Origin of the sequence: Streptosporangium subroseum, from assembly GCF_900188345.1 — a bacterium.
GTDB lineage: Bacteria > Actinomycetota > Actinomycetes > Streptosporangiales > Streptosporangiaceae > Streptosporangium > Streptosporangium subroseum.
Genome location: NZ_FZOD01000006.1, coordinates 1 through 115004, shown reverse-complemented (window position 1 = coordinate 115004; position 115004 = coordinate 1). Strand labels below are relative to the sequence as shown.

100 protein-coding genes (1 of these 100 running past the window's edge) are annotated in these 115004 nt (G+C 69.8%); 39 read left to right on the top strand and 61 right to left on the bottom strand.

Features of this window, described 5'->3' with window-relative positions:
• Positions 1–1642, bottom strand: the 5' portion of a protein-coding gene (locus CHC08_RS08500) for an ABC transporter substrate-binding protein (protein WP_089206640.1). Its footprint begins 38 nt before the window's first position; 1642 of the gene's 1680 nt are visible here — the first part of the coding sequence; its start codon is at positions 1640–1642; its stop codon lies beyond the left edge, outside the window.
• 141 nt (positions 1643–1783) lie between these two features.
• A complete protein-coding gene (locus CHC08_RS08495) occupies positions 1784–2770 on the bottom strand; it encodes an LLM class flavin-dependent oxidoreductase (protein WP_218825170.1) in 987 nt (328 codons plus the stop codon).
• Positions 2771–3068: 298 nt separating this feature from the next.
• Between CHC08_RS08495 and CHC08_RS52345 the strand changes: the two genes are divergently transcribed.
• Positions 3069–4640 (top strand): RICIN domain-containing protein, encoded by a 1572-nt coding sequence (locus CHC08_RS52345; protein WP_089206639.1) that lies wholly within the window; start codon positions 3069–3071, stop codon positions 4638–4640.
• Positions 4641–4837: 197 nt separating this feature from the next.
• Here the strand turns inward: CHC08_RS52345 and CHC08_RS08485 are convergent, their stop codons facing one another.
• Positions 4838–10324, bottom strand: coding sequence for an ATP-binding protein (locus CHC08_RS08485; protein ID WP_089206638.1), 5487 nt, complete (start codon positions 10322–10324; stop codon positions 4838–4840).
• Between the two features lie 619 nt (positions 10325–10943).
• On the opposite strand from CHC08_RS08485, the gene CHC08_RS08480 reads away from it, so the two are divergent.
• The 4 genes from CHC08_RS08480 (at position 10944) to CHC08_RS50590 (ending at position 14565) form a co-directional block, all read left to right on the top strand.
• The gene (locus CHC08_RS08480) at positions 10944–12434 is read left to right on the top strand and encodes an FAD-dependent oxidoreductase (protein ID WP_089206637.1); all 1491 of its coding nucleotides are present in this window, start codon (positions 10944–10946) and stop codon (positions 12432–12434) included.
• 176 nt (positions 12435–12610) lie between these two features.
• A complete protein-coding gene (locus CHC08_RS08475; RefSeq protein WP_089206636.1) occupies positions 12611–13240 on the top strand; it encodes a TetR/AcrR family transcriptional regulator in 630 nt (209 codons plus the stop codon).
• 219 nt (positions 13241–13459) lie between these two features.
• Positions 13460–14362 carry an aminoglycoside phosphotransferase family protein gene (locus CHC08_RS08470; protein WP_089206776.1) on the top strand — a complete coding sequence of 301 codons (903 nt, stop codon included), beginning with the start codon at positions 13460–13462 and terminating at the stop codon, positions 14360–14362.
• A complete protein-coding gene (locus CHC08_RS50590; RefSeq protein WP_089206635.1) occupies positions 14359–14565 on the top strand; it encodes a hypothetical protein in 207 nt (68 codons plus the stop codon). The genes CHC08_RS08470 and CHC08_RS50590 overlap by 4 nt, the downstream gene beginning before the upstream one ends.
• Before the next feature lie 347 nt (positions 14566–14912).
• Here the strand turns inward: CHC08_RS50590 and CHC08_RS08455 are convergent, their stop codons facing one another.
• Together CHC08_RS08455 and CHC08_RS08450 are read right to left on the bottom strand one after the other, a co-directional pair.
• Entirely contained in the window at positions 14913–17810 is a 2898-nt protein-coding gene (locus CHC08_RS08455; protein WP_143653146.1) for a M20/M25/M40 family metallo-hydrolase, read from the bottom strand.
• 269 nt (positions 17811–18079) lie between these two features.
• Positions 18080–18985, bottom strand: a complete 906-nt coding sequence (locus tag CHC08_RS08450; RefSeq protein WP_089206632.1) for an AraC family transcriptional regulator — start codon at positions 18983–18985, stop codon at positions 18080–18082.
• A 159-nt stretch (positions 18986–19144) separates the two neighbouring features.
• Here CHC08_RS08450 and CHC08_RS08445 point away from each other — a divergent pair, with 159 nt between their 5' ends.
• The 3 genes from CHC08_RS08445 (at position 19145) to CHC08_RS08435 (ending at position 22136) form a co-directional block, all read left to right on the top strand.
• On the top strand, positions 19145–19450 hold the full coding sequence (locus CHC08_RS08445) for a putative quinol monooxygenase (protein WP_089206631.1): 306 nt from the start codon (positions 19145–19147) through the stop codon (positions 19448–19450).
• A 140-nt stretch (positions 19451–19590) separates the two neighbouring features.
• Entirely contained in the window at positions 19591–20559 is a 969-nt protein-coding gene (locus tag CHC08_RS08440; protein ID WP_089206630.1) for an alpha/beta hydrolase, read from the top strand.
• An 89-nt stretch (positions 20560–20648) separates the two neighbouring features.
• Positions 20649–22136, top strand: a complete 1488-nt coding sequence (locus CHC08_RS08435; RefSeq protein WP_245878211.1) for an MFS transporter — start codon at positions 20649–20651, stop codon at positions 22134–22136.
• Between the two features lie 88 nt (positions 22137–22224).
• Here CHC08_RS08435 and CHC08_RS08430 read toward each other — a convergent pair whose 3' ends face one another.
• Complete coding sequence (locus CHC08_RS08430) at positions 22225–22719, bottom strand: Lrp/AsnC family transcriptional regulator (RefSeq protein WP_089206628.1); 495 nt, start codon at positions 22717–22719, stop codon at positions 22225–22227.
• A 110-nt stretch (positions 22720–22829) separates the two neighbouring features.
• On the opposite strand from CHC08_RS08430, the gene CHC08_RS08425 reads away from it, so the two are divergent.
• Positions 22830–23909 carry a Glu/Leu/Phe/Val dehydrogenase family protein gene (locus CHC08_RS08425; protein ID WP_089206627.1) on the top strand — a complete coding sequence of 360 codons (1080 nt, stop codon included), beginning with the start codon at positions 22830–22832 and terminating at the stop codon, positions 23907–23909.
• A 74-nt stretch (positions 23910–23983) separates the two neighbouring features.
• On the opposite strand, the gene CHC08_RS08420 is transcribed toward CHC08_RS08425, so the two are convergent.
• Complete coding sequence (locus tag CHC08_RS08420; RefSeq protein ID WP_089206626.1) at positions 23984–24937, bottom strand: SDR family NAD(P)-dependent oxidoreductase; 954 nt, start codon at positions 24935–24937, stop codon at positions 23984–23986.
• Positions 24938–25045: 108 nt separating this feature from the next.
• On the opposite strand from CHC08_RS08420, the gene CHC08_RS08415 reads away from it, so the two are divergent.
• On the top strand, positions 25046–25615 hold the full coding sequence (locus CHC08_RS08415; protein WP_089206625.1) for a TetR/AcrR family transcriptional regulator: 570 nt from the start codon (positions 25046–25048) through the stop codon (positions 25613–25615).
• A 16-nt stretch (positions 25616–25631) separates the two neighbouring features.
• Here the strand turns inward: CHC08_RS08415 and CHC08_RS08410 are convergent, their stop codons facing one another.
• Complete coding sequence (locus tag CHC08_RS08410; protein WP_089206624.1) at positions 25632–26852, bottom strand: MFS transporter; 1221 nt, start codon at positions 26850–26852, stop codon at positions 25632–25634.
• A gap of 65 nt (positions 26853–26917) precedes the next feature.
• Here CHC08_RS08410 and CHC08_RS08405 point away from each other — a divergent pair, with 65 nt between their 5' ends.
• A complete protein-coding gene (locus tag CHC08_RS08405; protein ID WP_179281951.1) occupies positions 26918–27907 on the top strand; it encodes an ArsR/SmtB family transcription factor in 990 nt (329 codons plus the stop codon).
• A 90-nt stretch (positions 27908–27997) separates the two neighbouring features.
• On the opposite strand, the gene CHC08_RS08400 is transcribed toward CHC08_RS08405, so the two are convergent.
• From CHC08_RS08400 to CHC08_RS08380, 6 genes are all read right to left on the bottom strand, one after another.
• Positions 27998–30454 carry a lamin tail domain-containing protein gene (locus CHC08_RS08400; RefSeq protein ID WP_089206623.1) on the bottom strand — a complete coding sequence of 819 codons (2457 nt, stop codon included), beginning with the start codon at positions 30452–30454 and terminating at the stop codon, positions 27998–28000.
• Positions 30455–30748: 294 nt separating this feature from the next.
• Positions 30749–31144 (bottom strand): ATP-binding protein, encoded by a 396-nt coding sequence (locus CHC08_RS08395; RefSeq protein WP_179281950.1) that lies wholly within the window; start codon positions 31142–31144, stop codon positions 30749–30751.
• Positions 31145–31320: 176 nt separating this feature from the next.
• Positions 31321–31695 (bottom strand): STAS domain-containing protein, encoded by a 375-nt coding sequence (locus tag CHC08_RS08390; protein ID WP_089206621.1) that lies wholly within the window; start codon positions 31693–31695, stop codon positions 31321–31323.
• Complete coding sequence (locus CHC08_RS49375; RefSeq protein WP_179281949.1) at positions 31692–31847, bottom strand: hypothetical protein; 156 nt, start codon at positions 31845–31847, stop codon at positions 31692–31694. The genes CHC08_RS08390 and CHC08_RS49375 overlap by 4 nt, the downstream gene beginning before the upstream one ends.
• A gap of 231 nt (positions 31848–32078) precedes the next feature.
• On the bottom strand, positions 32079–32351 hold the full coding sequence (locus CHC08_RS08385; protein ID WP_089206620.1) for a GlsB/YeaQ/YmgE family stress response membrane protein: 273 nt from the start codon (positions 32349–32351) through the stop codon (positions 32079–32081).
• Positions 32352–32479: 128 nt separating this feature from the next.
• On the bottom strand, positions 32480–33097 hold the full coding sequence (locus CHC08_RS08380; RefSeq protein WP_089206619.1) for a MerR family transcriptional regulator: 618 nt from the start codon (positions 33095–33097) through the stop codon (positions 32480–32482).
• Between the two features lie 95 nt (positions 33098–33192).
• On the opposite strand from CHC08_RS08380, the gene CHC08_RS08375 reads away from it, so the two are divergent.
• Entirely contained in the window at positions 33193–34101 is a 909-nt protein-coding gene (locus CHC08_RS08375) for a hypothetical protein (RefSeq protein ID WP_089206618.1), read from the top strand.
• A 170-nt stretch (positions 34102–34271) separates the two neighbouring features.
• Here the strand turns inward: CHC08_RS08375 and CHC08_RS08370 are convergent, their stop codons facing one another.
• The 5 genes from CHC08_RS08370 to CHC08_RS08350 form a co-directional block, all read right to left on the bottom strand.
• A complete protein-coding gene (locus CHC08_RS08370; protein ID WP_218825168.1) occupies positions 34272–35615 on the bottom strand; it encodes an MATE family efflux transporter in 1344 nt (447 codons plus the stop codon).
• An 89-nt stretch (positions 35616–35704) separates the two neighbouring features.
• A complete protein-coding gene (locus tag CHC08_RS08365; RefSeq protein ID WP_089206617.1) occupies positions 35705–36355 on the bottom strand; it encodes a class I SAM-dependent DNA methyltransferase in 651 nt (216 codons plus the stop codon).
• Positions 36356–36491: 136 nt separating this feature from the next.
• Complete coding sequence (locus CHC08_RS08360) at positions 36492–37070, bottom strand: helix-turn-helix domain-containing protein (protein WP_089206616.1); 579 nt, start codon at positions 37068–37070, stop codon at positions 36492–36494.
• A gap of 97 nt (positions 37071–37167) precedes the next feature.
• Positions 37168–40461: a glycoside hydrolase family 97 N-terminal domain-containing protein gene (locus tag CHC08_RS08355; RefSeq protein WP_179281947.1), complete on the bottom strand. Its 3294-nt coding sequence runs from the start codon at positions 40459–40461 to the stop codon at positions 37168–37170.
• A 217-nt stretch (positions 40462–40678) separates the two neighbouring features.
• Complete coding sequence (locus CHC08_RS08350; RefSeq protein WP_179281946.1) at positions 40679–40945, bottom strand: zinc-binding dehydrogenase; 267 nt, start codon at positions 40943–40945, stop codon at positions 40679–40681.
• On the opposite strand from CHC08_RS08350, the gene CHC08_RS08345 reads away from it, so the two are divergent.
• Positions 40938–41267, top strand: coding sequence for a hypothetical protein (locus CHC08_RS08345; RefSeq protein ID WP_089206613.1), 330 nt, complete (start codon positions 40938–40940; stop codon positions 41265–41267). The two genes, CHC08_RS08350 and CHC08_RS08345, sit on opposite strands and share 8 nt — an antisense overlap.
• A gap of 56 nt (positions 41268–41323) precedes the next feature.
• On the opposite strand, the gene CHC08_RS08340 is transcribed toward CHC08_RS08345, so the two are convergent.
• Positions 41324–42310 (bottom strand): aldo/keto reductase, encoded by a 987-nt coding sequence (locus tag CHC08_RS08340; protein WP_089206612.1) that lies wholly within the window; start codon positions 42308–42310, stop codon positions 41324–41326.
• Positions 42311–42650: 340 nt separating this feature from the next.
• Between CHC08_RS08340 and CHC08_RS08335 the strand changes: the two genes are divergently transcribed.
• The 3 genes from CHC08_RS08335 (at position 42651) to CHC08_RS08325 (ending at position 45722) form a co-directional block, all read left to right on the top strand.
• A complete protein-coding gene (locus tag CHC08_RS08335) occupies positions 42651–43568 on the top strand; it encodes a helix-turn-helix domain-containing protein (RefSeq protein WP_089206611.1) in 918 nt (305 codons plus the stop codon).
• Between the two features lie 188 nt (positions 43569–43756).
• On the top strand, positions 43757–44734 hold the full coding sequence (locus tag CHC08_RS08330) for a hypothetical protein (RefSeq protein WP_089206610.1): 978 nt from the start codon (positions 43757–43759) through the stop codon (positions 44732–44734).
• A 391-nt stretch (positions 44735–45125) separates the two neighbouring features.
• Positions 45126–45722 carry a CHRD domain-containing protein gene (locus tag CHC08_RS08325; RefSeq protein ID WP_143653145.1) on the top strand — a complete coding sequence of 199 codons (597 nt, stop codon included), beginning with the start codon at positions 45126–45128 and terminating at the stop codon, positions 45720–45722.
• An 87-nt stretch (positions 45723–45809) separates the two neighbouring features.
• Here CHC08_RS08325 and CHC08_RS08320 read toward each other — a convergent pair whose 3' ends face one another.
• The 12 genes from CHC08_RS08320 to CHC08_RS08265 all read right to left on the bottom strand — a co-directional run bounded on the left by CHC08_RS08320 (position 45810) and on the right by CHC08_RS08265 (position 58661).
• The gene (locus CHC08_RS08320; protein ID WP_218825167.1) at positions 45810–46649 is read right to left on the bottom strand and encodes an HpcH/HpaI aldolase/citrate lyase family protein; all 840 of its coding nucleotides are present in this window, start codon (positions 46647–46649) and stop codon (positions 45810–45812) included.
• Positions 46650–46839: 190 nt separating this feature from the next.
• Entirely contained in the window at positions 46840–48012 is a 1173-nt protein-coding gene (locus CHC08_RS08315) for a CaiB/BaiF CoA transferase family protein (protein ID WP_089206607.1), read from the bottom strand.
• A 79-nt stretch (positions 48013–48091) separates the two neighbouring features.
• On the bottom strand, positions 48092–49504 hold the full coding sequence (locus tag CHC08_RS08310; protein ID WP_089206606.1) for an ADP-ribosylglycohydrolase family protein: 1413 nt from the start codon (positions 49502–49504) through the stop codon (positions 48092–48094).
• A gap of 73 nt (positions 49505–49577) precedes the next feature.
• Positions 49578–50750 carry an ADP-ribosylglycohydrolase family protein gene (locus CHC08_RS08305; RefSeq protein WP_089206605.1) on the bottom strand — a complete coding sequence of 391 codons (1173 nt, stop codon included), beginning with the start codon at positions 50748–50750 and terminating at the stop codon, positions 49578–49580.
• Positions 50747–51718 carry an ADP-ribosylglycohydrolase family protein gene (locus CHC08_RS08300; protein WP_089206604.1) on the bottom strand — a complete coding sequence of 324 codons (972 nt, stop codon included), beginning with the start codon at positions 51716–51718 and terminating at the stop codon, positions 50747–50749. Before CHC08_RS08300 ends, CHC08_RS08305 begins: the two co-directional genes overlap by 4 nt.
• A 59-nt stretch (positions 51719–51777) precedes the next feature.
• Positions 51778–52794 (bottom strand): ADP-ribosylglycohydrolase family protein, encoded by a 1017-nt coding sequence (locus tag CHC08_RS08295; RefSeq protein ID WP_089206603.1) that lies wholly within the window; start codon positions 52792–52794, stop codon positions 51778–51780.
• Entirely contained in the window at positions 52791–54101 is a 1311-nt protein-coding gene (locus CHC08_RS08290) for an ABC transporter substrate-binding protein (protein ID WP_245878210.1), read from the bottom strand. The genes CHC08_RS08295 and CHC08_RS08290 overlap by 4 nt, the downstream gene beginning before the upstream one ends.
• A gap of 58 nt (positions 54102–54159) precedes the next feature.
• A complete protein-coding gene (locus CHC08_RS08285) occupies positions 54160–54978 on the bottom strand; it encodes a carbohydrate ABC transporter permease (protein WP_089206602.1) in 819 nt (272 codons plus the stop codon).
• 1 nt (position 54979) lies between these two features.
• The gene (locus CHC08_RS08280) at positions 54980–55912 is read right to left on the bottom strand and encodes a carbohydrate ABC transporter permease (RefSeq protein WP_089206601.1); all 933 of its coding nucleotides are present in this window, start codon (positions 55910–55912) and stop codon (positions 54980–54982) included.
• Positions 55909–56922, bottom strand: coding sequence for a LacI family DNA-binding transcriptional regulator (locus CHC08_RS08275; RefSeq protein WP_089206600.1), 1014 nt, complete (start codon positions 56920–56922; stop codon positions 55909–55911). Before CHC08_RS08275 ends, CHC08_RS08280 begins: the two co-directional genes overlap by 4 nt.
• 359 nt (positions 56923–57281) lie before the next feature.
• Positions 57282–58310 (bottom strand): NAD(P)-dependent alcohol dehydrogenase, encoded by a 1029-nt coding sequence (locus CHC08_RS08270; protein WP_245878209.1) that lies wholly within the window; start codon positions 58308–58310, stop codon positions 57282–57284.
• Positions 58311–58409: 99 nt separating this feature from the next.
• Entirely contained in the window at positions 58410–58661 is a 252-nt protein-coding gene (locus CHC08_RS08265; protein WP_089206599.1) for a hypothetical protein, read from the bottom strand.
• Positions 58662–58749: 88 nt separating this feature from the next.
• Here CHC08_RS08265 and CHC08_RS08260 point away from each other — a divergent pair, with 88 nt between their 5' ends.
• On the top strand, positions 58750–60951 hold the full coding sequence (locus CHC08_RS08260) for a winged helix-turn-helix domain-containing protein (RefSeq protein ID WP_143653144.1): 2202 nt from the start codon (positions 58750–58752) through the stop codon (positions 60949–60951).
• 111 nt (positions 60952–61062) lie between these two features.
• On the opposite strand, the gene CHC08_RS08255 is transcribed toward CHC08_RS08260, so the two are convergent.
• Both CHC08_RS08255 and CHC08_RS08250 read right to left on the bottom strand, forming a co-directional pair.
• Positions 61063–61659: a TetR/AcrR family transcriptional regulator gene (locus CHC08_RS08255; protein WP_089206597.1), complete on the bottom strand. Its 597-nt coding sequence runs from the start codon at positions 61657–61659 to the stop codon at positions 61063–61065.
• Between the two features lie 75 nt (positions 61660–61734).
• Positions 61735–62205, bottom strand: coding sequence for a DNA-binding protein (locus tag CHC08_RS08250; RefSeq protein ID WP_089206596.1), 471 nt, complete (start codon positions 62203–62205; stop codon positions 61735–61737).
• A gap of 86 nt (positions 62206–62291) precedes the next feature.
• Between CHC08_RS08250 and CHC08_RS08245 the strand changes: the two genes are divergently transcribed.
• Positions 62292–62477, top strand: coding sequence for a hypothetical protein (locus CHC08_RS08245; protein ID WP_089206595.1), 186 nt, complete (start codon positions 62292–62294; stop codon positions 62475–62477).
• A gap of 101 nt (positions 62478–62578) precedes the next feature.
• Positions 62579–63217, top strand: a complete 639-nt coding sequence (locus CHC08_RS08240) for a DUF4232 domain-containing protein (protein ID WP_089206594.1) — start codon at positions 62579–62581, stop codon at positions 63215–63217.
• On the opposite strand, the gene CHC08_RS08235 is transcribed toward CHC08_RS08240, so the two are convergent.
• Complete coding sequence (locus tag CHC08_RS08235; RefSeq protein ID WP_089206593.1) at positions 63208–64167, bottom strand: alpha/beta hydrolase; 960 nt, start codon at positions 64165–64167, stop codon at positions 63208–63210. The two genes, CHC08_RS08240 and CHC08_RS08235, sit on opposite strands and share 10 nt — an antisense overlap.
• A gap of 179 nt (positions 64168–64346) precedes the next feature.
• Between CHC08_RS08235 and CHC08_RS08230 the strand changes: the two genes are divergently transcribed.
• The gene (locus CHC08_RS08230; RefSeq protein ID WP_089206592.1) at positions 64347–65258 is read left to right on the top strand and encodes a helix-turn-helix transcriptional regulator; all 912 of its coding nucleotides are present in this window, start codon (positions 64347–64349) and stop codon (positions 65256–65258) included.
• Positions 65259–65478: 220 nt separating this feature from the next.
• A complete protein-coding gene (locus CHC08_RS08225; protein ID WP_089206591.1) occupies positions 65479–66060 on the top strand; it encodes a TIGR03086 family metal-binding protein in 582 nt (193 codons plus the stop codon).
• Between the two features lie 16 nt (positions 66061–66076).
• Here the strand turns inward: CHC08_RS08225 and yczR are convergent, their stop codons facing one another.
• A complete protein-coding gene (gene yczR / locus CHC08_RS08220) occupies positions 66077–67564 on the bottom strand; it encodes a MocR-like transcription factor YczR (protein WP_089206590.1) in 1488 nt (495 codons plus the stop codon).
• A gap of 101 nt (positions 67565–67665) precedes the next feature.
• Between yczR and yczE the strand changes: the two genes are divergently transcribed.
• Positions 67666–68409 (top strand): membrane protein YczE, encoded by a 744-nt coding sequence (yczE, locus tag CHC08_RS08215; RefSeq protein WP_218825166.1) that lies wholly within the window; start codon positions 67666–67668, stop codon positions 68407–68409.
• Position 68410: 1 nt separating this feature from the next.
• Here the strand turns inward: yczE and CHC08_RS08210 are convergent, their stop codons facing one another.
• Positions 68411–69877 (bottom strand): MFS transporter, encoded by a 1467-nt coding sequence (locus tag CHC08_RS08210; protein ID WP_089206589.1) that lies wholly within the window; start codon positions 69875–69877, stop codon positions 68411–68413.
• 179 nt (positions 69878–70056) lie between these two features.
• Here CHC08_RS08210 and CHC08_RS08205 point away from each other — a divergent pair, with 179 nt between their 5' ends.
• The 4 genes from CHC08_RS08205 (at position 70057) to CHC08_RS08190 (ending at position 73615) form a co-directional block, all read left to right on the top strand.
• Positions 70057–70701, top strand: a complete 645-nt coding sequence (locus CHC08_RS08205; RefSeq protein WP_089206770.1) for a TetR/AcrR family transcriptional regulator — start codon at positions 70057–70059, stop codon at positions 70699–70701.
• A gap of 64 nt (positions 70702–70765) precedes the next feature.
• The gene (locus tag CHC08_RS08200; protein WP_179281944.1) at positions 70766–71971 is read left to right on the top strand and encodes an NAD(P)/FAD-dependent oxidoreductase; all 1206 of its coding nucleotides are present in this window, start codon (positions 70766–70768) and stop codon (positions 71969–71971) included.
• Between the two features lie 151 nt (positions 71972–72122).
• Positions 72123–73349 (top strand): cytochrome P450, encoded by a 1227-nt coding sequence (locus CHC08_RS08195; RefSeq protein WP_089206588.1) that lies wholly within the window; start codon positions 72123–72125, stop codon positions 73347–73349.
• Between the two features lie 71 nt (positions 73350–73420).
• Complete coding sequence (locus CHC08_RS08190; RefSeq protein ID WP_089206587.1) at positions 73421–73615, top strand: ferredoxin; 195 nt, start codon at positions 73421–73423, stop codon at positions 73613–73615.
• Positions 73616–73869: 254 nt separating this feature from the next.
• Here the strand turns inward: CHC08_RS08190 and CHC08_RS08185 are convergent, their stop codons facing one another.
• Entirely contained in the window at positions 73870–74289 is a 420-nt protein-coding gene (locus CHC08_RS08185) for a nuclear transport factor 2 family protein (RefSeq protein WP_089206586.1), read from the bottom strand.
• Between the two features lie 64 nt (positions 74290–74353).
• Here CHC08_RS08185 and CHC08_RS08180 point away from each other — a divergent pair, with 64 nt between their 5' ends.
• Complete coding sequence (locus tag CHC08_RS08180) at positions 74354–74950, top strand: PadR family transcriptional regulator (RefSeq protein ID WP_245878208.1); 597 nt, start codon at positions 74354–74356, stop codon at positions 74948–74950.
• Positions 74947–75135, top strand: a complete 189-nt coding sequence (locus CHC08_RS08175) for a hypothetical protein (protein ID WP_420823560.1) — start codon at positions 74947–74949, stop codon at positions 75133–75135. The genes CHC08_RS08180 and CHC08_RS08175 overlap by 4 nt, the downstream gene beginning before the upstream one ends.
• Before the next feature lie 27 nt (positions 75136–75162).
• On the opposite strand, the gene CHC08_RS08170 is transcribed toward CHC08_RS08175, so the two are convergent.
• Positions 75163–75870, bottom strand: coding sequence for an SDR family oxidoreductase (locus tag CHC08_RS08170; RefSeq protein ID WP_089206584.1), 708 nt, complete (start codon positions 75868–75870; stop codon positions 75163–75165).
• 101 nt (positions 75871–75971) lie between these two features.
• On the opposite strand from CHC08_RS08170, the gene CHC08_RS08165 reads away from it, so the two are divergent.
• Entirely contained in the window at positions 75972–76811 is an 840-nt protein-coding gene (locus CHC08_RS08165) for a helix-turn-helix transcriptional regulator (RefSeq protein ID WP_089206583.1), read from the top strand.
• Between the two features lie 12 nt (positions 76812–76823).
• Here CHC08_RS08165 and CHC08_RS52340 read toward each other — a convergent pair whose 3' ends face one another.
• From CHC08_RS52340 to CHC08_RS08135, 6 genes are all read right to left on the bottom strand, one after another.
• The gene (locus tag CHC08_RS52340) at positions 76824–78146 is read right to left on the bottom strand and encodes a serine hydrolase domain-containing protein (RefSeq protein ID WP_089206582.1); all 1323 of its coding nucleotides are present in this window, start codon (positions 78144–78146) and stop codon (positions 76824–76826) included.
• 104 nt (positions 78147–78250) lie between these two features.
• Positions 78251–79396, bottom strand: a complete 1146-nt coding sequence (locus CHC08_RS08155) for an aminotransferase class V-fold PLP-dependent enzyme (RefSeq protein ID WP_179281943.1) — start codon at positions 79394–79396, stop codon at positions 78251–78253.
• Between the two features lie 150 nt (positions 79397–79546).
• The gene (locus CHC08_RS08150; protein WP_089206580.1) at positions 79547–80431 is read right to left on the bottom strand and encodes a sigma-70 family RNA polymerase sigma factor; all 885 of its coding nucleotides are present in this window, start codon (positions 80429–80431) and stop codon (positions 79547–79549) included.
• A 194-nt stretch (positions 80432–80625) separates the two neighbouring features.
• Entirely contained in the window at positions 80626–81510 is an 885-nt protein-coding gene (locus tag CHC08_RS08145) for a helix-turn-helix transcriptional regulator (protein WP_089206579.1), read from the bottom strand.
• A 254-nt stretch (positions 81511–81764) separates the two neighbouring features.
• Positions 81765–82496, bottom strand: a complete 732-nt coding sequence (locus CHC08_RS08140) for an SRPBCC family protein (RefSeq protein WP_089206578.1) — start codon at positions 82494–82496, stop codon at positions 81765–81767.
• Positions 82493–83080 (bottom strand): ArsR/SmtB family transcription factor, encoded by a 588-nt coding sequence (locus tag CHC08_RS08135; protein ID WP_179281942.1) that lies wholly within the window; start codon positions 83078–83080, stop codon positions 82493–82495. The genes CHC08_RS08140 and CHC08_RS08135 overlap by 4 nt, the downstream gene beginning before the upstream one ends.
• A gap of 342 nt (positions 83081–83422) precedes the next feature.
• On the opposite strand from CHC08_RS08135, the gene CHC08_RS08130 reads away from it, so the two are divergent.
• The gene (locus tag CHC08_RS08130; RefSeq protein WP_218825165.1) at positions 83423–84820 is read left to right on the top strand and encodes an FAD-binding oxidoreductase; all 1398 of its coding nucleotides are present in this window, start codon (positions 83423–83425) and stop codon (positions 84818–84820) included.
• A gap of 122 nt (positions 84821–84942) precedes the next feature.
• Here the strand turns inward: CHC08_RS08130 and CHC08_RS08125 are convergent, their stop codons facing one another.
• From CHC08_RS08125 to CHC08_RS08110, 5 genes are all read right to left on the bottom strand, one after another.
• The gene (locus tag CHC08_RS08125) at positions 84943–85221 is read right to left on the bottom strand and encodes a winged helix-turn-helix transcriptional regulator (protein ID WP_089206576.1); all 279 of its coding nucleotides are present in this window, start codon (positions 85219–85221) and stop codon (positions 84943–84945) included.
• A 163-nt stretch (positions 85222–85384) separates the two neighbouring features.
• Entirely contained in the window at positions 85385–85666 is a 282-nt protein-coding gene (locus CHC08_RS50585) for an acyl-CoA dehydrogenase family protein (RefSeq protein ID WP_218825163.1), read from the bottom strand.
• Positions 85588–86187 carry an acyl-CoA dehydrogenase family protein gene (locus CHC08_RS50580; RefSeq protein WP_218825162.1) on the bottom strand — a complete coding sequence of 200 codons (600 nt, stop codon included), beginning with the start codon at positions 86185–86187 and terminating at the stop codon, positions 85588–85590. The genes CHC08_RS50585 and CHC08_RS50580 overlap by 79 nt, the downstream gene beginning before the upstream one ends.
• 74 nt (positions 86188–86261) lie before the next feature.
• A complete protein-coding gene (locus CHC08_RS08115) occupies positions 86262–87050 on the bottom strand; it encodes an alpha/beta fold hydrolase (protein ID WP_089206575.1) in 789 nt (262 codons plus the stop codon).
• A gap of 72 nt (positions 87051–87122) precedes the next feature.
• Complete coding sequence (locus tag CHC08_RS08110) at positions 87123–89492, bottom strand: ATP-binding protein (RefSeq protein WP_089206574.1); 2370 nt, start codon at positions 89490–89492, stop codon at positions 87123–87125.
• A 405-nt stretch (positions 89493–89897) separates the two neighbouring features.
• Here CHC08_RS08110 and CHC08_RS08105 point away from each other — a divergent pair, with 405 nt between their 5' ends.
• The gene (locus tag CHC08_RS08105) at positions 89898–92054 is read left to right on the top strand and encodes a hypothetical protein (RefSeq protein ID WP_089206573.1); all 2157 of its coding nucleotides are present in this window, start codon (positions 89898–89900) and stop codon (positions 92052–92054) included.
• 111 nt (positions 92055–92165) lie between these two features.
• Positions 92166–92669, top strand: coding sequence for an NUDIX hydrolase (locus CHC08_RS08100; RefSeq protein ID WP_089206572.1), 504 nt, complete (start codon positions 92166–92168; stop codon positions 92667–92669).
• 142 nt (positions 92670–92811) lie between these two features.
• Here CHC08_RS08100 and CHC08_RS08095 read toward each other — a convergent pair whose 3' ends face one another.
• The 3 genes from CHC08_RS08095 to CHC08_RS08085 all read right to left on the bottom strand — a co-directional run bounded on the left by CHC08_RS08095 (position 92812) and on the right by CHC08_RS08085 (position 95271).
• Entirely contained in the window at positions 92812–93870 is a 1059-nt protein-coding gene (locus CHC08_RS08095; protein WP_218825161.1) for an LLM class flavin-dependent oxidoreductase, read from the bottom strand.
• Positions 93871–94078: 208 nt separating this feature from the next.
• Positions 94079–94747 (bottom strand): NADPH-dependent F420 reductase, encoded by a 669-nt coding sequence (locus CHC08_RS08090; RefSeq protein ID WP_089206570.1) that lies wholly within the window; start codon positions 94745–94747, stop codon positions 94079–94081.
• Positions 94744–95271 carry a MarR family winged helix-turn-helix transcriptional regulator gene (locus CHC08_RS08085; RefSeq protein WP_089206767.1) on the bottom strand — a complete coding sequence of 176 codons (528 nt, stop codon included), beginning with the start codon at positions 95269–95271 and terminating at the stop codon, positions 94744–94746. Before CHC08_RS08085 ends, CHC08_RS08090 begins: the two co-directional genes overlap by 4 nt.
• A 94-nt stretch (positions 95272–95365) precedes the next feature.
• On the opposite strand from CHC08_RS08085, the gene CHC08_RS08080 reads away from it, so the two are divergent.
• Positions 95366–96418: an LLM class flavin-dependent oxidoreductase gene (locus tag CHC08_RS08080; RefSeq protein ID WP_089206569.1), complete on the top strand. Its 1053-nt coding sequence runs from the start codon at positions 95366–95368 to the stop codon at positions 96416–96418.
• 301 nt (positions 96419–96719) lie between these two features.
• Here CHC08_RS08080 and CHC08_RS08075 read toward each other — a convergent pair whose 3' ends face one another.
• Positions 96720–97355 (bottom strand): TetR/AcrR family transcriptional regulator, encoded by a 636-nt coding sequence (locus tag CHC08_RS08075; protein WP_089206568.1) that lies wholly within the window; start codon positions 97353–97355, stop codon positions 96720–96722.
• A 116-nt stretch (positions 97356–97471) separates the two neighbouring features.
• Between CHC08_RS08075 and CHC08_RS08070 the strand changes: the two genes are divergently transcribed.
• On the top strand, positions 97472–98317 hold the full coding sequence (locus CHC08_RS08070; RefSeq protein WP_089206567.1) for an NAD(P)H-binding protein: 846 nt from the start codon (positions 97472–97474) through the stop codon (positions 98315–98317).
• A gap of 157 nt (positions 98318–98474) precedes the next feature.
• Here CHC08_RS08070 and CHC08_RS08065 read toward each other — a convergent pair whose 3' ends face one another.
• Positions 98475–99584 (bottom strand): ricin-type beta-trefoil lectin domain protein, encoded by a 1110-nt coding sequence (locus tag CHC08_RS08065; RefSeq protein WP_089206566.1) that lies wholly within the window; start codon positions 99582–99584, stop codon positions 98475–98477.
• Between the two features lie 1496 nt (positions 99585–101080).
• Positions 101081–101704, bottom strand: a complete 624-nt coding sequence (locus CHC08_RS08055; RefSeq protein WP_089206564.1) for a TetR/AcrR family transcriptional regulator — start codon at positions 101702–101704, stop codon at positions 101081–101083.
• A 48-nt stretch (positions 101705–101752) separates the two neighbouring features.
• Between CHC08_RS08055 and CHC08_RS08050 the strand changes: the two genes are divergently transcribed.
• Positions 101753–102706: an NADP-dependent oxidoreductase gene (locus CHC08_RS08050; protein ID WP_089206563.1), complete on the top strand. Its 954-nt coding sequence runs from the start codon at positions 101753–101755 to the stop codon at positions 102704–102706.
• A gap of 16 nt (positions 102707–102722) precedes the next feature.
• Here the strand turns inward: CHC08_RS08050 and CHC08_RS08045 are convergent, their stop codons facing one another.
• Positions 102723–103619, bottom strand: coding sequence for an alpha/beta fold hydrolase (locus CHC08_RS08045; RefSeq protein WP_089206562.1), 897 nt, complete (start codon positions 103617–103619; stop codon positions 102723–102725).
• A 119-nt stretch (positions 103620–103738) separates the two neighbouring features.
• Between CHC08_RS08045 and CHC08_RS08040 the strand changes: the two genes are divergently transcribed.
• Positions 103739–105715, top strand: coding sequence for an AfsR/SARP family transcriptional regulator (locus CHC08_RS08040; protein WP_089206561.1), 1977 nt, complete (start codon positions 103739–103741; stop codon positions 105713–105715).
• Between the two features lie 84 nt (positions 105716–105799).
• Here CHC08_RS08040 and CHC08_RS08035 read toward each other — a convergent pair whose 3' ends face one another.
• On the bottom strand, positions 105800–106540 hold the full coding sequence (locus tag CHC08_RS08035) for an alpha/beta hydrolase (protein WP_089206560.1): 741 nt from the start codon (positions 106538–106540) through the stop codon (positions 105800–105802).
• A 414-nt stretch (positions 106541–106954) separates the two neighbouring features.
• Between CHC08_RS08035 and CHC08_RS08030 the strand changes: the two genes are divergently transcribed.
• A complete protein-coding gene (locus tag CHC08_RS08030) occupies positions 106955–107506 on the top strand; it encodes a TetR/AcrR family transcriptional regulator (RefSeq protein ID WP_089206559.1) in 552 nt (183 codons plus the stop codon).
• 662 nt (positions 107507–108168) lie between these two features.
• Positions 108169–108567: a VOC family protein gene (locus CHC08_RS08020; protein ID WP_089206558.1), complete on the top strand. Its 399-nt coding sequence runs from the start codon at positions 108169–108171 to the stop codon at positions 108565–108567.
• Positions 108568–108638: 71 nt separating this feature from the next.
• Here the strand turns inward: CHC08_RS08020 and CHC08_RS08015 are convergent, their stop codons facing one another.
• Both CHC08_RS08015 and CHC08_RS08010 read right to left on the bottom strand, forming a co-directional pair.
• Positions 108639–109391: an SDR family oxidoreductase gene (locus tag CHC08_RS08015; RefSeq protein WP_089206557.1), complete on the bottom strand. Its 753-nt coding sequence runs from the start codon at positions 109389–109391 to the stop codon at positions 108639–108641.
• Positions 109392–109595: 204 nt separating this feature from the next.
• Positions 109596–110357 (bottom strand): class I SAM-dependent methyltransferase, encoded by a 762-nt coding sequence (locus CHC08_RS08010; RefSeq protein ID WP_245878206.1) that lies wholly within the window; start codon positions 110355–110357, stop codon positions 109596–109598.
• Between the two features lie 66 nt (positions 110358–110423).
• On the opposite strand from CHC08_RS08010, the gene CHC08_RS08005 reads away from it, so the two are divergent.
• Complete coding sequence (locus tag CHC08_RS08005; protein WP_089206555.1) at positions 110424–110993, top strand: CGNR zinc finger domain-containing protein; 570 nt, start codon at positions 110424–110426, stop codon at positions 110991–110993.
• 207 nt (positions 110994–111200) lie between these two features.
• Here CHC08_RS08005 and CHC08_RS08000 read toward each other — a convergent pair.
• The coding region (locus CHC08_RS08000) for a CARDB domain-containing protein (RefSeq protein ID WP_089206554.1) at positions 111201–115004 on the bottom strand (3804 nt) is incomplete at its 5' end.

Genomic DNA, 115004 nt, shown 5'->3' with positions numbered 1-115004 from the left:
CGTCGGCGTTGAAGCCGACCCCCCGCACGCCGTCGCGCGCGGTCACCGTGGACAGGGGCGAGTAGACGGGCAGGACCGCGGCGTCCTCGGTGATGCGCTTCTGCACCTCGGCGTAGGCGCGGTGCTGCTCGGCCTGGTCCTCGGCGCCGAGCGCGCGCCGGAAACCGGCCTCCACCGCCGGGTTGTCGTAGCGTGCCATGTTGTTGCTGATCCCGCGCTCGGGCGTGGGGATGTTGTCCGCGCCGAACAGGACGCGCAGCACGTCCGGCCCGGGCGCGGAGAAGCTGGTGTCGATCAGTTCGTAGTCCCCGGCCAGCAGGCGCTTGACGAAGGTCCCGCCGTCGAGGTTCTCCTCGACCAGTTCGACGCCGAGTTGCTTGGCCGCCGACTGGACCTGCGCGGCGAGGTTGGCCACGGACCCGTCGGACCACATGTGGCGCAGGGTCAGCCGCCTGCCGTCCTTCGTCCGGTATCCGGCCGCGTCGCGCCCGGTCCAGCCGGCCTGGTCGAGCAGCCGCGCCGCGCCGGCCGGGTCGTGGGTGTACGCCTGGGCCAGCGAGCCGTTGTAGCCGGGCGTGCTGGCCGAGAGCACGCCCTGTGCTCCCTTGTACACCCCGAAGTAGACGTTCTTCACGATCTGTCCCCAGTCGATGCCGGCACGCAGCGCCTTGCGCACGTTCACGTCGCTGAGCGGGCCGTTCGCGGTGTTCGGCCAGTAGCTGTAGTTGATCCCGGGGAACGGCGTCGAGTACGGGGTGAACCCGGGCAGGTTCTTGACGGTGTTGAGGCTCGTCGGCGACAGCCCGGTGACCGCGTCGACCTGGCCGCTGGTGAGCGCGCCCAGTCGGGCCGCGTTGTCCGGCACGACCCTGACCTCGATCCGGTCCAGCCGCGCCGGGCCGTGGTGCGGCGCCGATTCCGGGGCCCAGTCGTAGGAGGGATTCCTGACGTAGTCGATGCCCTTCTGCGGCACGAACCCCGTGTCACTGCGGAACGGGCCGGTTCCGACGATCTTCGCGCACAGTGTGGAGGGGGAGCCCTTGAGCGTGCGGGGGGACTGGATGCCCAGATTGGGCAGGGCCAGCGCGGTGAGAAACCCCGAGTCGGGCCGCTTGAACCTGATCTCGACCGTGGAGGGGCCGACGGCCTTGGCCGACCGGTAGGCCGCGAGCAGGCTGCCGGCGAGCAGGGACTTCGTCTCCGGGGCCACCACGTGGTCGAGGTTGGCGACCACCGCCTGGGCGTCGAACCTCTCCCCGTCGGTGAACGTCACGCCCTGGCGGAGTTCGAAGGTGTAGGTCAGCCGGTCCGGCGAGACCTTCCACCCCGTGGCTAGCCAGGGATGGATGTTCCCCTGGGCGTCCTGGTGGACCAGCGAGTCCAGGATCGGCCGGGTGAGCGCCCGGGCGGACTCGGTGGGGCTCTGGTGCGGGTCCAGGCACTCCGGTTCCTTCTCGACGGCCAGGCGCAGCGTGCCCCCGTTTCTGGGCGCTCCGGCGGCGGTCCCGCCCCCGCCCCCGTTCGCGCCTCCGGCCGCGACACCGTTCGCGCCGGAGGAGCATGCGGTGGCCAGTGCCAGCATCAACGCGGCGGCCCCTGCCGTGGCAGGCTTGCGCGACCGGAACCTCGTAGCAGCACCCATCCTCATCCTCATCGCTCAGACGTCGTCTCCACCGGAGACGGTTCTCCGGCTGCACACACAGTGCTCGGCGGCTCTAAAGCGGGACTGAACGCGGATGGGGGCACCGGCGGCCGGTGCTCGGTCACACCGGCCCGCGCGGACCTACAGGGATGAGACGATCTTGGCGAGCAGCTCGTACGAGTGGATCCGGGCGCCGTGATCGGGCACCTGGGTGAGCACAAAAAGCTCGTCGGCGCGGGTCTGCCGCAGCAGCTCGGCCAGGCGGGGCGCGATCCGGTCCGGGGAGCCGACGAACTGCGGGTCGATCCGCTCCCGCAGGAAGCGCTCCTCCTGCGGGGTGAACGCGTGCGCCGCCGTCTCCTCCTCGGTGGGAAGCACGGTGCCCGGGTCCACGGTCCGCATCAGGATCTGGCCGAACACGAAGGAGGCGGCCAGCCGGTGCGCCCGCTCGTCGGTGTCGGCGGCGACGACGATCACCGCCACGCACGCGTACGGCTCGGGCAGCAGCGGCGAGGGCCGGAAGGCCCGGCGGTAGGCGTCGAGCGCCTCGGGGGCGCCGCCTCCCACGATCGCGTGCGCGTAGACGTAGGGCAGGCCCGACCGGCCCGCGTAGGCGGCGCTGCCGGCGCTGGAACCCACCATCCACAGCTCGGGCGGGATCGCCGGTTCCGGGATCGCCCGCACGCCGCCGCTGCCTCCGGCGAAGTACTCGCGCAGCTCGTTCAGCGCGCCGCCGAAGTCCAGGCGGCGTGGATCGCCGATGCGGACCGCGGTCTCGCCCGAGCCGCCCGGGGCGCGCCCGAGTCCCAGGTCGACCCGGCCGGGGTAGAGGCCGGCCAGGACGCCGAACTGCTCGGCGACCACCAGCGGCGAATGGTTCGGCAGCAGCACCGCGCCCGAGCCGACCCGGATGCTGGAGGTCGCCTCCAGGATGGGCCCGGCGAGTACCGCCGGGCTCGATGCCGCCAGCGCCGGCGTGTTGTGGTGTTCGGCCACCCAGTGGCGCCGGTAGCCGAGTGCCTCCACTGCCTTGGCCAGGTCGATCGAACGGCGCAGCGCGTCACCCGCCGTGTCACCGCGCCAGACCGGCGCGGTGTCGTGCACCGAGACGGCGATTCCCTCAGGCAATTTCCTCTCCTTCACCTTGTTTCGCGCACATACGGAGGCTTCCTCGCGTTATGCCCGCCAGTTAAATCGAGGCACCCTCAGCTTGTCAACATCCCTTCCGAGTGAAAGTTTCACGGCGCATTGACACTCGGAAAGCGCTTTCCTATGGTGGTTTCATCCACCAAGATGGACATGAACTCAGAGAGCGAAATGTATCCAGCTTTGTGGACAAGTTCATATATGTGAACGGCGTGCGTGCTCGCTGGGGGGATCCCGAACTCAGGTCCTGTGACCTGCCGGACCAGCAAGGAGCTCAGCTGTGAAGAACGGATTCGACAGGAAGGCCGCCACGATCGCGATCGCCGGCGCGGTCGCCGTGGGTGGATGGGCGGTCGGCGCCTCGGCCGCTCCGGCGCCCGGCGCGTACACGATCGTCAACGCGGGCAGCGGGCTGTGCCTGGGCGTCCCCGGCGCCGGCACCTCCGACGGCGTGCAGCTCGCCCAGTCCGGCTGCGGCACAGGCGGCCAGGCTTGGAACCTGGTCGCCGCCGGTGGCGGGTTCCAGCTCAAGGCCGTCCACAGCGGCAGATGCGCGGGCGTCCAGGGCGCGAGCACCTCCGCGGGCAAGGCCGTCCAGCAGGAGACCTGCTCGGGCGCCTCCTCCCAGACCTGGAACCTGACCGAATCGGGATCCAACTACCGGGTGGTCAACACCAATGGCGGCAAATGCCTCAACACCAGGGACAACTCCATCTCCTCGGGTGCCCTCGTCCAGCAGAACTCCTGCGACTCGGTGACCTCCAAGCAGTGGCGGTTCGTCCCGGCGGGAGGCCCGCAGCCGACCCCGACCGTCACCCCCACGATGATCCCCACCCCGACCCCGACGCCCACCGTGACGCCGACCGTCCCGCCGGGCAACGCAGGCGGCCTGGTGGGTTTCGCGACCCTTGACAAGTACGGCCGGCGCGGCACGAACGGCGGCACCGGCGGCCAGACGGTGACCGCCGCCAACTACGCGCAGCTGGCGGCGGCCGTCGCCGACGACATCCCCCGGATCGTCCGCGTCTCGGGCACGATCACCGGCAATGGCGCGGACATGCTGGACGTCGGGTCGAACAAGACCATCATCGGCGTCGGCACGAACGCGACGATCAGCGGGTTCGGGCTCGACGTCAACGGGTGGGGCCCGGAAGAGGTCGCCTGGGGCGGCGACCTCTGCGACCCCGCGGAGAAGGACAGGTTCACCCACGTCCAGAACGTGATCATCCGCAACCTGTCGTTCAGGAACTCCCCGGACGACTCGGTCAACGTGCAGTGCTACTCCCACCACGTGTGGATCGACCACAACACGTTCTACCCCTCCCATGACGGCTCGGTGGACGTCAAGCGCGGCTCGGACCTGGCGACGGTCTCCTACAACCGCTACATCGGCACCGACAAGTCGATGCTGCTGGGCCACAGCGACAGCAACGGCGCCCAGGACATCGGCTACCTGAACGTCACCTACCACCACAACTGGTTCGACGGATCCAACACCCGCCACCCCAGGGTGCGGTTCGGTTACGCCCACGTGTTCGCCAACTACGTCGACGTCGACGACTACTTCATCGGCCTGGGCGTGAGCGGCAGGATCTACGCCGAGAGCAACCACGTCAAGCGCGCCAAGACGATCACCCAGGACTTCGGCGACGCCAAACTGACGTGGACAAGCAGCAACTTCTACGACATCGCCACGATCACCCGGGCCAACAGCAGCGGCAGCACCATGAGCGACTGGCTCCGCGCCGACGGCGGCGTCTCGCCACCGCCGTACGCCTACTCGGCCGGATCCGCGTCCTCCATCCCGCCCGCCGCGGGCGCCGGTGCCGGCGGCGCGGAGATCATCCCCTAGGTGAGCCGCCCCGGTTCCCTCGGAGGTCCTCCGAAGGAACCGGGGCGCGCCACGGCTGCGGAAGGCCTGTTACCTACCCCGCACCTCGAAGGTCGCGGCGGGCGCCGATCGGACAGCCCGCCCGGATGCCTCCGCAGGAAAGCGAGAAGCCGGACGCCCGCGTCAAAAAGGCACGGGCGTCCGGCTTCAGTGCCGGGTCAGATCTGTCGGGCGAGGCCCTTCTCGATCGCCTCGATGATCTGAGGCCGCAGCTCGGCGCAGCTGATGATCGCGTCCACCGAGCCGACGTCGACCGCCCGCTGGATGCTGTGCACGCGGTCGAACTCGGTGGCCACCTCGGTGAGCTTCTCGGCCCGTACGGACGACCGCAGCTCGGCCAGCTCGGCGGCGAGCGCGGCCCGCGTGGCGGCCGGCGCCTCCGCGACCCGGGCGGCGAGCGCGAGCACGCGGGGGTCGTTGCCGGTCCGCTTGTCGACGTCGCGCGCGAAGACCACCGCGGCGGCCGGAGCACCGCCCAGCACCGAGGCGAACGAGCCCTCGACCGCGAGCACGGTCATGTTCGGGTTGAGCGCCTTGGAGAACACCACGAACGCGCCGCCGTGGTACCGCGAGATCACGCAGAACACGATGGGGCCCTTGAAGTTCACCACCGCGCGGCCGATCTCCGCGCCGTACTCCAGCTGCAGCTTGCGCATCGACTCGGGCGACCCGTCGAACCCCGACAGGTTGGCCAGCACGACCAGCGGACGGTTCCCGCTGGCGGCGTTGATGGCCCGGGCGGCCTTCTTGGACGACCGCGGGAACAGGGTGCCCGCGGTGTAGGTGTCCGGGCCGTCGGTGGGAGGGAACCCGCGACGCGGCACGGACCGGGACTCGATGCCCAGCAGGCACACCGGCCGGCCGCCGAGGTGGACGTCCCAGGCCGCGGCGGTGTCCGCGTCGGCCATGCCCGCCCACCGCTCCAGCACCGGGTGGTCCTGATCGGACAGTGCCCGCATGACGGTGCGGATGTCGAACGGCTTCTTGCGGTCCGGGTTGGACTCGACGGAGAAGATCTGGCCCACCGTCGTGAACTCGCTGTCCGGTACGGCGTGCGGGAACGTCGACACGTCGCGGTCCACCGGGTCGCCGGTGATCGTCTTACGCGGCCCGCTCTCCCCCGGCGCGACGTAGCTGTGGTCGTAGTGCGACATCAGGACTTCCCGCGCACCGCGGATGTCCGGCGCCCAGTACTGCGCCTGACCGTTCGGACCCATGATCCGGTCGTACCCGCCGATGCCGTGGTTGTCCTCGGCCGACACACCGCCGGAGAAGTCGAGCGACTGCTTGCCCGTCAGCACCATCGCGGAGTCCGGCGTCATCACCAGGATGCCCTTGGTGTGCATGAGCATCGTGGCCTCGGCATTCCAGTACGGCTGGGCGCCGACGTTGATGCCCGCGACCACGATGTTGATCTCGCCGCCGTCCTGGGTGAAGTTCACGATCCGCTTCAGCGCGGCCGCCACCCAGTCCATGTTCTCGGTGCCGGACGACATCGAGATCCGGGCGCCCGCGGAGAGCGCGAACCACTCCAGCGGCACCCGCATCCACTCGGCCAGGTCGAGTGCGGCGATCACCCGCGCGCACTCGGGCTCCGACAGCGCGCCGAGCGCCTTCGTCGGGTCACCCAGCAGCACGACGCGGGTCATGCCCTCCGGGTGGCGCGAGGTGGGCGTGCTGACGACCCCCGCGACGAGCGCGGCGGTGTTGCGCCCCTTGGGCCGGTCCACCGGCACCAGCTTCGAGTGCTCGTCCAGGTCGTACTCGGTGAATGAGCCGGACGGCCCGGCGAGCATGTCGGTCAGCTCGTACGGGTAGTGCGTGCCGCGGCTGTGCGCGCGCAGCACCTCCTGGCGGTAGTCGTCCAGCGGCTCGATGGGCTCGGTCGGCGGCGCCACGATGGACAGCTGCACGCCGGAACCCACGTCGTAGCCGATCCGGACGGCGATGTCGACGAGCTCGCCGGTGACGCCGTCGCGGCGCCTGCCGAGGAACAGCACCTCCTCCAGGCCCGCGCCCGCCGTCGTCGGCAGCACGCGCTTCGCCAGGGTGTTCAGGTCGTCCGGCGAGAGGTCGGTCGGCGGCCACACGTAGATGACGATCCGGTTCGTGGCGGACGTCTTCGCGCCGGGCTTCCTGCCCCGGCGGATCGCGTCGAGGCACGCGGCCAGGATGTCCTCGGCCGCGGGCAGCGCGACGAGCCTGCCCTCGTCGTCGCGCAGGGGGGTCAGGTCGCGGACCTGCCCCAGGGCGACGAGGCGCTCGTCGGACGGGTTCTGCCGTGCCACGGCCCGGAAGAGGTAGACCTCCTCGTCGGGCGCGGGCAGCCGGGTGAGGTCGAAGTCGCGCAACCGCTCCAGCTGCATGCGCTCGGCGATGCGCGGGTGCAGACCGCGCAGCAGCCGCTCCTCCGCGAAGCCGTTCGCGGACGGCCGGAAGGTGAAGTGGTGGTGCACGGCGCCCCTGTTGCCCGCGACGGTCGTGGTGATGCGGCCGACCCGGTTCGACGGCTGCTGCGCGACCAGGACCTCGCGCAGGCGCGTGGCCATCTCTTCGGGGTCGCTCGGACCGTCGGACCAGGTCAGGTAGACGTCCGCCACCAGCTCGCCTTCGCCGGCGAGCTCGTCGACGGCCTTGACCGCCTCGGCCAGCGCGGGGAAGTCGACCGCGGTGGTCACGACGCGGCCCTTGCCGGTCTCGGTGTGGTGGTCGGCGACGACAAACGTGCAGCCCGCCACCTTGCTCACCCGGATGTCGCCGAGCGCGCGGTTGCCGTAGTAGCGGCGGCTCAGCACCTCCAGCAGCGGTACGGGGTCCGCGCCTTCGCGGCCGATCCGCTGGCCGACCAGCCGGACGAGCGGCTCGGCGCTGGCGACCATGGCGGAGATCCGCTCGGCGCGGTCGGGCGCGTCCGGGTGCCGGTCGAGGTGGCGCAGGTGCTTGCGTACGGCCGTGTAGACCTTGGCGCGGGCGCGGCGCAGCAGCGGCTGGGCGAACCAGGCGAACACGATGCCGCGCGCCAGGTCCGCGACGGCCGGGAACCGGACCTGGGTGGCGGCGACCAGGTGCTCCAGCGCCAGGCCGACGGTGACGCGGTCCGCCTCGGTGGGCGGGGCCTCGTTCACCCACTGGCGCAGCAGGGTCGTCACCACGGCGACGTCGGCGGACGCGCGCCGCTGGGCCAGGAAGATCCGGAAGACCGCGTCCTCCAGCTCCGGTGTGCGGTCCAGGCCTTCGACGCCGTAGCGGGACAGCACGTGCGTGAGCCGCTGCCGGAAGCTCTCCGACAGCCCTGACCGGTCCGGGTCGAGGTACTGCAGGTAGGTGTGGAAGTACTCGCGGGGGCTGTGCACCGCGGAGTTGGACTTCGTCTCCTCGCCGGCGGGCCGGTTGCGGCTCAGCTCGCTCAGGTCGGCGAACAGGCGCAGCAGCTCGACCTCACCGGCCGGCTCGTGCCGGCCCTCCGCGACGAGCTCGGCGCGCGCGGCCAGGTAACCGGCGAGCAGGCGCTTCTCGTCCTGCGCGTCGATGTCGAAACCCAGCAGGAGGCTGCGCAGGTCCTGCAGACCACGCGCGGCCCGCTCGGCCGCGGGCACGTCCACCCGCTCGGACGGCAGGTCCAGCTCGACCTCCGGTCCCGCGGCCGCGGGACCGGCCGCCTCGTCGCCGTCACCCACCGGCTCCAGGCGGAGCAGGCGGGCGCCCACCTCCACCTGGCTGCCGACCGAGACCGCGAGCTCCCGCACACGACCGCGGAACGGCGCGCGCAGCACGGTCTCCATCTTCATGCTCTCGACCACGAGCAGCGGCGCGCCGGCCTCGACCTCGTCTCCCGCCTGCAGCGGCGTGGCCACCACGAGCGCGGGTACGGGCGAGCGCACGATGCCGCCCTCGTCGCGGCTGATCCGGTGCGTGACGCCGTCGACCTCGACCAGGTGGATCGGGCCGTGAGTGCTCGTGACGACCTTGAAGCGGACGCCGTTCACGGTGATCTGGCCGCTGTGCTCGTCGAAGCGCTCGATGTCGACGTCGGCCGCGTGCTCGGGGCCGCCCGCCGAGATGCCGATGCGGAACCGGTGGCCGCCGGTGCGGGCGACCTGGACGCGGTAGCCGACGTCGCGGAGCTTGAGCTCCAGCGCGCGGCCGCTCTCGTGCTGCGACTGCGGACGGCCGCCGTGCGCGGTGGACAGGAAGCGCTGCCGCGTCACGGCCTCCTCGTCCTCGTAGGCCTCGATGGCGGCGGTGATCAGCGCGATCGCGGAGTGCCGGTGCGACACGAGGGCGCCCTGGGCACGTACGCGGTCGATCCAGCCGGTGTCGGCGGACCCGTCGATCACCGCGGGCTCGTCGAGCAGCATGCGGACGAAGCCCTTGTTCGTCACGCCGCCCTCGATGATGACGGTCGTCTGCGTCATCGCGCGACGCAGGCGGGCCAGCGCCTCCGCGCGGTCACGACCGTGCGCGATGATCTTGGCGATCATCGAGTCGAAGTCGGCGGGGATCACGTCGCCCTCGCTGAACCCGGTGTCCACCCGGATGCCGGGGCCGCTGGGCAGAGCCAGCCGCGCGATCCGGCCGGGTGAGGGTGCGAAGTCGCGGTCGGGGTCCTCGGCGTTGAGTCGCGCCTCAACGGCGTGACCCCACTCCTCGGGCGCGTCACCCTCGAGCTTGCCGCCCGCCGCGACGTGCAGCTGGGCCTTCACCAGGTCGACGCCGGTGGTGATCTCGGTGATCGGGTGCTCGACCTGCAGGCGCGTGTTGACCTCGAGGAACGCGAACAGCCGCTCACCGGGGTGGTAGAGGAACTCGACGGTGCCCGCGCCCTGGTAGTCCACCGCGAGCACGAGCCGCTCGGCCGACGCCTTCAGCTCGGCGACCTGCTTGGCGCCCAGGACCGGGGAGGCGGACTCCTCGATGATCTTCTGGTTGCGCCGCTGCACGGAGCAGTCGCGCACGCCCAGCGCCCATGCGGTGCCCCGCCCGTCCGCGATGACCTGCACCTCGACGTGCCGGGCGCCCGTCACCAGGCGCTCCAGGAACACGACGCCGCTGCCGAACGCGCGCGCGGCCTCCTGGCGCGTCAGCTCGTAGGCCTGGGTCAGATCGTCGGCGTTGGAGACCATCCGGATGCCACGACCGCCGCCGCCCGCGGTCGCCTTCAGCATCAACGGGTAGCCGATCCGGTCCGCCGCCGCCTTCGCGTCCTCCAGCGTCTCCACCGGACCGCGGCTCCACGGAGCGACGGGCACACCGACCTCTTCGGCGATCAGCTTCGAGCCGATCTTGTCGCCCAGCTTGCGCATCGCCTCGGCGCTCGGGCCGACGAACGTCACGCCGATCTCGGCGCACAACTCGGCGAACGCCGGGTCCTCCGCCACAAAGCCCCAACCGACCCAGGCCGCGTCCGCGCCGGTCTCGACCAGGGCCTTCCTGAGGACCGCGTGGTCCAGATAGGGCCGGTTCGCGGCGAGTCCCAGGTCGTAGGCGATGTCCGCCTCGCGGACGAACGTGGCCGTCCGGTCGGAGTCCGTGTACAGAGCGACGGTCTCGATCCGTGTTCCCGTCTCCGCGGCTAGGTCCCTAACGGCGTGGATGAGCCGCATGGCGGCTTCACCGCGGTTGACGATGGCGACACGACTGAACACTGAGCGGGCCTTTCGAAGAGGGTGAACACGGCGGGCGTCCCCGCCCTAACCGGGTTACATACTCTCGGCTGTCCCCGGACACCGGAATGGCGGGGACTAAGCGTGTTTCGCGGCCGGAGTTGTGGGGCTCGCACAAACGTACCCGCCGGGTTGGTGTGGCATGCGGCTGGTGCAATCTCGGTCGCGCAGCAGCTCGTGGACTCGGAGGCCCTTCGAACCAGCCACGGGCGAGAGTGATCCGCTTGTCACGCAGCGACAAAAACAGCAGGTGGGTCCGCTCCGGTGCTGGACACGCTCCGATGGTGCCAGGCGGGCCTTCGGAGGGTCCGGACCACACGAGCCCAGAACTCACACCGAGATTATCTTGAGGGCTGCGACTGGGCAAACAGCGCCCCTTACCGTGTCTCCTCGTGTCTCCGGCCATCCCCCACCCGTCATGCCGTCGTGCGACGGACACCGATCATTGTGGTGGTTATCACCAGGCGCTAGTCGACTCCCTCGTTTGCTTAACGGGCGTTCGTTAAGTTACGGTGAAACCGCTAAACGAACGCCCGTTCAGTGAATGCTCTCGCTGAAGCGGTCGCCGCGACGAAGACAGCTCCTGAGAGGACCTCAGCCCATGAACGCCACCGCACGAATCGCCATCGTCGGCGCCGGCCCCGGCGGCCTGCTATGCGCTCGCGTCTTGCAAGAGCACAACATCGAGGTCACCGTTTACGAAGCCGACGCCTCGGTGGACGCCCGTGACGCCGGCGGCACCCTCGACCTGAAGGCCGACTCCGGGCAGATCGCTCTGGAAGACGCCGGCCTGCTCGAAGACTTCATGGCGCGTGCCAGGCCCGAGGGCCAGGCCAAGAGCAGGCTCGACCAGCACGGCACCGTACTCCTCGCGTTTGTCCCCGAAGAAGATGACATCGCCGCGTCGGAGATCGACCGCGGGCAGCTCCGCATCCTGCTTGCCGAGCAGGTGCGGCCCGGCACAGTGAAATGGGGACACAAGCTCCAGGCCGTGACCCCGCTCGGGAACGGCACTCACCGCCTCGAATTCGGCAACGGCACGGTCGCCGAGGCGGACCTGGTCATCGGTGCCGACGGCGCCTGGTCGCGGGTGCGTCCTCTCCTGAGCCAGGCCGTGCCGCAGTACAGCGGCGTCTCGTTCGTCGAGGTCCGTTTCGAGAACGTCGACGAACGTCACCCCCGGGTGGCGGCGCTCGTGGGTGACGGCCACATGTTCGCCGGCGACAACAACGGGCGGGGCATCATTCTGCAGCGCAACGGCAACGGTCACGTGCGCGGCTACGTGGCCATGCGCGCCGAGCTGGACTGGTACGACAAGGCCGGCGTCGATCTTGACGACGAGGCCGGTGTCCGGCGGTTCCTGCTCGGGGAGTTCAAGGACTGGGCCGATGAAATGCTGCGCTTCATCAAAGATAACGACGGCGCCTTCGTCAACCGGCCGCTGTGGACCCTGCCGGCCCCGCTCACCTGGGAGCGCACCGCGGGCGCGACGCTGCTCGGCGACGCGGCCCACCTCATGGCTCCCTGGGGCGGATTCGGCGTGAACTTCGCCATGCTCGACGGCGCGGAACTCGCCCGCGCCCTCGCCGAAGAGCCCACCATCGACTCGGCTGTCGCCCGATACGAGGAAGGCATGCTGCCCCGCTCCGGGGAGCACGCCGTCGGCGCCAACGACGCACTCGAGCGGTTCTTCGCCACCAGGGATTTCGACCCCTCCCAGATTCGGGACCACGCGGCGGAACACCGGGAGTCCGTCGCCGCCGCCGCCGAGTACCGTCGCCGAAATCCCGCCAAAGCACCGGGAGAGACGCCGGCCAGCGCCTGGACGCTGAAGTTCCAGACACCCCGCGGCGAGCAACTGGCGGAACTGGTCCTCGACATGACCGCGAGCGCTCTGACCGGAAGCCTCAACGACGCCCCGATCGAGGGCGGCCAGATCAGCGGCAGTGAGATCAGTTTCAGCGCCCGGCTCACCACACCGTTCAAAATGAAGATCAGGTGCGCCGCCTCGATCGACGGGGACACGATGACCGGCAAGGCGAAGTCGACTCTGATGACGATCGCCTTCACCGGCACGCGAGAGGCCGCATAAGCGCCCCGCTCCTGCAACGACGACTGTCGCGCCGAGAGATCACGCACCTCGACACGCTCTGCTGGACACCTCTGGTGACCTGCTCCGCGAAAGCGCGCAGGGCGGGTTGGCGGCAGGCCGGCCATAACTGAACGGCCGATCGTTCAGTTAGGGTGACGGTGACGAGGGGGGCATCGATGGCGACCACCAAGGCTACGGGCCGGCGCGACGGTAGCGGCACGCGTACGGAGATCCTGCGTGTCGCCCTGAGGCTTTTCACCGAGAAGGGTTTCGAGGCGACATCCACCCGAGACATCTCGGAGGCCCTCGGCCTCACCAAGTCGTCGCTCTATTACCACTTCCGCAACAAGGAAGAGATCCTGGGAAGTCTCGTCGTAGAGCGCCGCCATGATCTGGACGAGCTGGTCGAATGGATCACCGCGCAGCCCCGCACTCCAGACCTGCCGTTGCAGGCGGCGCTGCGGTGGATCGAGGGCACCACACCCGAGCGCCTTCACGTTATGCGCCTCGCACAGGCCAATCAGCCGATCATGCGTCGGCTGGCTGCCAGTGACCAGGATCCCCGTGCCGCGTTCGAGACCGTCATCGACCTTCTGATCGACGACGACGCCGGCCCGCAGGACCGCCTGCTGCTGCGGATGACCTTCGACACCGCGAGCGCCGCACTCCTCGCGTCACGAGGAACCGGCGTCAGCCCCGACGACATCATCGAGACCGCCCGCCGCGCCAGCCTCGCGCTTGCGCACGCGTTCACGCAGGCGAACGCGGACCGTGGCCGGCGTGCTTCCGGCGCCTCGGCACACTGACCGACCGCTCGATGCCGGAGGCGCGCTCCGTCTGTAAGCATGCCCACCGCCGGAGACCACACGACTCGGCGAAGTCACCAAAAATGCCGATGACCTGCACTGATATCCAGCGGCGTAATACCGTCTCACCGAAGCCGGCGGCATAGCCCGCAGTCATCTCACGCAGCCGAAAACACATTGCGGCCGCAGGCCGGGACGCGGAATGATCCCGGCGTGAAGATGCACGCCAACCAGCTGACGGTGTCACCCGAGACGGTGCGCGCGTTGGTCGATGAGCAGTACCCCCGGTGGCGGAGCATGCCCATCACGAGCGTCGCCGCCCACGGGACGGTCAACGCCATCTTCCGCATCGGCGACCGCTTCACCGCTCGGTTCCCTCTGCAGTCCGGGCAGGCCGACTCGACGCGGCGCCAACTGGAGTCCGAAGCGGAGGCGGCCCGCGAGCTGGTAGGTCACACGCGGTTTCCCACTCCCGAGCCGGTCGCGCTCGGCGAGCCCGGGGCGGGATACCCGCTTCCGTGGTCGGTGCAGACGTGGCTGCCCGGCACCGTGGCCACCGACGAGGATCCGGGCGAATCGGTTGCGTTTGCCCACGACCTGGCCGAACTCATCAACGACCTGCGTGCCGTCGACACGCGTGGCCGCACGTTTGCCGGCGAAGGCCGAGGGGGCGACCTTCCCTCTCACGACGCGTGGATGGAAACCTGCTTCAAGCACAGCGAACACCTTCTGGACGTTCGCCGGCTTCGCCGAATGTGGGAAAACCTTCGAAGTCTGCCGCGCGAAGCAGCCGACGTGATGACCCACAGTGATCTCATTCCCGGCAACGTGCTCGTGTCCGCCGGTCGGCTGTCCGGGATTCTCGACGTCGGCGGCTTCGGACCGGCCGATCCCGCTCTGGATCTCGTGAGTGCCTGGCATCTGCTCGAGGCCGGGCCTCGGCAGGTGCTCCGCCTGGACCTCGGGTGCGACGACCTTGAATGGGAGCGAGGCAGAGCGTGGGCCTTCCAACAGGCGATGGGGCTTGTCTGGTACTACCTCGAATCCAACCCGGCCATGAGCCGGATGGGCCAACGCACCCTGGAACGCCTCCTGGCAGACAGATCGCCCACCCAAGCTTGAACGGTCGATCGCTTCATCCAGCTCACCCTGGTTGCGACATCCCCGTTCCGGGTGACTACGACGGCGACGGCAGGACCGACGCGGCGGTATGGCGCAACGGCACCTCGTACATCCAGCAGACCAGCACCGGCGGCTGGGGCAGTCGAAACAACGGCATCACCGGCGACATCCCCGTCAACCGGCCCGCCTACTACAACTCATAGTCGACCGACCACATCTGCCGGCGGCTCCCCGGCAAAAGGCGCTGACAGCATATCTCCCAACCAAAAACCCGATATTGAGTGATCTCGACCGCACCACAGATCAAGGGTCACTTCCGAATACCGGAAGTGACCCTTCTGCTGTCTCTGCGGCAGCGAGCTGAAAATGTCCCCCTCGCTGAAAATGCAACGGAAACCCACAGCAACAGGCCGTGCGGTGCCGACAGCGCCTGGATGTCGCCGCCGTGGTGGCGGGCCTTTCCGGAATACCACGCGTCGATCGGTTCGCCTTTGACCCTGCCACCGCGCATGCCCTCTCGTGCGCGCGCCGAACTTCCGGTTCACACGCGTCACACGATGTAGATCGACCGCACCTGGGTGTTGCCCTTGGTTTCGACGTATACCTTGTAATCGCCGACGGTGTAAGTGCCGGCAGCGTTGTTGTCGATGGTGAACGTGGCCGTCACAGGAGACTTGCTGCCGTCGATGTGGGTCTGCTTCACCGTGATGGTCAACTCGTTCTTGTTGCCCTTCAACTTCTTCACCACCGCCGACGGCTTGGCATCGATGACCGCGTTGGCGACTGTCACGTAGACCGCGTCGGGCGAAGAGAACTCCGCGTTCTTGTGCCCATCACCGAACAGGAAGAAGCCCCGTTGTTCGATGGCTCCGCGCCCGGGGAACGGATCTGGGTTCGAGGCCAAGTACGTCGGATTGACCGTGTACAGGTCCGTCTTGGAATCCGCGAGGGTGGCCTGCACCCCGGTGTACGGGGCATCGGTGATCGCGAGGTTGACCGACAGGTAGATGGCGTCGGGGTTGTTGGCCGAGGTGCGCGAGGAGAAGTACTTGTCCGCACTCTGCCCCGCAGGAACGGCCAGCGGCACAACCTCGTCGCCGACGAGAATGTTGAACCGGAAGTCGCCGTAGCCGCCGGCCACGAACTCCGCCCAAGCCGCGTCCGACATGTAGCCGGGGCGCTCCACCTTGAACTCCAAGCGCATCGGCGACACGTACGTGGTGTTCAGGTACTCGGTGTCGGTCAGGGGCAGGTAGACCCCTCCCGGGGCGTGCCCCAGTGCGAAAGCCGAGGCCGTCGGAGTCGAGTTGCCGCGCCCGTTCCACATCGGGATGTTGAACGAGGTGGCGCCGAGCAGGGCCTGGGTGCCCAACTGGCTCTTGCCGACAGCGGCCGACGCGTCCTTGTAGGTTCCGATCGTGACGTCGAGCAGGTCGAGGTCCGCCCGGTCGGAGTTCAGCCCCGGGATGCCTGCCCACATGAACTTGGCACCGGCGGGCCCGGAGTACCGGGCCATCTCCAGCATTCCATCGGCCATGATCTTGGTCATCTGCACTGCCGAGTCGACCTTCATCCGCTCGTTGGCCGTGTGCCACCAGCGCTCGTTACCCGGGATCACCGCGCCGAAGGCGGTCATCTTGTTGCGGAAGCTGCTGGCCAGTGTGCCGCCGGTCGTGCCCTGCGGATAGACCACGCCCCTGAGGGAATATGGATCCGCGAACTCCTTCGGGTTGCGGTTGATCGAGGCTTGGTAGCTCCCGAACTGAAGAGCCGTCAGCGGGTTGTCATGAGTGACGTACAACCCGGCGCCGACGGGCGAGCCGAGGTTGTCGATGGTGAACCCCTTCGCCTGGAAGGCGGCCGTGACCGCCGTCGTCGCCTGGCTGGAGTCAGCCGCGGTGACGTGCATGCTGCGCACATACATCGGCATGCTGAGGCTGCCGGAGGCGTCCGTGTAAAAGCTCGTCGGGGTCTCCGAATTGATGCCTCCCATGAGGGCAAAAGTTAGGTTCGGGGTGCCGTTACTCGGGTTGCGCAACAGGCTCGCCGGGATGCCCATGTACTTGCCGATATAGGCTTCGCCTTCGACACCGTCGCGGAAGAACAGGTCGGCGATGCCGTCGGCGGCTTTCTTCAATTGCATGTCGGCGGCCTTGATTCTCAGTGCGCCGAGTCCCTTGGAGAGGAGGAACATCCCCCACACGACGGCATTCTTGCCGTACTGCGGGGTCGGCATCTCCATCGCCACATCGGTGTTGATCTCCAGCGTGAGCGAGTCGCCGGTGATCGTGGTCTGCACCTTGGGGGTGGTACGGGGAGCAGCCGGGAGCCAACCCTTCGTGGTCGCGGCGGCCGTGATCGCCGCTACGAATCGGTCGCGCTCGGTGGAGCCGGCCCCCGCCACGTCGAGGGTGAAGATTGCCCGGGAGGCGATCTGCGTGGTGCTGCCGTAGGCGATGTCCTTGAGCGTCGGATCGCCTTCACGCAGGGTGACGCCGGCTTTGGCATCCGTCAGCCGGAAAGCCTTGGTGCTGTCTGCGGACAAGCTCATCGACACCGACGGGGTCACCGATCCGGAGTTGCCGACGATGACCGGGAACCGCGAGTCGGAGGTGTAGGCCGCGATCGGGATTTCCTCCCGGTTGAGGTTCTTGTAGGCCCAGTTGTCGTAGAAGCTCGGGTTCGAGTTGTACGGGATGGGCTGGAAGGTGGCGGTGTTCGTCGTCGAGGGCGTGCCGGGACCGCCGTCTTCGTAGATACCCATGACGATGCGGATGCGCCGGTCGAGGGGCAACCCCGCCTCGAGCAGCGCCTTGGCCGCGAGCAGCGTCGCCAGCGTCGGGCCGCTGTCGTCCTGCATACCCGCCCCGTAGACCCAGCCGTCCTGGACATAGGGCGAGTGGTACGCACCAGGAGTGCCGAGGTTGCCATCGGCGTCCCGCCAGCGCGCCAGCTGGGCCGCCGAAACGGAAGCCGTCGGCGAGTCGAGGTGGCTCAACGCCATGACCATCTCCGGGGCGTCCGGGTCACCGATCTCTGCGTAGACGTACTTGTCGGGCTGGCGTTGGACGACCACCGGGAAACCCAGGTCGGTGGCCAGCTTGACCACCCAGGCGAGCTTGGCGACCTTGCGGTCGTACTCGTTCTGGTTGGCTTCGGTGTTGCTGACCGGGAAGGGGTACGCCGTCGCGGCCGTGCCGCCTCGGGAGATGGAGTCGTAGCTCGACCCGTCCAGCATCGCCCCGATCAGACTGAGCGGGTCGTAGGTGCCGTCCCCCGCCCGCGCGCTGTTGACGCGTCCGGCCAACGCCTCGACTTCCGCGTGGATCGCGTTGCGCTCGGCATCGGTCACCGACAGATCGTAGGTGACGCTCGGCTGGAAGCGCTTCTCGCCGGAGCCGGTCGCGGACGCGTTGGCCGCTGCACCCGTGGACAGGAGCAATGACACGCCAAGTGTCAGTGCAAGAGGCTTCTTCCGCCTCACCGTGATCTCCCTGAATGGTCAGACCCAAAAAACATCGGATGATCTTCGTTGTACGCGAGACCCTTTCAGGCTCTTACCGAGCTTGTCAATGAGGTGATCTCGGCGGGATCGATCCGGACAGTTGGGATTTGATGTCGCCGGAGTGGTACTGCGACAGGAACCGGGACGGATCGCGATGCCGGTGAAATAGACGTGGAACTTTCGGTAGAAGAGGTCTGTGGCATAACGTCCTGTCACACCAGGGCCGGTGCGGGGCTGAGTATCGAGCCGCGCAGGCGGGCGGCGTCCTGGCTGGGAGGCGCGCCGAACTGGCGGCGGTACTCACGGCTGAACTGCGACGGGCTGTCGTAGCCGACGCGGTAGCCGACACCGGTGACGTCGTTGGGATGGGTGGCGAGCAGGAGCCGGGCCTCCTGCAGTCGGATCTGCTTCTGGAACTGGACGGGGCTCATCGCGGTGACCGCCTGGAAGTTGCGGTAGAAGGCGGACACGCTCATGCCGGACAGCTGCGCCACGTCCTCGACGCGGAAGGACTGCGTGTAGTGGTCGCGGATCCACCGGACCGCCCGGGCGATGTGGGTGAGGCTGCTGTCGGCGAGGCCGAGCTGGCGTATGACGGCGCCCTGTTCGCCGGTGATGAGCCGCCACAGGATCTCTCGCTTGATCAGCGGTGCGAGCACCGCCATGTCGCGCGGCTGGTCGAGCAGACGCAGCAGCCTGATCACCGCGTCGACGAGCGCGTCGGGCGCGTCACTGACGGCCATGCCGGACGGCGCGCCGCCGCCGACGGGCGGGAGGTCTCCGGGGGCCGCCTGCAGCAGTAGCTCGGCAACGGTGGCCGGGTGCAGGAGCAGGCCGAAGCCCATGGCCGGCAGCTCGGGGCTGGCCTCGGTGAAGTGGCCGGTGATCGGCATGTCGACCGAGGCGACGAGATACTGCCCGGCGCGGTATTCATACACGCGGTCGCCCAGCGCGATCCGTTTCGCGCCCTGCGCGATGAGTGCCACCACCGTGCCCGACATCGACGGCGACGGCGGAGTCGACTGCTCGACCTTCGAGACCAGGACACCGTCGATGGCGGTGGTCATGTCGGGCCGGGCATGTCGGGCCAGCAGGGTGCGCAGCTCATCGAGGTCCATGCCCCCGATTAAAACACGGACCCGATACTCCCGATAATGAGAGGATCAGGCAAGCGACCGAGAGCATCATTCTAACGTTTCAGCAGCTCAGAGTGATTACATGAACTCGTCGATATCCCAGGAGTGCACGACGGCTCCCACGATGAGAGAGATTCCCCCATGAGCGTCAACCACGGTTTTCACGCCACCATGACCGCGCAGCCCGGAAAGGGTGACGAGCTGGTCGGGTTTCTGCTCAACGCGCCGTCCCTGTCGAACGAGGACTGCGTTGTCTTCCTGGTCGGCCGCTCGGCCGGCGACCGGGACGTCGTCTACGTCACCGAAGGCTGGACCAGCGAGGAGGCCCACGGCAGGTTCTTCGCGACCGAGGAGGCACAGGCGCTGGTCGCGAAGCTCCAGCCGCTGCTCACCGGCGAGTCCCGGTACGTCGACGAGGTGCCGGTCGGCGGCAAGGCCGCCTTCTGAGACCGCCGGTCACCACGTCGACCCGGTGGCGCCCATCGCCGTCGTCCCCCGGAACACCCGGCAGGCAAGGGTCGATCGGCTACCGACCGGCCCTCTCCTCCCCTGATCACCCGACAGAACCTCCAATAGAAGGAACCCCCGTGACTCTGGCACGCCCCGACCTCGACCCCCAGCTGCGCGCGCTACTCGCTGAAATGCCGCTCATGTCCGAGCTCAGCCCCGAGATGCTCGCCCAGCTGCGCCAATTCCCGTCGACGCCGATCGACACCCTCCTCGAAGGTCGCGCGGTCGACCGGCGTGAGGTCACCGTTCCCGGCCCGGACGGCGCGCGGATCCCCCTGTCGATCCTCAGCCCCGTCGGGGCCGACCGCTCCACGGCGGCACCGTGCGTCTACTGGATCCACGGCGGCGGCATGATCATGGGAGATCGTTTCTCGCAGATCGACATCCCCCTCGACTGGCTCGACCTGCTCGGTGCCGTCGTGATCTCCGTGGACTACCGGCTGGCGCCGGAGGTCACCGGCACGACCCTGGTCGAGGACTGCTACCACGGCCTGCTCTGGGTCGCCGAGCACGCCGACGAGCTGGGCATCGATCCCGCCCGCATCATCGTCGCGGGCGCCAGCGCCGGCGGTGGCCTCGCCGCCGGAGTCACCCTGATGGCACGCGACCGGGGCGCCCCGGCGATCGCCGCCCAGGTGCTGATCTGCCCCATGCTCGACCACCGCAACGTCACCGTCTCCAGCCGGCAGTACTCCGGCGACCCCGGAGTCTGGACCCGCGAGATGAACGAGTTCGGATGGCGGTCGGTTCTCGGCGACCTTGCCGGCCAGGACGTGCCCGGCTACGTCTCACCCGCGGTGGCCGACGACCTCTCGGGCCTGCCGACCACCTACATCGACGCGGGGTCGGCCGAGGTCTTCCGCGACGAGGACGTCGACTACGCCACCCGGATCTGGGCGGCCGGCGGCCAGGCCGAACTACACATCTGGGCGGGAGGCTTCCATGGATTCGACGCGCTGTACCCGCAGGCACGGGTTTCGGCTACGGCGCGCCGGACGCGCAACGACTGGCTCACCCGGGCCCTGAGCCCGGCTTCCGACGCATAGGCGCCGATGCCGGTGTGGCCCGAGCCCCGAGCTTGAATACCGGCTGCGGCTTGACTTCGAGCAGGCTCTAAAACCTAGCGTCCGTGGTCATGACCACTTCAATGCCGCTGAAGACCACGGCCGGCGAGCTCAGCCGACGCCGCCGGCTCCTGGTGCTCGCCATCTGCTGCGCCAGCATGGTCGTCGTGGTGATGGACATCTCCATCGTCAACGTCGCGCTGCCGGCGATCCGTCTCGACCTGCACGCTTCGGTGTCCGGCCTGCAGTGGACGGTCGACGCGTACACCCTGGTGCTGGCCGGCTTCATGGTGCTGACCGGGTCCACCGCCGACCGGGTGGGCCGTCGGCGGATCTTCCAGGTCGGCCTCGCCGTCTTCGGGTTCGGCTCGCTGCTGTGCAGCGTGGCGCCGAGCATCGGCTGGCTGATCGCGGCGCGTGCGCTGCAGGCCGTCGGTGGCACGATGCTCAACCCGGTGGCGATGGCGATCGTCGCCACCACGTTCCCCGACCGGGCCGAGCGGGCCAGGGCCGTCGGCGTGTTCGGCGCGGTGTCCGGCCTGTCGCTGGGGCTGGGTCCGATCCTCGGCGGCGCCCTGGTCGACGGCTTCGGCTGGCGCTCCATCTTCTGGATCAACGTGCCGATCGTGGCCGTCGCGATCGTGTGCACCGCGCTGTTCGTGCCCGAGTCCCGTGCCGCCCGAGCGCGCCGGTTCGACCCGGTGGGCCAGACCCTGGTGATCCTGATGCTGGGCAGTGTCGTCTACGCGATCGTCGAGTCCGGCAGGCTGGGCTGGACCTCGCCGGTCATCCTCGGCCTGCTCGCCGTCGCCGTGCTCGGCGCGTTCGGCATCCTCGGCTACGAATCGCGCCGTGCCGACCCGATGCTGGAGCTGCGTCTGTTCCGCAGCGTGCCGTTCAGCTCGGCGATCCTGATGGCGCTCTTCGCCCTGTGCGGGTTCGGCGCGTTCCTGTTCGTGACCACCCTGTATCTGCAGAACGTGCGCGGCATGTCGGCGCTGACGGCCGGGCTGTGCCTGCTCCCGGTCGGGGTGCTGATCGTGGTGCTCTCCCCGCTCACCGGCCGGCTGGTCGGCAGTCGCGGTCCCCGGCTGCCGCTGGTGGTCTCCGGGGCCGCGCTGGCACTGGGCGGCGGCGCGTCGATCTGGCTCGGACCGGCCACCCCGCTGCCGGCCGTACTCGCGATCTATCTGCTGTTCGGCATCGCCCAGGGCACCGTCAACCCGCCGATCACCAACTCGGCGGTCTCGGGGATGCCCGCTTCGATGGCCGGGGTGGCGACCTCGTTGGCCTCCACCGGCCGGCAGACCGGCATCACCCTGGGCGTCGCGATCTCCGGAACGATCGTGGGATCGGCCCTGGGCCGTGGCGGGACGGCGTTCACCGGCGCGGAGCACGGCGTGTGGTGGCTGGTGCTCGGGCTCGGCGTCGGCATCCTGATCCTCGGGCTGCTCAGCACCGGGCGCTGGGCCTTGGGCACCGCCGGGCGGGCGGCGGAGCTGTTCGAGGAGGTGGAGCGGGGCGCGGACACCACGCGCCGCGAAGGCGTCCCCGGTTGACCTTCGAGGGCTTTTCGAACCGCCCCCCTCGTCCGCCGATGATCGGCGGGTGGAGGCGCCGGCCGTGCGGCCGGCTCCGGCCGAGGGGTCAGTTCGTTGATGCGGGCGGTTCCCCGGCAGGTGATGGGTCGGGAAGCCTGGAGGGGGCGATGGTGTGTTCCTGCTGAAAGATCACCGAGGTCCGGAAGCCCGCGATCTCGCGACGTTTGCTGAGCCGGTCGAGGAGGAAGGCGTGCAGGTGGTCGAGGTCCTGGACGGCCACGTGCAGGAGGAAGTCGTCGCCGCCGGCCAGCACGAAGACGCTGAGCACTTCGGGCAGGGCGCCGGCGGATTCCTTGAAGGTGTCGATGACGGTGCGGCTGAGTGGACGCACCTGCACGGAGACCAGGGCCTGGACGCCGCGGTTGAGCGCGGCGGGATCGATGTCGGCGTGGTAGCCGCGGATGACGCCCCGGCGGGTGAGCGCTCGGACGCGTTCCAGGCAGGTGGAGGGAGCGATGCCGAGCTTGCGGGCCAACTCACGGTTGGACTGCCGCGCATCTGTTTGGAGAAGCCGGATGATCTCCGAATCAAGTTCGTCCATGTCCGGCAGTTTGCCAGCCGTTCCGACCGTTCGTTCGATCAGGACTCTTCCTGACGGTCAGATGCGCGATTCTGGAACTCTGACGCTGCTCAGATGAAGGGAACCAGGGCATGTTCACGCTCGATCACGAACAGGTCATGATTCGCACGGGACCACGCTCGGGCCTGCCGGTCATCGTCGCCGTCCATTCAACGGCGCTCGGCCAGGCCGTCGGTGGCTGCCGGCTCTGGCACTACACCGACTGGCGGGACGGCCTCACCGACGCGTTGCGCCTGTCAGCCGGCATGACGTCCAAGTGCGCGGTGGCAGGCCTGGCCAACGGCGGCGGCAAAACCGTCATCGCCGTGCCCGAGGGGGTCAGAATCGACGCGGCCCTGCGCCGCAACGTGCTGTACGACGTTGCGGACGTCGTCGATTCCCTGGGCGGCCTGTACGCGACCGGACCGGATGTCGGAACCACACCGGCGGACATGGCGGTCATCGGCGAACACACCACTCATGTGTTCTGCAAACCAGCGCAGCGGGGCGGTAGCGGCGACTCCTCGCCGCACACCGCGATCGGGACGCTCGCCGCGCTCCGCGCCGTCTGCCGGCGGATCCACGGCACCTCGAACCTCTCCGGCCGGCGCCTGGCCGTGGTCGGCCTGGGCAGCGTCGGCGAGAAGCTCGCCCGCCTGCTCGCCGCCGAAGGAGCCGAGCTTCTGGTGAGCGACATCGACCCCGGCAAACGGACGCTGGCCGAGGAGCTCGGCGCCACCTGGAGCCGCCCCGAGCAGGCCGTCGCCGCGGAGGTCGACATTCTGGTCCCCGCGGCCCTCGGCGGCATCCTCACCGAGCAGTCGGTGTCGGACCTGCGATGCCACGCCGTCGCCGGGCCCGCGAACAACCAACTCGCCACCCCGGATGTCGCCGGCCTTCTGCACCGCCGTGACATCATCTGGGTGCCCGACTACGTCGTCGGCGCGGGCGGAGTCATCTACGCACTCACCACGGAACTCCATCGCGGCACCGCCGACGACGCCCTCACCCGCGTCCGGGCCATTGAGGGCACCGTCAGCGATCTCCTGCACACCGCGGAACGCCTCGGAACAACTCCCGCCCAGGCCGCACTCGAACTCACCCAGGCCCGCCTTCGCTCCGCCTCCACCTCACACGCCCAACGCTCCGTCCCGTCGCCGGCGCATAACTGAATACCGGCCGCCCCATGGACGGGCGGGCCCGGCTGGACCCCGTGGCGAGCCACGCCCTTTCTCGCCCCCGCACGTCAGGCGCCCTTGCGCCGGGCGTTGTCGATCATGTCGAGGGATGTCCGCCAGAGGCGTGCGGCAGCGTCGGGGTCGACGGCGTACGCCGCGAAGCCGCGCCGGAGTCCGGGGGTGTGCGGGGCGGCCTCCCGGCAGTCCTCGAAGTACTTTCCGGTCACGCCTTCGACGAGGGGTGAGGCGGCCAGGAAGGCCGAGGTGGCCGCGCCCTGGGGGATGTCCTTGACCGACACGCCGTCGCTGGATTCGGGCTCGAACGATGCGGGCAGGACCGTCATGTGCCGGGACAGGCCGGTGCTCCAGATGCGGCCGGGATTGAGGGCGTTGACGGTGATGCCGTCGCCGGCCCAGCGACCGGCGGCTTCGACGGCGAACAGGATGTTCGCGGTCTTGGATTGGCTGTAGGCCCGCCATGCGTCGTAGGGGTTCTTCTCGAAGTGGATGTCGTCCCAGATGACGTCGCCGTTGACGTGGCCCACGGAGCTCACGACGACGACCCGGGCGTGCCCGGCGGCCGCGAGGGCGTCGTGCAGCCCGAGGGAGAGGGCGAAGTGACCGAGGTGGTTGGTGGCGAACTGCATCTCCCATCCCTCGGTGGTGCGCCATTCGGGCGTGGCCATGATGCCGGCGTTGTTGACCAGGATGTCGAGCGGACCGTGCCATGAGGCGACGAAGGCGTCGATCGAGTCGAGGGCCGACAGGTCCAGGGGCGCGACGTGCACGTGCGCGATGCCCGTGGACTCGACGATGCCCGCGGCGACCTTCTCACCCTTGGCGGTGTCACGGACCGCGAGGGTGACGTCGGCGCCGGCCTTGGCGAGCGCCCGGGCGGTCTCCACGCCGATTCCCGACGACGCTCCGGTCACGATGGCCTTCTTGCCGGACAGGTCGAGGCCCTCGACGGTTTCCTCGGCGATCGTGGTCGGTCCGAAGGGGATCACGCGTTCCATGTTCATGCTGAGACGCCTTTCGCATAAGATAAACGGAGCAGGGTCCGGTTAGCGCCACTATAAGCGGACCCGGCTCCGCTTGCAACGCGAGTGGACCCTTGGAGGAAGCGACTCATGGACACGAAGGACCCCAGACAGCCACGCGCCGACGCCCGGGCGAACCGCGAACGGCTCCTCGAGATCGCGACGCGCGCGTTCGCCCGCGAAGGTCCCGGAACCTCGTTGAAGGGCATCGCGAAGGAGGCCGGAGTGGGCATCGGGACCCTCTACCGGCACTTCCCGACGCGTGAGGCCCTCATCGAGGCCGCGCACGCGAGCGAGCTCGCGCGAGTCTGCGACTCGGCGGAGGAGTTGCTCCGCACGACGCCGGCGGACAAGGCGCTACGCGTCTGGCTGGGACGCTGGGTGGACTACCTGACGGCCAAGCACGGCCTCGCGCAGGCTCTGCGCGCCACTGCGGTGACGGACCCGGACGCCGTCGCCTTCCCCGGCGCCCGGGCTCTCGCGCTCGACGCCGTGGGCCGGCTCCTCGACGCGGGGGTGCGCGACGGCGTCCTGCGCAAGGGCATCAAGCCGCTGGACGTCCTGGTCGCCTCGAACGGCGCCGCCATGGCGGCGCTGGACCCTGACCAGGTCAACCGACTGCTCGACTACCTCATGGACGCCTTCCGCGCCCGGGAGTAGGAACCGACGACCGCGATCACCGGTCACGCATGGCGCGGATCAACACGGGCATCGCGACCAGCAAGGCGATGCCTCGCAGCACACCCGCGACGGGGTACGGCGCGCGCAACCCGAACGCGTGCGCCACCAGCCCGCCGGCCAGGGCTCCGAGCGGGATCAGTCCCCAGCCGAGCATCTTGTAGACGCTGTTCACCCGGCCGAGCATCGCAGACGGCACGATCCGCTGCCGGAGGCTGACGGTCACGACGTTCCAGAGGGTGATGACAAAACCGTTGACGGCCAGCAGGACGCCGAGCACGATCGCGTTCGGGCTCAGCCCGATCCCGACGAAGACGACGACGTTCATGGCGAGCGCGGTGAGCAGTGCGGGAAGCGCGCCGGCTCTTTCGACGACGCGCGCGCTGACCAGGCCGCCGAGCAGGCTGCCGATCGCGGCGCCGGCGAGCAGCAGGCCGTAACCGCGCGCGTCGAGATGCAGTGCCTGGGTCGCCAGCAGGACGAGTGTGACGTTACCGAGCTGGCCGCAGAAGGTGTTGACCCCGAGCAGGACCGCGAGGGTGCGTAGCAGCCGGTGACGGGCCAGCCAGCGCAGGCCGTCCGCGATCGCCGCGCGCATCGGTGGGTGCTCGACCTGCCGGCGCCCACCTCTGGGCAACGTCGCCAGCAGCGCGGCGGACAGGGCGAACGAGCCGGCGTCCATCCCGAACGGCAGCGCCACGGCGACCGCGAAGAGCAGGCTGCCGATCGGCGGTCCCAGGAACTGGTAGCCGATCACCGTGATCGTCTGCTGATTGCCGTTCGCCCTGTGCAGCAAGGGCTCCGCGACGATGTCCGGCAGGATCGACTGCGCCGCGTTGGCGAAGACGACCTCGCATGCCCCCAGTCCGAAGGCCATGATCGCGAGCACCGGGATGCCGATCTGGCCGAACGCGGCAAGGGCCCCGAGGATACCGACGATCACTGCCTGGATCGCCTGCGAGCGCCACATGAGGCCGACGCGGTCGTGCCGGTCGACGAGCGCGCCGGCGGGGAGGGACAGCAGCAGCCAGGGCAGGTACGTCGCCGCGGAGACGACCGACACGAGCCGGGGGTCGCGCGTGATCGTGACGGCCAGCAGCGGAACGACCGCCGCGAACGCCCCGTCCCCGACGGTGTTGACACCCGTCGCCCACCACAACCGCCAGTAGGCCGCGGACAGGCGTGGCTCGGCGTCGCTCTGTGTCAGCTCCTGTTTCATGCCGGGATCCTCCGGCGCCGGGCGCCGCCGCGACAGCATTTAGGTCATTGCTACATAGTCGGTCCATGGCTCTGACGATCGATCTCGGCGTGGCCGAGCTGGCGGCGACGCGATTCGCGATCTCACCGCTGTCCGAGACGGTGTCCGGCCTGCAGCAGCTGGGTGACGTCGATCGGCACCCGATCAACCTGCGGTGGCTGCGGTGGGCGGCGGACGAGCTCGCCGGGCGTCCACTCGACCTCTCGCGTACCCTGCCTCTGCTCGTGAACGGCCGATCGAGCTGGCCGGAGTTTCTCGTCCCCGCTCCGCTCGGCGCGGGGACCTCCATCGAGGAGGATCTGGCGGCGTTGCGAAGGACGACCGCCCGTCAGGTGCGGGCCAGCCTCCGGCGCGTGTTCGGCGAAGAACTCCCCGACGCCGCCGCCACGCTCGCCGCGCGGCCGGCGGCAGGCCTGCGGGCGATCGCCGAGGAACTCCGGGCGGCACACGACCGGCTCATCGCGCCGCACTGGTCACGGATCCGGGCCGTACTCGACGCGGACGTCATCTACCGCGCCAGGCAGCTGGCCGCGGGCGGCGCCGAGAGGTTGTTCACCGACCTGCACCCGGATCTGCACTGGCGCGACGGCCGGCTGACGCTGGAGGGAACGCGCTACCGGACCGAGCGCGCCGTGAACCGCGGTCCGGGTGGGCTGGTCCTCATCCCCGTCGTTCTCGGCTCGCCCTACGTGCTCATCAAGAAGAGCACCTCCACGCAGACCACGGTGCGATATCCGGCACGAGGTGTCGGGGCGCTGTGGACCGCGGGGACCCGGGCCCCCGCGGGTGGCGCGATCCGGTTGCTCGGCCGGGTGCGGGCCGGACTGCTCGAGGCGCTGCGCTCCCCCGCGACGACGACGGACCTGGCTCGTGCGCTCGGCGTCACGCCCAGCGCGGTGTCACAGCATCTCGGCGTGCTGCGCGAGAGCGGGCTGGTCGCGCGCGAGCGATCCGGACGCAACGTCCTGTACATGACGACTGCTCTCGGGGCGTCCCTGAGCGGGCCGCCTGCCTAGGTCGCCGACCGGTTCGCCCTCTCTCGTCGCCCGCGGTCAACCCATGGGAAAAGCGCCCGCCCCCAGGGGAGACGGGCGCTTTCTGTGAGATTACTGGTCTACGACGGGGCTGCCGGGGAGGCAGCGGATGGGAAGGGGGGTCACGTCGCAGCCGGTGAGGATGCGGACGATCTGGGGGTCGTGGTCGCTGGCCTGGTCGGCGAATTCGGCGTTGATGTGGACGACGCCGTAGGAGTAGCCCTTGATGGCGGGGCTGATGAGGATGTGGTCGAGGACCTGGGAGTTGCCGTCGAAGACGTAGCTGTAGCGCTGGTCGGCGGGAAGGGTGTCGATCAGGGTCTTCAGAAGGGTGCCGTTGCCGGTGATGGTCTGAAGGGCGGGGCTGAACTGGTAGTCGTTGAGGTCGCCCAGGACGATGACGCGGGCGCGGCCGGCGCTCTTGTCGGAGAGATCCTTGACGAAGTCGTGGATCTCGGTGGCCTGCTTGACGCGCTGCACCTCGCTACTGCGGACCGGGGGCTGCACGGCCGCGGTCAGCGGGTAGTCGCCGCCCTTGGAGTTGAGGTGGTTGGCGATGACGAACAGCTGCTTGTTGCCGTCGTAGAGGAACTCGCCGACGAGCGGCTTGCGGCTGGAGGACCAGACGGAGCTGGTCGGGTTGATCCGGCCGGGCGAGACCGACAGGGAGACCTGGTTGCTGGTCGGCCGCTCGCGGACGACGGAGACGGCCGTGTCGGCGTCGCCTCCGGGACGGTCGACGAACGTCGCGCGCGCGGGGTTGAACAGGAACACCTGACGGATGTTGCCGCCGGGCTCGCCGCCGTCGGTGCCGTCGTTCGGGTCGATGGAGCGCCAGGCGTACGTGGGACCACCCGCGGCCTGGATCGCCGCGATGAACTTCGCGACGGTCTGGTCGGCCGCGACGACACCGTTGTCGGTGGCGCCGTTGTTGTCCTGGATCTCCTCCAGGGCGAGGATGTCGGGCGTGCCGAGGTTGGTGACGACAGCCTCGGCCAGCCGCGCGAACTTGGCGGCCGGGTTGTTGGCGGCGAGGTTCTCGACGTTGTAGGTCGCGACGGACAGGTCACCCTGCTTCTTCGGCGGGAGCACCTTCTGGCGCTTGAGGCCGCCCTCGGTGATCGTGCCGAGCTGGGTGGCCTGCACGACGTAACCGCCGAACGACTGGTAGTCGAGCGGTCCGGTGGTGCCGGCGGCCAGCGTGGAGCCGACGTTGGCGGCGGGCGCGCCGTTCAGCGCGAGGATCATCAGCCGGCCGCTGTTCGGGTCGTCGTAGGACTTGTAGAGGGAACCACCGCGCGGGGTCGGGTTCTGACCCGGCTTGAGCGTCACCCACAGCTCGGAGAACTCCGTGTTGACCGGGCTGATCAGGCGGGTGTCCTCGGCGATGGTGATCCGCATGCCTTCGTGGACCTCAAGCCAGTCCAGCACGTAGGAGGACGGCTCCAGAGGCTGGGCCTCGAGGCTGCCGCTCTTGGTGAAGGCGTCGGGGAAGGTGACCGGGACGGCCGCGGGCAGCGCGTTGCCGCCGCTGAGCCTAATGGTGTTGATCGCGCCGCCGAGCTCGGTGAGGGCCTGCGCGCCGGTGGCCGGACGATACTCGGTGACGCGGCCGGTGACCAGGACGGAGTCCCCGATGACAACCGTCGGCGACGTCGAGCCGGTGAAGACGAAGAGGCCCTCGCTGGTCAGGGGGTCGGCGTCGGCGCCGGGGTCCTGGAACCAGAAACCGCGCGAGTTGCCCGTCACCCGGACGGCCGTGACGATGCCCGGGACGTTCGTGACGTTCTGCCCGACGATCGGGGAGATCCGGCCCGAGCCCTGGATGTCGTGGATGCGGGTGGTGCCGGGGGTCGGGTCGCCCGGGCCGCCCGGACCGTCGGGGTCGTCCGCGCTGACCGTGGTGCCCGCGGAGTTGGTGGCCTTCGGCACGCCGGAGACGAAGTCGACGGCGTTGTTGTCGGTGTCGGCCAGCGTTCCGGTGCGTGCGTCGGCCGTGGTGTTGGTGAGCGCGGGCGCGGCGGACCCCTCGACGTTCGCGGTCGCGCCGTAACCGACCAGGTCCTTGACGTTCGGAGCGGTCGAGCAGGAGATGCCGCAGCCCACCAGCGGGATCTGGCTCGTGACCAGGGCTACGACGCCGGAGGTGCCCGACATGGGGATCGTGCCGATGGCGTCGGGGGTGGGCAGCGCGGTGGTGCCGGCGGCGCCCGCGGCCTCCTGGACGAGGTACCTGCCGTGCGCGGGGATGCTCCCGGTCAGCCTGGTGAGCTGGAAGACGGCGCCCGCGGCGGAGGCGTATTGAACGCTCCAATTTGAGACGTCGATGGCGCTGCCGGTGGTGTTGGCCAGCTCGATGTAGTCGTTCTTGAAGATCGCTCCGGAGTTGCCGCCGCCACCGTACACGGCGGAGATGACGACATCGGATGAGAGAGCGTTCGCGGTGCCGGGCAGTGCTGCCATGGTCGCCGCGACCACCAGCGACAGACTAGCCGCCGTGATCAGCCGGCGTGCTCTGGGGGTTGCCACAGAAGGTTGCTCCTATAGATCGATAGAGGTCTACCCAGGAGCATGGCGCTACATATGATCGCTTGAAAAGTAGCGTTATCGGCTGTTTGCCTATTTGGCATCTTTCTCTCGTACATAGCAGCTCAGGTCATGAATCGTGAGGCCGCGGTTCCCGGTGAAGGTCGCCGTCTTGGCCGGCTCCTCGCCGGCCGCCCGTGGGCGTTCGGGGTGATCCCGGGGCCTGCTCGTCTCCAGGCGAGGGCTGCGCCTTCATGGTCGTGGCCCGCGGAAGGCAGGCCTCGGCGCGGCACCCGCCTACGGGGTGGGGTGCAGACGCATCCGGAGCCGGACGTGGGATCGTCCGCGTTCTTGATGGATGGTGAACTCATCGCACAGCCGGCCCATCAGCCACAGTCCGAAGCCCCGCTCCGCGCGGGGAGAGGGAAGCCGGCGATGGACGTCGTGGGCGGTGAGCCGACCCGCGATGTCGACGACGTTGACGGTCAGGTCCCGCTCGTCGTGCCAGAGGGTCACGGTGCCGCTGCCGCCACCGTGTTCCAGGACATTGATCGCCGCCTCGTTGACGGCCAGCAACAGGTCGTCGCGCCGCGTTCCGGTCAGTCCCGCCTGAGTCACATAACGGTGGACCCGTCGCCGCAGAGCGGCGAGGTCGGTGCTGATCGGCCAGTACGTTCGCTGGTCTGGGTTCACCCATACCCTCCCGTGTGAATGCCGTTTCTGGATCTCACCGGGGGGCTGCCGACTCGCTTACCAGAATCAGAGGTGTTGACGACGGATCGCGCAGTAGGTCACTGCCCGCCCTGAGCTGCTCAATCATCGACTTTCCGTGGGAGTGCTCCCACCGCGCCGTAGAAGGGAGGCGAAATCTATGAGGCGCTCGGCTGGTCACGCAAGATGGCCAGGGCATCGGCGCGGCTGGGGTGCACGGCGAAGAACTGCACCAAGCCCGTCATCTGAAAAATCCTGACGAGGCGGGGGTGCAGGTCGGTCAGCGCGATGATCCCGCCACGGTCGTCGATCAGCTCACGCAGAGCCAGGAAGATTCTGATCCCGGTGGAGTCGCAGAACGTCAGCTCGGTCAGGTCCAGGACCAGGCAGCGATAGTCGTCGGCCAGCAGGGCTAGAAACCGCGTGTGCAGGGCTTCGGCGTTGTCGTAGTCCAGCTCGCCGCTCAAGGTCACGATGAGCGTCCGCGGCAACGTGTCGTCGGGGTGCAGGGCGAGCTGAACGGCATCGGTCACGAGGACACCTTCGGCGACGAGGGCGGGACGGTCAGGGCCGGGACGGCGGTGCCCTCGGTCAGGCCGGACTGGAAACCGGCCGGAACCCGCACGATGACATCCCCGTCACCCCTGCCGGCCGGCACCACGTCATTTCTACTCCTTACGCCCATGTCACGCATCTTTCCATCCGCTGCGACCTCGACCTGAGGTCACACCTTGCCATCGATCCCAGATGGAATGCGAACTCACCGGCGCAAGACATGGCGGTCAGGGTCCGGACCGCTCCTCGGGCCCTGAAAAGCCGATGGGAAAAGCCGATGGCCTCGCCCTGTCTGTCAGGGCGAGGCCATCACGGGCACCGCATGCTCATCGCACGGGCGCGCAGGCGCTGATGATCACATTTATCGGACGCCGCGCCTGCCGTACAGGCTCACCGCCGCGATCACGCCGACGGCGGCGACGGCGATCTGCAGGATCAGCTCGATCCAGTCGATCCCGCCGGTGCTGGCGACGCCGAAGGCGCTGGCGATGGCGGTGCCGATGAGGGCGGCGACGATGCCGATCACGATGGTCAGCCAGATCGGGATGCCCTGGCGGCCTGGCACGACCAGCCGGCCCAGGGCTCCGATGATGGCTCCGATGACGATGGCGGTGATGATGCCGGTGACTGTCATGTTCCACACTCTCCGTTTGCTTGGCTGGCGAGCCCTCTGCCCGGGGCGGCGGACAGCACACATCACAAAATGATCACTATTGGGAGCGGTGTGCGGGTGCCGGCGGAACGCCCAGTCGGCGCCGTCCCTCAGGTGTAGAGCCGCTCGCCGACGGTGGCCTGCGCCAGCCGGCGCAGCGTGGCGACCAGAGTGTCGCCCACCGAGGTGCCGATGACCACGATCTCCACCGCGCGATCGCGGTCGCGCACGTCGCCGATCAGGCCCAGGTCGATCTCGGCGATCCGCTCGGCGGCCTCGGCGTAGTCGTCGAGGACGTCGAGCATGTCCTGGCGGCCGACCTCGTCCAGGGCGGCCAGCACGCCGACGGCGGTGCGGTAGGCGGGGTCGCCGGTCCTGATCCGCCAGCCCCGCTTGGCGAGCAGATCGTGCAGGCGGCGCTCGGCGCCGTCCTTGTACGGCCCCGGCCGCGGGTCCTTCGCCTGGGTCACGGTCTTCTGCGCCGCGGCGAGCAGGTCGAACGCCTCCAGTTCCGGATTGTCGACCTGTGCGATCAGGTCGCGGATGACCGCGATGGACAACCCGCCGTACTCGACCAGGGCCCGCACGAGCTTGAGTCTGCGCACGTGCTCCTCGGTGTAGTCGGCCTGGTTCCGTCCGGTCGGCCGGCCGGGCGCGACGAGGCCCTCCCGTATGTAGTACTTGATCGTCGGGATCGGGATGCCCGTCGTCTCGTTCAGCTCCGCCATGCGCACGCTTTCGAATCCCCTCTTGTCGTATGCGGATAGTTTAGCTATTGATAGTGGTAAGCACTAGTATCCACTATCCACATCGGAGACCCCCCATGCTGCGATGGCACCGCCCCCTCCTGTTCTTGTCCGCCGCCATGGCGGCGCTCACCCTCGTCTTCCTGATCCTCGTCTTCGTGGACGACCGCACGCTCGACGGCCTCCCCATCTGGATCAAGCCCATGAAGTTCGCGATCTCCTTCGCCCTGTACTCGTTCACCTGGGCATGGTTGCTCTCACTCCGCCATCGGGCCGGGCGGACGAGCTGGTGGATGGGGACCGCCCTGGTCGTGGCCGCGTTCGCCGAGGTCGCTCTCATCACCTTCCAGGCCGCCAAGGGCCGCCACAGCCACTTCAATGAGGCGACCCCGCTCGACGGGTCGATCTGGATCGCGATGGGCGTCACGATCGGCGTGCTCATGCTCGCCAACCTGATCGCCGCGATCTTCGTGATCGTCGATCGCCAGACCGACCGCGTGAGCACCTGGACGGTACGGCTCGGTCTCGTCATCTCCACGCTCGGCGTCGCCTCCGGCGGTCTGATGGTGACCGGGGTGCCCGGTCAGACATGGGCCGAGGACGTCGCCGGCGCCCACAGCGTGGGCGCGGCCGACGGCGGGCCGGGGCTGCCCGTGGTGGGCTGGAGCACCATCGGCGGAGACCTGCGCATACCGCACTTCGTGGGCATGCATGCCCTGCAGTTGCTGCCCCTGTTCGCCCTGCTGCTCATGGCCCTGTCCGCGCGTTTTGCCGTCCTGCGCAACGAGGAGGTGCGGCTGCGCCTCGTGCTGATCGCCGGCGGCGCCTACGGCTGCCTGTTCTTCCTACTGCTGTGGCAGGCCCTGCGCGGCCAGTCACTGATCCATCCCGACGGCGTGACCCTGACCGTGCTGGGCGTCCTGGCCGCCACCGTGATCGGTGCGGCCGCGGTCACACTCTCCCCGAGGAGAGAGCCCGCCGCATGACCCCGTTCCTGTTCGACCCGAGCTTCTCCATGACCGCGCCGTTCCCGTCCGATGGCCGGACCTCCTGCGTGGTCGGTGGTCGCGCGGCGGCCCGCGCTGTCTTCCGCTCTCCTGTTGCGCCTTCGCACCAGGAGGCCGCCCGGGCCGTTTCAGCCGGTTGCCACAACGCGTCAGTCCACGACAGGAGACCGGAACGGCGATCGCTGTTCCGCGGCGCACGCCTTCTTGCTCTCCCGCAGAAAAGCCAGGATCTGACCCATGACAAGAAGCGCGTTGGCGAACGCGAGCGCCGTCCACAGCCCGGTGAGCCCGTGTCCCGCCGCGACGGGCACGGAAGACAGCGCGAGCGGGCCGTAGCAGACGAGGAACAGGAGCAGGCTCGGCATCGTACGTTTGAGCCCGGTCATACCGAACCCGGCGACCGCCTGCACCCCGTCGGCCAGGACGACAACGATCACCAGCGGCAGCAGAGCCAGCACTCCCGCGCTCACCACGGCGTCCGAGGTGAAGCCGACGATCACCACGTCACGGAGGAGCACAACGAGGGCGCCGATGGTCGCGAGGGCACTCGTGGCAACGATCAGCCCCGCCCACACGCCGGCGCGCACGTCCGACAGCGCGTGCCCGGCGGTACGGTTCGCGACCAGCCGTACGACCGCCGGGCCGACCGCCAGCGCGGCGGTGAACGTCAGGTTCGCCAGGGCGATGGCGATGCTGTGCGCGGCGGCGCTGCTCGTCCCGACGCGTGCGGCGGCGAGGGCCAGGACGCCGAGCACGGTGAACTTCACCAGGACGGTGCCCGCCATGGGGATCCCCACCTTCCCCAGCTTGACCAGCCGGTGGATCCGCAGCCGGCGCACCAGCATGGCCTTGACCGGCGTCTCCAGATGGCGGCGCAGTTCGCGGAGATATACGACCGTGCTCATGGTGGTGGCGGTGAGCATCGCCAGGCCCGCGCCGTTCAGTCCCAGCGTCGGCAGCGGCCCCGGCCCGAGGATCAGAGCCGGCGAGAGCACCGCGGTGACGGCCACCGACAGCAGGCCGGCGCGCATGACCGACCTTCCGTGCCCCAGCCCGACCAGAACCGCCGAGGCCATGGAACCCACGGCGGTCAGCAGCAGGCTCACGGCCAGCACATACGGGAAGATCCCGAGCTCGGCCACAACCTCGTCGGGCACTCCCCCGCCACGAGCGAGCAGCGGCACGGCGACGACCGCCACGGAACCGAGAGCGCCGGTGAAGAGCGCGAGCCAGGTGCCGTCACCGAGAACGGCCAGGACTCCCTCCCTGTCCTCGGCTTTCGACGACACGAACGGCATCACGCCACGCACTGCTCCGGTGATCGCGCTCGACGCGGGAATGTAGACCGCGTTGACGACCGCGAACGCCGCCAGCGACACCGTCCCGTATCTCCCCAGCACCGCGGTGTTGACCAGGGCTCCGGCCGTGATCGCGAGCATCGACAGATACAACGGCGCGGCGATCCGCACGATCTCCTTGAGATCGCTTCGCATCCCTGACCTCATCGTGCGGACCTTCCGGTTGACTCCGCCGCTCTCTCGGAGCGGCGGAGAACGCTGGTCGGGCACCTCTCCGGGACGGGCTAGGCCGTACGGCGGGCGAGAAGGTGGGCCTGCGGGAAGCCCCGCTGGGGGTCTTCGCCCGGGGCGATGACCAGCCGGGCCACCTCGGCGAGCCCGGCCTTGAGCAGCAGCTCGGCCACGCGGTCGGGCGAGTACCGGTAGGCGAGGGACACCTTGTGGTCGAACGCCTCGGCCAGCTCGGCGGGGTCGTCGTAGGCCTGGAAGGCGAGCAGCAGGTGCCCGCCGGGCGCGAGCACGCGGTGAAATTCGGCGAGTATCGCGGGGAGCCGCTCGGGTGGGGTGTGGATGATCGAGTAGTTGGCGAGAACCCCGGCGAGGGAGGCGTCCTCCACTTCGAGGGCGTCCATCAGCCCTACCTCGAAGCGGAGCTCCGGATAGGTGTTTCGGGCGAGTGCGACCGTCTCCGGTGACAGGTCGACGCCGAAGGCGCTCACGCCGAGGGATCGCAGATGGGCGGTGACGTGACCGGGGCCGCACCCCACGTCCGCCACCGGGCCGTCACTGGAGGATCGGACCAGCTCCGCGAAGACGGAGACCATCGCGTGGTGGAGCGGGTTCGCGTGGTAACTCGCGGGGATGCTCTCGGCGTAAAGGGCGGCGACGGCGTCGTAGGCGGCACGGGTGGCGACGAGGAAGTCCGGCTCGGTCATGGGCGACCATGCTAGGTGATCAATGGAGAGGTCCGGCCGGCCGATGGCGTATCGGATGACGCGCACGGGTCGTGCGCCGTCCGCGACCGGGGATCGCCGGTGCGGCCGCGATCGTCTTCCTCCGCCGACGTCTCCGTCAGCTCTTGGCCCGGGGCTGGGCGCGGACGTGCATGCGCTCGCCCTGGGGTCCGAAGAGACTGAGGATCTCGACGGCCCCCGTCCCGGCGCTGCCGAACCAGTGCGGGAGCCGGGTGTCGAACTCGGCGACCTGGCCCGCGGCCAGGACAAGGTCATGGTCGGCCAGGACGAGCCTCAACCGGCCGGACAGCACGTAGATCCATTCGTAACCATCGTGCACTCGGAGGTCGGGCTCGGTCTGGTCGGCGGGGACGAGGATCTTCCAGGCGGCGATGCCTCCCGGCTGGCGGGTGAGGGGGACCACGATCCGGCCGTGCGCGCTACGGGGCGTGAGACGGATCCTGGGATCGCCCACCTCGGGCGTGCCGACCAGCTCGTCCAGCGGCACCTGGTGGGCCTGGGCGATGGGAAACAGCAGCTCCAGGCTCGGCTTGCGCTGTCCGGACTCCAGCCGCGACAGCGTGCTCTTCGAGATCCCCGTCGCCTCGGACAGGGCCGCGAGGGTGATGTCACGCTGGGTCCTGAGCCGCTTGAGGCGAGGACCGACCTCGGACAGCGCCTGAGCAATCTTGTCCATGAGACCAATTGTTGCAGAAACGGCAACAAGGATTTTCCGACGTCCGCCCCCGCGCGATCAGCCGATCGCGCGGGGACAGTGATCGTGGTGTTGCGGGTTATCGGTGGATGACACCTGGGTTGGGTTCGAGGCTGATGGAGTCGAGGTTGACGTTGCCGTTGTCGTTGGGGCCGTACACGAAGGTCAGCGGGGTGGTCTTGGTGAGGCGGAGGCTGACCTGGTGCTCGGACCAGGTGTCCCAGTTCTGCAGGGCGGGTAGCCGGAGCTGGAGGGACTGCGTTCCGCTGGAGAGGGTCATGGTCTGGGTGGCGCCCATGCCGTTGGCGTAGCGGAGGCGGACGGTGTACAGGCCGTCGGCGGTGACCGGGGCGTTGAAACGGAGACCGCTGTCCTTGGTCTTCAGGCAGGCCACGAAGCCGGTACCGGTGTAGCCGGTGTGGTCGGTGCGCAGGCACGCGCCGCTGACGAGCTGTGCGGACTCCGCTTCGACCTTGCGGGGGCCGGTGGCGAAAAGTCCGCTGACGGACAGCAGGTCGGCCGCGACGTCCGGGGCGATCGGCTCGGCGTCGACCAGGGCGTTGAACCGGTTGAGGGCTTCCCGCATCCCCGCCGGGTCGTTGGCGACCGCCGCGGTGATCGCGGCTCTGGCCTCGAGGGCGAGCCTGCCGGACAGGGCCGGGCTGAGGGCGCCCGTGTCCGTCGCCAGCCGCACCCTCAGGGCGAGGGAGAAGAGTGCTTCCGGTGCGTCGAGCCGGGTGGTGAGCTGTTCGTCGACGGCGGTGCGGGCCTGCGCGGTCACCTCGGTGAGGGGGAGACCGTAGAGGGCGAGGCGTACTTCCTGGAGGGCCAGGAGACGGCCGGTCGGGTCACCCTGACGGAGCAGGGTCTCGGACCTGGTGATCGTGGGCTGGAGGAGCGCCATCGCGGACGAGGTCACCTCGCCGGACTTCCGCAGTTCCCGGACGAGGCCGAGCAGCGAACGCGTCTGCGCGGTGAGGACCGGTTCACCGCGCTCACCGGTGGGTGCGCCGACCGCGACCCGGAAGTCCTGGTCGGGCACCTCGGAGGCGGGCAGTGTCCATTCGACGGTCCGGGCTCCGCCGCCCGCGACGCGGACGCGCCGGGCATCGCCGGCGGCGCGGCCGTCGAGGAACACCTGGGCCGGGAACTCCGCCACCGTGCTGCCGGTGTTGGTGAGCTCGGCCTTCACGGTGAGCCGCTGGGTGGCCGGGTCCAGCACGGCTTCGGGGGTGCCGTAGGAGGCGCGGGGTGTGGCGTACCAGGAGAGGTCGCCGAGGTCCTCGGCGGTCGCGGGCCTGATCCTGACCGCCTGACCGCCGGCGGCGACCAGCGACATCGACAGCCGGGTGGACGATCTGACCAGGGTCTTGCGGATCTCGACGGGCAGCGGGTCGCCCTTCCAAGTGGTCTCCTGGGCGTCGGCGTAGGTCTCCGCCACGAAGGTGCCGTTGGGGAGGAACGACAGCGGCACCTGGAGGCTCCGGTCGTTCTCGTCGGTGATCGCGCCGAGATACCAGATGTCGCCGTTGCGCCGGGCGGTCGTGGTGTAGTCGCCGATGACGCTGTCCAGGACGCGGGTCTCGTCCCAGGTGGCGGGCATGTTCTTGAGGAAGGCGAATCCGGGGTGGGCGGCGTAGTTCTCGGGGGTGTCCGCGAGCATCTGCATCGGGCTGAAGAACGTCGGGTACAGCGCGAGTTGTGCGGCCGAGGTGGTCTGGACGCGGGTGCCGAGTCGGCCCGGGTCCCACGTGACGTTCAGGACACCGGGCGTGTAGTCGGCGGGTCCTCCCATGAACCGGGTGAAGGGGAGGATCGTGGCCTGCGCGGGCGGGTTGCCGTTGGCGCCCATGTAGTTCTGCATCTCCATGCCCGCGACGCCCTCGCCCGTCATCATGTTCGGGTAGGTGCGCGCCAGGCCGGTGGGCTTGATCGCCTCATGGGCGTCGATCGTGATGCGGTGCCGGGCCGCCGCGTCGATCACCCGCTGGTAGTGGCGGACGGCCTCCTGGTCGTAGTGGCTGCGGTTGACGCCGCCGAGCACGAACTTCGTGGCGTAGCCGGTCTTGACCGCGTGGATGCCGAGTTCCTCGTACCTGGAGAAGATCTTCTCCAGATTCTGGTCGTAGTCGTCGATGTTGCCCCGGGTCTCGTTGTGCGCGATGTACCCGATGCCGTTGCCGGCGGCGTAACGGAGGACTTCGGGGAGGTCGAAGTCGGCCTGCGGGGTCAGGAAGTCCTGGCCCGCCCAGCTGCCGCCGGAGTTGGTGTTCCAGCCCTCGGCCAGCACGAACTTCGCGCCCGCCTCCTTGGCCAGGTCGATGTACTGCTTGACCCGTGCGGTGGTCGCGCCGTGCTTGGGCCCGGCGTCCCAGGTGGTCTGCCTGCGCTGGAGCTCCCACCAGACGCCCGTATACGTCGCGGGCTTGATCCAGGACGTGTCATCGCAGATCGCGCACGGGTCGTTGAGGTTCTCGATCAGATGGGACTCGCCCAGGTCGCCGGGGCGAATCCCCACGGTCAGGGTGCGCCAGGGCGTGGAGAACGCGCCGTTCAGCTTGGCCTTGGTGCCGTCGGGGAGGGCGATCAGGTCGCTGGAGAACCGGCCGGGCCGTCCCGGCACCGCCTTCAGCGTCATGCTGGGGTAGTCGGTCAGGTCGGCCTCGTGCACCACCACGTAGGAGTCGGCGGCGGCGGAGGCGGTGATGGGGGTCTGAGCGGTGGAGACGCCGGACAGGGGCAGGTCGCGGTAGTGCTGCTCGTCGGCGGACCAGGTCTTGCCCGCGGCGATCGACCAACTCCGCGAGGCGGGGTCGAGGGCGAACTCGGTCTGCTCGGCGGTGACGGTGTAGGCGTCCAGGCCGGGCTGGTCGGGGAAGCGGTAGCGGAAGCCGATCCCGTCGTCGAAGACCCGGAACACCATGTCGAGCTTGAACCCCGTGCCGGCCTGGAGGGCGTGGACGGTGAGCTCCCTCGCGTGGTTCCCGACCTTGCTCGACGTCCCCCAGACGGGCTTCCACGTCTCGTCGATCGTGCGCCGTTCGACGGACTCGATGGTCATGCCCTGCGTGAGGCTGGGTCGTCCCGCGAGATCCACACCGAGCCCGGACGCGCCGACGAGTGTCCTGTCATGCTTCGTCACGCTGTAGGTGAGACGCCCGCCGACGACCGTGACCGCGACCCGCAGGTCACCGTCCGGCGACTCGACGACCTGAGCGCTCTCCCCGGCGACCTCGGTGAGGGCGCCGGAGGCCGGTGCGGGTTCCTCGGCCAGCGCCGGCACCGCCGCGATCCCTCCGGAGAACACGACGGCCGCCGTCATCGAGAGCAGCCCCGTCCGTCTTCTTCTCCACGCGGCTTTGTTACGTTCCATGCATGCCTCTTCTAACGGGGTAGTAATGCGACGGAAAAGACTCCGTGACATCTTCCGTGACGGTAGAGGGCAAAAAAGACTCTGGTCAACACCTTGATCGGAATCGGACTGATCTTCGCAGGCAGGCGGTATATCGGGGAATACGGGCATCAGGGGAGATTGGGCACACGCCGCTCCAGGAGTGCGCGGCACCGTGCCGTTGGGGACGGCATGGCGGTCAGGGCGTCAGTAGAATCCGGCCGCCCACCGCTCCGCTCTCGATGCGGCGGTGCGCTTCGGCCGCCTCGGCCAGCGGCAGGGTCTGAAGGCGGATGTCGGTCAGGCCCTGGCCGACGGCCTTCAGGGCGGCCTGGGCCGCGGGGCGGGCCTGCTCGGGGTGGGCGGGCAGGTAGAAGCCGACCGCGAAGCCGAGCATGGCGACGTTGCCGCCCCACAGGTCGTTGGTCTGCACGGTGTGCCGCCAGTCGCCGCTGGCGTTGCCCACCAGCAGCATCCGGCCCATCGGCGCCCGCCGCTACAAGACCCATTCGTTCGCGGCCTACGACACCCTCGTCGACACCCTGACGGCTACCGGCACCATGACCACCGGGCAGGTCCAGGACCTCGTCACGACGGCGCTGGGCCTGACCGCGAACCTCTGGCAGATCTCCCACCCCACCCCGACCCTCGCCCGGCTCTACGCCCAGGAACCCCGCTGGGGCCACGCCGCGCTCGACTTCGAACCACACCTCACCCGTCTCCTCCAGGCCACCGCCACCGGCCTCACCGCACGTGCCGCATCGTTGCAGGACAGCAGCCGTACATGATCCAGCGCTGTGGGTAATCGTCCCAGGTCGATCAGGGTCACGTGCGGAACGCAGGGCTAGTGGACCGAGTCCAGGCGGGCCCGCTGGTCCTCGGTCAGTTCCAGGTCCACCGCGGCGAGGTTCTCCTCCAGTTGCGCCACCGACGACGCCCCGGCCAGCGGGATCACCGGGAACCGGCCGCCGATCTGCCAGGCCAGCACCACCTGGTTCACGCTCGCCCCGCTCTCCTCGGCGACCTGGCGCAGCACGGCCAGCCGGGCGGGAGTTCCCGGGTGGTCGTAGTCCGGCGGCACCGGCTTGTCCTCCCTGGTGTAGGCGCCGCCCAGCAGCGGCGAGTAGGCGACCAGGGTCAGGCCGGGCTCAGCGCGCAGGTAGCTCAGCAGCTCGGCTCCGGCATGCCCGAGGCTGCCGTCCTCGAAGATGGATTCGGGTACGTCGAAGCGAGGGCGCAGATGGCTGTGCTGGTACTGCAGCACCTCGTACCCGGCCACCCCCGCCGCGGCGGCCAGGGCTCGGGCCCGCTCCACCCGCCAGATCGCATGGTTGCTCACCCCGAGCAGCCCGACCGTGCCCTCCGCCACCAGCTCGCCGAAGCCCTCGACGGTGTCGTCGAGCGGCACCGTCCGGTCCTCGATGTGCGCGTAAAGCAGGTCGATCTTGTCCACGCCGAGCCGTTCCCGGCTGCGCTCGGCCGACTCCCGGATCGTCTTGGCCGACAGCCCCTCGGCGTTGTCGGCGTAGCCGGTGCCGGGCGCGAGCGGCCGCGCCCCCAGCTTGGTGGCGATCACGATCTCCTCGCCGACGCCCCGGCTGCGACGCCAGCGCCCAAGGAGTTCCTCGCTCTTCCCGCCCTGGCCGCCGTCGACCCAGAAGGCGTAGTTGTTGGATGTGTCGATGAACGTCCCCCCGGCCTCGACATAGCGGTCGAGGATCGCGAAAGACGTCTTCTCATCGGTCACCGAGCCGAACAGCATCGCGCCGAGAGCGAGCACACTCACCTCGCGGCGAGTCGTTGGGTCAGTGCCGATCGTCCGATATTTCATGCTGCCCCTCCAGTTCGGCCCGCCGTATCCGGGCCCCGACGAGAGTCTGGGTGATGGAGTGAACTCCAGGTCAAGCCGGACAGGCAGGCGCAACAGGAGTCGGCTACGGGCGCCATCACCCGCAGCCGACCTGACGGCACGCAATGAGGAATGACGGATTTCCTCATTGCGTGCCGTCACGAATACGACGGCCGGCGATCCACTCTGCCAGGGCGAGCAGGGTGGGCTCCGAGAGGAACGCGCTCATCCCGGAGACCAGGGCCCGGGCGAGGCAGACCCTGCCGATCCCTACCCCAGCGGGGTGAGGCGCAGGTCGCCGGCGGTACGCATACTTGGGTCCATGAACAAGCACGGGCACCTCGCCGACTTCCTCCAGGCACGCCGGGGCCGGCTGCGGCCAGAAGACGTCGGGCTGCAGACCTACGGCGAGCGGCGACGGGTGCCCGGGCTGCGACGGGAGGAGCTCGCGATGCTCGCAGGCATCAGCGCGCCCTACTACACCCGCCTGGAGCAGGGTCAGTCACGCAACGCCTCACCCGAGGTGCTCGACGCCATAGCGGGCGCCCTGCGACTGGACGATTCCGAGCGTGCCCATCTGCACGCCCTGGCCCGTGCACCGAAACGGGGCGGACTCGCGGGTCGGCCACGGGTCGAACGCATCACCCCGGCGACCAGCGCTCTGCTGGCGGCCTTCGAGAACACACCCGCCATCGTGATCGGCCGCCGCAGCGATGTCCTGGCCTGGAACCGTCAAGGTCACGGACTGTTCGCCGGCCATCTCGATCCGGACAGCCCCGACGACCCGGGCCGACGGCCGAACATGGCCAGATTGGTGTTCCTTGACGCGCATACCCGTGACCTGTACACCGACTGGCCTGCCAAGGCCAGGGCCGTGGTGGGCAACCTGCGCCTGACGGCTGGGCGTTACCCAGATGATCCGCTGCTGGCCGGACTGATCGGCGAGCTGACCATGCGCAGTCCGGAGTTCTCCGCGATGTGGGCCGATCACCGGGTCCTCCCCTGCGATGTCGCCGACTACGAGATGCGTCATCCCCTGGTCGGGACACTGACGGTCACCCAGCAGACGTTGCAGAGCCCGCAGGGAAACGGCCCGGCCCTGGTGGTGGCCACAGCCGATCCCGGCTCTCCCTCCGCGACGGCCCTGACCCTGCTCGCCCACGTCACCGCGCCGCGGGAAGCGACCCAGCCACGGGAAGCAACCCGGCAGCGACACGGCGCCGACATCCGCGACGCCTGATCTGAGCCCCTCCACCCGCTGAGGGCGCCGGGCGTATCCGCCGCGGCGTCCCGCTGCCGGGCTGTCCCCATAGCCGACCGCTCCCACGCCCGCCGGTCGGCAGCACGATCGCGACCTCCCTCCGAGGCGCCCCCTCGACCCCGGCACCGCACCGCGGCTGCCGCATGCCCGAAAACAGTGAAGGAATCATGTCCAAGCGAAGCATCAAGATCACCATGTCGGCCGTTCTGGCGGCCGCCGCCCTGACAGCGGCCGCACCGGCCACCGCGATGTCCGCCAAGGCTCCCCTGGCACCGCTGACAGATGTGCGGATCGCCACCCACTTCAACCTGTCCGCAGGCCAGATGCCGGAGAACATCGCCCTGCTGCCCGACGGTACGGCGGACGTCACCTTCGCCGCCAGCCGCCAGGTGGCTCAGGTCACTCCCCGGGGCGCGACGCGCATCCTGGCGACGCTGCCCGCGCCCGCCGACGGCGGAGTCAAGACGCCGGTCCTCGGCTTCGCCCTGGCCACCGGCATCGTCCGTACCTCAGACGGCACGGTGTACGTGCTGTACGCGACCGGCACGGCCGATCTGACGGGGCTGTGGCGGCTGCGTCCCGGGCGGGCCCCGCAGCGCATCGCCGCGCTGCCCGCAAACGGCCTGCCCAACGGGCTGGCACTGGACGAGCACGGCAAACGGCTCTACATCACCGACTCCGTGCTCGGCACCGTATGGACCGTCCCCATCGCCGGCGGCAAACCCACCGCGTGGTCCACCGCTCCCGAACTCGCCCGGGCCGGCTTCCTCGGAGCCAACGGCGCGAAAGTGCACCGCGGCGCGCTGTGGGTGACCAACCTCGACCGGGGCACCCTCCTGCGCATTCCGATCCGCTCCGGAAACCGTGCGGGAGCGCCGCAGGTCAAGGCGTCAGGCCTGGCCGGTATCGACGATTTCGCCTTCACCGGCCGCGGCGACGAGATCCTCGCCGCCCTCAACGGACCCAACACGGTCGTGCGCATCAAGTCCGACGGCACCGGCACCACCGTTCTGGATGCCACCGACGGACTTCAGAACCCCACCTCGATCGCGCTGCGCGGCAATGACGTGTACGTGCTCAGCGCCGCCTACACCACGGCCACCGACCCCAACCTGCTGCGCGCACGCCTGAGCGACCACCGGTAGGAGATTCCCCACCGGGCCGCTGACCCCAACGCGCTTGTCCTGCCCGCCCGCTTCGCGGGACACGGCGCGCTGGAGGCGGAATGCGGCGGCGGCTCGTTCTGCGTCAAGCGGGAACCTCACTCGACCGGCTCTGAAATCCGGTCAGTCCACAACCGCGGCCCCCGGGTCATGTCCCGGGGGCCGCGGACCCGGCAGCGGACACGGACACGGACACGGTGTCATTCTCCGGCCCCGATATCCCCACCCCTTCAAGGGATTTTTAACGGCGCTGTGTGTCGTTGTGCATGTTCGGCCCTTGTGTGGATTCGTACGCATAACACCGCAAATGCTTTCCCTAATGTCTGCGGTGTCGGAAAAGAGCGGCACGGAAAACTCAAGGGAAGAGGCCATAATGAATACTTCTGAGCAGGTTGACAGCGGACGTATCTCGCGGCGGCGCATGATGGGCCGGGTGGCGGCAGGCGCCGCGATCGCGGCGCTGGCCGCCACCGCGGTGGCCGTACCCGCCGGGGCCGCCACCACTTCGGCGGCCGCGCCCGCCGGGGTGAGCGCCGCTCCCGCGGCCGCGCTCAGCGGTGCCGCGGTGGCCGGCACGTCCAAGAGTTACTACTTCGCCAGTGTGCTCCTGGGCAGGAACGAGGTGCGAGAGCCGGGCAAAAAGGTCAACGACCGCGACGGTCTGGCGGTCGCGAAGTTCCGCATCCAGGGCAACCGCATGTACTACTTCGTCCAGTGGAAGAACGTCACCAGGCCCACCGCTTTCCACATCCACCGCGGCAAGGCGGGCACGAACGGCGCCGTCGTCATCGACCTGCTGTCCAGCGGCAAGATCCGCGGCAACACCAGCTCCGGTTCCGTCCTCGTCAAGGACGCCAGCGTGCTCAAGGGGATCAAGAGCAACCCGAAGAACTGGTACGCCAACATGCACACCAAGCAGTTCCCCGACGGCGCGGTCCGCGGCCAGGTCCAAAAGGGCGGTCGCTGGTAGTCGCTCCGTTCACGGCCCGAAGCCGCCGGAGACAGCCGACCTCATGGGCCGGTACGCCGACCGGCCGGTGACCCTTTCAGCCCGATGTCAGGGCGAGGGGCACCGGCCGGTCGGCGTGGGGGTGGTCGCCGGAGTGCGGAGGGCGTCGGCGAGGACGCTTCTGGCCTGACGGACGACGGCCTCGTCGACGAAGCGGCCGTCCGGGAGTGCCACGGCACCGACTCCGGCGGCCGCCACGACCTCGTTGGCGGCCGTGATCTCCTCTTCCGTCGGCCGGTAGGCGGCCTCGATGACCGGGAGCTGGGCCGGGTGGATGGCGGCCCGGCCGCGGAAACCCATGGAACGGCCGACCCGGCACGACTCGGCCAGGCCTTCCAGGTCGCGGAAGTCGGTGTAGACCGACTGGACGGGCGCCGGCAGCCCGGCCGCACGGGCGGCGACCACCACCCGCGACCGCGCCCAGGCCAGGCCCGCCTCGTCGCTGACACCCAGATCCGCGCGCAGGTCCGCCTCGCCCAGGCCGATGCTCGCCACCGCCGGATCGGCCGAGGCGATCTCGTAGGCCCGTTCGAGGCCGAGGGCCGACTCGAGGAGCGGGTGCAACGCGACGCCCGGCACGGCTCTGGCCACGTCACGAACGTCGTCGGCAGACTCGACCTTCGGCACCCGGATGCCGGCCGTGCCCGAGCACAGGGGGCCGACGGCCCGCAGGTCCGCCTGGCCGCAGACCGTGCGCACGTCGTTGACCCTGATCTGGACGCGCGGCTGGGGGGAGGCGAGCAGCCGTACGAGCTCCGCCCGGGCCTGGCTCTTGCCGTCCGCCGCGACGGCGTCCTCGAGGTCGACGATGACCACGTCGGCGGTTCCGGCGAGCGCCTTGGCCACCAGCGCCGGCCGATCGGCGGGCGCGTACAGGAAGGTCAGCACGGCCCGGCTCCCCCCGCAGGCGCGTGCGGGGTGGTCGATGCCCTATCCGTTTCGTGCGGGGTGGTCGATGTCATGTTCATCTCGTACGGAGTCGTCGGTGTCATGTTCATCTCGCGCGGAGTCGTCGGTGCCATGTTCGTCTCGTACGGAGTGGTCGGTGTCGTGTCCGTCTTGTGTGGGCGGTCCGGCATCAGACCACTCCCTTCTCGCGCAGCGTTTCAATGTCCGAGGCCGACAGGCCCAGCTCCGACAGCAGGCCGGAGGTGTCGGCGCCGTGGGGGCGGCCGGTCCAGCGGATCTCCCCGGGGGTGTCCGACAGCCGGAACATGACGTTCTGCATCCGCAGCGGCCCCAACTCGGGATCTTCCACGGTGGTGACGGCGTCCAGGGCGGTGAGCTGCGGATCGGTCAGCACGTCGCGCACGTCGTAGATCGGCGCCACCGCGGCCTGCGCCTCCTCGAACGCGGTCAGCACCTCGTCGCGGGTACGCGCGGCAACCCATGTGGCGACGGCCTCGTCGAGCTCGGCGGCGTGCTCGACCCGTCCCGCACCGGTGGCGAACCACGGCTCGGCGATGTACTCGGGCCTGCCGACCAGGCGCATGACCCGCTCGGCGATGTTCTGCGCCGAGGTCGACACCGCCACCCAGGAGCCGTCCGCGCACCGGTAGGTGTTGCGCGGCGCATTGTTCACCGAACGGTTGCCGGTGCGCGGCGGCACGATCCCGAGCTGGTCGTAGATCGTCGGCTGGGCCCCGAGCACCGTCAGGATGGGCTCGATGATCGACATGTCGACCACCTGCCCCGCGCCGGTGGATTCACGCGCGCGAAGCGCCGCCATCACGGCGTAGGCGGTCGCGAGGGCGCAGATGCCGTCCGCCAGGCCGAACGGCGGCAGGGTCGGCGGCCCATCCGGCTCGCCGGTCATCGCGGCGAACCCGCTCATCGCCTCGGCGAGCGTGCCGAACCCGGGCCGCTTCGCGTACGGCCCGAACTGGCCGAAGCCCGTGACCCGGGCGAGCACCAGGCGCGGGTTGGCCTCACGGAGCCGGTCGTAGGAGAGGTTCCACCGCTCCAGCGTCCCCGGCCGGAAGTTCTCGATGACCACGTCGGCATCGCGCACCAGGGCGAGAAGCAGGTCCTGGCCTTCGGCCGTGGACAGGTTCAGGGTCATGGCCCGCTTGTTGCGGCCGAGCATCTTCCACCACAGACCGCCGGGCCCGTGCCCCCGTGAGGGATCCGGCCTGGCCGGATGCTCGACCTTGACGACCTCGGCGCCGAAGTCACCGAGCAGCATCGCCGCCATCGGTCCGGCGAACAGCGTCGCGAGGTCGAGGACGCGGACGCCTTCCAGGGCTTTCATCGATCTTCCTCCAGGTTCTCGGCCACGCCGTACGGGGACCCGACGCGGCGTCCCGTACGGCTCGACCCGGCGGAGCCGGTCATCGGCTCGGCCAGACCGCCAGGGTGCGGCGGGTGAGCTCGTCGAAGCCGATGCCGTCGAAGCCTCGCAGGCTGCTGGCCAGCCGGTTCTCCAGCGCCCACTCGGCGGGGATCCGGGACGCGCCGAGCAGCCCGCCCGCGATCGATCCCACCGTCGCCCCCGCCGAGTCGGTGTCCCAGCCTCCGGCGACCGCCCCGGCGATCGAGGCCGTGAAGTCCCCGCGCCCGTGGGTCAGGGCCGCCGCGACCAGCGCCGCGTTGTTGATCGTGTGGACCCAGTGCAGGCCGCCGTGACGCTCGTACAGCCGGTCCACCACCCGCTCGAAGTCCGGCTCCGACTCCGCGTCGGCGACGGCGTCCCGTACGGCCCGCGCCAGCCGTGATCCGGCGGGCACGACGGAGAGCCCCGCGGCGACGACCTCCTCGACCGAGGAGGCGACGAGAGAGCTCGCGCACATGGCCGCGACCATCATCGCGCCGTAGATCCCGTTGGCGGTGTGGCTGAGGCGGGCGTCCCTCCAGGCGAACTCGGCCGCGGTGCGGGGGTCGCCCGGGTTGACCCAGCCGTACACGTCCGCCCTGATCAGCGCGCCGATCCATTCCCTGAACGGGTTGCGCCACGTCGCCGTGCCCGGTGGCTCGACCCCGTCGAGCAGGTTGCGGTACGCCACCCGTTCCGCGGTGAAGACGCGGCCCGCGGGCAGCTCGTCCAGCCACATCGCGGCGACGTCCGCGGTGGTGAAGTCCCGGCCGAAGCGCTCCAGCAGCGACAGGGCCAGGAGTGGGAAGTTGAGGTCGTCGTCCTCGGGAACGCCGTCGATGTTCTCGGCCAGGGAGTTGACGGCGCTGCGCCTGTTCCACGGCCAGTGGGCCGCCACGTCGTCCGGAAGGCCGACCGCGGTGAACCAGCCCCGGATGGGCCAGTTGCCGGTGGCCTCCGCGATCTCCCTGATGCCCTCGCGAGGGATCTTCTCCACCGGCTTGCCCAGCACGCACCCGGCCGCGCGCCCGAGCCACGCGCCGAGCAGCCGTTCGGAGAGCCCGCCGACATCGGCGGTCACCGGGGTCGACCGTCCGGTGGCGGCCACCGGGGACGGGGCTCCGGGGGCGCTCAGGGGGACGACGGGAAACCCGGACGGCTCGGGAAAGAAGGGCCCGGACGGTTCGGGAAGGGGGGACGGGATCGCGGCCAGCTCGTCCAGCAGTTCCCCGGCCAGGCGGCGCAGCTCCGGCGTGGCGGGTCCCGGAGAGGCCCCCGCCCGGGGCGGCGCGTCGTGCCCCCCGGCGGAGTGCCACCGGGCGGCAATCCCCGCGACCTCCGCTGAACGGCCGTCCTCGGCGGCCTGGCGCAGCTCGTGGCCGACCAGATCCTCCGGCTGCACCCAGGTCAGCCGGACCAGACGATCGGTCATGCCCTCTCCCCCACTGCGATGCCCCGGCCCTGACCCTTCACGCCGTTCTCCAAGATGTCCCGGCCCGGATGCGTCATGCCCTCTCGCCCGCCGAGGTGTTCCAGGTCAGGGAGGTGAAGGCGCTCTCGTGGGCCCGGCGCGTGGCGAGGTCGGCGGCGTGGACGCCGCGGGCCACCTCGGCGATGGACACGCCGGGAGCCACCAGGTCGATCCTGCTCGCCTCCGTCACCGGGTCGAGCCACTCCGGCGGCACCGCCTTGGCGCCCGAGAGCGCCCCGGCGATCGCCCCGCCCATGCTCGCGATCGAGTCGGCGTCACGGCCGTAGTTCACCCCCCCGAGAACGGTGTCGCGGTAGTCGCCCCCGGCGATCAGCAGGAAGGCGAGCGCCAGCGGCAGCTCCTCGATGCTGTGCAGGCGGCTCGGCCTCCGGGCGCCGAGTCCCTGGTCACGGTAGGTCTCCGCGACGGTGTCGTAGGGCGCGACGGCCTCGCGCAACGCGCCGAAGGACCCTTCCCAGTGGCCGAAGCCCCTCGCCCGCTCGCAGACGGCCTCGATGGCGGCCCGCGTGCCGTCCTGCGCCAGGCGCAGGCACGTGGCGACCACCGAGTCCGCGCTCGCGCCCGGGCGCATGGCCTCGGCGACGGCGGCGGCGAGCACCCCGGCGGCCTCCCGGCCGTAACTGGACTGGTGGGCTCCCGCCAGGTCGACGGCCTCGGCGTACGCCGCGTCGGGGTTGGCCGCGTTCACGATGCCGACCGGTGCCATGTACATGGCGGCGCCGCAGTTGACGATGTTGCCGACCCCCGCCTCACGCGGGTCGACGTGGCCGTAGTGCAGTCGCAGGACCAGCCATTTCTCGGCGAGGAAGACCCGCTGCAGGGGTAGCGCCTCTGCCTCCAGCTCGGGGATCCAGCGCTTCTCGCCCATCATCTCGGGCACCAGGTACTCGGCCGCCGCGTATGCGTCCAGGTGCCGTCCGGCCTTCTCGTACACGCGGATCAGCGCGTGGGTCATCAGGGTGTCGTCGGTGATGTGGCCGTCGCCCTTGTGGTACGGAGCGATGGGCCGGGCGTTGCGCCAGTCCTCGAAGTACGGCGGGACGATGCCCGTCACGTACCCGTCGTAGCGGTCCTGGATCTGCTCGGGCGTCCAGCCCTCGGTCGCGCCGCCGAGCGCGTCGCCGACCGCCGCGCCCGTCACACATCCGACGGCCTTGTCGGTCAGCAGATCGTCCTGCGGCGTCATGCGAGTCCTCCAGCGATGTCGATGAGATCCATTCCTGCCAGGTCGGGCAGGCCACAGCCGGTCAGCGTGCGCGCCGCGGCCCGCCAGCCTTCCGGAAGAGCCTCATACCCAGTGAAAGCTCCGGTGAGCGCTCCGGTCAGGGCCGGGGCGGAGTCGGCGAGCGAGGGCAGGCACGCGGCGGCGGGCACGGCCGCGCTGAGCGAGCCCCCGGACACCTCCGCGAGCGCGAACGCCACCGCGACCGTCTGCGAGGCCGCGACGCCGTAGCTGTAGACGTGGTCGAGCAGGGCCGCGTCCAGGGCCGGGACCGCCGCGAAGGGGTCACCCGCCTTTCGCGCCACCGCGAGCGCCGTTCTCGTCGCGTGGCCGATCGCGGTGTCCTCGGGCAGCTCGGCCAGGGCCGCCTCGACGGCCGAGGCCATGGGCCCGCCCGCGACCAGCTCGGCGACCGCCGCCGCCACGGCCATGGCCGCGTGGACGCCGTCCCCGGCGTTGGTGACCGAGGCGTCGGCCCTCGGGTCTGCCCCGATCGCCCCGAAGGCGACGGCCCGTACGGCCGCCGCGTCGTCGAAGAAGTGCGGGTTGTCGTGACCGCTGGCCGGAGGCGGCTTGCCCGCCGCCAGGTTGTCCAGCGCCGAGCGTACGGAGATCCGTACGCGCAGGTCCGACCGGCCCGCCAGCCTGCCGAAGGCCTCGGCGCGGTCCTCGTGGATGGTGAGCGCGGTCCAGGCCAGCCACTCGGCGTCGTCGGACGGCCCGATCGCCAACGGCTCGACGGGCTGGTTCAGCGTGAAGGGCACGGGCGGAGTCGTGACCCGGTGCTCCTCGGCGAAGCCGTCCAGCTCCCTCGCGAGCCGCCTGCTCCAGGGCGCGAGCAGCGCGGAGCGGTGCCGCGCGGACGGCCAGCCGGCCGCGTCGCCGATCGCGAGGCCGATGAAGGCGCCGCGGATCCTGTCCCCCGATGACATGTCTCTCCTCTATCCCTTGGCCCGGTGCCGTGAGCGTGCCCGTCGGCCCGCGCAGGCGTTCATGCCGGTCTCTCCGACGCGGCCACCAGCTCGGTGGCGACGTCGAGCACGTGACGTCCGGCGACAACCGGAAGGCACCTGCCGGTGACCGGGCCGATCTCCCTGGCCCACCGCGCCGGTACCGCGCTCTCGCCGCGCCCCGCCCCCGCGAGGGCGCCGGCGATCGCCGCGGTGGTGTCGGCGTCCCTGCCGAGGTTGGCGGCCGCCACCACGGACGCCTCGACCTCGCCCGCGCCCATGAGGTATCCGGCGAAGGCGAGCGCGACCGCCTCGGGCGCGAGATCCGTCCAGGGGTAGTGGCGCACGACCACGGCCTCGTACAACTTCGCGACCGCGTCCGCCGTGTGCGGCTTTCCGGCCGAGTCCGCCGCGTACGGCTCCGCAGCCGAGCCCGCCGTGACAGCCGCGACGGCGGCCCGCAGGTTGCGGGAGGTCCAGGAGTCCTCGGGGATGGCGGCGATCCCGGCCTCGACGACCTCGTCCGGCGAGGCCCCGGTCATGGCGACGGCCACCGCCGCCGCGACCGCCTGGCCGCCGTAGATGCCCTCGCCGCTGTTGCTCACCGCCCCGTCGACCGCGACCAGCCGGGCCGCCTCGCCCGGGTCGCCGGCGGCGAAGATCCCGTACGGCGCGGCGCGCATGGCGAGCCCGTCCGACCATCCGTGCTGGTGCCACAGTCCGGACAGCGGCGGCTCGATGCCCCGGCGGAGCGCCTGGATGGCGCCGAGCTCGGAGAAGCCCGCGCCGCGCATCGGCCCTTCGATGTTCGGGATGATCTGCTCGCGGTACTCCCTGGCGACGTCGGCGGAGGTCATGGCCGAGCCGTACCTGCACAGCAGGGAGGAGGCGAAGACGGTGTACTCGGTGTCGTCCGTACCTCCCATGCCGGGCTCGATCTCGGTGAGACGGCCCCAGCGCCGGGCGATCTCCTCCGGGGCGAGGTTCTCGGCGGGCCGCCCGAGGGCGTCGCCGGCCGCCAGGCCGAGCAGACACCCCCGGGCGCGGGTCAGCTTCACTTGTTGTAACGCTCCAGCACCTTGTCGCCCTCCGTGACGAGCGTCTCAGCCGCCTGGTCGAGGGTTATCTTGTTGGCGAAGTACTGCTGCAGGGTGGGAGTGGCCACCTTGCTCTTCCACTCGTCGAACCCGTTCACCCGTAGGTAGGGAGCGACCACGAGGTCCTTGGCGGAGGCGGTCGCCACGTCCCAGCCGTTCTCCGTGGTCGTCATCGACGGGTCGCTCGCGGCCTTCACGCTGGTCGGGAGCAGCCAGTCACCCTTGGCGAGCTTGGCCTGGTTGGTGCTGTTCAGGAAGAACGAGATGAACTTCGTCGCCTGGTCGGGATACTTGCTGTCGGCGGCGACCGACAGGGTCTGCGAGGTGGCGCCCTGCTCGGAGGTGGTGCCCTTCAGCGGCGGGATCGTGATCCACTCGAAGCCGGGCGGGGCCTGCTCCACCACCTGCTGGCGAAGGTAGACGCCCGCGGGGAGCATGGCGTACTTGCCCGCGTAGAAGCCGGGCAGCGGGTCGGCGGTGCCCATGCCGAGCGCGGACGGGTCGGCCGACTTGTCCTTGTAGAGCTGGTCGTGGATGCGCTGGAGCACCTCGCGCTCCTCGGGGCCGACCTTGACCGTGGCCTTGGTGCCGTCGGTCGTGAAGAAGGTGCCGCCGAAGTTCAGCCCGAGGTTGAGCACCTTGTTGACCGGCGACTTCAGCGGCCAGGCCACCCCGAAGGCGCCGTCCTTGGTGAGCTTCTTGCTGATCTCGGCGTACTCGTCCCAGGTCCAGGGGCTGTCCGGGGTCGGGATGCGGACCTTCGCCGCGTCGAGCAGCTTCTTGTTGGCGATGATGACCTGCGACTCCTGGAGGAACGGCACGCCGTACACGCCCTGGCCGCCCTTGCCGTCGGCGAAGGTCACGGTGTCCCAGGCGGGCTGGGGGATGTCGCTCTTCAGGTCGGCGGGGAGCTTGCCGGTGAGGTCCATGAGGTAGCCGCGCGAGGCGAAGCCGGCGAGCGCCGGGGAGTCGTCGTGGATGACGTCCGGTGGATCACCGCCCTCGAACGAGGTGACGAGTTGGTCGTTGACGTTGTCCCAGCTGCCCTGGACGTATTCGACCTTGGTCGTGGGGTTGGCCTTGTTCCACTCGTCGACGAGCTGCTTGTTCGCGGCGATGGACTCCTTCTGCCATGCGAGGCTCAGGAACTTCAGGCTCACCGGCCCGGCGGCCTGGTCACCGCCGCCGGCGCCACCGCCCGACGAGCAGCCGGCCGTCAGCGCGGCCATCGTGGCCGCCGCCACCGCGAGTGCGGTTCTGGTACGCAAGAGATTCTCCTATCGGGGGGTGCTGGCTTCGCCATGCTTGAGGGAGGATTCGCCGGTGCTATCCCTTGACGGCGCCGGCCATCAGGCCCGATCTGAGCCGTCGCTGGATGATCGCGAAGAACACCAGGCTCGGGATCGTCGCGAGCAGCGACGCCGCCGCGAGCGGGCCGAGCCGTACGACCCCCTCCGCGCCGGTGAACTTCACGAGGGTCAGTGGCAGGGTCGCCACGTCGGGGTCCTTGAGGACGACCAGTGCGAACAGGAACTCGTTCCAGGAGGAGATGAACGCGAACAGCGCCGTGGCGACCACGCCGGGGGCGAGCAGCGGCGCGACGATCTTCACCAGGGAGCGGATCCGGCCCGCGCCGTCGACCGCCGCGGCCTCCTCCAGCTCGCGCGGCACCGCGCGCACGTACCCCTGGAGCATCCACAGCGCGAACGGCAGCACGAAGGTGACGTGCACGATGGTGAGGCCGGGCAGGGTGTTCACGAGGCCCAGGCTCCGCAGCACCATGAAGAGCGGGATGATGATCAGGATGAACGGGAAGACCTGGCTGACGAGCACCCACCCGACCGCGAACCTGCTGACGAGCGAGCGGTAGCGGGCCATCGCGTACGAGGCGGGCAGCGCGAGCACGATGGTCAGCACCGAGCACGCGACCGCCACCGCCAGGCTGCGCAGCGCGCTGCCGACGAGGTCCTGCTCGCCGAACGCGTCGGCGAAGTTCGACAGGATCGGGTGGCGCGGGATCCACGTCGGGACCAGGCTCGCCATCTCCCGTGACGTCTTGAGCGCCGTGGACAGCAGCCAGACCATCGGGAAGGCCAGGAAGACCACGTAGCCCAGCAGGGCGAGATACTGCAGTGGCCTGCGCATGTCAGTTCGCCTCTCGCATCTGCCGCCATATGTAGAGGCCGAGTACGGCCAGCACGACGATCACGAAGGCGACGCCGAGCGTGGCCGCGTACCCGAAGAAGCCGTAGCGGAAGGCCTCCTCGTAGGCGAAGAGCATCGGCAGGCGGGTCTGCCCGCCCGGCCCGCCCTGGGTGAGGACGTAGACCAGGCCGAACTGGTTGATGTTCCAGACGAAGTCCAGGGAGGTGATCGTCACGATGACCGGGCGCAGCTGCGGCAGCGTGATGCTCCAGAAGCGCCGGAAGGTCGAGGCCCCGTCCATGTGGCCGGCCTCGTACAGCTCCTTGGGCACGCCCTGCAGTCCCGCGAGGAGCACGACGGTCGTCTGCGGCATGCCCGTCCAGATCCCGACGACGATCACCGCGGGCAGCGCGATGGAGAAGTCGTTGAGCCAGTCGATGTTGTGGTCGAGCAGGCCGACGTCGGTCAGGACGCTGTTGAGGATCCCGGCGTTCGGGTGGTAGACGAGCCGCCACATCAGTCCGATGACCACGGGCGGCATGGCCCACGGCACCAGGACCAGCACCCGGGTGAACGACCGGAACCGCAGGTCCTCGTTGAGCAGCAGGGCCAGCCCCAGCGAGGCCAGGAACTGCAGCACGGTCACCGAGACCGCCCAGATCAGGCCGATGCGGAACGACGCCCAGAAGTCCGCGTCGGTCATCAGGTCGCCGAAGTTCGACAGGCCCACGAAGGAGGTCACGGCGTTCCGCCCCGACCTGGCGTCGGTGAAGGCGAGGAAGATGCCGTAGAGCAGCGGTCCGACGCTGAAGATCAGCACCGGCACGAGCGCGGGCAGCATGAGCACAAACGTCTCGCGCCCCTGCCGGCTCCTCTTCCCCGCCCCGCGGTGATCCGCGGCGGGCTTCCGCGTCCTGTCGGCCGTCAGGGTCATGGGCCCTCCTCCCCCACGGTCGAGGCGCGGATCACGAGCCGGGGCTCGACGGTGACCACCCGGGGCGCGCGGTCGCCGTGGGCCAGCCGGTCGAGCAGGAGTTCGGCCGCCGCCCTGCCGCGTTCGGCCGAGCCGAGCGAGACGCTGGTCAGCGGGGGCCAGGCCACCGTGGCGAGGTCGGTGTCGTCCATGCTCGCCACCGCGACCTCCTCCGGCACCCGCCGTCTCTCGCGCCGCAGGACGTCGAGCGCCCCGAGCGCGATCAGGTCGTTGGCGCACAGCAGCGCGTCGAGGTCGGGCACGCGTCCGATCAGGCGGGCCGCGGCCCGGGCGCCCTCGGGGCGGTAGAAGTCGCCCACCTCCACCAGGTCCGGGTCGTACGGCAGGCCGAGTCCTGCCAGTGCCTCGGCGTAGGCGGCCGAGCGGGCGGCGCCGGGGACGGTGTCGAGCGGGCCGTTCACGAAGCCGATCCGCCTGCGGCCCAGCTGGTGGAGGTGCTCGACGGCGAGGCGCACGCCCTTGCGGGAGTCGGTCCTCACGTTGTCGACGGGGGTGCCCTCGGGGACCGAGCCGATGATCACAATCGGCGCGCGGGCGGCGGCGAACATCTTCAGGTGCTCGCCGGTCACGCGCAGCGGGATCATGATGAGGCCGTCGACGTACCGCTCCCCCAGGCCGCGCAGCACGTCGATCTCGTCGGCGGCGTCCACGTTGGTGGAGTGCAGGACAAGCCGGTAGCCGGCCGCCTTCAGCAGCGGCTGGATCTCGCGGATCATCGCGAGGTACACCGGGTTCCCTATGTCGGCTATCGCGAAGCCGACCTGGTTGCTGCGCCTGGACTTCAGCGACCTGGCCGCCGAGTTCGGCACGTAGCCGAGCTCCCGTGCGGCGCTCATCACCCGGCTCTCGGTCTCGGCCCTGGTGGGCAGCCCGTTGAGCACGCGCGACACCGAGGCTATCGACACACCCGCGCGCTGGGCGATCGTCGTGATCGTCGGCACGTCACTCACGTGTCACCTCGGTCCTCAGAAGTGGTAAACGTTTACAGGAGCGATGGTCAAAAGCCCTGAAAACGTTTACGGGGTGAGGACATGTAACCCGTCGGGCATATCCGACGTCAAGTCACGATCAGATAAATCGGACGTCCCCAATGCCTCCTCGCGGAGGATACAACGAGTGAACCGCCCCGGCTTTCGGGGAGACTCGTCTCCCCGAAAGCGGGCCGGCTTCACCACGTCCTCATCGCACCGGCGACCGGGCGCGTGAGTGCCGGACCACACCCGCCCAGATCACCGTGCGACACCTACGCCGACGCCGTCCTTCGTTCACCGAGCACGGTCCGTGGGGACCGCGGGGAGCGCAGGTTCGCTCAGACGGTGATGACGATCTTCCCTCGTGCCTTTCCGGCATCAAGGTGGCGCATGGCCTCCGGCATTCGATCCAGCGAGTAGGTTCCGTCGATGCTCGGCGTCACCTTGCCCGCCTCGATGTGATCGGTGAGCCGTTCGAGGTCGCTGAAGTGCTCCTTGGGGATGAAACCGGTCAGCCGCTGGCCCACGAACCGTGACAGGACCAGGGCCCGCAACTGCCGGTCCATGCCTCCCGTCAGGTTGCCGCCCTCCTCGCCGCCGGTGAGGACGGCCGTCCCGGTGGGCGTGAGCGCACGGCGGAGCCGTGACAGGCCGGGGTTCCCCGCGATGTCGACGATCAGGTCGTAGCGGTGGACACCGTCGGCGAAGTCGTCTCGGGTGTAGTCGATGACATGGTCGGCGCCGAGGGATCGCACCAGGTCGAGTTTTGCCGTGCTGCACACGCCGGTGACCTCCGCGCCGAAGGCCTTGGCCAGCTGTACGGCGTAGCTGCCGACGCCGCCCGACGCACCGGTGACCAGCACCTTCTGACCCTGCTGGACCCCGCCGACGTCGCAGACACTCCGCAGGGCGGCGACGGCCGAGGCCGGAACCACCGCGGCCTGCTCGAAGGTGATGTTCGCCGGCTTGCGGGCCAGCTTGTCCTCCCGGGCCACGGCGTACTCGGCGAGAGATCCCTTCCCGAAACCGAACACCTCGTCACCGGCGGAGAACCTGGTCACCGCCGAACCGACCGCGACGACCGTACCGGCGACATCTCCCCCGAGCACCGGAGCCTTCGGTCTGCGTATTCCGAAGGCGAGGCGGAGCAGATACGGCCGGCCCGTCATCAGATGCCACGTGCCCCGGGAGAGACCCGTCGCGTGCACGCGTAGGAGCACCTCGTTGTCGGCGACCTCCGGCCGGGTGATCCGCGCGAGGCGCAGGACGTCGGCGGAGCCGTACGCGTCCTGCACGATCGCCCGCATCGTGTTGTCCGCCGTCGCCGTGCCGTCGCCCATCGCAGCGTGCTTCCGTTGAGATTTCATGACCGCTTCCCTCCGTCTGATGGTTTTTCATGCGCGTCGCCCTGACCGCCTGCGCCCTCGCCACCGGGCCACATTCGTGTCCCGCCGGTCCAGAGGCGGTCACCTGGCCGAGTCGGTTCGCGGCTCGCCGTTCGCGGAGCGGTCGAGGGGCGCGATGGAGATCACCTCGATGTTGACCGACGTCAGATGGGCCAGGACTCCGTGCAGGTGAGAGGCATCGCCGATGTCGCCGACCAGGCGGGTGACGCCGTGGCTCGCGTGGTCGATGGTGAAGTCGTCGAGGAGTGGCCGCAGGAGCCGAGCGCCGACTCGGCCTCGGATCACGATCTCGTAGGTGGTTGGCCGGCGCATGACTGGATCATCACGGCGAGCGGCAGGACGCGGCCTCACACGACTCGTCATCTCACCCGGGTGAGATGACGGTTGTAGTGTCTTGAAGGTGACCACGGCGTGGGAGATGGGCCTGGCGGCTACGAAGCTGCATCCACCGGTGCCACCCGGTCAGCTGGTTCGCCGGTCCCGGCTCGACGACGTCCTCGACTCCGGCGTCGGCGGCCACGTCCGGCTGGTCCTGGTGAGCGCTCCGGCCGGCTCGGGCAAGTCAACCCTGCTGGCGTCGTGGCTGGCCGGCCGGCCCGAAGCCGTCGCGTGGCTGCAGGCGGAGGAGGGCGATTCGGATCCGGCCCGGTTCTGGTCCTACCTGGTCGAGGCCATCGGGCAGGCCCACCCGATCGCCGCAGGCGACGTGAAGCCGGTCGTGGTCGGTTCCAAGGGCGACGACCTCGTTGTCGTGTCCGCCCTCGTGAACGAGCTCGCCAAGATCGCCGACCCGCTTGTCGTCGTCGTCGACGACTACCACCTGATCGACAACGGCAGCGTGCAGCGAGGCATGGAACGCCTCATCGATCTCTGTCCGCGCCAGGTCACCATCGTGCTCTCCACCCGGATCGATCCGCCCTTCCGGCTCGGCCGGCTCCGCGTACGCGATCAGATCGCGGAGATCCGGGGCGCCGATCTGCGGTTCGACACCGACGAGGCCTCCGGCCTGCTCGGCTCCGCGGGGCGATCGCTCGACCGGGCTCTTCTCGATCAGCTCTGCGGCCGCACGGAAGGCTGGGCCGCCGGGCTTGTGCTCGCGGGTCTCTCCCTTGAACGGGCTACCGACCCCGGCGAGTTCATCGAGGCGTTCCGGGGCGACGACCAGTTTGTCGTCGAGTATCTCCACGACGAGTTTCTCGCCGTGGTCGACGCGAACGATCGTCAACGTCTCCTGGAGACATCGATCCTTGAGCAGTTCAGTGGCGCCCTCGTCGATTCGCTCACCGGCACGACCGGCGGTGCGAAGTGGTTGAGCGACACCGCGATCGTGAACCAGCTCCTGATCGGTCTCGACCGCACCGGCACCTGGTTCCGCTACCACCACCTCCTTCGCGATCTGCTCCGGCTCGAGGCGCACCAGGCTTTCCCCGAGCGGATACCCGGCCTCCACGCACGCGCCGCGGCGTGGTTCGAATCCCAGGGCGACCATGGCCAGGCGATCGTCCATCGCCTTGCCGGCGGTGACGTCCACGAGGCGGCCCGGCTTCTGCTCGTCCATGGACCGCGGCTTCTCGCCGGTGGCCAGACCGAAACCCTCCGGGGTTTCCTCGACCAACTCGGCGACGTGGCGAAAACATCGACGTGGTGCGCCCTGCTGTACGGCTGGTGCGAATACATCGCCGGTCGTTACTCGCGTGCGGAGGGCTGGCTCGACGTCATGCTCGATGTGGCGCCGGAGGGCTTCGACCATACCCCGGCGACCTCCCTGCGCATGAACATCTCTCTCGGCCGGGGGGACGTCGCCACCGCGCTCGACGCCGCTCGGAACGTGACCGCGACCCATCAGCCGGCGTTGTACTCGTGCGATCTCGTGACCGCCATCGGCGCGGCCCACGCCTGGGCGGGGCAGGCCGGCGAGGCCAGGCGGACGCTCCGGTTCGCCGCGGAGAAAGCCGAGGCCGAACGATTCCGAACGGCGCACGTCCTGGCCCTCGTGTACCAGGCCATCGTGGAGTTCGACGACGGCTCCGCGGCGAGCGCCCAGATCACCGCGTCCACCGCGGTGGACACCGCGCGGAAGTTCGGGCTGGCCACCTACCACGGAGTAGCACCCGCGTATGCGATTCGAGCGCGAACCGGCGGCGACCCCGTTCGTGCTCACGCGGACGCGGTGCACGCCCTGAAGCTGGCCAGACGGGCGTCCACCGATCTTGCGCTCGGTTACGTCCTGACGGCCTGCGGCGACACGCTTCTCGGCCTGGGTGACTCCGCCGGAGAGCCGCTCCTCGCAGAGGCCAGGTCCGTCTTCGCCCGGTGCCCCGACCCCGGCGTCGCCGGTCGATACTTGACGCGCACCGAATCTCGTCATGGCATCGCCGAGGTGAGCGGCAGCCGGGCCGCCGTACTCATCGAGCAACTGACCGAGCGGGAGATGGCCGTCCTGCGATATTTACCCGCGAGCATGTCGCAACGCGACATCGCGGCGGAGCTGTATGTGACGCTCAACACCGTGAAGACACACTGCCGCGCGATCTACCGCAAGCTCGGGGTCGGCGACCGCAGAACCGCGGTCCAGGCAGCACGCGACCTGCACCTCCTCTAGCGCCGTGTTCCTCGGAGAGCCCGGTCCTCCTCACTGCCGGCCGAGGTGGCGTGCGCCCTCGATCACCGTCGCCGCCGTGTCGATGATCGCGCCGAAGCCGCTCTTCGGGGGCTACGGCGTCGCCGAGATGGCGTCGAGCGCGGCCTCGAGATAGGGCACGAGCTTGTCCAGGTCGCCGGTGGCGAGGGCCCTGTTTCCGAGGATGTCGCGCATGAGCTGCACGCCGGAGCAGACGGCGATCAGCAGGGCGGCGCGCCCGGCCGCGTCCGGACCGGCCAGCCCGTCGGTGACCACGCGCTGGTAGTTGCGTTCAAGGTTGTCGCGCATGATCGCGGCGGCACGTTCGTTGGAGGCCGACCGCAGAGCTATCAGCATGCCGTCGGCCGGCTCGGGCGTGCTGTCGACCAGCAGGGAACGGGCCGCCTGATGGTTGTGGCCCGGCCCCATCATCATCGTCTTCTCGAAGGCGAGGTCGACGACCTCGGTGAACAGGCCTTCCTTGGAGCCGAAGTAGCGGCCGATCAGCCGGGCGTCGACACCGGCACGCGCGCCGATGTCGCGTATCCCGGCCCGGTCGTAGCCGAGCTCGGCGAACACCTCCCGTGCCGCGAGCAGGACCGCCTCCCGCGTCGCGGCGGCGTCGCGACGCCGTGGAGGGACCGGATCAGACGTCGAGCGGGGTTGGCCGCTGCTCACCCGCTCGCTCATCACACAAGCCAGGATACATGGGCCGTTTTCATGTCCTCGTTTGAGGACATGGCCGTCCGCGGCGACCGTCCTCACTCATGATCGCTCAGGAACCTCAGGGGTGTCCCGGCTCGGTTCCGCGGTCAGGCGGCTGGTCAGCCGTTCGTAGCGCTGCCTGGCGGCCTGGGAGGTGCCGAGTCCGAGGCCGAAGGCGATTTCCTGCCAGGTGAGACCGCGGCCTCGTGCCATGAGAAGGAGCCCGGCCTCCAACTGGTCCATCTCGGCGCGCGCCAGCGGAACGAGTGTCAGGGCGGCGGTGATATCGGCGTTGTCCACCTCCGCCTCGCCCTCTTCGAGCTGCGCGGAGCCGCCCGCGAGAACCGACACGAGCCTGATGGCCTCGTGCGGGCCGAGGACGTCGGGGTGAACCTGCCGGGAACGCTGCGCCTCGGTGACCGCATGCCGCTCGGCGATGCGCAGCAGGGACGCGTACACGCGATGCGCCCGCACCTGACCGGGATCGGGAGGCGTGAAGGGATCGAATGACCGATCGGGTTCGGAAGACATGCGTCCAGCATGGGTGATCAAATGATTCGTTGTCAATGAAATGATGCAAACAGTCTGTTCACATCATTCGTACGGATTCCGGACCGGTGCCCCGGCAACCGGTCGACGGCCTGCCCCGAATGCGGGGCGGCTACGGGCGCCCCGGGCTGGTCGCCTCCCTCGACGGCGAGATCATCGCCGTCATCGCCACCGAGGCCCGCGCCGGCCGCGTCACCGATATCTGGATGACGGTGAATCCTGACAAACTCCGCGCCTGGGAGCGTCACGGCTGAATCGTCGAACGAGATCCACGCCGTCACGGGCATGCCCCGTGACCTGGAGCTCGGCGAGGTCCCGGCTGAACAAAATCCATGCGGTGTACGTCTAAGAGGACATGGAACGAATCAACAGGGCCGGGCGGCGCGCGGTCGTATCCCTTCTGACGGCGGGCACGCTGGTGGCGGCGGTGGCATGCGCCTCACCCGGGCAGTTCGGAGCGGACGTCACGACGGCGGGATCGGGCTCCGCGCGACCTCTGGAGCGTCTCGCCGTCAAGAGCCCGGCCACGGACGTGCGGCTCGGGAGCTTCAGAACCGCGAGTTCGTCCACCGTGGAGGCGGCGGCCAAGCGTTGCGGCACTGGAGGGCTGAAGGCCCGCGTGGGGGCGGTGAGCGCGGGGGCGGGGCAGCGCTACGCGCCGCTGGTGCTCACCAACACCTCCACGAAGACCTGCTGGGTCTACGGTTTCGTCGGTTTGATCATGTTCGACGGCAAGGGCGACGCGCTGCGCACCAGGGTACGCAGGGAGAGCGTCCGGCCACAGCGGATAACCCTGCGTCCGGGTGCGGGCGCCCACGCCAGGATGCACTGGACCGTGACGGTGACCGGGCACGAGTCCGCCTGCCCGACCTCGGCGCGGCTCATGGTCATCGCGCCGGACGAGGTCGCGCACCTTGAGATCCCCTTCACCTCCGTGATCTGCGACGACGGCCGTCTGGACATCACCCCGATGGCGGCGGGCACTCACCTCTGAGTCTCCCCGTCCCCGTGGCGGTCGTCCGGCTCCGGCGCGCCGCTCAAATGGGCTCCGAAGAAGCCGGCCAGCTTCACGACCGCGGTCGGCAGGTATTCCTCCCTGTCGTACAGATCGACGTGGGTGGCGCCGTCGATCCAGAAGAGTTCCTTGGGCTCCCGGGCCTTCTCGATCGCCTCGCGGCTGAGGTAGGCGGTGGCCGCCTCGGTGCCGGCGATCATCAGCAGCGGGCGGGGGGAGATGAGGTGGACCAGGTCGAAGGCGGAGAACTGCGCGATCAGGTCGATGCTGCGGAACACGAACCGGTTCTCCGACCGGGGGTGGTGGCCGCGCGGGGTGCGGTAGTACTCCCAGCCGTCGTAGGTGTGCTGCCCGAGCTTCCTGGCCTCCTCCTCGGTATCCGGGTGGATCCGCTGCGGACGCGCGGGCCCGCCCCGCGCCTCCTCGACGCGCGCGACGCCGGCCGCGGCGAGCATGCCCTGAAGGATCTCCGGGCTCTGCTCGCGACCGATGCCCTCACGGAACAGGCTGCCGGTGTCCACGGCGCTGACCGTCGCGACGGCCTTGATCCGGTGATCGGTCGCCGCGGCGGGCGTGACGTAGCCGCCCGAGGCGCAGATGCCGAGCGCGCCGATGCGCTCGGCGTCCACCTCCTCCCGGAGGCTCAGGAACGTGACGGCGGCCTTGATGTCCTCGACGCGATGGGACGGATCCTCGAGCAGGTGCGGCTCCCCCTCGCTCTCCCCCTGGTAGGCGGCGTCGAAGGCCAGGGCGACGAAGCCCGCGCGCGCCAGGCGTTCGGCGTAGACGCCCGCGGTCTGCTCCTTCACCCCGCTCATGGGATGTCCGACGACGATGGCGGGGCGGCGGCCGCCGGCCTCGTCGTCGGGCGCGTAGAGGTGTCCGGCGATCTTCAGGCCGGCGCTGGGAAAGGTGACGTCTGTTCTCATGGTGGTGCTCTCAGCCGTGTGAAGGGACGGGGCTCGCGGACGTACGAGCTCCGGCGGCCGCCTGGATCCTCCGGCCGCACGCACCACCCTCGCGCCGTCCGGTACGGGGTGCCAGGGAAGGTGCCGCCTATGCGGACCAGTACCAGGCACGTGGCCGCGGCCGGGCGCACACTGGAACCATGGAACACCGTGGCAGCCCCTCCGGCGGCCCCTCCGGCGGCAATGAGCTGGGCGACTTCCTGCGCGCCCGCCGCGCCGCCCTCGACCCGCACCGGTCGGGCCTGCCGGACGACGGCCGCCTGCGCCGGGTGCCTGGTCTGCGCCGGGAGGAGCTGGCCCAGCTCGCGCACGTGAGCCCCGACTACGTCGTACGGCTGGAGCAGGGCCGGACCCGCCGGGTGTCCCGCCCGGTCCTCGACGCGCTCGCGGACGCGCTGGAACTCGCCCCGGACGAGCGCGCGTACCTCTTCACCGTGGCCGACGTCACGCAGGCCGCCCCCGCGCGGCAGCCGGCCAGGCAGCAGGTCGACCAGCAGCTGCGGCAGCTGCTCGACGGCATGCACGGCATCCCCGCGCTGCTCCTGAACCGCCGCCAGGACGTGCTGGCCTGGAACGCCGCGGCGGTCGCCCTGCTGATCGATTTCAGTGCGCTGCCCCCGGGCGAGCGCAACCTGATCCGGCTGACCTTCCTCGACGACGCCTACCGAGCCCTGTACGCGGACTGGCCGCGCGCCGCGCGCGAGTGCGTGGCGGTCCTGCGGATGGAGGCCGGCCGCAACCCCGGCGACCCGGCCCTGACCGCGCTGGTGGGCGAGCTGAGCGTACGGGATCCTGACTTCAGGGCCTGGTGGGGAAGCCATCAGGTGCGCGGGCCCCGGCAGCTCAGCAAGACCTACCGCCACCCCGTGGTGGGTCCCCTCACGCTGGACGTCCAGCAGATGTCCGTCGACATGCAGCCCGACCAGCACCTGGTGGCCTACACCGCCCCGCCCGGCTCCCCCTCCCAGGAGGCATTGCGCTTCCTCCTCCAGTGGTCCGCCCACACCGCCGACCGGCAGGACGATCACGCTACGGACGGGAAGGGCCGCTAGGCCGTTCCGTGACCGCGAGTCGGAGAGGGCGAGACGACGATGACCGGCAGAACCGGCAACCCGCACCTCGCGCGGTGGATCGCCCCGAAATCAGCGGCGGAACGCCGGCCTTCCCGGCCCTGGCGGGCATGCGGCAACCGCCGCGCGGCCATCAGGCAGACGGATCTTGTCGTACGCCTGCTGTAGCGTCCCCGGCGAGGTCCAGGAGAAGTGGAGCGCCATGAACGAGATCGCCGCCCGCTACCGGGTTCGCGCCGATATCTTCGCGGCCAAGATCGCCGCCGTCAGGCCCGGCCGGTGGTCCAACCCGTCACCCTGCGAGGAGTGGACGGCCAAGGACGTCGTCGGCCACATCGTCGACATGCACGGTGCGATGCTCGGTCCTCTCGGCAGGTCGCTCAGCCGCGCGCCATCCGTCGAGGAGGACCCGCTCGCCGCCTTCGCCTCGGCACGTGCCGACATCGAGGCTCTGCTCGACGACCCGGCCACCGCCGCGAGCGAGGTCGCCACCCCGGCGGGGAGGCTCTCCGTCGAGCAGCACATCGACCAGGTCGTCAGCGCCGACATGGTGGTTCACGGCTGGGACCTGGCCCGTGCCACGGGCCAGGACGACACGATCGACCCGGCCGAGATCGTCGCGATCTGGCCCGGCGTCCAGCAGATCCCCGACGAGATGCGCATCCCCGGCGCCTTCGGTCCCGGCATCGTCGTCTTCGGCCCCGAGGTCGAGGTTCTCCACGACGCCCCACTCCAGCATCGCGTCCTCGGTCTCCTGGGCCGCGACCCCCACTGGTCCGCGTGACACAGGCGGGCCCCTCTCAGGCGACCCAGTGCGGTCGTCGGGTAGTGGACGAAGGCGAGAGGCCATCGGCGAGGGCGGTGGCGATGCGGCGTACGGCCTCGCGCAGGGTATCCGGAGGTGTCGTGTAGGGGATGCGGAGGCGTTGTTCGAAAATGCCAGGGTCGGTGGCGAAGTAGGCGCCGCTCTCGATCCGCACTCCGTAGTCCATCGCCCGCTCGGCCAGTGCCGAGGCGACGGGCTCGCCCAGGTCGACCCAGAGCGACAGACCGCCGGGCGGCGGTTGCCAGGTCCACCGCGGGATGTGCTCGGTCAAGGCCTCGGCCAGGGCCGCGCGCTGCAGGCGCATCTGTTCCAGGCGGGGAGGCAGTAGTTCCCCGGACCGAGCCAGCAGGGCGAGGGCCAGGAGTTGGTCCAGGACCGAGCCGCCCATATCGGTGGCGACCCGCTGACCGGCCAGTTCGGTGACGAGCCGCGCGGGGGCGCGTAGCCAGCCGATGCGCAGGCCGCCCCAGTGGGTCTTGCTCATCGAGCCGATGGTGATGACCTGGCCGGTTCCACCGGGCGCGGCGTGGGAGGCGAAGGGCGGCGGGGCGGGGACGTCGAGGGCGAGGTCGGCCAGGGTCTCGTCGATGACCAGCCAGGCACCGGAGCGCTGAGCGGCACGCAGGATGCGGACGCGCTCGTGCTCGGGCATGAGGCAGCCGGTCGGATTGTGGAAGTCGGGCATCAGGTAGGCCAGCTGGGGCACCGCCTGACGCAAGGTCGATTCGATGATCTCGATATCCCAGCCGGTATCGGTCACGGGGACCGACACGGTGCGCAGCCGGGCGCGGCGCATGGCCTCCAGAGCGTTCGGGTAAGAGGGATTCTCGACCATGACCCGGTCGCCGGGGCGGAACAGCAGTCCCATGACGAGCGTGAGTGCGTGCTGGGCGCCGGAGGTCACCAGGATCTGTTCGGGCACGGTGGCCAGGCCCCGCTGGGTGAAACGCCCGGCGATGGCGGCGCGTAGTTCCGGCAGGCCATAGGGGTGATAGCCGGGAGTGTGCGCGTGCTCGGCCAGTTGAGGGGTGACCTGGACGAGAGCGTCGATGAGCGTCTGCTCCGGCAGTCCGGGGGCGGCCCTGGCCAGGTCGATCGCGGTGTCCTGGGGCCCGAGGAGTCGTGTGACGCCGCGGGGTGTACGGCCCTCGGGCAGGGCCGTCCAGGTGCCGGAGCCCTGGCGGCTGTGCGCGTAGCCGCTCTCTCGCAGTAGGTCGTACACGGCGGTGATGGTGGCCCTGCTGGTGCTCAGAGCGGTGGCCAGTTCACGCTCGGCGGGGAGTTTGACGTGCAGCGCGATGCGTCCGTCCAGGATCAGCTCGCTGATCGCCTGGGCCAGGTGGCGGTAGGCGGGCCTCGCTCCGGCCGGGTCGGGCAACATGGCGGCGAGCTGTCGGCTCCCCAGAGTCCGGTCGGTGCGCCCCACCCTGTCCGCACGCGGGGACGGATTCGAGTCGGCCATACCACTCCCCTGAGATTGGCCATGTTACCTGGGCCAATCACTGTACAGACTCGTCTCCATTGGCCTTGAAGGCGCACGAGCACACTGTGGAGGCAACCAGCATGCGACAGGACATCACGGACCCCTACGAGGGCGATCACGAGGATCGCACCGCGACCACGCTCAGGTCCCGAATGAGCCCGCCCCCACTTGCCTATGTCTCTCTCGGTGAGCGTCCGCTGCGACGCCTGCCCCAACTGTTCATCGGCCTCGCCCTGTACGGATTCAGCCTCTCGCTCATGGTCCGGGCCTCGCTGGGCGTCAACCCCTGGAGCGTCCTGTACGAAGGACTGGCGAACCGCACCTCCCTGAGCTTCGGCACGATCAGCGCCGTCCTGGGTGTTCTCGTGCTGCTGTTGTGGATCCCCCTCAAGCAGAGACCGAGGTTCGGCACCGTCGCCAACATCATCGTCCTGGCGTACTCATCCGACCTCGGTCTCCTGCTCATCCCCCAGCACCTCGGGCTCCCCGCCCGGGTCTGCCTGCTCGCCGGCGGTGTCCTCCTCAATGGATTGTCTGTCGCCGTCTACGTCGGTGCGCGTTTCGGACCCGGGCCCCGGGACGGGCTGATGACCGGGGCGTCCGCCGCGACCGGGCGTTCCATCCGGCTGGTCCGCACCCTGATCGAGATCACCGTGCTCGCCGCGGGCTGGCTGCTCGGTGGGAGCGTGGGCGGCGGCACCGTGCTGTACGCACTCGCGGTCGGCCCGACCGCCCAGTTCTTCATGCCCTGGTTCGCCTACGGGAGCGCTGCCGATATGGGCTGCTCACGCAGAGGTCCGTACACGCCCCCGCTCCGTTCTTAGGCTATGAAGCCACTTCGACGGGTGTCGCGGCGACCGTGTGCGTTGCCGGCATGGCGCCGATCGGGCGTCGGCCGGGGAGGAAGGCCGCGAAGGCGAGGGCGACGAGGGCGGCGCCCGAGCCGATGATCATGACCAGGCGGAAGCCGTCCGCGGAGGGGACGCTGATGGGGCCGAGCGTGATGGTCATCTGGGCCAGGACGACACCGGCCACCGCGCTGGAGGTCGAGGTGCCGATGGACCGCATCAGCGTGTTGAGGCTGTTGGCGGCGGCGGTCTCCGACACGGGCACGGCTCCCATGACGAGCGCGGGCATCGCTCCGTACGCGAAACCGATGCCGGCCCCGATCACGGCGGAGACGAGCACGAGCTGCCAGATGGTGGACATGAACGCGACGCCCAGGCCGTAGCCGGCGGCGACCACGACGGCGCCGAGCATCAGCGTCACCTTGGGGCCCCTGGCCCTCGAGATCAGCGCGGACAGCGGTGCCGTGGCCATCATCACCAGGCCGGAGGGCGCCATCACCAGGCCCATGACCATCATCGACTGTCCCAGCCCGTAGCCGGTGCTCTTCGGCAGCTGCAACAGTTGCGGAAGCACCAGGGACATCGCGAACATCGCGAAGCCGAACACGGCGGACGCGAGGTTGGTGAACAGCACCTGGCGACGTGCGGTGGTGCGCAGGTCCACCAGCGGCTGAGTGGTGCGCAGTTCCCACCAGCCCCACAGCACCAGCACGACGGCCGAGGCGACGAACAGGCCGATCGTGAGGGCGCTGCCCCAGCCCCAGCCGGCGCCGTTGGAGATCGCCAGCAGCAGGCAGAGCAGCGCGGCCGACAGTCCGGCCGCACCCGGCAGGTCGAAGCGTCCTCCGGAGCGGACCGAGGACTCCGGCACGAGCGTCAGCACGAGTACGCCGGCGAGGGCGCCGAGACCCGCCGCCACCCAGAACAGCACGTGCCAGTCGGCGTGTTCGGCGAGGAAGGCGGCCGCGGGCAGCCCGAGTGCGCCGCCCACGCCCAGCGAGGCGCTGATCAGCGCGGTCGCCGAGCCGAGCCGTTCGCTCGGCAGTTCGTCGCGCATGATGCTGATGCCCAGCGGGATGACACCGGCTGCCAGACCCTGAAGGGCCCGTCCGATGACCATGGGCGTCAATGTGCTGCTGAGGCCGGCGATGACCGAACCGACAACCAGCAGGGCAATGCTGACCAGGAGCATGCGCCGCTTGCCGTACATGTCTCCAAGTCGTCCCACGACCGGCGTCGCGACGGCGCCCGCGAGCAGCGTGGCGGTGATCGCCCAGATGGTGTCGGACGCCTTGGCGTTCAGGAGCGTGGGAAGTTGGGGGATCAGCGGGATCACCAGGGTCTGCATCAGCGAGACCACGATCCCGGAGAAGGCCAGCACCATCACGATGGCATTCGGTCGCGGGGGGGCGGATGCCCCTACAGGTTCAGGGACATGGGGCATGGCAAAGTCTCCGTTTTTGGCAGTTGCGGAAGTACGCGACTTGGTAGATTTTAAATCAGTCGCTTGACTTAAGCTAACAGGCCGGGTTAACTGATCATGAATTGGAGGTCGGTTTTCGAGGAGGCCGTGGTGAGCCGATGTGACGGCGGGTCGCGCGAAGTTCCGGCGCGGTGGTGACCATGACCGGCAAGACCGTCCGAGCAGAGCAGGTCAGTGCGACGCGGGAGCTGATCCTGGTGGCGGCGGAGCGGTTGTTCGCCGAGCACGGGGTGTTCGCCGTGTCCAACCGTCAGGTCAGCGAAGCCGCGGGGCAGGGCAACAACACCGCGGTCGGCTACCACTTCGGCACCAAAGCCGATCTCGTACGCGCGATCGCGCGTAAACACGCCAAGCAGATCGAGCGGCTGCGCCTGCGGATGGTGGCCGAGATCGGCGAGCCCGCCGATGTACGGGACTGGGTGAGCTGCCTGGTGCGCCCGGTGACCGATCATCTGGCCGCCCTGGGCAATCCCACGTGGTTCGCCCGGTTCGGCGCCCAGGCGATGACCGATCCTGCACTCCGCGAGATCATGGTCGAGGAGTCTCTCACCTCACCCTCGCTGCAACAGATCATCGACGGGCTGAACCGGTGCCTTCCCTCGCTGCCGGCCGAGGTGCGCGCCGAGCGCGAGGACATGGCCCGTCAGCTCATGGTGCACATGTGCGCCGAGCGCGAGCGCGCTCTCGCCGACGGCACCCCCACCCCCCGTTCCAGCTGGCACGGCGCCGCGAACGGACTGATCGACGCGCTCGTCGGGCTGTGGCTGGCACCGGTCGTGTCCTGACCGGGACGGAGCCGCGGCGGACCCGTTGCGGCGCGGCGAATCGCAGGCAGAGGAGGAGCTGACGATGAACGTCATCGCGAACGAGGACGGCTGTGGCGTTCTGGTGGTCGGCGCCTCCGCCGCGGGACTCGCCACCGCGGAGGCGTTGCGGCGCAAGGGCTACCGGGGCGGCCTGACCGTGCTCGGCGCCGAGCCACACCTGCCCTACGATCGGCCGCCACTGTCCAAACAGGTCCTCTCCGGCGCCTGGGACCCCGAACGGGCTCACCTACGACCGCAAGCGGCCCTGTCCGCCCTGGACGCCGAGTTTGTCCTCGCCGATCCGGCCGTCGGCCTGGACCCGGCCGCACGCACCGTCCACACCGCGTCCGGGCGCGCCCTGCGGGCCGACGCCGTGGTCGTCGCCACGGGACTGCGCCCCCGGACGCTTCCCGGCCAGGCGGATCTGGCCGGGGTCCACGTGCTACGCACCCTCGACGACGCGCTGGCGCTGCGGGCCGATCTGCTGGCCTCCTCGCGGCTCGTGGTCGTCGGGGAGGGCGTGCTCGGAGCCGAAATCGCCGCCACCGCGCACGGCATGGGTCTCGAGGTCACCATGGCCGGCCCTCAGCCGGCCCCCATGACGAGCCAGGTCGGGCCCTTGGTCGCGGGACTGCTCGCCGAACTGCACACCGAGCGCGGGGTCCGCCTGCGGCTCGGCGCCGGAGTCAGCCGACTGTCCGGCCATCGCGGGAAGGTCACGGGCGTATGTCTGGACACCGGCGAAGTGCTGCCGGCCGACGTGGTCGTGGTGGCGATCGGGGCCGACCCGGCGACCGGATGGCTCGCGAGCAGCGGCCTGCGGACGGACAACGGGCTGGTGTGCGACTCCCGCTGCCGCGCGGCGGAGGGGATCTACGCGGTCGGCGACGTGGCCCGCTGGCATCACGACCGGCTCGGCGTCTCGCTGCGGCTGGAGAACCGGACCAACGCCATGGAACAGGCCGACACCGTCGCGGCCAACATCCTCGGCGACGACCAGCCCTACAGGCCCGTGCCCTACTTCTGGACCGACCAGTTCGACGCCAGGATCCAGGTGCACGGGGTGCTGCCCGCCGGCGCCGAGGTGACCGTCACCGACGGCGACCTGGCGAGCCGCCGCTTCGTCGCTCTCTACCGCCACGACGGCAGGGTCACCGGCGTACTCGGCTGGAACATGCCCAAACAGACCCGCCTACGCCGACAGGAGGTCGTCGACGCACTCCCCGACCTCGCACCGGCCCTGCGATGACAGCCGGGAAAGGCGGCCCGGCACCGTCCTCGGCGACAACCGCCGAGCACTCTGTTCGGCTCTCGTCCGACGCGCCGACCCTTCAGCGGGGGAAGCGCGCATCAATGCCTGCCGCAGACACGTTGCGACACAGGTTCCATTGGAGGAATCAATGACCGGCACGTTGAATCCGGCGGGTGAGCACCCCGCCGAAATTCCGGAGTACCCGATGGCCAGGGCGGCGGGCTGCCCGTTCGACCCGCCCCCGGCCCTGCATGCCATGCAGGAGGAGGGCCCGCTCGCCAAGGTCCGCCTGTGGGACGGCAGCACCCCGTGGATCGTGACCCGCTACGCCGAGCAGCGGGCACTGCTGGCCGACCCGAGGATCAGCGTCGACGTCACCCGGCCCGGCTATCCGAGCCCGACCCCCATCAGGGGCTCGTCGCCCATCAGTTTCATCCTGATGGACGATCCCGAGCATGCCCGGCTGCGGCGGATGGTGACGGCTCCGTTCGCCATCAAGCGGGTGGAGGCGCTGCGGCCGGCCGTTCAGAAGATCACGGACGATCTGATCGACACCATGCTCGCCGGGCCGAAACCGGTGGACCTGGTCGAGGCGTTCGCCCTGCCGGTGCCCTCCCTGGTGATCTGCGCGTTGCTCGGGGTGCCGTATGCCGACCACGACTTCTTTCAGGAGAACAGCAAGACCATCATCAAGCGGAGCGCGACGCCCGAGCAGCGGTCGGCCGCCCTCGGCCGGCTGGCCGGCTACCTGAACGACCTGCTGGACGAGAAGCTCGCCAACCCCGGCGACGACATGCTGTCCCAGCTCACCGAGCGGATCAAGACCGGGGAGCTGTCCCGGGAGGGCGCGGCCCAGATGGGGGTGCTGCTGCTGATCGCCGGGCACGAGACCACCGCCAACATGATCGCGCTCGGCACGCTCGCCCTGCTGGAAAACCCCGGGCAACTGGCCCTCCTCCGCGACGCCGACGATCCGAAACTGGTCTCCTCGGCGGTGGAGGAACTGCTGCGCTACCTGCACATCACGCACAACGGGCGCCGCTGGGTCGCGCTGGAGGACATCGAGATCGACGGGCAGGTCATTCGCGCCGGCGACGGGCTGATCGTGGCCAACGACATCGGCAATCGCGACCCCGGCGCCTTCCCCGATCCCGACCGGCTGGACATCCGGCGCGACGCCCGCCACCACGTGGCCTTCGGCTTCGGGGTGCACCAGTGCCTGGGCCAGCCGCTGGCCCGGATGGAACTGCAGGTCGTCTACAGCACCCTCTACCGGCGCATCCCCACCCTGCGGCTGGCCACGGATCTGGACCAGGTCCCGTTCAAGCACGACGGATCCGTCTACGGGGTCTACGAACTCCCCGTGACCTGGTGACATCTCCTCGTACGGCGGACAGACGACGTTTCCTCGCACGACAGACAGACAACGACAACAAGGGGGATCTCATGAAGGTGACCATCGACCAGGACAGGTGTGTCGCTTCCGGACAGTGCGTGGTCGCCGCCGCGGAGGTGTTCGACCAGCGCGACGAGGACGGCGTCGCCGTGCTGCTCAACCCCGACCCGCCGGCGGAGCAGGCCGCCGACGTCCGGCACGCCGCGGTGGTCTGCCCGGCTCTGGCCATCCACATCGAGGAGTGACGTCCAGGTCGATCGAGTCTTTCCATGTCTGCGTCGGGGTCGAACTTGCTGACGGGGCTCAAGACCCAGTAGAGCCGGACTGCCGGCAGCCGAACCGCCGACGCCACGACCGATCCGGCCTCCCTTAGAGCCGGACTGCCGGCAGCCGAACCGCCGACGCCACGACCGATCCGGCCTCCCTCGCCAAATCAACGATCGGCTGTTGGCCTGTCTCGTTCGCCGTGAGGCATGGGGGCCCCGGCCTGGAGTGCCTCCTATGCCGGGATGAGGCCGTCGGCGACGAGGCCGGCGTGGACCGCTTCGCCCAGCGCGTGGACCGCGGACCGCGGTCGGACCATCACCGTGAACTCCTTGATCAGGCCGGCCTCGTTGAACTGGAGGAGGTCGATGCCATGGATCTGCCTGCCCCGCACGGTGGCGCGGAACAGCAGGATGGCCGAGGGGGCCTCGGTGCCGTCGGCACTGGTCTGGGCGGTGCCGTCGAGGTTCCCGATGTAGCGGAAGTCCTCGAAAGTGCGCAGCAGGACGCCGAAGAGGCCCATGACCATGGGCTTGCCCTCGAAGGGGGTGAACGTCACCGGGCTGTACAGGCGGATGTCGTCGGTGAGCAGGTCGCTCAAAGCGGCGAGATCACGATGTTCGACGGCGGCCCGAAAGCGGTCTGCGGTAGTCATGACTGCACCTTTTTAGTCAAGAAAGCGATTAGTCACTTAATTGACTATCATGGCAGGGGTTCGTTTGGAAAGAGAAGAGGAGGGCGTCTCGATGGCGTTGCGGCACGCCGTGCTGGCGGCACTGCTGGACGAGGAGCTCAGCGGATACCAGCTGGCCAAGGCGTTCGACCTGGGCGTGGCGAACTTCTGGCACGCCCTGCCTCAGCAGCTGTACACGGAGCTGGCCAAACTGGAGAAGGACGGGCTGGTCACCGGCCGGGAGGTGGTCCAGGACACCCGGCCCAACAAGCGCCTTTTCAAGGTCACCGAGGCCGGCCTGGCCGAGTTGGAACGGTTCGCGGCAACCGCCAACAAGCCCTCCTTCATCCGCGACGACCTTCTCGTCACCGTCCAGGCCGCCGACCACGTCGACACCGATGAGGTGATCGCACAGCTCACGGAGCGAGCCGCCTTCGCCGACGCGAAGATCGAGCTGTTCGGCGGGCTGCTGCGGCAGATGCGCGGCGACCGGAGCGAGGAGGAGTTCCTGCGCCACGGCGAACGGATCGGTCCCTACCTGACCTGCCTGCGCGGTCTCGCCTTCGAGGAGGGCAATCGAGACTGGTGCCACCGGAGCGCGGCGATCCTGCGGGAGAGGCGGACGGCTCATGCCCAGCGGTGAGTACCTGCACTACGTCCGGATTGCGCACCGCGGCCGTCGAACTGCGCTGGGCCGCCGCCTTCCTCGGCCCCTGGCTCGGCAGGCGCCTGCGAGGCCGCTCCTCCGGCGACGGCCGCACGGCCAAACGCCCGGACCTCCTTCCCCTCCAGACTCTCCCCGAGGGAAGTGGGCCGGATCAACGATGATCCTCTGAGGATGGCGCCCGGTTCAGATCACCAGGGAAGGGTGCCTTCGGCGTCGAAGAAGCCTCCGGTGGGGCCATCGGGGCCCACCTGCGCCATGCGCACGATGATCTCGGCGCCCTGCTCGACGGTCTGGATGCCGGTGTTCCCATTCAGGTCGGTCTTGGTGAAGCCGGGCTCCACCGCGTTGATGCGCATGTTCGGGAACGCCTTCGCGTACTGCACGGTGATCACGTTGACCACGGTCTTCGACGCCGGGTAGGCCACGCCCGGGTAGGCGTACGTCGGGGTGCCGGGGGTGGCGACCCGGGTCAGCGAGCCCAGACTGCTGCTGACGTTGACCACGACCGGGGCGGCGGAACGCCGCAGCAGCGGGAGAAACGCGTGGATGACGCGCACCGTGCCGAAGACGTTCGTCTCGAACGTCTCCCTCATCACGTCGGCGGTCACGTCCGCGGGACCGATCACGACGTTGTTGGCTCCCCTCTCCTCGACGCCCGCGTTGTTGATCAGTACGTCCAGTCCTCCGTCGGCCTCGACGGCCTTCACCGCGGCCTCCACGGAAGCGTCGTCGGTGATGTCGAGCCGGACCAGCCGCGCGCCCAGCCGCTCCGCGGCCCGGCGTCCGCGTTCTACGTCCCGGCTGCCGATGTAGACGGTGTGACCTGCCGCGATGAGTTGGCGGGCGGTCTCGAAGCCCAGCCCCTTGTTCGCGCCGGTGATCAGTGTTGTTGTCATGCCCCCAGGTTTCCGTGCGGCGGCACCGGCAGCCAGTCGTCCCGCCGTCCTGGGACTGCCGATACCAGGCACGTCCCCGGCCGGCGGTGTTTACTGATGGCATGAAGGCGACGGAATTCGGGCAGGCGATGCGCCGCTGGCGCGACCGGGTCTTGCCCGAGACGGCCGGGCTGCCCGCCGGCGGGCACCGGCGCGCGACCGGGCTGCGCCGCGAGGAGCTGGCCCTGCTGGCGGGGATCTCCGTCGACTATGTCACCCGCCTCGAACAGGGCCGGGCGACCAACCCGTCGGCCCAGGTCGTCGAGGCCCTGGCCCGGGCGTTGCGGCTGTCGGGAGACGAGCGCGCGTACCTGTTCCGGATGACCGGGCTCGTACCGCCGGGACCCGAGACGGTGCCCGCGTACATCACCCCGAGCGTCCAGCGGATGCTGGACAGACTGACCGGCACTCCCGTCGGGGTCTACGACGCGGCCTGGACGCTGCTCATGGCCAACCCGCTGTACGCGGCGCTCATGGGCGACCCGTCCGGGTGGCGTGGCAACGAACGCAACGGCGTGTGGCGCAACTTCCTCGGCCCGGGCAACCGGGTCCGTCAAACGCCGGAGGCACATCGTGCGTTCGAGGCCGGGCTGGTCGCCGACCTGCGCGCGACCGCCGGCCGGTATCCCGCCGACCAGCACCTGCGGCGCCTGGTCGCGCAGTTGCGCACGAACAGCGACCGGTTCGCCGAGCTGTGGGACGCGGGCGTCGTCGGCTGGCAGCAGGCCGCGCGCAAGACCGTCGAGCACCCGCAGGTGGGCCCCCTGACGCTGGACTGCGACGTACTCAGCGTCGCGGGCAGCGACCTGCGCATCATGATCTACACAGCCGAGCCCGGCACCCAGGACGCCGAACGGCTCGCGCTGCTCGCCGTCCTCGGCACCCAGACTCTCGTCGGATAGCGGCCCGGCCCGTCAGCACGGACGCAACTCGCAGGAGTGGCTGAGGAAGTTACCGAGCCGGCCTTCGGCGTCGCCGTTTTTGTAGGTGTAGGCCACGCCGGTCAGCCCTCCCCCCTCCCGGCGCAGGGCCAGTCCCAGGACGGGGCTGTTGATCCGGGCGTCGGCGGTCGGCAGCTGCACCGGGAAGGTCGCCTGGACGTCCCAGGCCTGAGACGCGCCAGCCAGGCTGACGGCACTCTCGCCGTCCAGCCGTAGCTCGACCCGGCGATCGGCCAGCACCCGCAGCTCGACCGGCACCTCCTTCTCGGGGGTGCCGATCCGGCCCTCCCAACGACCCTCGGGCAGGTCCATCGGGCGCACCGGGTCGTGGATCACCGGGGTGATCTGCTCGACCGCGTACCCGGGGACCAGCGTGCCCAGCACGTACTGCAGGATCGCATCGCGAGCCGCCTTGTTCGTGGAGTTGGACAACACCGCCACCGAGAGCCGCCGCTCGGGCACGGCGACCACCATCGCCGCCACCCCTCCCCCGCCACCGCCGTGACTCTGCACCACGGGTCCGTCGCCGTACGACACGCTCCAGCCGAGCCCGTAGCCCACATGCTCGTTGATCGGCAGCGCGTCCCGTACGGCGGCCGCCGTGTCCGGCTTCAGCAGGCGCTCGTATGACTGGGCGAAGAGCGCCAGCTCGCCGGCGGGGGCCCAGCCGAGGGTGGCGCCGGGGTGGCCGCAGTCGTAGTCCGGGTACGCGCGGCCGTCGACCGTGTACCGGATCGCCGACGGCGCCGGGCCCGGGTAGGTCCGTCCGACATGGCAGCCGGTGAGCCCGAGAGGCTCGAACACCCGCTCGCGGACGAACGCGCCCAGCTCCTGCCCGGTGGCCGTCTCCAGCAACCGGCCCAGGAGCCGGTAGCCGAGGTTGGCGTACACGAAGCCGGTGCCCGGCCTGCGGTACAGCACCGTATAACGGTCCGCGTCGATCGGCCGCTCACCGTCGCCGTAGTCCCAGGCGTAGTACGCGCCGAGCCCGCCCCGGTGCCGCAGCAGTTGACGCGCCGTCGGCGCGGGCCACCGGAAGTCACCCGGCACCGGCGCGTCCAGGTCCAGCAGCCCTTCGTCGGCCGCGAGACAGACAGCGGTCGCCGTGATCGGCTTGGTGACGGAGGCCAGCCCGTACACCGTGCCGGGCGTGGCCGCACGCCCGGCGGCGACGTCGGCCAGCCCGTACGCCCCGGTAAGGACCACCTCGCCCCGCTCGGCCACCGCGACCGAGACCGACGGGCAGCCGTGCTCGGCCAGTGCCTCGGCGCAGTACTCGCTCAACCTGTCCAGCATGTTCGCCCTCCCCGCCCAAAACGCAACAAGACCAGACAGTAGCTCGATGCTTCCGAGCCGCAGCCTGCGGTGCTCCCCGCCGCGCCCGCCGGGTGCCGGGGTCGTCAGAGGGCGTCGGCGAACCGGCGCACGGTCTCCTCCGTCGTGGAGACGTGGGGCGAGAGCCGCAGCAGCCCACCGCGGACGGCCGCGGTCACCCCGCCCTCGGACAGCCGGGCCAGCGTGACCTCGGGAGCCTCGCCGGGCAACCGGAAGGATACGATCCCGGCCCGCCGCCGCTCCGGCCAGTCATCGCCGAGGACTTCCGCGCCGCGGTGACGCAGTACGTCGAGCAGCACGGCGACGACCTGTCCGAGCCGGTCGGACAGTCGCGGCGTACCGGCCTCCACGACCAGGCTGAGGGAGGCGTGCAGCCCGGCGATCGCCTCCAGGTCGGTGTTGGTCATCAGCAGCCGGTCCGGTCCCGCGGCCGGTGCGCCCAGCTCGGTTCCGGCGCTCCCCCCGTACGGGTCGGCCAGGCCCGTCCAGCCGCCCAGATCGGGTGCGATCCGTTCCAGCGCGCGGGGTCGTACTCCGAGGATCGCCGCACCCCATCCGGAACGCAGCCACTTCTGACCGCCGGCCACCACCACGTCCGCGACGTCCAGGTCCAGCTCGGTGATCCCGAAGCCCTGGATGGCGTCGACGATGAGCAGGCGGTCGGGGCCGAGCACCTCGCGGAGATCGGCGAGCGGGGCCTTCCACCCGGTCCGGTAGTCGACCGCGCTCACGGTCAGCCCGACGACGCCCGCGTCGAGCACCGACCGCAGCGCCCCTGCCGTGATCCGCCCGGCGTCCTGCGGCACCCGCCGTACGGCCGGGCCACCCCGCGCGGCCGCCCGGAGCCACGGTACGGCGTTGGCGGGGAACTCGCCCTCGGGCACGAGCAGCGTGCCGGAGGCGGTCAGGCCGAACGCCGTGGCGAACAGGCCCGCCGTGGTGGACGCCGCGAACGTCACCCCGACGTCGCCGCCGATCACGGCTGCCGCTCTCCTGCGGGCCTCCTTCCGGATCTCTTCGAGTGGTCCCACCGGGTCGGAGGTGGCCGTGACCCGCAGGGCCGCGTGCCGTGCGTCGACGGCCGCGCGCAGCGGGGGCCCGACGTGGGCGAAGTCGAGGTAGCCGGTGGGCTCGTCGCAGTGGGCGACGTACGCGGCCAGCTCATCGGGAACGCGGTCGCCGGTTGTCGCGAAGAAGAACTGCCTGGTCAAAAAGACTCCCGGGGAACACGGCAAAGAAGAAAAACATACAAGACGCCTTCGCGGACCGCTTTCACCACAAAAAGCCATGCGTGCTGGGCTCGTCGTGACCGGCCCACGTCCCGCATGCCGCGTGTCGGCACGCGGCATGCGGGCGTCGTGTCAGGCGTCGAGAACGGCGAGATCGAGTTGTCGGAGACGATCCGGTTCCGCGATCACGTCGATTTCGGTGATCTTGCTATCGGTGATCGTGAAGACGAGGACCAGGAACAGCCGTCCACGGGGGGCCATCACGAGTCCGACCTCCCCGTTTATCAGCGCCGGTTGGGTGAACCGGACCCGCTCCGCGGCGACGGACGCGCCCTTGGCCACGGCGTGGGCACCGTGGAGCACGATGGGTGCGGGGGTGGGGCCGACCGCCCGGTCGGCGCGGAACACCACGTCCGGATCGAGCAGTGCGACCAGCGCGTCGAAGTCCCCGCCCCGTGAGGCGGCCTGGAAGGCCTGGACGACTCGGCGCTGGCGGGTCAGATCGGCGGCGGGCACCGAGGCGACCCCTTTGACCCGGCGGCGGGCGCGGCTCGCGAGCTGTCTGGTCGCGGCCGGGGAACGCTCGATCATCGGGCCGATCTCTTCGAAGGGCACGGCGAACATGTCGTGCAGCACAAAGGCGAACCGCTCGGCCGGCGTCAGTGTGTCGAGCACCACCAGCAGTGCCAGCCCGACCGAGTCGGCCAGCAACGCCTCCGCCTCGGGGTCGCTGCCGTCATCGTGGCTGATGACCGGGTCGGGCGTATGCGCCTCGAGAGGTTCTTCGCGCCGCTGTTCGCGCGAGCGCAACACGTTCAGGCACACGCGCGCGACCACCGTGGTCAGCCACGCGCCGAGGTTCTCCACGGCGCCGGTGTCGGCGCGGTTGAAACGCAGCCAGGCTTCCTGCACGGCGTCATCGGCCTCGCTCACCGAGCCGAGCATCCGGTAGGCCACCGCTCGCAGATGAGTCCGATGCTCCTCGAAACGCTCGGTCAGCCGTTCGCGCTCATCCACCGTGTCACATTCCTTACTCGCGGGGTGTCGTAACAGTAGACCCGCGAAATTCAGCCGATGTGACCGGGAGGCCGGCTCTCGGGCCACATCTCCTCGCCGCCGTACGGCCTGCCCCGAGTCGGCGGGGTGTTCGCCGGTCGTCAGGCCGACGGAGACGTTCGACCTGTTCTCACGACGGTGTGCCGATTCGGTCGTCAGGCCGACGTGGGCCTTCGACCTGTTCTCGCGACGGTGTGCCGATGCCGTCTGGCCGGCTGCCTGGCGTGGGCGATCGAGAGCTCGCGCAGCTGTCCGGCCGCACGACTGCCGGCGGCCGCGGTGAAGGCGACGAGCAGCTGCCCGAGGCCCTCGGTCCTGAGGATCTGGCATTCCAGGTCGAGCATGCCGACCTCGGGGTGCACCAGGGTCTTGGTGCCGGATCGGCAGAGCGCCACCCGCTGTTCCTGCCACATCCGCTCGAACTCGGGGCTGCGGGCGCGGATCGTGCCGATGAGCCGGTCGGCCTCCGAGTCGCCGACGTGCACCGACCGCGCGCGGAGCTCGGCCACCCGGGCGCAGCTCTCCTCTTCGTGCTCCTCGGGCGGGTGGATCGACCGCGAGGCCGGGTCGGTGAACCAGCGGTAGGTGCTGTTGCGGGCGTCGCCGGTGTAGATCGAGTGATCGCCGAGCAGGGCGACGGCCGCCGGGTTCTGGATGATCGTCTCACCGAGGAGCGTCATGACCTGGGCCGGGGAGTCGCCCAGCCCGGCGACGAGCTGCTGCAGCGCGGGAGCGACGTGCCGGCTGAGCGCGGGCCGCGGAGGTGGTTCGCGGTCGGCGACCCGGTACAGGTAGTCACGTTCGTCGGCGGTCAGGCACAGAGCTCGCGCCAGGGCGTCCAGGATCTGCGGCGACGGCGGCCCGATGCGGGCCTGTTCCAGACGGCGGTAGTAGTCCGCCGACATGGTGGCCAGCTCGGCGACGTCCTCGCGCCGGAGCCCCTGGGTGCGCCGGCGTGATCGGGCACCCAGACCGATCTCGTCGGGTTGTATCGCCGCGCGTCGGGAGCGCAGGAAACGGGCCAGTTCGTCGGAACTCACATCGCCATTATCCCTGCTCAGGCCGTCGGCCCATCGTCGTGGAGCAGCCGGCCGGTGCGATCCGGGCATCGGTTGAGTGGCTCCGCGGGCCCGGATCCGGGCCCGCACGCGGCATTCGGGCCCGCGCGGGCCGGACCGGAAAAAACTCCAGAACCGCCGAGGACGGCCGTCTCGAAGGCCTTGCTCCCGACGGGCACATTCAGTGGCGACGCTCTCACGGACAGCCAGGATCGTCGCCGGTCGGGACCGGCCGGTCAGCCGAAGCGCTCGGCCATCCAGGCCTCCCATTCGGCCTGCTCGTCACGGCCCGCGAAGTTCTGGTGGCCGAGCACGATGGCGTCGCCGCGGGCGGTGCCGGAGTGGATGAACCGGTACAGGCCGTCGGCCGTACGGACGCCCAGGTTGACGGGCAGGTTCGCGTAGTAGACGACCCCGGCGGAGCCGTCCGGGAGCCGCACCTCGTCGCCCTCGCCGACGTCCGGCGTGACGTCCAGCGACTCCGTGACGATCTTCCAGACGATGTCCGGGCCGCCCGCTCCGGGCCGGAAGATCGTGGTGACCAACGGGGTGCGGCCGGCGAAGTGCGCGAGGTATTGCCTGAGGGTCTCCAGGTAGATGGGCCAGCCGGCCTTCATCGCCTCGAACTCGGTCTCCCAGTCGTCGCCGAGCATGCCGCTCTGCACGAGCCGCAGCACGGCCGTGCCGCCGTCGCGCCCCTCGATGAGATACTCCATCGCCATGAACTGGCCGTCGGGGGCCTGCGCGCTGCGGGTCGCGAGGCGGGAGCCCGGCTTGTAGGCGGTGATCGTGGCCTGCTGGGTGTGGCCCATCATCGTGAGGCCGGCGGGACCTCCAACCGACGTGCCGAGCTCGGTGCGTCCCATGAACCAGGAGTCGACGCCCGGGCCGGTCGCGATCGCGTCCCAGACCTGCTCGGGGGTGGCGCCGAGTTCGATTTCCTGGCTCAGCTCGAACGGGTGCGTCATGTGGATTCCTTCGTGCTCGGGTGGACCGCGACGACGATTCGGTGGTCGCGGCCGCGCTCGGCGGACTCTTCGTGGTATTTGGACACCAGGGCCGTGACGGCCCCGGTGAGCTCCTGGACGAACGCGGCCCGGTCGGCGGCCGAGGCGAAGCGCACCTCGCCGTCGATCGCGAAGGTCGCGACGCGCTTGCGCGCCTGGGCTGCGCCGGTGATGAGCGCGCCGACGTCGCGGACCAGCCGGGCCGCGACGGCCAGCAGCCAGCCCGCCGACAGCTGGTCGGGTGAGCGGGCCGGGTCGGGCTCGACCGACGCCAGCGCGATCGGGGAGATCACATAGGAGGCGGCGGTCGCACGCATGATGCGCTCGGTGACGTTGCCCTTGCGCCGCTCCTCGATCATCTCGACGAGCCCGTGCGCCTCGAGCGTCTTCAGGTGGTAGTTGACCTTCTGCCGGGACAGGCCGACCTTGGCGGCCAGCATGGTCGCGGAGCCGGGCTCGCTCAGCTCGGCCAGCAGCCGGGCCCGGATGGGGTCCAGTGAGACCTCGGCGGCGGCCGGGTCCTCGATCACGGCGATGTCCTGCATGACCACAGACTATGGCCGACAAATTATATTGTCAAGGAAGTCTTATTTTCCGGACCATCGCGCTTCCCGGGCCCTGGCGAGCCCCAGGAGTCGGCGCCGGCCTCGATGTGGCCCATCGCCGCGGGCGAGACGGCCGACGATGGCGGCGCCGACGTCGACGGCCGTGACGGCTCATCGACGCGCCGGAGACGTCGCCGGGACATAGCCGGGGCAAGGTTCTCCCCTGGTACCAACATGCACGGTCGGCAACAGTTGATGCGCGACAAACATGTGGATTTGTCTGTTTTATGCATATCCCTGCAGCTTGCGGGTGATTTGCCCATGCCCCGGGGGGAACAGCACGTGACTATCGAAAACAAACGGTCGGAGAGATCCGGACGCGACCTGTCGTCGTTGCGAGGGCTGGCAGGCGGGGGCGTCCACCTGCCGGGCGACGAGGAATACGATCGCGCCCGGACGACCTGGGCGCTCGCCGTCGACCTGCGCCCCGCCGCGGTGGCCTTCCCGGACAGCGCGGAGGAGGTCTCGGCCGTGGTCCGGGCCGCCGCGGCCGCCGGGCTGCGCGTCGCGCCACTGGGTAGCGGGCACAACGCCCATCCGCTCGGCGACCTGGCCGACAGCGTGCTGATGCGCCTGTCCGGTATGGCCGGGATCAAGATCGACGCTGAGGCCCGCCGGGCCCGGGTCGAGGCAGGGGCCCTGTGGTCGCCCGTGGTGGAGGCGGCCGCGGCGCACGGCCTGGCCGCCCTGCACGGATCGTCGCCGGATACCGGCGTGGTCGGCTACTCCCTCGGTGGGGGCATCAGCTGGTACGCCCGGTCGCTGGGACTGGCCGTCAACAGCGTGACCGCCGTCGAACTGGTCACCGCGGACGGCTCGCCGCTCCGGGTCGACGCCGAGCACGAGCCGGAGCTGTTCTGGGCGGTACGCGGGGGCGGCGGCGCCAACTTCGGAGTGGTGACGGCGATCGAGTTCACGCTCTACCCGATCGAGACCGCGTACGCCGGCATGCTGGTCTGGGACCTGCGGGACGCCCACCGGGTGCTGAGCCGATGGGCGCGGTGGGCCACCGACGCGCCCGATGCGGTCACCACGTCGTACCGGCACCTGGGATACCCGCCGATCCCCGAGATTCCCGAGCCGTTCCGCGGCCGTCAGCTGGTCATCATCGACGGCGCCGTGCTGGCGGACGACGCCGAGGCGGAGCGGCTCCTGGCGCCGCTGCGAGAGCTCGGACCCGAGATGGACACGTTCGGCCGGGTTCCGGCCGCGTCACTGATGCGGCTGCACATGGACCCGGAGCAGCCCACACCGGGCGGCGGGCGGTCGTCGCTGCTCGACGAGCTGCCGCCGGCCGCCGTGGACCGGCTGGTCGAGGTCTCCGGCGTCGACTCCGGCAGCTCGCTCTTCATGAAGGCGGAACTGCGCCAGCTCGGTGGGGCGCTCGGGCGCTCGCGGCCCGGCGCGGGCGCGGTGACGAGACTGGACGGCCGGTTCCAGCTGATCACCGGCGGCATGATGGTGGGCGAGCTCGCCCGGCAGACCGTCGCCGACTGCGAGCGGGTGGTCGACGCGATGGCGCCCTACTCGCGCGGGCGGCAGTATCTGAACTTCCAGGAGGAGGCCGTGGACCCGTCGACCGGCTACGACCCCTCGATCTGGGAGGCGCTGCTCCGCATCCGCAAGGCCGTCGACCCCGCCGGGCTCTTCCAGGCCAACCACGAGATCCCACGCGGCTGAGAACCTCGATCACCAGGTGACGGCGCACCGGCCACGAGGACGGCCCGCGGGGCGGCCGAGCGTGGTGGTGCGGCGCCCCGGCCGGGCGGAACAGGCGCGGGACCGTGGCCGGCCGCGCGCCTTCAGGACGCGTTCCGCGATGCGCCGGCGTCGTCGAACGCGGTCTGGTGGCGGCGGATCTCGGCGTGGTGCTCGGAGGACCAGGACGCCATGGCGAGGACGGTGGACAGCAGCGAGGCACCGAGGCCGGTCAGGGCGTATTCGACGCGGGGCGGGACCTCGGGATAGGCGGTGCGGGTGAAGAGCCCGCTGCGCCGCAGGTGCTTGAGGGTGAGGGTGAGCATCCGCTCTGACCGCCCGGCTCTGATCGCGGCCGGCGCCACCGACGACGACCGTCTCATCCGCACCCTTTTCAGCGCGACGGGCCGGTCGGGAACCGTCGAAACATCACCATCGATCGTGCAGCGCCCCGGTAGTAGAGCAGTGGACGGCCGGCAGAGGGGATGCGAATGGAGCCGTGGCCGCTCATGGACCCGGGCAGCGCGCCTCCGTACGAGCACGGCGTCAGAAGAGGCGCATGCCCGGGTCGATGCCGAACCTGACACGGCCCACCGCTTCGAAGAACTCGGCAGAGTGGCCGGCGTGCTGGAGCGCCACCATGCCATCCCGGAACAGCCGTTCCAGGGGGTTGCCGATGTAGAGCGAGGAGGAGCCGCCCAGCCCGTACATCGCCACCAGCGCCTCACGGCTCACCTGTGCGGCATGGCTCATGGCGGCACGCAGGTCGGCTCGCTGCTCGATCGTGACGGGTTCCGCCCTCTCCCCGGCCGCGTCCAGCGCCCCCACGGCGGCGTGACACCGGCGTCCGTCATGCGTGGCGCGCCGTCCCGCATGACGACGGCGACCACGACCAGCCAGTCCGCCCCGTGGATCCCGCTGACGATCTTCCAGTTACCGGAAACCCTATAACCGCCCTCGACGGGCACCGCGACCCCGGGCATGCCCCCGTTGGTGAAGATCGGCTCGGCTGCCCCTCCCCAGAGGCGACCGGTTCCGGCCTCGTCGAGCAGGGCTCCCACAAAACCCCAGTTGGCGTTCCACACCACCCAGGCCACCGAGGCGTCGATGCGGCCGAACCCTTCGTACACCTCCAGCGCGGTCGTCAACGGAGTTTCGAAACCGCCGAGCTCATACGGCGTGAGCAGCCGGAAGGCACCGGCCTCACGGAGTTCGGCGAGCAACTTTTCGGGAATGTCGCCCAACTGATCCATCTCCTCGGCGGCGGCCCGGATCGAGGGAGCCAGCAGCGAGGGAAGCTCCCGGGGCCTGACGGCCGTCGAGGAGGGCGCGGGGAAGTCTTCAAGCACTGTTCTCTCCTGGATAAACGACAGGTACGGGCGCCCTCCGCTGACGGGGGTGACGCCACGGACGGGGTTTTTGGTCACCCGGCCAGGATTTTGGCGAATTCGGCCGGATGGCTCAGGTGCGGGAAGTGGCCGCCGCCGGGGAGAACGGTGACGGCGACGTCGGGCAGGACCGACTCCAGCCACCGCCGGTAGGCCGGGGGCAGCTCATCCCCGCTCACGTGGCGGTAGGCGACGCCGCTCGAACGGATGACGTCCATCTCCCGCGTCCGGCGTTCGCCGAGGTCTTCCGCGGGCGTGACCAGGATCTCGTTCCAGTATCCGAGGAGAAGATCCTGGCGGGGGGTCGTGGCCGTCCTGACCAGCTCCCGCGCGGCCGGCGGCAGCAGTTCGATGTGCATGCCGGCGAGCAGGGAGGTCCAGACCTGCCCGTAGGCCGGGCTCCGCAGCACCGGTTCGGCCCGGCGCAGCACGTCCCCGAAGCCGCCCACCAGCAACGGCTGGTCCACGTTCACGACGCCCCGCACCGGATACATCGCCGCGTAGACCGTCACCAGCGCCCCACCGAGCGAGTGCCCCACCATGACCGGCGCGTCGAGTCCGGCGTCGTTCACCGCCCGATGCACGACCGCGGCGACCTCACCGAGATCGTAGGAGTCGCGCCGCGGCGAATCCCCGTGCCCGGGCAGGTCGAAGGCCAGCACCCGCCGGCCCGGATCGACGACCGCCAGCTCCTCCAAAACCGGCCCCCACTGACGCCGGTCATAACTGAGACCGTGCAGCAGGACCAGCGGCGGCCGATCGTCAGCCGTGCCATGGCTGTCAGCGGCAAGATCACCAAAGTACTGCCGATGCGTACCGGACATGTCCGTCTCCCATTCCTGAGGCTCTGCCCGGGAGGCGTAAATCCGACGTGCACAACTTGTACGTGGTACGGGTCACACGCTCCAGCGCGCCGGACCACCCGGAGCCGGCTGATACCGGAAGAGCCTGCCGGTACGCAGCGATGCCCGCAGATGGGCCCCCGCCAGCGGCGCGGCCGACTCCACGCGTTTGACCGTCGCCCACAACGTCCGGGTCGCATTGACACGGGCCCGTTCGGCTTCACCGGCCTGAGCCCGCGGCCGGCCGCCCAGCCCGCTGGCCCGCCGCAGCTCGGCCAGCAGGGCGGTCCGTTCCGCCTGGACGACCGCCGCCCGCTCGGCGTCGCCGGCCCGGTCCGCCGCGTCGAGCTGCTCGTCGAGCGTCTCCAGCCGCCGCCGGTAGGCCGTACGGGCGGCGTCGTCGAGAACCGGATCACCGTCGGGCACCCGCAGGCCGGCGCCTCCCGCGACGAGATCCAGCGCGGCGATCTCCTGCCCGGGCGCGGCCAGCAGGGCCCGTAGGTACCGCATCCCGCGCCCGTCGCGCAACCGGACCGTTTCGGCGCCGGCGTCGAGCCGCCAGTCGTCGCCGTCGCGGCTCAGCCGCCACTCGTCGGCCGGTGGGGCGAGCGTGGCGAGGACTCCCCCCATGCCGAGACGCTCCGCGATCGAGCGGGCCCGGCCGAGATCGTCGCCGGCCCGGATCCGGTCTCCCTCGTCGTCACGTGCGGACAGCGCGCGGGACCGGGCGACCAGTGTGTGCGCGAGCCAGGGCAGCGCTCCGACGCGTTGCTCCAGCGCGGCCGCGTCGTCCAGATGGGACACCGCCTGGTCCAACCGGCCCAGCCGGATGGCCAGCCGCCCCAGGTAGTCGTCGACCGGCCCCGTGATCGTGTTGGCACCGCCCCAGACGACCAGACGCCCCCGGTAGGGAAGCAGCGCGTCGTACAGGGCCCGCGCGGTCTCCGGTTCCCCGACCCGTGACGCCACGATCGCCAGGTCGGCCAGGACTCCCACCCAGCGCGGCCCGGATCCGGCGAGTACGGCCGGCAGCAGCCTTTCCAGTTCGAGACCCGCCTCAACGTCGCGACCGGTCTCGGCCAGTGTCCGGGCGGCGGCCGCCTCGAAGAAGTGACCGGGCAGCCGCCGGGCGAGGGCCTGCCAGGGATCCACAAGCGACTCGAACTCGCCCCGCATCGCGGCGACCCCGCCGTACAGCGACCCGACCAGGCGATCCGTGTCGATCAGTCCCGCCCGCCGGCCACGCACCGCCACCTCGCCCGCGAGCGTCACCGCCACGTCGAACCGGCCCCGAAGCGTCGCCAGCATCGACTGGCGGGCCAGCACCACCACCGCCGCTTCGGCGTCGCCTGCCAGTTCACCGGCCCGGGCATAAGCCGTGAGTGCCGCCTCGGCAGGTCCCAGTTCGCCCAGTTCCGCCCATGCGATGAAACGCCAGAACAGTCCGCGCCGCTCGACCACGGCATCGCCGGCCCGTCGAGCCTGCTCCACGATCTCCGATGCGGTGGTCAGCCGTTCATGGGCGGCGGCCGGATCCCACAGCGCGTGCAGCCGGCAGTCGAGGACCTCGGCGATCGTGCCGGGGCTTCCGGTCATCCGGGCCAGCGTCACCGCCTCGTCGATCAGCTCGCGCCTGCGTGCCCCGGCCGACGAGTCGCCCAGCATCTCCCGGGCGAGCCGGGCCAGCGCCCGGGCCCGGGTGGTGGGCGGCAACGGGCGTTCGATCGCGGCCTCCAGCAGACGGATCAGACCGACATCGAGTTCGAGGAACTCCGCCCGCGACGGCGCCGTCAGCGCCAGGTGGATCACGGCGTCGGCCGCGGCGTCGAGACCGGCCAGCTCACCGGCGAGGCCGATGGCGGCTCCGGGCAGACCACCCGAGGCCAGCCACACCGCGTGGACCGCCTCGGCGGGCAGGTCTGCCGTCAGGCCGGCGAGCTCCGGTTCCGTCAGGCCACGCAGCCGCAGCTCCGGCGTCAACCCGAGAGGGTTCTCCGCGGTCGCGATCAGCACGGTCGCGCCGGATCCGAGGCGGGAGGCGAGCAGGGCCAGGAACGCCACGGCCCGCGTACCGGCCCGGTCGACGTCGTCGACCACGAGCAGGCGCGGTCCGCCGCGGGCGATCGCCCGGGCGACGCGATCGAGGTCCCAGGGCCCGGCACCGGGCGGCAGGTCGCCCACTTCGAGATCGCCCAGCAGCTGTTCCCAGATCAGCAGACCGGAGTCGAGGTCCGTCCCAGCCGCACGGAGCACCGGTATCCCCCGGGCGCGGGCCAGATCCGCGGCGGCGCCGGTCAGCGCCGTCTTACCGGCGCCGGGCGGCCCGGTGACGATGAGGTGTCCGCCGATCCCGCCCCCGGTCGCCGCCCGGTCGAGCAGCTGTTCCACCGCGGCGAGCTCGCTGCGGCGTCCGATCAGAGTCACCTACGCAGCGTATCGGCGGCCTCTCGCACCGACGCTAGAGGCCGGAACGCACCCGAGCCCCAGGCGGCAGGGGCAGCGGATCAAGGATCTTAGATCTGCCATCCGGCCGGTCTTGATGAGTCGCCGATGGACGATTCCGCCGCATCCCCTGCCTGCGGGCGTCGGATCTCTGGTCCATCCTGAAAATGATTCCGAATTCGAGCCGATGCCTTTACAATGTAGATTAATAAGAGCCGGCGGGTTCGGCCCCACCGGGCTGGAGAGACGACCTGGCCACCGTCTCACCCGCACCGTCCACCGATTCGGCACATGGATGTGGAGCCACCACCCACGAGTGATGATCGACTCCGGATGGCAGCCCGTTAGAGTTGGGCGCTTCGCTCCCTCACCCCCCGGGAACCACCCGTGCGCCGTTATCCCCTCGGCTGGATCGCCGCCGCCTTCGTGGCCCTGGTCGTCGCGTCCGGCGTCGCCGCCGCGGTGACCGGCGACGCCTGGCTCGCCACGTTGGTCGTCCACCGGAGACTCGCCGACCGTCCGGTGGACATCGACGGGGACCTCGTCCTGGTGCTGATCGCGGTGGGGGTGTTGCAGGGCTGGGGACTGTGGCAGATCCTGCCCGGGCGGCAGAGCGGCGAGAAACCGGACAGGGACGCCCGCCGGTTGCGGATCGCGCTGTATGTCTCGCTGGCGATCGAACTCGCCGACCTGTCCTGGACGGACATTCCCGAGGAGGTCACGCAGGTCGCCGTCGTGGTGTTGCTCTACCGGGTGATGCGCGGGGTCTCCCGGACGTTGCGGCTGGTCGCGCTGGTGTGCGGGCTGTACCATCCGGTGCTGCTGCTCGCCGCCGTGCTGTCGGAGCTGCTCGGGCTCGACGGTGAGGCCCTGTGGCAGTCCTCCCTGGGAAGCGTGCCCTGGTTGCTCTGGATGGTGCTGACCCTGGTGGCCCAGGCGAAGGACGGCCGGTGGGGGCGGGTCACGCTGTGGGCGGGAGCGGCGGTCGCCGCCGGGCCCTTCCTCGTGCCGGACCTCATGAGCAACTCGTTCAGCCGATCGTACGTCTGGTACGCGGGCGGCCATCTGGTGCTCGACGTGTTCACGCTGGTATGGCTCGGCCGGTCCGCCCGTGATCTCGGGAACCGGCCCCGGGATCCGCGTCCGGTCACGCCTGCGAGCCCGTTGCGCCGGTGGCCCCTGCAGGCCGCGGCGGTCGCGCTGCCGCTGCTGCCCGCCGCGGCCAACCTGGCGGACGGTGTGTTCCTCTGGATCGGGCCGCGAGGGGCGATCGCGTCCTGGTTCTCCGGTTGGTATCCGATGCAGCTCTGGCTTCCGTTCGATCTTCTGGTCGGAATGGGCGGGGCCGCCGCACTGGTGCTGGCCGCGGTGCTGCGGCGGACGCGCCGCCTCGTGATCGGGACGATCTGGGCTCTTCTCCTCGCGGCGGTGGCAGGGCTGGCGACCGCGGCCACGACGGCAGTCGGCGACTCGAGGCCCACCCACAGCAGCGTCCGGATATTTCCTGACCGGATGCTCACCTCCTCGCTCGGTATCTCACCGCTGTGGTACAGCCTCGCCTTCACGGCTTCAGCCCTGCTCCTGCTGTTTCTGTACGGTGACCGCCCCGCCCGTCGCAGGCCGTACCGGGTGTTGCCGGCGAGCATGGCCGCGTCCGCGGTGCTCGTCCTGGTCCCGGTGTCAGACCACGCGCCGGGTCCGATCACCACGGCGAGCGACTGCGAGGCGAAGGGCGACTACGAGACGGGACACACCCCGCCGCCCCCCATGACCGGCGAGCAGGCGTTCATCTGCACGGTGCGCACCGCCGGCGTCCTACCGCCCGTCGGCGGCATGCCCGACCGGATGCTGGTGGCGTACGGACACCGTCTCTGCGGTGTTTACACCCGCGAGGATCCGCAGGAGATGGTCCGATTTTACAAGGCTTACGGAGTCAGCCCGGGAGACGAGACAGCACTTCTGGCCGACATCTGTCCGAAGGCCGCCGAGACCCTCAGGGTGGCGATTGAGGAGGAAGAGCGCGAGATGCTCGCCCACGAGGCCGAAGAGCAGGCCAAATGCGACCAGGCCCCCCGCCACCGCCCCCTGATCACACCGGTGTCGGCGATTCGGCAGGAGAAACCCATCTGGCCGGAACTGCCCCTGGAAACGTACGAACGGGGAGGGGAACCGGAGGACGGGCCGCCTCACCAGGCGGAGGGCAGCGACCTGGTGGCTTCCGCACCCGGCCACCTCAGGGTCTTCCTCAACACCGAGTACCGCGCCTGCGTCACCACCGAGGCGTACGACCGCCGCCCGCCGGTGGAGACCAGGGGCTGGCAGAACGTCGTCGAGGTCGGCTACCAGAGCCCGGAGGGTCACATCGTCCTCGCCGACGGCCTGTCCGGCATCCAGCTCCCAGATCTCGGCGCCCTCGGCAAAGGCCACTACCGCGTCCGCGTCCACTACGCCTGGCTCTCCTGGAAGGGCACGAAGCAGGCGGGGCAGCGGCTGCTCATCATGACCTATCCGGGACGCGGCGACCACGTGATCGTCCACCGCTGACGGACCACGCCCTGAGCCGGATCGCTCCCGGCTCAGGCACACGAGAGCCCCGGCCCCACATCACAACCGTCGGCGAACCTCGACGGAAACGCCCGGTCTACGCTGTCGCCCATGGCAGCGCACAACCGCTCGTTCACCGTGGGCCACGACGTCGAGGTGCCCGTACCCGCACCCGGCCAGGCATGGACCGTCGGCGCGATCATCCTCAACCACAACGGTGAGGCCTTCGCGCAGAAGCGAAGTCCGGATCGTTCTCTCTTCCCCGGCACCTGGGACATCGTGGGCGGCCATGTGGAGGCTGGGGAAACCCTCCTGGACGCACTCGCGCGTGAGGTCCTCGAAGAGACCGGCTGGCACCTTCGCCACGTGGAGCGGTTTCTCGGCATCGCCACCTGGACCGGAGACGACGGCGCCGGGCTCCGTCACGAGGCCGACTATCTCGTCAAGGTCGACGGCGATTTGGACCATCCCGCTCTGGAATGGTCCAAGCACCCCTCCTACGGCTGGTTCGGCCCCCAGGACCTCGCTCGCCTCAAGGAGAACCGGCTACCTGGAGAGTTCCTGATCCATGATCTGATCTCACGGGCCCTTCGGGATCACACGGGCGGGTCCTGACCAGGCGTTCGCGGAGAGGTCGTCGTCCACCGAGAGCTCGACAAAGGCCGGAACAGGAAATCCGGGCACCCGGTTCCGCGAGCCGACGGAGCCGCGCGGTCCAGCGGCGGCGGCGCGGCCTCGGCACGGATGCGCGGGCCGCTCAGTGCCCGCGCTCATGCAGGAGTTCGCGGACGCGTGGGACGACCTGTGTCCCGTAAAGCTCGATGTTGGTCATGAGCGCTCCGTGCGAGAGTCCTCCCATGCCGTATTTCAGTTCGAAGCGGTTCGCGCCGAGAGCGGGGAGATTTGCCGCGATCTTCTTTGCGACGGTCTCCGGCGACCCGACGTAGAGCGCCCCGTGCGGCCCGATCTCGTGAAGGAAGGACGCCTTGGTCGGGACGGCGAATCCGCGGGTCTTGCTGACGTGGCGGATGACCTCCAGGTAACGGGGCCAGAACTCTTCGCGGGCCTGCTCGTCGGTGGCGGCGACGTGACCGGGCGAGTGCACTCCGATCGGCAGGGCGGCGTGTCCGAGCGTCTCCAGGGCCTGGTGGAAGAGCTTGGAGAAAGGAGCGAAGCGCGACGGGGAGCCGCCGATGATCGCGAGCATCAGTGAGAATCCATGGCGAGCGGCGCGGATGACCGACTGGGGACTGCCGCCGACGCCGATCCATGCCGGGAAAGGTCCGGACTCGGTGTGCGGCACGACATCCTGCTCGCTGAGCGATGCGCGGGTTTTGCCCTGCCAGGTGACCGGTCCGCCCTTGAGCAGTTCGGCGAAGAGGTGGGATTTCTCTTCGAAGAGCTCCTCGTAGTCGGCGAGGTCGTAACCGAAGAGCGGGAACGAGTCGATGCTGGAACCGCGTCCCAGGATGACTTCCGCCCGGCCGCCGGAGATGGCGTTGAGCGTGGAGTAACGCTGGAACACCCGCACGGGATCGTCCGAGCTCAATACCGTGACCGCCGACCCGAGGCGGACGCGGGTCGTACGGCCGGCGATCGCGCCGAGTACCACATCGCTGGCGGACAGCGGGAAATCATCGGTGTGATGTTCACCGATCCCGAAGAAATCCACGCCGACCTGGTCGGCCAGGACACCTTGTTCGACGATGTTCCGGATCGTCTGGGCATGTGAGAGCGGGCGGTTGTCATCGTCGTAGGTGACGTCGCCGAAGGTGTCGAGGCCGAGGACGAGGGGGAACGTCGTGGGTTCGCCCACGGAAGCTCGTACGGCGGACGACGGGGTTGTGGTCACGTCGGGTCTCTCTGTCTGATTGTGGATCGGGTTGAGGATGAGCGGGATGCTCCATGCGGCTTCGGGGCTCGGAACCGGCTCGGCTCGGCGCTCAGGACCGGGCCGAATTCGGTCCGAGGGTCGGGACCGGCTCGGCTCGGCGCTCAAGGCCGGCTCGAACTCGGTCCGGGGCTCAGGACCGGCTTGAACTCGGCTCGACGCTCAGGGCCAGCTCGAACTCGGTCCGGGGCAGCGATGCGCCGAAGACGGGGCCGCCGGGTTCGAAGAGGCGGCCGGCGCTCAGGCTGTCCAGCCGGACGGTGTCGTAGCCGATGCGCTCGATGACGTCCGCCACGAGGTCCACGGCGCCGGGGTCGTCGCCGGCGACGCCGAGCGCGCGTCGTTCCGGCGAGCCCTCGGGCCGGCGTTCGTCCTCAAGCTCGTGGTAGCCGATGTGGTTGAAGGTCTTGACGATCGTCGACCGGGCGAGCCGACGCTGAACGATCTCGCTGCTGCCGTACCGGCGATCTTCGAACATCTCCTGGACGCCGTCGGTGGGCGGCCAGTAGTTCATCGTGTCAATGACGATCTTGCCGGCGAGCAGGGCCGGGTCGAAGGCCGCGAATTTGTGAAGCGGGATCGCCAGCACCACGATGTCGGCGTCCCTGACAGCATCGGCCGCCCATTGCGACTCGGCTCCCGGCACCAGCACGCGGGTGATGAGTGCGATTTTCTCGGGGTCACCTGAGGCCGCGATCGTCACGTGGTGGCCGGCGGCGATCGCGACCCGCGCGATCGCCGGGCCGACGTGCCCCGCACCGAGTACGGCGATCCGCGGCAACCGCGGCGCTCCGCCGGTCATGAGGATTCCCCCTTGGTGGAAGCGGCGGGAGCGACGGCCGGTTCTGGGTGGAGATGGCTCTGCAGCGTCCGCAGGATGTCGTCGAGCGCCTCGAACTGCTCGGGCGTCAGGGCGTCGGCGAAGTGCTTCTTGATGGCCCTCATATGGGGTGCGGTCGCCCTCCGGAACATCTCCGCGCCCTCGCCCGTGAGCGAGACCTCGGCACCGCGGTTGTCCGTGGGGCAGTCGTCGCGACGGATCAGACCGCGCCCCTCCATTCGCCCGAGGTGATGGGACAGCCGGCTCCGCTCCCAGTCGATGGCCGCCGCCAGCTCCGATGATCTCAGCCGCCTGCCGTTCGCCTCGCTCAACGCCAGCATCACCTGATAGTCGGCCGGCGAGAGGCCCGTTTCCTGCAGCAGCTGCGTCCCCAGGATTCTCCGAAGCTCGGCGGTCGTGTCGATCAGCGCTCTCCAGATCGCGAGCTCCCCCACCGCCATTCGCCGCCGCGCCACCGCGCCGGTGGCCCGGGCACCATCTCTCATGATCCACACTCCATCTCATTGACGTGTCAATCATATCTCATATGATTGACACGTCAATATTGATACGTCAATCACACTCTCGGAGAAGATCGCGATGACGAGCACGTATGGAGAGCACCCGATCGTGATCGGGGTCGACAGCTTCGGGGACATGACCGTCGGCGGTGACGGCAGTCTGCTCAGCCAGCCGCAGAACATCCGCGAACTCGTCGCGGAGGGAGTCCTCGCGGAGGAATCGGGCCTCGACTTCTTCGGCCTGGGCGAGCACCACATCGAGGAGATGCCGCTGTCCGCACCGGACCTGGTCCTGGCCGCCATCGCCGCCCGGACCTCACGCATCCACCTGGGATCCGCGGTGACGGTGCTGAGCTCGGACGACCCGGTGCGCGTCTTTCAGCGGTACGCGACCCTGGACGCCCTCTCCTCCGGACGCGCCGAAGTGATCCTCGGCCGTGGATCCAGCATCGAGTCGTTCCCGCTGTTCGGATTCGACCTCGCCGACTACGACCGCCTGTTCGAGGAGAAGCTCGAACTGTTCGCTCGCTTGCGCACGGAGAAGCCCGTCACCTGGTCGGGAACCACGCGGGCCGCCATGCCCGGGTTGCAGGTCTACCCGCGCACCGCGAGCGGGTCGTTGCCGACCTGGGTGGGCGTCGGCGGAAACCCGGCATCCGTCGTGCGCGCCGCGCGCCATGGATTCTCACTGATGCTCGCGATCATCGGCGGCAATCCCGCGCGCTTCGCCCGGCTGTCCGAGCTCTACCGGGAGGCCACGGCGCAGGCGGGCCTCGCTCCCCTGCCGATCGGGGTGCACTCACCCGGGCACGTCGCGGCCACCGACGAGCAGGCGCAGGAGGAGTACTGGCCCGCCTATGAGACCTTCATGCTCGACGCACGCAGGCAGCGAGGGTTCCCGAAGATCACCCGCGAGTACTTCGAGCACGAGGTCGAATACGGCTCCCTCTACGTCGGCTCGCCGGAGACGGTCGCCCGGCGCGTCGTCAGGACCATGACGGCCCTCGGCGCCGGCCGCTTCGATCTCAAGTACGGCATGGGCCCGATGCCGCACGCGACCCTCATGGAGAACATTCGCCTTTTTGGCACCGAGGTCGCGCCATGGGTGCGCGAACAACTCCGGACGCGGTAGAGGCACACCATGTGAACCGGCCACGCGGAATGGTCGGGCCGATCCTCGCCCCACCACTCGGAGCGGACCCGAGCAGGGTTCGGGCCGCGCCGGCGCAAGGACCGGTTCCCGCCGGCCAGTGGGACGTCATGTTCCTCCCCGTCCCGCACGTGCACGTGCGCGTACCGTGCAGCGCTGTCCCGTGGGACACCGGCGTCTTGCGCCGGAGGGCGCGTACTCGAATCAGGCTCCGCCGCGGCGAATCCGGCATTCACGACGGAACCGCGGGACGGGGACGTCCGGCACGATGAGAGGCAACGATCTACGTGGGGTCGCCGGGATCTTCCGACGGCCGGCCGAGCGAGTCGATCCAGCGTTCCAGCCGGTCGCCCTCGCGGACCATGAGCTCGGGGTCTCGGAAGGTGTTGGTGAGCAGCGAGATCCCCTGGTAGGCGGCGATCAGGGCGACCGCGAGGTCGCGGGAGTCGCTCCGGCCCATCAAACGGAACTGTTGCTCGCTCCAGTCGATCAGGCCCCGCATGACCTTGGCCGCGGTGCGGTCGAGACCACGGTCGAGGCCGTCGGCGCGCTTGCCGAGTTCCGAGCAGAGGGTGCCCGTGGGGCAGCCGAACCGCGCGGCGAGGTCGCGTTGCCCCACCCAACCGCCGATGAGCGTCTTCAGCCGGTCCTGAGGGGTGGAGAGCCCCTCGAAGGAAGCGATCATCGTTTGGAGGCCCTGCGCGTGCGCGTCGAGGGCCGCCTCGACGAGGTCGTCCTTGGTCTTGAAGTAGTAGTAGACGTTGCCCACCGGGACGTCGGCCGCCCGTGCGATGTCGGCGAGCGTCGTCTTCTCGACGCCCTGCTCATGCAGCATCTTCACCGCGGCGGTCGTCAGTCGCTCCCGCTTGCCCCGCTCCGCGACGATCGGGGCCCGATCGCTTTTCTTCGAGTCAGTCACCTGACTAACTATAGACAGCCGCGATCAAGCTGGCTATGTTTGCGTTCAAGTTAGTCAGCTAACTCAGTCGGGAGAAAATTCCCGGCGCAAGTGATCGCAATCAATGGGAGAAGTTCATGATCGTAGTAACCGGGGCTACCGGCAACGTTGGGCGACCGCTCGTGCAGGCACTCGCGGCAGCCGGTGAGCAGGTGACGGCGGTATCCCGAGGGGTCTCGGATGCGGCCGTACCGGAGGGTGTCCGGCACCGGCAGGTGGACCTGGCCTCCCCGGAGAGCCTTCGGCCCGTTTTCGACGGCGCCGACGCGGTGTTCCTCCACGACGGCGGTGCCGGCGTGCACCTTCTGAGCCCCCAGGGCATCCTCGACGTCGCGAAGGCCGGCGGCGTTCGACGGGTCGTCCTGCTGTCCTCCCAGGGAGTCGTAACCCGACCGCAGTCGCCCTCCCATGGGCGCATGGGACGGTCCATCGAGGACGCCATCCGGCAGTCGGGCATGGACTGGACGATCCTGCGGCCCGGTGGCTTCGCCTCCAACGCCTTCGCGTGGGCCGAGACGATCCGCACGCGGCGCACGGCCGCCGCACCGTTCGGCGATACCGGGCTGCCGTGGATCGACCCGGCCGACATCGGCGAGGTCGCCGCGGCGGCCCTGCGCGAGGACGGTCACGCCGGGCAGGCCTACGAGTTGACCGGGCCCGCCCTCAGCACGCCCCGGCAACGAGCCGAGGCGATCGGCGACGCGCTCGGCGAGCCGGTCCGGTTCATCGAGCAGACCCGCGACGAGGCCCGCGCGCAGATGCTGCAGTTCATGCCCGAGCCCGTGGTCGAGACCACCCTCGACATCATCGGCGAGCCCACCCCCGCCGAGCAGCGGATCAGCCCCGACGTCGAACGGGTCCTCGGCCACACGCCCCGCACATTCGCCGAATGGGCGGTCCGCAACGTCGCCGCCTTCAGATGACCCACCCGAGGTGACGTTCCCCACCACCGTGACCGTCGGCGCGGGCGTCACCTCGGGCATGATCGCCCAGGCGGCGGCCAGGCCGGTGTTCCCGGCCGGCCTCGTGCTCAGCGTCGGCGGCCCGCGCGGGGTGCGCCGCTCCCCCAGGCGTACGCGGTCATCGCACGGACCAGCGTTGCGCGTTGGTGCCGTTGCAGGTGTACAGCTGCACCAGCGTCCCGTTCACGGTTCCGCTCGCCGCCACGTCGAGGCATTTGCCCGATCCGGTCCCCACGACGGTGCCACTCGCGGTGAACGTGAACTTCTGCGCCGCCGTGCCGTTGCACGTCCAGATCTGGATCTTCGTGCCGTTGGCCGTGCCGTTGGCGTTCACGTCGAGGCAGCGGTCGCCGTAGACACGTAGTTCACCGGCCGCGGTGCGGGTCCAGCGCTGGTTGGTCCCGCCGTGGCAGTCCCAGATGTGTATCTGCGCGCCGGCGGTGGTACTCGCCCCGGAGACGTCCAGGCAGCGGTTCGCCTGCGGGTTGGCCAGCGAGACGGCGGTGCCGACCGGCGGTACGGACACCTGGGTGAGGCTGCCGGGCACGGACTGCAGCGCGGAGAACCAGCGCGCCGCCATCTTGTCGTAGCCACCCGCGTTCGGGTGGAGACCGTCGGCGAGGTCGGCGGTGGTCAGCGCGGAGTGCATGTCGACCAGATGGGTCATCGGCCCCTTCTGCGCGACGATGCCGGGGACGGCGGCGTTGAACCCCTGGATCCGCGACTCGAACGCCGGGTCGGCGGCCGGCGTGACCTGCGCGACGAAGAGTTCAACGGTCGGCGCGTTGGCCCGGATCTTGTCGATGAGCGCGGATAACCGGGCCGGCGCGTTGGCGATGTCGTAGTTCTGGCCCATGTCGTTGGTGCCGATGTGCAGCAGGATGGTGCGCGGGGTGTAGTTCTGCAGCCAGCCGACGATGTTCGCGTCGAGCTGGTCGATCCGCCACCCCGAGTGGCCCTCGTGGTCGTGGTCGCCGAGACCGGCCGGCCCGTTGAACCCGGATCCGACGAAGTCGACCGTGTGCCCTCCCGAGACCATCCGCTGCCACAGGTTGACGCGGTAGCCACCGGGCACGTTGAACCCGTCGGTGATGGAGTCACCAAGCGGCATGACCCGTACGCCGCCGTTCGACTCGGCCTGCGCCGGCGTGAACGGCGCAACCGTCAACCCGGCGGTGAGAACAAGCGCGAGCCCGGCGGCACAGAGCCGCCTGAAGTTCCATCGCATAGCTGATCCTTTCGTCTGCACCGTCCCGGAGGCGGACCTCAACGGACCGTTACGGCGGGAGCCGTCACGGCGGGAAAGGACCTGCCGCGGTAGGGGTGGGTGCGTCGTTCAGGGGGGTGGAAAGGTCTGCTGTCGGTCGGTGCGGTCCCAGCTCAGAGGTCGCGCGGCCCGAGTTCGTCGTGACCGGCACGCCGATCTTGCCGGTCACCGGGAACGTGAAGCATGCCATGCCCGGGCGAGCGGTGGCGGTCAACTCGGTCGTGACCCCGTCGTCGGGCGCAACCGTGTACGCGCCGGAGCCGGCCGGCTCCGCGCCGTGGGAGAGGTTCGACGTCGCGGTGCCGTCGACGGCACCGATGGCCGGTCGGATCTGGATGAGGGCGGACGTGATGGGGCGCGCGCCGTGTGCCTCCTACGGGGGTGACAACGCCTGTCAGATCTTGATCGTTCGTTGGGGGGTCAGGGCGACATCATCTCGACGAGAGCAATCGATCGGATAATCGGACGGGCGTAACCCGCTGTCAATAGAGATCACCGATGTTTCTTTCTCTCCACAGGTCACGGCCTTGGCTTCGATATCGGAAGGAGGCCGAGAACGGCTCGGTAAAGATTACGGGCGGATCACAGCGGCCGGACCGGCTTTGATGACAGCGGCTGTAAACGGCGGCCTTCAGGCGGCCCCGTGCGGTGCGCCATCGTCAAACGCCAACGGCGCGGACCCGTCCCGTGAACGACGTGAACCGCATCGCCGCGCTTTTCTCCCGAGAGCGGCGACAGCATCTTCACCCGCGAGGCGATCCCATGACCGGCCGACGGACAATGCGGGGTCAGGCAGCCCGTCAAGGCGGTGCGCGGCGGCGACTCCGTCCTCGGACAGGGCGAACGATCACGATGCCGGCGACCTCGCCCATCTCTGTAACGACCCCCCATCAGACTTCTGACCTGCACCGATCCGCTACGCTCGACCCGAAGAACCGCCGCGGAGGCCAGGTCACGGTGCCATTCGGCGAGGTCACCCGCCCGCGGCAGAGCCGCTATTCGGAACACTCGGGCGACGATAATTCCTCGCGCATCACCGTGCACCGAGTTCACCAAGGTTGCGCTTTCGCAGGGATTTCAAATAATGGACAGACGAACATTTTCCAAGGCGGTCGTCGCGGGAGCGGTATCGGCCTCGATGGCCGGTCTCTCAACCGCATCGGCTTCGGCGGTCACGCACGGCACATCCGCGGGTAGCTCAGAGCCATCGCCGGGACTCGGGCCAGTCCACCACGTACGCACGGACCTGCTTGACATCGCCTACCACGAGGCCGGGCCGCCCGACGGCAAGGTCGTGATTCTCACCCATGGGTGGCCCTTCAGCCCTGACGCCTATCTCGAGTGAGGAGCGACCGAACGCTCCGTGGGGACGGCGCCCCGTTGAGAAACGGGAGCGCCGGCCGGAGACGCCGTCCCCGGCTCGTCGACACGATCGCCGATGCCCGGCGCCGTGATCACTACCCCCTGGAGAGAGGCAGCCGGACGGCCGGCGGAAGCGGCATCGGGACGGGGCTCGCCTGGAACGACTGGATCATCAGGGCCGCGAAGCGGCGCGACGCCGCCACCCTCATCTCGGGTGACTCGGCGCGGATGCCCTCGTTCGCCATCAGCGCCAGGCTGATGTCCTCCAGCACAAAATCCCCCCGCAAGGAGCCCGCTTCCTTCGCGCGCCGCACCAGTTCGAGCAGCATACGCAGCGTGCGATCACGGTCCGCGGCAAGGCCGGCCGCCTGGGGAAGCGGCGAGGTGAACGCACGGGCGAAGCCTCGGTCGAGGGCGTGCACCTCCATGAGCTTCTCGATCACCAGGCAGAACCCGTTCCACGGGTCGCCCACCGCCAGCCCCTCCTTCACGACCGTCGAACAGGAGGCCATCTGCTCGGCGAAGGCCTCGGCCATCAGCGCTTCCTTGGTCTGGAAGTGCCTGTAGACGGTCGCGACACCGACCTCGGCGCGCCGGGCGATCTCCCGGATCGGCACGTCGAGCCCCTCGGCGGCGAAGGCAACGCGAGCGACCGTGAGGATGCGCCCGCGGTTGTCGCGGGCGTCCGAGCGGAGCTTCGTTATCACTTGGGCCGTCACCGCTCTCACTTTAGCTAAACGGACGGGGTGTTCCGTTACGTTCGGCCCATGAGAGCAGTTCAATTCACCGAGTACGGCCCGCCCGGCGTTGTGCACGTCGCCGAGGTGGAGGCACCGCACGCCGGACCGGGCGAGATCCGCATCGCCGTACGGGCCTCCGGAATCTCCCCCGGGGAGACGTACATCCGCTCCGGGACGCTGCGTGACGTGGTGCCCACGACGTTCCCGTATCGGACCGGATTCGACGCCGCGGGCGTGGTGGACGAGGTCGGCGACGGCGTCACGGGCGTGAGTATCGGCGACGAGGTGTTCGGCATGACCGATTCGGCCGCGCGCGGCGCCAACGCCGACTTCGCGGTCCTGGCCGCCTGGGCGCCCAAACCGGCCGCGTGGAGCTGGGAGGAGGCGGGCGGCGCCGCGGGCGCCGTCGAGACGGCCACCCGGGTCCTAGACCGGCTCGCGGTCGGCGCCGGGCACACCGTGCTCGTGCAGGGCGCGGCCGGCGGGGTGGGCACCATCGCCGTCCAGTTCGCGGTCGCCCGCGGCGCCACCGTCATCGGTACGGCCAGCGAGCACAACCACGACTTCCTGCGTTCCCTCGGCGCGGAGCCGACGACGTACGGGACGGGGCTCGCCGAACGGATCCGCGCGCTGGCACCGGCCGGCGTGGACGCGGTGTTCGACTGCGCCGGAGGGACGCTGCCAGACCTCGTCGCCATCGCCGGCGACCCGGCGCGCGTGGTGACGATCGCCCCCGACTTCACCGCGGCGGCCCACGGCGTACACATGTCGCACGGAGCGCCGGCCGACGAGACGGGCGCGGCCGTGGGAGCCTCCGCCGACCCGCTGGCGTTGCACGGCCTCGCGATCGCGGTCACCCTCGTCGGCGAGGGCCGGCTGAGAATGCCGGTCGCGGCGGCGTTCCCGCTTACCGAGGCCGCCGCCGCGCACGAACTGAGCGAAAGCCGCCACGCCCGAGGAAAGATCGTGCTGGTGAACTGAGAGGAGTGCCCGGCCGCTACCCCTTCTCCCCGCCCGAGCGGGTGAGCAGGTCTCGAAGGGCCTTGGCGATGTCGGCGGGGGCTTCCTCCGCCATGAAGTGACCGCAGGTGACGGTGCCGTGTCGCAGGTCGGATGCCCAGGTCTCCCACAGCGCCGCCGCGTCGAAGCCGAGGGCGGCGCCCCAGTCCTGCTGGAGAACGGTGACCGGCATCCCCAGCCGGTGACCGGCGTCCCGGTCGGCCTGGTCGTGGTCGACGTCGATGCCCGCGGAGGCACGGTAGTCGGCCACGATCGAGGGCACCGCGTCGCGGCAGGCGTCCAGGTAGGCGGCGCGGACATCGGCGGGGATCGCCTGGGGGTCGTTGGCCCAGATGTCGAGGAAGTGGCCGAAGAAGGCGTCCGAGCTGGCGGCGATCATCTGCTCGGGCAGGCCGGGGGGCTGGGCCATCAGATAGAGGTGGAAACCGACGGCGGCGCTGGCACCGTGCATCACCTTCCACATGTCCAGGGTCGGCAGCACGTCGAGGCTGGCCAGGTGGGTGATCTTCTCAGGGTGATCGAGTCCGGCGCGGATGGCGACCAGGGCGCCGCGGTCGTGCCCGGCCAGCGCGAAGCGCTCATGCCCCAGCTCACGGGCCAGGGCGACGATGTCGGCGGCCATGGTGCGCTTGGAGTAGGTGGCGGGACCGGTCTCGGCGGGTTTGTCGCTGGCGCCGTAGCCGCGCAGGTCGGGGCAGATCACGGTGTGGTCGGCGGCGAGGTCGGCGGCGACGTGCCGCCACATCAGGTGGGTCTGCGGGAAGCCGTGCAGCAGCACGATCGGCGTGCCCGAGCCCCCGACGGCCGCGTTCAGGAACACGCCGTCGGCGACGGGGACGCGCCGGTAGTCGAAGCCGGCGATGGATGGCGTCATGATTTTGCTCTTTTCCGTGGGTGAGCAGGTGTCCCCCAGCCTGCCGGGCGCGAATGAGCATCGAATGAGCGCGCTATATCGTGGCCGGGGGGCGATGCCCCGGAAAGGGTGGTCAACGGGTGCGGGTCGTGTTCGGAGTGCTGGGGCCGGTGACGGCCTGGGACGGCGCCGGGGGTGCGATCGCGCTGAAGGGGCCGCGGCACCGCGCGGTGCTGGCCCGTCTGATCGTCGCCCGCCGCCGCGTCGTCCCGGTCACCCGTCTGGTCGAGGACCTGTGGGCGGATCCGCCGCCGGACGCGGTGGGCGCGGTGCGTACCTTCGTGTCCGCGCTGCGCCGTGCGCTGGAGCCCGAGCGCCCGCCCCGCACCACGGCCCGGCTGCTGGTCACCGAGGGGCCGGGGTACGCGTTGCGCGCGGAGCCGGACACGGTCGACGCCTGGCGCTTCGAACGGGCGGTGACCGCCGCCGCGACGCTGCCCCCCGAGGATGTGCTCGCACGGCTGGAAGAGGCGTTGGGGTGGTGGCGCGGGCCCGCCTACGCCGAGTTCGCCGACGAGGCCTGGGCCCGTACGGAGCGGTCCCGCCTGGCGGAGCTGCGGCTGCGGGCGGTCGAGCTCCGGGCCGAGGCGCGGCTGGCCCTGGGCCTCGCGGCCGAGGCGGTGCCGGATCTGGACGCGCACGTGGCCGAGCACCCCTGGCGTGAGGACGCCTGGCGTCTACTGGCCCTCGCCCTGTACCGCACCGGCCGCCAGGGCGACGCGCTGGCGGTGCTGCGCCGGGCCCGAACGCTCCTGGTCGAGCAGCTGGGAGTGGATCCGGGCCCGGGACTGCGCCGTCTAGAGGCCGACATCCTCGACCACGCCCCCCACCTCGACCCCGCCGCCGCCCCGGACGGAGCGGCGGGACGGGTGTGGGCGCAGGCGGCCGCCGCCTACGACAGCGCCGTGCCGTCCGGTGCCCGGGCCCGGCTGGAGTCGACGGTGAGTCTGCTGCGCAACCTCGCGGTGACCGGGGGCGGCGGTCTGGAGGCGGCCCGCCGGCACCGGGTGGCGGCCATCACGGCGGCCCAGGAGATGGGCGACGCGCAACTGACCGCCCGGGTGATCGGCGCGTACGACGTCCCGGCGATCTGGACCCGCTCGGACGACCCGGAGCAGGCGGCACAGATCGTGGCGGCGGCCGAACGCACCCTGGGCGTTCTCCCGCCCGGTGCGCACGAGGCGGCGCGGGCCCGCCTGCTGGCCACGATCGCCCTGGAGTCGCGCGGCACCCGCTCGGAGCGCGGCCCCCAGGCCGCCCGGCAGGCAGAGGAGATCGCCCGGCGCCTGGACGATCCCGCGCTGCTGGTGTTCGCCCTCAACGGCGTGTTCATGCAGACCTTCCACCGGGCGGGGCTGGCACCGCGCCGGGACGAGATCGGCGCCGAGCTGGTCGCCCTGTCCGCCCGGCACGGCCTGGTCACCTTCGAGGTGCTCGGGCACCTCATCCGCCTCCAGGCCCGCAGCGCGCTCGCCGACTTCCCCGCGGCCGACGGGCACGCAGCCGCCGCGGACCTCCTGTCGGAGCGCCACGAGCTGCCGCTGGTGGGCGTGTTCGCCCAGTGGTACCGGGCGCTGCGGCTCGCCGCGGCAGGGCGGGCGCCGATGGCCGAGGTGGAGGCGGCCTACCGGGACGCCGCCGCGCGACTGGACGGCGCCGGCATGCCCGGACTGCGGTGCGGCGCGCTGCCGCTCGCGCTGCTCTGCCTGCGCCTGCGCCACGCGCTGCCCGCCCCGACTGACGAGCACATCGACTGGGGGCCCTACGAGCCGTGGGCCCGTCCCCTGGTGCTGCTGGCCAAAGGTCGCCGCGACGAGGCCGCGGCGGCGCTCCGCCAGGTCCCGGATCCACCCCGTGACCTGCTGTTCGAGGCCCTGTGGTGCCTCGCCGCGCGGGCGGCCGTCGCCGTCGGCGACCGGGAGACGATGGAGCGCGCCCACACCGAGCTCCTCCCCGCGGCGGCGGAGCTGGCAGGGGCGGGCAGCGGCCTGCTCACCCTGGGCCCCGTCTCCGAACACCTCGACGACCTCGCCGCCGCCCTCCGCCGCCCCCGGTGACCTCGCGCCGGTCGTCCGTGGCTCTCATCACCGTCTCCCACTGACCGCTGCCCTCGGTGAGCTCATACCGGTCGTCCGTGGCTCTCATGCCGCCTTCCGCTGACCGCCGTTCAGCGATGGGCGTGGGTCTTCAGCGCTGGTGAGTTCATCCCTGAGGAGCTGAGCCAGCGTGGAGGGCTGGGAAAGGAAGGGTGAGTGGGAGGCGTTCAGCCGCAGGGTCTTCCTGGCGCGCTGGGCGAAGAGTTCTTGGGCGAAAGGCGGGATGGCGTTGTCTGCTTCACAGATGATGTAGGTGCTGGGAATGGTCTGCCAGGCGACTGCCGTCAGTTCCTGTGTAATGGCGGCATAGGACTGGTAGCCCAGTTCCGCAGCTGCCTTCTCGGCGATGGCCGGGTCCACATCTCCATAGAAGACGCCGACGGGGCCTGCCACGGTCATGTAGTCGCCGACGCCCTCCGTCCGGTGGAGCTGCCACCACGGCGCAGAGTTGCCGCCCACGCTCGACAGCAGCGAGTCTCCGGCGTCGAGCTGGAATGCGGCGAGGTAGACGATGCTCTCGACGTTGGCCGTCCCGACGAGCGCCTGGGTAACGGGAACACCGCCGTAGGAGTGCGCGACGACGACCACGGGTCCATCGATCGCCTCGACTGCGGCCTTGATGGCGGCTGCGTCGGAGTACATATCGCCCAGGCTCTTGGGATCATCTCCGCACGAGGTGAGAGCGACGGTATGGACATCGATGTCCGGCATCTCATCGATGAGGAGTTGCAGATGCTCCGGCTTGTGCCATGCACCGGGCACCAGAAGCAGCGACGGCATGGTCATATGTGCCTCATATGTAGGAGAAGAAGGAGTACGCCGCAAAAACGATTCGCGGGGCCATCATGCAGCCTGTGCCACCTGGGCGTCCACGTGATAGATGTCACCTAACATCTATAACAGGCCAGCCCGACGGTCCTTCAGTTGTCCCATCACGCAACCAAATGATCCACTCAGGCCGGTTGCATGCGCATACGCCTCGGTCGCCGAGGCACTGACGACTGCGACCACCGGCCGCGCCTGCCCCACTCCCGCCGGTTCGAGGGTCGAAGCCGCCGCCCCTCTAACACCCGAGGGGCGCACAATACTCATAGATTTTAGCTGTAATATATCTTTCCGCACCGCACGACGGGCTCCCGACGCCTGGAATTGGTCCCCCGGCACGTCCTCGCCAGCAGCCGAAGTGATGAGGGATTGAATATGAGCCGAGTATCGCAAGCCGAGGCACAAGCCAATCGAAAGCGTGTGGTGGAATCCGCTTCACGACTCTTCCGCGAGAAAGGAGTGCCGAATGTGAGCGTCGCGGACGTCATGCAGTCGGTCGGTCTGACGCAGGGCGGCTTCTACAAGCAGTTCGCCTCCAAGGCGGCGCTCGTCGACGAGGCCGCAGCCAAGGCCTTTGCCGACATGGCGGGGTGTTTAGCGGCCTTGGACGATGACCACGGTGGACACGATGCCGCGTGGTCGTCGCTGATCGACTCCTACCTCTCACCCGAAGCACGTGACAATCCTGGCGATGCATGCCCAGCAGCCGGATTCGCCGGTGATTTTTCCCGAGACCCTGAATGGCACGACACTTACGCCGCCGGAGTTCGCGATATGGCCGGATGGATCGCTCCGGAGGACACCGGACTGGCGGCCCTGTCCACCCTCGTGGGCGCTCTCCTGCTCGCTCGAGCGACGGCGGGCTCCCCCATTTCCGAGGAGATCCTGCGAGCCGCGAGGAAGGCAGCAGTTCGACTGACCGGATGAACGGCCACGGATGCTCAACCACCATGGGAGCCAACGGCGGGAGCGGAGCCTTCACGATCTCGGAGTCACACCGCGATCATCTTGCTGGAAACGACCCAGCGTCACCACCGGATTCGTGACAGATCCATTCGTCTTACAGTCCCGGCCAGGCCGCCCCGAATCTTCTGCCGGTCAGCGTCCACCAAGTCAGGACTGCATGATGTGGTAGTCCGAGACCGGCCGGTAGCCGATGCGCTGCTAAAGCCTGTTGCTCGTCGAGTTCGTAAGATCAGCAAAACACCTTCGGCCGCAGCCACTTCACCGTCTCTTACTACGGCGCCAACATCTACCCGGAGAACATGCCCACCGGGCTGCGCTGGTTCGCCAAGTACCAGCCCTTCACGTCGATCATCGAGACGCTCGGAATCTGCTGATGGGCACCGCAAAACCGGGACTCGGCCGGCGGACGTCCACTCCGCTTCCACCCTGAGGACTACCGAGCCCGTCATGCTGTCGAATGCGGCATCAACCGGCTCAAACGCCACTGCGGCACCGCCGCCAGGTACGACAAACTCGCCGTCCGCTATGAGGTCAGCCTCCACATCGCCATCATCAACGGCTGGCTACTGACCTCACCTTAGGGCAGCCCCTAGGCTTCCTTGATCTTGTGACAAGATCGCGGGATGCTGCAATTCACCGATTTCATCATCGACTGCCCGGACACGATGAAGCTGGCAGCCTTCTACTCCGGGGTGACGGGACGCCCGATCAAGGAAGGCAGCCACGAGGACTGGGCCGGCATCAAGTTCGGCGAGGTCGAGCTGGCCTTCATCCGGGTGGACGACTACCGCGCTCCGCAGTGGCCCGACGGCGAGCACCCCAAGCAGTTCCACCTCGACTTCGAAGTGGACGAGATCGAGTCCGAGCAGCGCCGCGTCCTCGATCTTGGCGCGACGCTGCAGCAGGACTCCATCGGCCCCGACGGCTACGGCTGGCGGGTCTACACCGACCCGATCGGCCACCCCTTCTGCCTGTGCCGCAACAAGGGCGTCATCTGGACCGACCAGGGCCTGATGGCCTGATCTGACCCAAGCGCGACCAGGGCCTGCCTCAAAGCCGTCTGCCCTGCTGCGCGACGACTTTGGGACGTGCCCTAGCCACGGCCGACGAACGGCATCGCCGTCGCCATGACCGTCATGGACAGGACGTTGGCGTCGAGCGGCAGGCCCGCCATGTACAGGACGGCGCGCGCCACATGGTCGGCGTCCACGGTCGGCTCGACCGCGATCGAACCGTCGGCCTGCGGCACGCCCGCGCTCATCGCCGCGGTCATCTCGGTGGTGGCGTTGCCGATGTCGATCTGGCCACACGCGATGCCGTACCGGCGACCGTCCAGGGACAGCGACTTCGTCAGCCCGGTGATCGCGTGTTTCGTCGCCGTGTAGGCGATGCTGTTCGGCCGCGGGGTGTGCGCGGAGAGCGACCCGTTGTTGATGATCCGCCCGCCCTGGGGCCGCTGATCGCGCATCATCCGGAACGCCGCCTGAGCGCAGAGGAACGACCCCGTGAGGTTGACGTCCACGGTGGACCGCCACTCCTCGTAGGAGACGTCCTCCGGCGACGCGGACGGGCCGAAGGTGCCCGCGTTGTTCACCAGCAGGTCCAGGCGTTCGAACCGCCGGCCGACCTCCGAGAACAACGCCTGGACGGACTCCGGCCTGCCGACGTCGGTGGGCACGACCACCGATGTGGCGTCGCCCGCCAGCGAGTCGGCCGTCCGGTGGAGCGGCTCCTCCCGACGCCCGGCCAGCACGACCGACCAGCCGTCTCCGCCCAGCGCCTGGGAGATCGCCCTCCCCAGCCCCGACCCGGCTCCGGTCACCACCGCTACCCTGCCCGCACTCATCAGTTGTCTCTCCGTCCGCCGCTGCCGAACCGCCGCAACACATCATGCTCGGCGTTGACCGCGACCGTGGCCCCGTGGCCCCGTGGCGGACGGCGAGTTTGCCGGTTCGGCCGCGTTCGATCCGCCGGCGGCCGACCGTTCTCGGCTGCCGGTGTGGCCCCGCGGGGACTGCTCGCGCTCAGCGCGACGAGGGAAAGCCCGAGGTCAGCCGCGGACGGCGCAGAGGAGGCGGTTGTCGCCGCGCTGCCAGAGGGTGCCGATCTCGGTGAAGCCGGCGTCGCGGAGAGCGTCGACATGCGCGGAGAGCAGGGGGGACTCCGAACCGTGATGGTCGGCGCCCGCGGTGGTGCGCGCGGCATGGAGTTCGGCGAAGGCGGGATCGGCGGCGACCGCGTCCCACCACTGGCGCCAGTCCTCGGGGCGGTCGCCGGCGAACCTGCGCTCGGTCTCCCGGCTGTGCACGGCACGTTCGAGGTGGGCGACGGCCGGAGTGGCGTCGTCGGTCTCCATGTGGTCGCCGTTGAGCAGGAGTCCGCCCGGGCGCAGCGCGGCCGCCAGCTCGGCGTACATCTTCTGGAGGTCCGGTCCGGAGATCCAGTGCAGTGCGGTGGTGCTCACCGCGACGTCGGCCGGCCGCTCCAGACTCAGGGACTCGGTCCACCCGGGTGTGCGCAGGTCGAGGGAGACGAACCTGACATGAGGGTAGGCGGCCCGGCCGAGGCCGAGCAGCAGCGGGTCGGCGTCGACCGAGATCACCGTCGCCTTGGGCAGTCGCTCCAGGAGACGGGCGGACAGTGAGCCCGGTCCGCAGCCGAGGTCGATGACCAGCGGATCGGGACGGCCCATCGCTTCGACGGCGTCGATCAGCGCGGTGAAGCGCTCCTCGCGGTCGGGCAGGTAACCCTCCTGCTGGCGGTCCCAGCGCGTGATCCACTCAAGTGCGGCATCGTGAGTGAGCACAACCATCTCCTTGTGACCGTCGTTTAAGCTTGTGACAGTCACAAACTAAGACCCAAGGATGTAACTGGTCAAGTGGATTTCAACAGTCACGCCGACGCGATCGTCCGAGTGGCGACGGGTCTGGTCAACGAGCTGACCCCCGGGGAGAGACGAGGCCGCTCCTTCCCGCCGCCGCGCGATCTCGCCGCCGCCGCCACCGAGGGCCTGCGGACCGGCTACCCGAGTCACCGGGAGGTCACCGAGGTGGAGGCCGGTGAGCTCGCCGAGATCGCGGCGCGGCTGCGCGTGGTCTTCGACGCCCTCACAACGGGAGACGTCGACGCCGCCGCGTCGCAGGTCAACGACCTCCTTGAGGAGACCCGCGCCCGGCCGATGCTCGAACGGCACGATGGAGAGCCGTGGCACCTGCACTTCCACGGCCCCGGCGGCACCGTGGCCGGCGACTGGGCGGCGAGTTGTGCCACCGGGCTCGCGATCGTGCTGGGGAGCGAGTACCACGACCGTCTCGGCGTGTGTACGGCGCCGCATTGCGACCGGGTCTACGTGGACGTCTCCCGCAACGGCACCCGGAGGTTCTGCGGCACCGCCTGCCAGAACCGCGTCAAGACCGCGGCCTTCCGCTCCAGGGGCAAGGCCCCGTGAGCGCCGGGATCCCCGGGGCCGGGTGACGATGTGATCTTCCGGCCCGGCCCGACCCGGTCGCGACGCCGGGCGGATCATGCTGGATCAAAAAGACCGGCCATGGATGCGCTCCCGGTGGTTCTTCCACCGGGAGCGCATCACATGGCTGGTCGTCTTCGAGCGCCGAACCTCAGGTGAGCGTTCGTGCCGGAGCGGTTGCCGGAAGGGTTAACTGGCCGTGATCACGAAACCCGATCCCGGCTGGGTCACGATGTTGCCGGTGGCCGAGTTGGTGATGGTCACGTTTGTCAGCGTCGCGTTGCCGCGAGCGCCGCTCATGGCCAGGATGCCGGCACCGTTGTTGGACTTGTCGATCTTCACATTTCTGATCACGACGTTGGGCATGTTGCCGCCGCCGTTCTTGAACTGGATGCCGTCGTAGGTCGAGTCGGAGATGTCGGTGTCGCGGATGGTGACACCGGTGATGTCGCTGCTCGACGGGAACAACGTGATCGCGCCGAACTCCTGATCCTCGTTCCAGAAGACGCCGCCACCGCGGTAGATCCCGTTGTTGGCGATCAACGTGGTCCCCGAGAAGGGCAGGGGGCTGTGGTCGGTCGCCAGCATGATCGCCGGGTAGTTCATGGTGTCGTAGATCAGGTTGTTCTCGATCGAGTTGTCGTAGCCGCCGTAGATCGCGATGCCGTTCGCCCGCCAGGGCAGCTGGATGGTGTTATTGACGAAGTGGTTGTCGTGCGTGTTGTCGACGACCCGGTCCTTCACGGCCTGGTTGGCCCAGACCGCCAGGGCGTCGTCGCCGGTGGTGCGGAAGGAGGAGTTGAACACCCTCGAGTTGCGCGTGCCGTTGGTGAAGTTGATGCCGTCGGCGTAGGTGTTGCGGATGCGCATGCCGCTGAACTCGAGCCCGTCGCCGGGACCCCACAGGGCCGGGATGTTGTCGTAGTCACGGCCGACCCAGACACCCACGTTGGCGTGCTCGATCCACACATTGGAGATCTTGGTGTTCAGGCCGAACCGGCCGTTCAGGCCCACTCCGCCCTCGTCGTTGCCGTCTCCGCCGCGAATACGGCCCGAGCCGAAGATGGCGATGTCGGAGATCTGGGTGTTGCTGTCGATGTCGAAGCCGAAGTTGCCCTCGTGCGGGTGGTTGATGCCGCCCACCACGTCCTGCGGCTCGGTCAGGGTGTACAGCTGGGAGTGCCACATGCCCGCGCCGCGGATCGTGACGTTGCTGATGCCCACCTGGTTGAACTGACCCCGGTTCAGCGGGTCGTCGGTGAGGATCTTCTGCTCCTGGCGCCACTGCCCCGCCGGGATCCACACGCAGCTGATGACGCCGTTCTGGTCGTCGGTGACCGCCCGCTGGATGGCGGCCGTGTCGTCGAGCCCGTCATTGGGCACCGCGCCGTACGTCGTGATCGAGGTGCAACCGGCCGGCTGGCTCGCCGGGGGTGCCACCTGCTCGAGGTCGATCGTGTCGATGATGTAGAACGAGGCCGTGTCGGTGGCGTCGCGCTGCAGCTTGAACTTCGTACCTGCCGGATAGGTCGTCGAGAGCAGCGCGTTCGACTCGTCGAACAGCCGCCGGGCGTCGGCCTGGGGGGTGTTGGTCAGTGCTTCCGGGCCGTCGGTGTTCCCGTAGAGCCAGCTGTGGCGCGACGAGAGGGTCAGCTTCCGGGAGAAGGTGCCGTTGATGTACAGGCTGACGGTGGCCTCGATGCCCCCGCCGCCCGGGGCGTCGGGGATGGAGTTGCGCACCACGATCGAGTTGGAGGGGCTGGTCGAGGTGAACTCGACGAACTGCCCCGTGCTGTTCAGCCGCACCGACTGCCGGCCGGAGGACTCGGTGGCGAAGTTGGTGTGCCCGAAGGTGCGCAGCGGGTCGGCCGTGAGCAGGGTGCCCTGGTAGGTGGCGGCTTCGGCCTCGTAGGAGACCCACGGAACCGCTGCCCCGCGCCCGACCACGATCGCCTGCGAGAACGTGTTGTTGGTCTCGTTGGTCTCGGCGAGGACGTTGGTCGCATCGGCGGTGGCCGTGATGGTGGCCCCGCCGCTGGTCGCGGTCCAGCTGCCGCTGATGACCACGTTGACCGTCGCGCCCGCGGCGATCGACGGGGTGTTGGTGTTGAGCGTGGTGCCGCCCACCGTCACACGGGTGACCGAGGTCGCGCCCGTCGCGGTGATGCCGCGGTTGTTCACCGCCACGGTGAACGTGACCGCCGCTCCGACCGCCGGGTTCGGCGGGTTGGAGGCGACACTGAGGACCTGCAGGTCGGGGCCGGGAGCCTGCGCGACCACCAGCGACGACGGCGCGGTGAAGGTGTTGTTGGCCTCGTTCTGCTCGAAGACCGTGTTGTCCACGTCCACCCTGGCGCTGACCTCGTAGGTCCCCATGCCGCGGGTGCCGATGCTGTGGGTCACCGTGGCGGTGCCGTTGACGGCCAGGGCGGGGATCGCGACGGTGCCGGCCAGCGTGCCGCCGATGTAGAGGTTGATGCTGTCCGCGGCGGAGGCCGCCGTCCCGATGTTCCTGACCGTGGCCGACAGCGTGATCGCGTCGGTCTCGATCGGCGAGGCCGGGGTCCAGGTCAGAGCCGAGACCGTGAGGTCGGGGTTCGGAGCGGGGACGCCGATGACCTGGAACTCCGCGACCTGGCCGGCCGGTGAACCGGTGTTACTGGTGAACTTCAGCTGGACGTCGGCGACGGTGGCGTCGAAGGTGATCGTGGCCGTGTTGCCGGTCGCCGGGTTGAACGTGTAGTTCGCCGCCGACGCCAGGTTGGTGTAGCCGGTGGCGTTCTGCTCCCGGCCCAGGACCTGGATGTTCTGGGTACGGGTGCCCCACGAGCTGTCGGGGTTCAGCTTCACCACGACCGAACTGACGCTCGCGTTGGCGCCGAGCTTGACGGTCAGCGTGTTCGGGTAACCGGCGTTGCCCTCCCAGTAGGTGGCCGTGTTGTTGTCGTTGGCGTTGGCCGCGACAAAGGTGTGCACATGGCCGGACTCGACCATCTCCTTGCCCAGAGCCAGGTTCGACCCCGGAACGCTGGTGCCGGTACGCGTCACCGTGTTGCTGTTGGCCGAGACGTTGCCCGCGGCGTCCTTGGCCCGCACGAAGTAGGCCACCGTCGCACTGTCCGGCTGGGTGTCGGTGTAGGTCAGCACCCCCGCGCCCACACTGCCACGCAATGCGTTGTTGGCGTAGACGTCATACCCGGTCACCCCGACGTTGTCGGTGGAAGCGCCCCAGGCCAGACGGATCTGACCGCTCGCCGGCTGGGTGTAGGCCAGGTTCGACGGAGCGGACGGGTTCTGGGTGTCACCACCCGGCGTGCCGGTACGGGTCACCGTGTTGCTGTTGCCCGAGACGTTGCCCGCGGCGTCCTTGGCCCGCACGTAGTAGGCCACCGTCGCGGTACCCGGCTGGGTGTCGGTGTAGGTCAGCACACCGGCGCCCACACTGCCGCGCAGCGCGCCGTTGGCGTAGACGTCATACCCGGTCACCCCGACGTTGTCGGTGGAGGCACTCCAGGTCAGCCGGATCTGACCGCTCGCCGGCTGGGTGTAGGCCAGATTCGACGGGGCGGACGGGGCGACGGTGTCCACGGGGCCGCTCGCGCCGTAGACCTCGAACTCGGAGATCTGGGCGGCCGGCCAGCCGGTGTTACCGGTGACGTTGATCCGCACGTACCGGGCGCTGGTCGCGGTGAAGTTGATCGTCACCGTGTTACCGGTCGCCGGGTTGAAGGCATACCCCGCGGACGCGACGGTCGTGGTCGCAGGCGGGCTGGTCGTGCCGGTCAGCACCGACAGGGTCTGCGTCCTGGTCGCCCACGCCGTCGCCGGCGGCAACTTCAAGACGACCTGGTCGATGCTGGTCGCGGCTCCGAGGTCGATCTGGGCCCACTGCGGGAAGGCGTTGTTCGTGCTCTCCCAGTAGGTGCCGGCGTTGCCGTCGTTGAGGTTGCCGGCCCCGTAGACGTCGCTGACGCCACTGACCGTGGCCGTCTT

Excerpts from the sequence above, each read along its gene's own strand:
- CHC08_RS08480 (WP_089206637.1), top strand. The coding sequence starts at position 10,944 with ATGAACGCCACCGCACGAATCGCCATCGTCGGCGCCGGCCCCGGCGGC.
- CHC08_RS08475 (WP_089206636.1), top strand. The coding sequence starts at position 12,611 with ATGGCGACCACCAAGGCTACGGGCCGGCGCGACGGTAGCGGCACGCGT.
- CHC08_RS08470 (WP_089206776.1), top strand. The coding sequence starts at position 13,460 with ATGCACGCCAACCAGCTGACGGTGTCACCCGAGACGGTGCGCGCGTTG.
- CHC08_RS08450 (WP_089206632.1), bottom strand. The coding sequence starts at position 18,985 with ATGGACCTCGATGAGCTGCGCACCCTGCTGGCCCGACATGCCCGGCCC.
- CHC08_RS08445 (WP_089206631.1), top strand. The coding sequence starts at position 19,145 with ATGAGCGTCAACCACGGTTTTCACGCCACCATGACCGCGCAGCCCGGA.
- CHC08_RS08435 (WP_245878211.1), top strand. The coding sequence starts at position 20,649 with ATGACCACTTCAATGCCGCTGAAGACCACGGCCGGCGAGCTCAGCCGA.
- CHC08_RS08430 (WP_089206628.1), bottom strand. The coding sequence starts at position 22,719 with ATGGACGAACTTGATTCGGAGATCATCCGGCTTCTCCAAACAGATGCG.
- CHC08_RS08425 (WP_089206627.1), top strand. The coding sequence starts at position 22,830 with ATGTTCACGCTCGATCACGAACAGGTCATGATTCGCACGGGACCACGC.
- CHC08_RS08420 (WP_089206626.1), bottom strand. The coding sequence starts at position 24,937 with ATGAACATGGAACGCGTGATCCCCTTCGGACCGACCACGATCGCCGAG.
- CHC08_RS08415 (WP_089206625.1), top strand. The coding sequence starts at position 25,046 with ATGGACACGAAGGACCCCAGACAGCCACGCGCCGACGCCCGGGCGAAC.
- CHC08_RS08410 (WP_089206624.1), bottom strand. The coding sequence starts at position 26,852 with ATGAAACAGGAGCTGACACAGAGCGACGCCGAGCCACGCCTGTCCGCG.
- CHC08_RS08405 (WP_179281951.1), top strand. The coding sequence starts at position 26,918 with ATGGCTCTGACGATCGATCTCGGCGTGGCCGAGCTGGCGGCGACGCGA.
- CHC08_RS49375 (WP_179281949.1), bottom strand. The coding sequence starts at position 31,847 with ATGGGCGTAAGGAGTAGAAATGACGTGGTGCCGGCCGGCAGGGGTGAC.
- CHC08_RS08385 (WP_089206620.1), bottom strand. The coding sequence starts at position 32,351 with ATGACAGTCACCGGCATCATCACCGCCATCGTCATCGGAGCCATCATC.
- CHC08_RS08380 (WP_089206619.1), bottom strand. The coding sequence starts at position 33,097 with ATGGCGGAGCTGAACGAGACGACGGGCATCCCGATCCCGACGATCAAG.
- CHC08_RS08375 (WP_089206618.1), top strand. The coding sequence starts at position 33,193 with ATGCTGCGATGGCACCGCCCCCTCCTGTTCTTGTCCGCCGCCATGGCG.
- CHC08_RS08370 (WP_218825168.1), bottom strand. The coding sequence starts at position 35,615 with ATGCGAAGCGATCTCAAGGAGATCGTGCGGATCGCCGCGCCGTTGTAT.
- CHC08_RS08365 (WP_089206617.1), bottom strand. The coding sequence starts at position 36,355 with ATGACCGAGCCGGACTTCCTCGTCGCCACCCGTGCCGCCTACGACGCC.
- CHC08_RS08360 (WP_089206616.1), bottom strand. The coding sequence starts at position 37,070 with ATGGACAAGATTGCTCAGGCGCTGTCCGAGGTCGGTCCTCGCCTCAAG.
- CHC08_RS08355 (WP_179281947.1), bottom strand. The coding sequence starts at position 40,461 with ATGGAACGTAACAAAGCCGCGTGGAGAAGAAGACGGACGGGGCTGCTC.
- CHC08_RS08340 (WP_089206612.1), bottom strand. The coding sequence starts at position 42,310 with ATGAAATATCGGACGATCGGCACTGACCCAACGACTCGCCGCGAGGTG.
- CHC08_RS08335 (WP_089206611.1), top strand. The coding sequence starts at position 42,651 with ATGAACAAGCACGGGCACCTCGCCGACTTCCTCCAGGCACGCCGGGGC.
- CHC08_RS08330 (WP_089206610.1), top strand. The coding sequence starts at position 43,757 with ATGTCCAAGCGAAGCATCAAGATCACCATGTCGGCCGTTCTGGCGGCC.
- CHC08_RS08325 (WP_143653145.1), top strand. The coding sequence starts at position 45,126 with ATGAATACTTCTGAGCAGGTTGACAGCGGACGTATCTCGCGGCGGCGC.
- CHC08_RS08315 (WP_089206607.1), bottom strand. The coding sequence starts at position 48,012 with ATGAAAGCCCTGGAAGGCGTCCGCGTCCTCGACCTCGCGACGCTGTTC.
- CHC08_RS08310 (WP_089206606.1), bottom strand. The coding sequence starts at position 49,504 with ATGACCGATCGTCTGGTCCGGCTGACCTGGGTGCAGCCGGAGGATCTG.
- CHC08_RS08305 (WP_089206605.1), bottom strand. The coding sequence starts at position 50,750 with ATGACGCCGCAGGACGATCTGCTGACCGACAAGGCCGTCGGATGTGTG.
- CHC08_RS08300 (WP_089206604.1), bottom strand. The coding sequence starts at position 51,718 with ATGTCATCGGGGGACAGGATCCGCGGCGCCTTCATCGGCCTCGCGATC.
- CHC08_RS08285 (WP_089206602.1), bottom strand. The coding sequence starts at position 54,978 with ATGCGCAGGCCACTGCAGTATCTCGCCCTGCTGGGCTACGTGGTCTTC.
- CHC08_RS08280 (WP_089206601.1), bottom strand. The coding sequence starts at position 55,912 with ATGACCCTGACGGCCGACAGGACGCGGAAGCCCGCCGCGGATCACCGC.
- CHC08_RS08270 (WP_245878209.1), bottom strand. The coding sequence starts at position 58,310 with ATGAAATCTCAACGGAAGCACGCTGCGATGGGCGACGGCACGGCGACG.
- CHC08_RS08265 (WP_089206599.1), bottom strand. The coding sequence starts at position 58,661 with ATGCGCCGGCCAACCACCTACGAGATCGTGATCCGAGGCCGAGTCGGC.
- CHC08_RS08255 (WP_089206597.1), bottom strand. The coding sequence starts at position 61,659 with ATGAGCGAGCGGGTGAGCAGCGGCCAACCCCGCTCGACGTCTGATCCG.
- CHC08_RS08250 (WP_089206596.1), bottom strand. The coding sequence starts at position 62,205 with ATGTCTTCCGAACCCGATCGGTCATTCGATCCCTTCACGCCTCCCGAT.
- CHC08_RS08240 (WP_089206594.1), top strand. The coding sequence starts at position 62,579 with ATGGAACGAATCAACAGGGCCGGGCGGCGCGCGGTCGTATCCCTTCTG.
- CHC08_RS08235 (WP_089206593.1), bottom strand. The coding sequence starts at position 64,167 with ATGAGAACAGACGTCACCTTTCCCAGCGCCGGCCTGAAGATCGCCGGA.
- CHC08_RS08230 (WP_089206592.1), top strand. The coding sequence starts at position 64,347 with ATGGAACACCGTGGCAGCCCCTCCGGCGGCCCCTCCGGCGGCAATGAG.
- CHC08_RS08225 (WP_089206591.1), top strand. The coding sequence starts at position 65,479 with ATGAACGAGATCGCCGCCCGCTACCGGGTTCGCGCCGATATCTTCGCG.
- yczR (WP_089206590.1), bottom strand. The coding sequence starts at position 67,564 with ATGGCCGACTCGAATCCGTCCCCGCGTGCGGACAGGGTGGGGCGCACC.
- yczE (WP_218825166.1), top strand. The coding sequence starts at position 67,666 with ATGCGACAGGACATCACGGACCCCTACGAGGGCGATCACGAGGATCGC.
- CHC08_RS08210 (WP_089206589.1), bottom strand. The coding sequence starts at position 69,877 with ATGCCCCATGTCCCTGAACCTGTAGGGGCATCCGCCCCCCCGCGACCG.
- CHC08_RS08205 (WP_089206770.1), top strand. The coding sequence starts at position 70,057 with ATGACCGGCAAGACCGTCCGAGCAGAGCAGGTCAGTGCGACGCGGGAG.
- CHC08_RS08200 (WP_179281944.1), top strand. The coding sequence starts at position 70,766 with ATGAACGTCATCGCGAACGAGGACGGCTGTGGCGTTCTGGTGGTCGGC.
- CHC08_RS08195 (WP_089206588.1), top strand. The coding sequence starts at position 72,123 with ATGACCGGCACGTTGAATCCGGCGGGTGAGCACCCCGCCGAAATTCCG.
- CHC08_RS08190 (WP_089206587.1), top strand. The coding sequence starts at position 73,421 with ATGAAGGTGACCATCGACCAGGACAGGTGTGTCGCTTCCGGACAGTGC.
- CHC08_RS08185 (WP_089206586.1), bottom strand. The coding sequence starts at position 74,289 with ATGACTACCGCAGACCGCTTTCGGGCCGCCGTCGAACATCGTGATCTC.
- CHC08_RS08170 (WP_089206584.1), bottom strand. The coding sequence starts at position 75,870 with ATGACAACAACACTGATCACCGGCGCGAACAAGGGGCTGGGCTTCGAG.
- CHC08_RS08165 (WP_089206583.1), top strand. The coding sequence starts at position 75,972 with ATGAAGGCGACGGAATTCGGGCAGGCGATGCGCCGCTGGCGCGACCGG.
- CHC08_RS52340 (WP_089206582.1), bottom strand. The coding sequence starts at position 78,146 with ATGCTGGACAGGTTGAGCGAGTACTGCGCCGAGGCACTGGCCGAGCAC.
- CHC08_RS08140 (WP_089206578.1), bottom strand. The coding sequence starts at position 82,496 with ATGACGCACCCGTTCGAGCTGAGCCAGGAAATCGAACTCGGCGCCACC.
- CHC08_RS08135 (WP_179281942.1), bottom strand. The coding sequence starts at position 83,080 with ATGCAGGACATCGCCGTGATCGAGGACCCGGCCGCCGCCGAGGTCTCA.
- CHC08_RS08125 (WP_089206576.1), bottom strand. The coding sequence starts at position 85,221 with ATGAGACGGTCGTCGTCGGTGGCGCCGGCCGCGATCAGAGCCGGGCGG.
- CHC08_RS08115 (WP_089206575.1), bottom strand. The coding sequence starts at position 87,050 with ATGTCCGGTACGCATCGGCAGTACTTTGGTGATCTTGCCGCTGACAGC.
- CHC08_RS08100 (WP_089206572.1), top strand. The coding sequence starts at position 92,166 with ATGGCAGCGCACAACCGCTCGTTCACCGTGGGCCACGACGTCGAGGTG.
- CHC08_RS08090 (WP_089206570.1), bottom strand. The coding sequence starts at position 94,747 with ATGACCGGCGGAGCGCCGCGGTTGCCGCGGATCGCCGTACTCGGTGCG.
- CHC08_RS08085 (WP_089206767.1), bottom strand. The coding sequence starts at position 95,271 with ATGAGAGATGGTGCCCGGGCCACCGGCGCGGTGGCGCGGCGGCGAATG.
- CHC08_RS08080 (WP_089206569.1), top strand. The coding sequence starts at position 95,366 with ATGACGAGCACGTATGGAGAGCACCCGATCGTGATCGGGGTCGACAGC.
- CHC08_RS08070 (WP_089206567.1), top strand. The coding sequence starts at position 97,472 with ATGATCGTAGTAACCGGGGCTACCGGCAACGTTGGGCGACCGCTCGTG.
- CHC08_RS08065 (WP_089206566.1), bottom strand. The coding sequence starts at position 99,584 with ATGCGATGGAACTTCAGGCGGCTCTGTGCCGCCGGGCTCGCGCTTGTT.
- CHC08_RS08050 (WP_089206563.1), top strand. The coding sequence starts at position 101,753 with ATGAGAGCAGTTCAATTCACCGAGTACGGCCCGCCCGGCGTTGTGCAC.
- CHC08_RS08045 (WP_089206562.1), bottom strand. The coding sequence starts at position 103,619 with ATGACGCCATCCATCGCCGGCTTCGACTACCGGCGCGTCCCCGTCGCC.
- CHC08_RS08035 (WP_089206560.1), bottom strand. The coding sequence starts at position 106,540 with ATGACCATGCCGTCGCTGCTTCTGGTGCCCGGTGCATGGCACAAGCCG.
- CHC08_RS08030 (WP_089206559.1), top strand. The coding sequence starts at position 106,955 with ATGAGCCGAGTATCGCAAGCCGAGGCACAAGCCAATCGAAAGCGTGTG.
- CHC08_RS08020 (WP_089206558.1), top strand. The coding sequence starts at position 108,169 with ATGCTGCAATTCACCGATTTCATCATCGACTGCCCGGACACGATGAAG.
- CHC08_RS08015 (WP_089206557.1), bottom strand. The coding sequence starts at position 109,391 with ATGAGTGCGGGCAGGGTAGCGGTGGTGACCGGAGCCGGGTCGGGGCTG.
- CHC08_RS08010 (WP_245878206.1), bottom strand. The coding sequence starts at position 110,357 with ATGGTTGTGCTCACTCACGATGCCGCACTTGAGTGGATCACGCGCTGG.